Genomic DNA, 107,383 nt, shown 5'->3' with positions numbered 1-107,383 from the left:
CCAGGTGCTTGATCTACAGGAGTTTGCGTACTTGCACCTTGCTCCATCGAAACCTCTGAGCCCTGTATCTTTTCTGGCTGTTTTCTTACGGAGATATCTTTGTTTGATAACTGCTCAGACACTGAAGAATCATCTCTACTTGATATTTCCGGTTCAATAACACGTCCTGAACCACCCATCATATTATAATTCAAATGAGAAATAGCCCACCAAGTTCCCCCAATAATAACAAAAACGCAAATAGCAGCAAACCACAACGCGCTTAAATTCCACTTGGCGTCTGGACCAGAATTCAAGTGCAAAAAGAAAACAATTTGTACTATAATCTGAATAATCGCCATCCCAATAAGATACGCAACCTTTGTACTAACTGCCCAACTTTCCATCATTCCATACATCACAGGAATAAAAGAACCCAAAGTGAAAAATACAGCTAGAATAAAACCAACCAAATAGGAACCAGTACTGGGACCATGTGTTTCATTTTGCACGCTCATCACAACGCTCCTAATAGATAAACCATGGTGAAAACACCAATCCATACAATATCAAGTAAATGCCAAAAAATGGAAAGACATGCTAAACGTGTTTTATTGTTCTGATCCAAGCCATTACGACGAAGATGAAAAAACATCACAACCATCCAAAGAAGGCCAACACTTACGTGAAGTCCATGGGTGCCAACCAAAGCAAAAAATGCTGACCAATAAGCAGAGAGAATTTCCCGTCCAAAAAGCTGTAAACCTGTTGCAGGATCAATACCCGCATAAGCATTTGGATCAAAATAAAAAACCTCACTCAAAAGTTCATGAAATTCGTAAAGTTCCATACCAATGAAGCAACACCCCAATACAAAGGTAATAGCCATCCATAAACGCACACCACTGATGTTATTTTTATGTGCTTGTACCATTGCAAAGCCATAAGTGACGGACGAAAACAACAAGAAAGCAGTCTCAACCAAAACAAACTTTAAATCTATAAACTCACTGCCCGCTTTACTACCACCATAAGAAGCAGAAAATACAGCAAAACTTGAAAACAGTGTCGAAAACAGGATTAAGTCTGAAAGAATATAGACCCAAAAACCAAACGTCATTACCGAGCTACTATCGTGGTGAAGTTCATCTATAGTACTCGCGTTATTCATTGTTACAGCACTCATACTGTCACTCCTTGTTCTTTAAGAACAGCCGTAAAGGCATCTTCAGTTTTTTGCACTTCTTCAGCTGGAATATAGTAACCATGATGATCACCTGTTAATGAATGACACACAAGCGTTGCAATAAAACCAACCAGTCCAACCGCAACAAGCCACCAAATATGCCAAACAAGCGCAAAACCAACAACTAATGAGAAGAAGCCAGCAATAATTCCAGCCGATGTATTCGATGGCATATGAATTTTTGTAAATCCACTTGTCGGCCGTTGATAACCACTTTTCTTCATATTCCAATAAGCATCATCAGACTGTATCTTTGGAAGGAGGGCAAAATTATAAGAAGGAGGCGGTGAAGAGGTAAACCATTCAAGTGTACGTGCATCACCCCAAGAATCATTTAATGTTACCGGTAAGTGCCCTTTATGCTTAATACCGTACCAAATCGCCAAAACAACCTGTAGCACAAAACAAAGGATACCAAGTAAGATAATACAAGCACCCAATGCAGCAATAATAAACATCGGCTGCCAACTAGGTTCCATGTAATGCTGCAAACGACGCGTCGCCCCCATTAAACCAAGCGCATAAACGGGGAAAAAGGCAAGGTAAAAACCAATAAACCAACACCAAAAAGATGTAATACCTAGTATGCGATTTGGTTTATAACCAAAAACTTTTGGAAACCAAAATGCAATCCCTGCTAAGTACGCAAAAACCACACCTCCAATAATTGTATGATGGAAATGTGCTATCAAAAAGAGCGAATTATGAAACTGCCAATCAGCAGGAACAATAGATAATAAAACACCTGTTAATCCACCACCAACAAATGTAAAGATCATACCCATGCACCAAAGCATAGGAGGCTCAAAGCGAATCCGACCTCTATACATCGTAAGCAGCCAATTAAAAACTTTTACACCGGTTGGAACTGCAATAATCATCGTAGCAATACTAAAGAAGGTATTTACAGCTTCACCCCCACCCATTGTGAAGAAATGATGTCCCCAAACAAGAAGCGAAAGAATCAAAATAACCAACATGGCCCATATCATTGAAGTATAACCAAAGAGGCGTTTTGAAGAAAAAGTTGATACAACTTCAGAAACAATTCCAAAAGCAGGAACAACCAAAACATAAACCTCAGGATGACCAAAAACCCAAACATAGTTAATCCATACCATCGGATTTCCGCCACCAACATTGGTAAAGAAATTCATGTTCAAATAACGATCACATGCCAAGAGTGCAAATGCTACAGCCAAAACAGGATAAATGACTACAATAAGAACATTGCTGACAAAAGCACTCCAACAAAAAATAGGCATTCTCATCATTGTCATTCCAGGAGCACGCATTTTAATCATCGTTGCAATAAAATTCACTGATCCCATTGTTGTTGCAATACCAGAAAGCTGAAGTGACCATAAATAATAATCTACCCCTGTATCTGGACTCGTTTGCAATTCTGTAAAAGGTGGATACATCAACCAACCACCACGACCAAAATTCCCAACACCTAGGGATATGTTAATCAATATCGCCCCTGCAGCCGTAATCCAAAAACCTAGATTATTTGCAAAGGGAAAAGCAACATCACGCGCACCAATTTGAAGTGGTATAAGATAATTAAAAAGACCAAATAAAATAGGCGTGGCCATGAAAAAAATCATGATCGTACCATGCGCCGAAAAAATTTGATCAAAATGCTCAGGGGGCAAATAACCTGCTGTTTCACTCCCAAGAGCTAAAGCTTGATGCGTTCGCATCATAAGTGCGTCCGCAAAACCGCGAACAAGCATAATAATTCCAAGAACGATGTACATAATACCTATGCGTTTATGGTCAACCGTTGTAATCCAATTTCGCCATAGAATCCCCCACCACCCAAGTACTGTTAGAGCAATAACAGCAATTAAACCAACCAAAACAATCGCAATACATGTATACAAAACGATCGGTTCATGTGCAAGCGCATGAAAAGCACCTGCCGTAGGATCTGTAAGTCTTCCAAACATTTCTCAACCCATTTCAAATGAAATTCAAGTTTAAAAGAAACCTTTGTTAAAAGGGCTCTTTACTTTATTGACTCTGTTAAATAACATCAGGATCAAATACTGAACATAGTGCACCCCATAGCGTCTGAGCAGCAGCACGTTTCATTAAATCTTCATTACATACCGTCTTTTCATCGATACATCGATTAACAACACGATAGTAAAGCCGCTTCTCAACAGGTGCAAAATAACGAACTTCAGCATCTTTTTCCTTCGCAGCAATATCACCCATACGAGGCGCAATAGAAAGTTGACGATAAGATGAACGATCAAGTACTCGACCATTAGCCCGAGCTTTTACAATCCAATCCTCAAAATCCTGCAAAGACACAGAATGCCACTTAAACCGCATACCCGAAAAACCATCACCACTATAATTTGCTGAGGCTCCTTTGAATACTCCTTGCTCTTCAGCGACCAAATGCAACTTAGCATTCATCTGCGGCATAGCGTAAAGAACTGTACCCAATTTGGGAACCCAAAAAGCATTGACAGAATTCTCTGACGTCAATTGCAATAAAACTTGACGTCCTTCAGGCGCATAAATCTCATTAATCGATGCAACACCATATTCAGGATAAATAAAAAGCCATTTCCAATCAAGAGCAACAGCATCAATCTGTAATGGCTTTCCTTCACCTACAACTTCCACTGGAAGAGGATTTGTAGGTTCAAGCTTATAGGTATAATAAGCTGTTAATGAACCTAAAACCATTACAATTACAACTGGAATACCCCACATCAATGCTTCAATTTTATTTGAATGTGCCCAATCAGGAGAATAGTCCGCTTTCATATTCGATGCACGATATTTTATAGCTAAAAATACCACACTTACCATAACTGGGATAACAATACAAAGCATCACCACCACACAAACAACGATCAAAATGAGCTGTTGACGTGCAACATAACCTGATGGCTGCATAACATCAATTTTACAACCAGACAAAAGCAGTGCTCCCCCTAAAATCACAAGCATTTCTAATTGTCTAACAAAGCTTTTCATCTCTATTTACCCCCGTCATACGCACTAAAAACTGTCATAAATATATACCTCACATTGTACAGATTTGAAAATAATTATCAAGAGAATTAAATGCCTATATTACTCTTATTAAACGCTTACTCTTTACCTATCACAATTTAATTGTTTTGCTTAATTGTTTTGCAATATACTCAAGTGCAAACCGATATCCATCACCTCCACACCCAGTTATGATAGCGTCTACACCTGCAGATGTATAAGAATGGTGACGAAAAGCTTCACGCTGATAAATATGAGATAAATGAACTTCTACTTTCGGCCCTGAAAACATTTTTAGGGCATCAAGAAGTGCAACAGATGTATGACTGTAAGCCGCTGGGTTAATGATCAATCCAGAACTTGCCTCTATTGCTTCTTGTATCCATGCCACTAATTGCCCTTCATAGTTACTTTGATAAAAATTTATTATAATATCATTTTTTTTTGCCCATTCTCTGCATCTTTTTTCAATATCTTCTAGAGTTTCAGTTCCATAAATTTCTGGCTCACGTTGACCTAGAAAATTTAAATTAGGACCATTTAAAATCGTTATTATCTCTGACATAGCAAGCCTTTTCTTTCAGACCTATCACTTATTAAAAAAATATTTAGCATGTTTTTACGGCAATAAAGCTCCATCCTTAATCTCAAAGAATTCTGCGCGTCCTTTTAAGTCATCAAATAAAAGACGATCTGTTCCTGTCATAAATGTTTGTACAGCTAAATCATCAAGAATATCAAATAGAGCAGCACGTCGATGCGAATCAAGATGGGCAGCCATTTCATCAAGAAGAAGAATGGGAGATCTTTCCGACATCATACCTGTTAGACGTGCATGACACAAAACTAAACCTGTTAGCAGCGCTTTTTGTTCACCTGTTGAACAAGATGTTGCTGCTCTATTTTTATCAGCATAAAAAACCTGCAAATCTGCACGATGTGGTCCTTCTAACGTCCGACCAGCAGCACGATCCATTGCGCGATTATGCCGCAATCGATCACAAAATTGTTCTTCAACTTCAGTTGCTGATATTTCACTAAGAGCTGTTTCTAAAAAACCATCAATTTGCAAAAAAGCTCGTGGAAAAGGTATCTGTGAAGGCATTTGTGTAAACATGTCATTTAAAAGACGAATAACATCAACACGCGCCGCAGAAATAGCTGTCGCCAATTCTGCCATTTGCTTTTCTAAAGCATCAAACCAAGCACAATCTTCATTTCCATCTAAAAACAAACGATTACGTGCGCGCATAGCTCTATCATAATCGGCTATGCGGCGCCTATGCAAGGGATCAATCGCCAAAACCATACGGTCCAAAAAACTACGGCGCTCAAGTGAAGGACCTGTAAAAAGACCATCCATAGACGGTGTTAGGACACTAATATGACAATAATCTGTTAGGCAATCACTCGACTCATTCACACCATTAATATGGACCTTTCGACTGTTATCGCTAACCTCAAAAGCTGTACCAATCTTTACTTCACCATAAAGAGCGCATTCAAGACGCGCAAATACAACAAATCCTCCACCACCACCATCTACAAAACTAACGTCAGAATAAACAGCACGCCGCAAACCACGACCAGGAGAAAGAAAAGATAACGCCTCTAAAAGATTCGTCTTACCAGCACCATTATGCCCAGTAAAAACCACATGCTGACCAGAAAAATGAATATTGAAAAAAGAATAATTGCGATAACGTAAAAGCTTCAGCTGCCTCACTGCCACTTTGTGCACATGACTGGCTATGCATTGCAAAACAACTGCCCCTAAACGCGAATAGGCATCAGTACATAGAGCACATCCGCATCATCATTATCACGAATCAGAGCTGGTGCTCCAGCCTCAGCCAACATAAAAACCATCTCATCACTTGAAAGCTGCCCAGCAATATCCAAAAGATAACGTGAATTAAATCCTATCTCAAGCGGTTCAGATGCATAAGTTACTGATAATTGATCTTCTGCACTGCCCGAATCTGGGCTATTAACAACAAGCCTTAACTGTCCATGCTCAATCGTTAATTTAACTGCACGCCCCCGATCACTTGAAATCGTTGAAACACGATCAACTGCAGAAGAAAAGTCCTGCCTATTAACAATTAATTCTTTATCATTTCCAAGAGGGATAACACGTTGATAATCTGGAAATGTTCCATCAATTAATTTTGATGTAAAAATCACAGAGCCTATAGAAAAACGAATTTTTGTCTCCGAAAGCTCTATACATACATCGCTATCATTTTCTTCTGAAAGAAGTTTTTGCAATTCTCCTACAGCTTTACGGGGAACAATAACACTAGGCATTCCTTCAACTCCCGAAGGAGCTTCCATCTCAACTTGTGCCAAACGATGACCATCAGTTGCAACCAAACGCAATTTCAAAACACCATCATTAATAATATGGAAATAAATACCATTAAGATAATAACGGGTTTCTTCAGTAGAAATAGCAAATTGTGTACAATCAAGTAAATGTTTTAAGCCTGATGCCGATAGAGAAAAACGATAACCAAATTGCCCAGGAAGCGACTCTGGAAAGTCTGCCCTCGGAAGACATTGAAGCTGAAAATGTGCACAACCCGAAACAATGGACATTGTACCTGCTTGATTCTCATCGAGGGATAATACAACTTCATTGCTATCAGGAAGTTTTCGAATGATATCATAGAGCAAATGTGCCGGAACAGTTGTTGCTCCAGCTTGTTTAACATTAACTGCAAAAGATTCCATAACCTCTAAATCAAGGTCTGTTGCTTTTAACTGTACACGGCCATTTTCTGCATCAATCAACACATTCGATAAAATAGGAACAGTATTACGGCGCTCTACCACACGGTGAACCCGACCAAGAGACTTGAGAAATTGACTGCGATCAACTGTAATACGCATAAAAGCCCCGTATGATTTACTAAAAACTATAAGAATTCCTTAGAATTAAAGAATAGATCCCTTTAGAGAATCGCCTGCTAGAGTTTATTAAACCTCTCTTAAAATGGCAAGTCACTCCTGCATAAGAAAAAATAAATCTTTTCATTAAATTCTTTAAAGTCTCTCCAAAGAAAGAAACGATAAACACTATACAGCCTGTTCTCCAATCAACCGCTTAAGCAACTCAAGTTCCTTAGCCAAGGTCTGATCACCACAAACCAAATCTTCAATTTTACGCACAGCGTGTAAAACTGTTGTATGATCTCGCCCACCAAAACGGCGCCCAATTTCTGGTAATGAGCGAGGAGTTAATACTTTTGCTAAATACATTGCAACTTGCCGTGGCTTCACAACCGTACGTGTTCGACGATTAGATAACAAGTCCTGTTTAGAAACATTATAATGGCGTGCTACCGTACGCTGAATTTCTTCAATCCGAATACGCTTAGGTTCACCAGGACGTGTCAAATGACCTAATAATTCATCAATCCGCTCTAAAGATAAATCAGACTCAAAAGATTGACGAAACAAGAGCTGATTAAACGCACCTTCAATATCACGCCCCGACCCTAAAACCGTTTTCGCAATATATTCCAAGATATCATCAGAAATTGATACCATGCCATCATCTTGTTGTGCCACCTTCAACCGCTGGCGCAACATTTGCAAACGCATTTCATAATCTGGTGCTTCAATTTCAAGAGCTACCCCTCCCTGAAGACGAGAGCGAACGCGAAGATCAAGCGATTCTAATTCTGCTGGTGGACGATCTGCAGCGACAACAACCTGTTTTGCACTATCAAGTAACATATTAAGCAAATGGCAAAACTCATGTTGTATCGACTTACCCTGCAAAAACTGCATATCATCAATAATCAAAAGGTCGATATCACGAAGCTGTTCTTTAAAAGAAAGAGCATCATTATCACGAATAGCTGTTGCAAAACGCCACATAAAATATTCAGCAGTTAAATAAATAACGCGCGCAGACGTTAAACGCTTCAATGCAGAAGCAGCAATCGCTTGAAGCAAATGTGTTTTTCCTAAGCCAACAGATGCGTGAATAAAAAGAGGATTAAAACGTAAGGCACTTTTATGCCCCTCTGCAATGGAACGCGCAGCTGCTAAAGCAACACGATTAGAAGCCCCCTCAACAAAACTTTCAAAAGTATAGCGAGAATCAAGTGGAGATCCAAAAACTCCCGTTTGAGAATTCTTAACTGAATGCTCTGCGCAACTTTCAACAAAAGATGAAGTCGCCTGCTCCTCTAGCACAACAGGAGGAACACTTCTTTTACAAACGACATCTCTTGAAACGCGTTCCATACCACGAACAATAACTTCAACACGAAGAATTGCTGAATTCTCTTGTTTCCATAAATGAGTCAAAAGAGAACCATAGTGATTATTAATCCATGAACGTAAAAAAGCAGTAGGAACAGAAAGCTTTACAAGAGTATGACTATATTCAGCAAGCTTCACACGTCCAAACCAACTGGTATAAGCCTCAACACCAACCTGCACCTTTAATTGCGCCATAACACGTATAAAAGCCGCCGCACTTTCCTCCTCTGAAACAATAGAATGCCCTATAGAAGCATTTCTACAAACGTTCTCATCACTTTCCGTCATCCTATTCTTTATTATGTTCTCTGCCGACAGGATATTTACCGAAACCCTTTTAAAGGAACTAGCTTTAGAGTTCAATTTATCCACCATCTTCCATCCTGATAAAAATAAAATTTTGTCCTGCCAAACAACTAAAATAAATCTAGCGAAGGCAAAACGCCCTACCCCAAATAAGATTACTCACCCTCCCCTAGGATAGCCTCATCACAACCCCACTAACAAAGATGACCAATAAGATTTATTTGCACTCATGATATGACCCACCCTTCTAAAATGGTAAACATATCCATTAAGAAAACTAAAAAACCGTCAGAAAACCTCTCCAACACAAAAGTTTCGAAAAGCCTAAATCAAAACATCTTGTATTCAACAAAATACAGAATAATGCGCTGATGTGACCCCTTCATGCTTCTTAGTCTTCATAAGAACCATACAAAACAGCAGAGGTAAAATGCAAGAGGTCAAAATAAAATCAAAAAACCCAAAAAAAATGCTTATATTAATGAGGACTGAAAAAAATATTGATTCAATTCATTTTTTTTCTCTAAATTTACCAATAATTAAAGAATCTCTTCAGATTTAAAAAAAAAAATAAAATGCTTGACAAAAAAGACTCTGTACAAATCCACAAAGCTTGTGGATAACCATACCTCCCCCTATAAACTTTCTCTCCTTTTTCAAGTGGAGAATCATTATCGATTCTTATTTTCAATAGAAACTTTTTGAAATAATAAACAAAAAGCCAGCATCCTCATGGATACTGGCTTTGTTCTCAATTAAAGGAGAAAAGCTTAAACGCTGAGAGCCTTCAAACGTTTAGCTAAACGTGATACTTTCCTCGCAGCAGCATTTTTATGAAAAATCCCTTTAGAAACTGCACGCATAATTTCAGGCTCAAAATTCTTAAATGCAATCTCTGCAGATGCCTTATCGCCACCCGCTAAAGCGTCATCAAACTTACGTATAAAAGTACGAACGCGTGAACGGCGGGCCTTATTAACCTGTGTGCGCGCCGCAACCTTGCGCACCGCTTTTCGAGCAGAAGGTGTATTCGCCATAAATATAATCTCTCTTTCAACACCTTGGTAAAATGAGTCTCAATAACAACTCTACCAATATAAATAAATCCAACCCAAGCAAAACTATAAAGCTGCCTATAACCGTGTGGATTATAGCGCAATCCTAAAGCTAACGTCAATTAGATTTTCAAAGATAGCCATAAAAAAACGAAGCTAAACTCTTTGATCCGCAACTTTATAGCTTAATAATAGATATTCCTTAACAAACAAAAGAATTTAAACGGCTAACTTACGCAAGACATATTGCAAAATTCCACCATGATGCAAATAATCTAGCTCATCTTCAGTATCAACACGGCATAATAATGGAACGGTTTTTACCGTACCATCAGAAAAAGTAATTTTCGCTACAGTCTTTTGACGAGGTTTCAAGTTATGAATCCCTTCAATTGTCACCTTTTCATCTCCCTTTAAGCCTAAAGATTTCCAACTTAGCCCCTCCTCAAAGACAAAAGGGACAATGCCCATACCAACAAGATTAGAGCGATGAATCCTTTCAAAAGACTGCACAATCACTGCTTTGACACCAAGAAGATTGGTTCCCTTGGCAGCCCAATCGCGGGATGATCCATTACCATATTCAATACCTGCAAAAACAACGAGTGGAATACCTTCTTGTTTATACGCCATTGCTGCATCGTAAATAGTTTGTTCTACCGCTGACGGATAATGAACCGTATAACCTCCTTCTCGACCATTTTCCCCTAACATGAAATTACGAATGCGAATATTGGCAAAGGTCCCACGCACCATAACTTCATGATTCCCACGACGCGTTCCATACTGATTAAAATCAGCCACTTTAACACCATGATCCATTAAATATTTTCCGGCAGGAGAAGCTGCTTTAATAGAACCAGCAGGAGAAATATGATCCGTCGTGATTTTATCACCAAATAAACCTAAAATCCGTGCATCTTTAATATCTGGTAAGATATCAGGTGTTTTCTGCATATCATCGAAATAAGGTGGATTGCGTACATAAGTGGATTGCTCATCCCAAGAATAGGTAGAACCCGTAGGAATCTGAACTTTTTGCCAATTTTTATCTCCCTTAAAAACATCTGCGTACTTTTCGGCAAAAACCTTCCGCGTGACATTTTTTTCGATAAACTCCTGTATTTCTTGAGAAGTTGGCCAAATATCTCTCAAATAAATGGGGTGGCCATTTGAATCTTCACCTAGAGGCTCCTTGGTTAAATCTTTACACACCGTCCCGATGAGCGCATGTGCAACAACTAACGGTGGTGAAGCTAAATAATTCGCTTGCACATCAGGGGAAACACGCCCTTCAAAATTACGATTTCCTGAAAGAACCGCAGATGCAATTATACCATTGTCATTAATCGTTTTGGAAATAGCTGGATGCAAAGGACCAGAATTCCCAATACATGTTGTGCACCCAAATCCTACTAAGTTAAATCCTAATGCATCTAAATCTTTTTGCAGACCCGAATTTTGAAGGTAAGCTTCAACGACTTGTGAACCAGGTGCAAGAGAAGTTTTTACCCATGGTTTACTCCTAAGACCCTTTGCCACAGCATTTCGTGCCAAAAGACCCGCAGCAATAAGAACACTTGGATTCGATGTATTCGTACACGACGTAATCGCAGCGATCACCACATCACCGTGACCAAGCGTATATTCTTCACCTTCAACCTGATAACGCTTATCTTGTCCAGAAGTCTTCTTATAGTCTTCGACCAATGCCTTCTCAAAACCCTGCCCAACATTTTCCAATGCAATACGTCCTTCAGGACGTTTAGGACCAGCCATAGAAGAGACAACGGTTCCCATATCTAATTCAATTGTATCACTAAAAATGGGATGAGCCACCATTTCATCATGCCACATCCCTTGTGCTTTGGTGTAAGCCTCCACTAAGGCAATCCGACTTTCATCACGCCCTGTCATATTGAGATAACGCACTGTCTCCTTATCAATTGGGAAAAAACCACACGTTGCTCCATATTCAGGTGCCATATTTCCAATCGTTGCCCGATCAGCAAGCGTCATATGCTCCAAACCAGGACCAAAAAACTCAACAAATTTACCGACAACACCCTTCCGACGTAGCATTTGGGTCACCGTTAATACGAGATCGGTGGCTGTTACACCTTCCTTAAGTTTACCTGTTAGACGAAAACCAATCACTTCAGGTAACAACATAGAAACAGGTTGGCCTAACATTGCTGCTTCTGCTTCAATACCACCAACACCCCAACCTAAAACCCCTAAACCATTTACCATAGTCGTATGCGAATCAGTTCCCACACAGGTGTCAGGATAAATCGTCTCACAGCCCTCTTCATTCTTCATCCATACACATTGTGCTAAATATTCTAAGTTAACCTGATGACAAATCCCTGTTCCTGGAGGAACAACGCGAAAATTTTGAAAGGCTTGTTGCCCCCATTTAAGGAAACGGTAGCGTTCACCATTGCGTTCATATTCATGCTCAACGTTTTCCTTAAAAGCCATGGAATTGCCAAAAGCATCAACAATAACTGAGTGATCAATGATGAGATCAACGGGAATGAGAGGATTGATTTTTTCAGCGTTACCACCAAGTTTAACCATAGCATCACGCATTGCAGAAAGATCAACAACTGCTGGAACACCTGTAAAATCCTGCATAAGAACACGTGCAGGACGGTAAGCAATTTCTGCCCCAGCGCTCCCTTTGTCGTTTAACCACTTAGCAACATTGAAGATATCCTCTTTTTTAACTGTGCGACCATCTTCGAATCGCAATAAATTTTCGAGAATAACTTTCATCGAAAACGGTAAACGAGAAACACCTTCAAGTCCGTTCTTCTCCGCTTCAATCAAGCTATAATAAGTATATTCTTTGCCACCAACATTTAATACTCTACGACAATTAAAGCTATCAATTTGAGTCATGACTGTCCACCCTCATACTATAACCACCCAATTTCCAGGAATGAACAACACAAACTACGAGTCAAGGTCGCAGCTTGAGCGCAGACGCAATTACCTCCGCCATCCATTTCCCCTCCACCCTCTAGGCATAATGCGGAAATCAGCGCCAGAAACCATTTTACACCAGATATTGATGCAAGGTATCCCTTATAGAACTATTTCTAGAACTATTCTAGGTACAATTGCATAAAAAATGTGTTTTTTATTCTATAATGCAATAAAGAATATGAAAATAAAAACAAAATAGGCAATCACATGGTGTTATCAGGCAAAGATTTAGCCGCTTACAGAAACGAGGAAATTCTGTTTCAAGGTCTTTCTTTTTGTTTATTTTCACAGCAACTTATGACAATCACCGGTCCTAATGGTATCGGAAAGTCTACATTACTCCGAATCATTGTCGGTCTTCTTGAGGCTGCTGAAGGTTATATAATACTTAAAGACCATGATCAAATATACCCTGTTGCAACTGCTTGTCATTATCTTGGTCCTCAAAATGCTATGAAACCTCTCTTATCTGTTATTGATAATTTGCAATTTTGGGCAGATTTTTACGGTCAACATTTACGTTTTGCGCATGAAGCTCTTGCCGATATTGGTCTTTCTAACCTTGAACATTTACCCTTTAACGCTCTGTCAACTGGACAACAAAGACGCGTAGCTATTGCTCGCCTTTTGCTCTCCTATCGTCCTCTTTGGATTTTAGATGAACCAATATCTGGGCTTGATAACCATGCTCAAAAACTCCTTGCTCGTATTTTCCAGCGTCATCTCAATCAAGGTGGTATGATTATCGCTGCAACTCATAATTCCATAGGCATTCCAGAAAACCATAAAATCGCTCTGGAAAAATTTTTACCTCTCTAGGAGAGAATAAAATGAAAGCACTGTTCTGGCGTGATCTTAAACTATTATTAGCGCTACAAGCCACTTCACTAACAGGATTATTGTTTTTTATCGCTGTTGTTGTCATAACCCCCTTTGCCATTGGACCAGATCCCAAAACTCTTGCACAAATAGGACCAGGTATATTGTGGTTTGGGGCCCTTCTTGCAGGACTCCTCAATCTGAACAAACTTTTCCAAATCGATCGCGATGATGGTAATCTCGACCAATTTATCCTTTCAGGAAAAAGACAAAGTTTTACACTAATTGTCTTTACAAAATGTCTTGCCCATTGGGTAGGAACAATGCTTCCTCTTATTTTTGCCACACCTATTTTAGCCCTCATGCTCCATTTAGATGTAGTAATAACTTTTACAACAATACTTACCCTTTTATGCGGAACACCAGCTATTATTTTTATTGGTGCTATAGGCGCTGCACTCGCAACCTCATTGTTGCACAGTACTTTGCTTATTTTTATCATTATCTTGCCGTGGATCATTCCAATTATGATTTTTGGTGTTTCCGCTGCTACAGCCCCAATAAACCCAAATACCTCTTTTCTCACTTCTCTAGCTCTTCTCAGCGCTTTTTCACTTCTTTTGAGTCTCTTTAGCTCTTTTGTTGCTGCGATAACGCTTAAACTTTTATCAGAATAATAAAAGATGATTGCCGCATAGCAAAACTCTGCCTATTATGAATTTTATGAATAAACTATCTCGTACATATAAAATCAGGTTACTCCCTGCAAGTTTCACCCTTTTCATGAAAATAAGCAGAGTCGTCTTACCTTGGTTGGCCGGCATAACATTGTGTTTCCTTATCTTAGGGCTTATTCTAGTGATGCATTCCCCTGATGACTATCAACAAGGCATTACTGTTAAGATTATGTACCTTCATGTACCCTTTGCGTGGTTGTCTACATTCTGCTATGTAACGATGAGTGCAGCGGCTTTAGGAAACCTGATTTGGAAATATCATCTTGCTGATGTAGCACTTAAATGTGGAGCGCCTATTGGGGCAATTTTTACCGCCTTGGCTCTCATGACAGGAGCGCTTTGGGGGCGACCTACATGGGGAACATGGTGGGTTTGGGATGCACGATTAACATCAGTTTTAATTCTGCTTTTTATCTATCTCTCCATTATCCTGCTTGGGCGTGCTTTTGACAACCAAGTAAAAGCCGCTCGTGCTACTGCAATTCTTACACTTGTTGGATTTGTTAATATCCCTGTTATTAAATTTTCCGTTAATTGGTGGAATACATTGCATCAACCAGCATCATTGTTACGTGCTGGAGGATCAACAATCGACAATGCTATGTTATGGCCCCTTATAACAATGCTCTTTTGTTTCATCTTTATGTTTATTGCTCTTTATTTGATGGCTATGCGAAATGAAATCAATCGTCATTATATCCGAATACTTCAGATTAAAAAATCCCGTCGTGCACAACAACAGGACGCTTCATCATGCTCGACCTAAATGGCATCCACGGCGGACTTTTAGGAAATCTATCTCAGAAAATTGATTTTTTCCTGAGCACCCTTAAACACGAGCAAATTGTTGTTTTAAGCTATGTGCTTTCTGCAATATCCCTCTTATGTCTTATTGGATATATTCTTTGCAAAGCCCTATACCAAAAAAAAATTCTCCAACAGCTAAACAAAAAAGAGCTGTCCCAAAAAGAAAAGTATAATGAAAAACATCCCTCTAAAACTTAAAAAAAATATATCTTTACCTGTTCTGCTTGTTTTTTTTGGACCATTTGTGCTTTTTCTTCTTCTCATGATGTTTTTTTTCAACTTTATGGATAAAAAACACCTTCAAGATTCTTCTCTTCTCCCAAACGCATTGGCTGAAAAACCTGCTCCCAATATTCATCTTCCTCTTCTTGATAAAGAAAGTTATCTCAATTCAAAACAGTTTAAAGGACGTGTTACATTGGTCAATTTTTGGGGCTCTTGGTGTTTGCCCTGTCGCGAAGAGCATCCTATTCTTATGCAAATTGCACAAGATAAACGTTTTGATCTGATTGGTATTAATTACAAAGACAATAAAACAAACGCCCTGCGCTTTTTAAACAGTTTTGGTAATCCTTTTAAATTTATTGGCTTTGATGTTTCAGGATATACAGCTATTGACTGGGGGGTGTATGGACCACCAGAAACCTTTCTCTTGAATAAAGAGAGTATTATTATTGCCAAACATGCTGGTCCCTTAACATGGCAAATTTATCAAAAAAAAATTCTACCAAAAATTGAACAAGCGATTATGACAGAAGACAAATAAAATATCGACATATTGATTTTAAATAATTTTTACCATTTTTATCTATTAAATGAAAACACCGAATACTATGAGATTTTTTCAAATTTCTTTATGTTGAATTAAAAAAATGTTTAAGAAAAGGCTAAAAATACTTTTTATGAATCATCTAAATATGAAAATAATTGGCAATATTTTAAGTTGAAAAATATAATAATGCAGACTTGTAAGTAAAAACATCCAGTTTTACCACGCTATGTATGCCGTTTTATAGAGCACCACCATTTTTACGCTTAATATAAATAGCAAGCTATTATCACCACACATTTTGCCAGCTCTTGGGTATTACGACATAGCCTTGGCACTTGAGACGATTCAGAAGGATTTTTACACCTTTTTTCGTGTTTTACCCCCACGCCAGCTCTGCTTGTAACGTGCAAGCAAGTGATTTTAATTGATGCAATATAAAAGAGATTTGCCATGAGAGAACTTTACAATATTCTGGACTCTCATTCAACATGCAAAACGATAAATTACTATTATAAATCAATATATTGAAGGTACTGTATGATATTAATACTGATTGCAAAAGAAAGATCATTGGCATACATCGAAAAAAGCTAAAGAAAGAAATATTCTAGAAGTTCATATGAGCTTATGCGTAAACTTTTATGACGCAAATAAAATAGGCTTTTGTTGCAATCATCATTTTTTAATGAAAAATGTTTGATTATGTTTTTTCTTCCAAAAATTCTTGCGCTGTAAAACGATACATTTTTGAGCAAAATTCACATGTAACTGAAATATATTTATTTTGAACCATTTTATTGCGTTCATCAATAGAAAAGCCTTCTAGGATTCCTTTAATTTTTTCGTGTGAACAAGAACATTGATCAACAAGAGAAAAAGGGTTAAAAACTCTAACACCTTGTTCATGAAAAAGACGGAACAAGAGCTGTTTACTACCGACCTGGGGATCCGTTAATTCTGAACTTTCAATCGTTTTCATGAGTATTTTAGCTTCCTGCCATTGGTTATCCAATTGGATATGAGTTTTCGTTTCTTCTCGCTTGTGATGAGACGATGATTGGGGCAAAAGTTGGGTCAAAATACCTCCAGCTCGCCAGCTTTTCTGCGGTTTTCCTTGTTGGTCACGATTAATTAATATAGCAACAGCCAAACGGATATCGGTAGGAATTTGTTCTGATTGATCAAAATAAATACGAGAAGCTTCTTGTAAATTTGATCCATCTAATGCAACTATCCCTTGATAAGGTTGCATATGGGGACCTTGATCAATTGTGAAAGCTAAAGTGCCTTTTCCTAAAAGTATTTCTGAAGAGATTTGATTATTGTCTATGGCTTGTTTAAGCTGTTCCTTATCAAAACGAGCGTATCCACGTAAACTGGAAGGAGGCGAAAAATCGCACACCAACATATTAACTGGTCCATCGGAATGAGTTTGTAAAATAAATTTTCCCGTAAGTTTTAGAGAAGTTCCAAGCAGAACCGTTAAAAGTAAAGCTTCTGCTAGAAGATAAGAAACCGGTTCAGGGTATTGATGTCTTGTGAGAATAGAATTTAAAGTTTCCCCAAGTTGTACGGCACGTCCACGGATATCAAGTTCTTCAACTTGAAAGGGAATAACACTATCATCTTCATGCAAGAAGTTGTTGTTGAGAGAGGCTTCATCTTTAGCTTGTTCACTCATAGCTTTGCCTTTTTTATATAATTTGTTGTAGGGAGGCTATTGTGGAGAGAAAAACGCATCTTGTAAACACCAAGAAAGAATTGCTTTTTGAGCATGAAGACGATTTTCAGCCTCATCGAAAACAACGGAGTGCGGTCCATCAATCACAGAATCAACCACTTCTTCACCACGATGAGCAGGAAGACAATGCATAAAAAGAGCATCAGGTTTTGCTAATTTCATGAGAGATTCATTGACTTGATAAGGCTGAAAAATAGAACGACTGCGAGCACGAAATTCTTGTCCCATGGAGACCCATGTGTCGGTCATAATACAATCAGCATCTTGAGCTGCTTTTTGGGGATCATGGGTTAGCATAAGATGTGCTCCTCGCTCACGTGCCCAATGTATAAATTTTTCCTGTGGTTCACTGCCCTTTGGAGTAGCAATACGCAAATGAAAACCAAAAAGAGCTGCGGCTTCAATTAAGGAATGGAGCACATTATTACCATCCCCCATCCACGCAAATATTTTACCAGAAATAGGCCCCCGATGCTCCTCATAGGTTAAGATATCTGCTAGAATTTGGCAAGGATGTGTATCATCTGTAAGGGCATTAATGACAGGAATTTGTGCATATTGTGCCAATTCAAGCATACGTTGGTGTTTCGTTGTTCGCAATATCACAATATCCACAAAACGGGATAAAACGCGCGCCGTATCAGCTATGGTTTCACTATGACCAAGTTGCATCTCTGAACCCGTGAGCATGATCGTATCTCCGCCAAGCTGGCGCATACTGATATCGAATGAAATACGGGTTCGTGTGGATGGTTTTTCAAAAATCATCGCGAGTGTTTTACCTATAAAAGGTTTTGAACCTTTTCCTGCCTTAAAAGATGCTTTAAGAATTTTTGCATAATCAATCAGTGCACGTGCCATTGCTGGCGTTAAAATGGATAAATCCGTGAAATGACGAAGAGCATTTGTCATATGTGTGATATTTGTCTTTCTTTATTTATTTGCGAAAGATAGGAAATTGCTTTTTCAATACGATGCAAACTTTCATCTATTTCTTCTTCCCTAATGATAAGAGGAGGCAATAAGCGCACAACATTGTTGTTGGCTGCAACGCTTAAGAGATATTCATTTTCCAAAGCATTAACGACAAGATTTGAAGGCACAACACATTGAATACCCAACATAAGCCCCATCCCCTGAACTGCGCAGATAATATCAGGATAGATATTGAGAATGTGCAAAAGCCCATTTTTTAGTTTATCACCCATGCGCTGAACATGGATGAGAAAACTTGGCTCTAACAAAACATCAAGAACACTATTTCCTACAGCCATTCCAAGCAAATTTCCTCCAAAGGTTGATCCATGCGTTCCAAGTATCATACTTTTTGCAACTTTATCCGTTGCAAGGCAAGCGCCCAATGGAAATCCACCTCCTAGTCCTTTTGCGAGGGTAAGAATATCAGGCGTGACATCACTCCATTCATAAGCAAAAAGCTTTCCTGTTCGTCCCATGCCCGTTTGCACTTCATCCAAAATCAACAACAGACCATTATCATCGCATATTTTACGCAAAAATCTTAAATATTCATGAGAAACCGTTCGTATTCCTCCTTCTCCTTGAATAGGTTCAATAAGAATAGCGGCGGTATTTTTATTAATAGCGTTACGCAAAGCGATTTCATCACAAAAAGGTACTTGAATAAATCCACCAGCTTTAGGTCCAAAGCCTTCAAGATACTTTTCATGCCCAGTCGCAGCAAGTGCAGCAAGTGTACGTCCATGAAATGCCCCTTCAAAAGTAATTATTTCAATGCGTGCTGAATGACCAGTAGCATAGTAATAATGACGTGCCGTTTTGAATGCGCACTCCAATGCTTCAGTGCCTGAATTGCAGAAAAAAACCTTATCCGCAAAACTATTTGCACAAAGCCGCGTGGCAAAAGATGCTTGTTCAGGAGATTGAAAAATATTAGAAACATGCCAAAGTTTTTCAGCTTGTATCTTGAGCGTATCAACCAATTTTGGATGTGAATATCCTAATGCATTAACAGCAATGCCAGATGTGAAATCAAGATAATGGTCTCCTTTATCGGAAATAAGCCATACACCATGCCCCTGTTCAAAATGCAAATTTCGTCTTGCGAAGCATTCATAAAGTGGTTGTATAGAGACGGCATCCATCATAATTCCCTTTATATTTTAGTCTTTTCAATATATATATAAAGCAACACTACAAATAAAACAGCATGGTATATTTCGTTACGGTGCTTTCAACATTTCATTACGATTAGTGATTACACCTATAGAATAGATCATTACACCAATTGAAAAAAAGTCAATGAAGGTTCTACAAATAAGCATTTTGGGAAAAAGCCTTAAACAAAAGTGAAAGTTTAACCTATGATTGATTTGCAAGTTGGGGAAAACATTCTAAATAAACTCTTCAAGAGGTAAAGACTCTTGTCATAGAGTGAGTGCATATTGTAATTTACAATATAATAAGCAAGATGATGTGTTTTGATTTGTAAATCCACAGGTTGGATGATTTTTTTATGCTCACGTAGAGTGTAAAGTTCTTTCATTCAGCGTAATGAAAACATTATTTAAACATTTGAAGATGCAACGGGGGAGAGCATCTTAGTGACGTAATCGGAATGGAGTGCTGGTATGGGTTGGACATGTGAACGCGTTGAGCTTCTTAAAAAGCTTTGGAGTGAAGGGTTAAGTGCAAGTCAAATTGCTGCTCAATTAGGTGGGGTCAGCAGAAATGCAGTCATCGGCAAAGTACATCGATTAAAGTTACCAGGACGTGGTAAGACAGCACAAGGAAGCACGCGTGCGCAAAAAACTCCCGTGGGAAGTAGCAGCCCATCATCTCCACGTGTGCGTCGCAACACATCCACGGTATCGCCAATAAACACATCATCTGTAAGTATTGAAGAAACCGCTTTAAAGACAGAATTTGTAGTGGAAGATGTAAAAGAAGTTGATATGTCCACAAAATCCAATGTAGTTGTGCCTATATCACGTCAACTTAATCTTCTACAATTGAGTGAAAATACATGTAGATGGCCGGTTGGCGATCCATTATCAGCAGATTTTCATTTTTGTGGTGCAGATTCTGATGAAAATAGCCCCTATTGTGCCTTTCATGCTAAGCTAGCATTTCAACCAATATCTGAAAGACGTCGGATAAGAGTGTAATATCCTCAATTGAATCTCGTATTCTACGCCTTCTGCGCTTCGCTATTAAATTTTAATTATCGAATTATTATGAGAAAGAAATTTAATGGAGCTTTTAATAAATGAAAAAATTTCTTCATGAAACTATTCAACGAAACTGTATCTTTTGGTGCTATTGCGCAGCTGTGTGTTGTAAAGTTATATTCCTGTTTATTTTCACAATTTTCTTTAATTTAGTTGTACTGCTTTTAACACTATCCATAGTGACATCTTTTGAATAAGCTAGTTTCTCAATTTCTCATGTTTTTATTCTTCGTGTATTTATATAGAGTAATGCTGTGGTTTATAAAAATAATTTATCGCTTTGCAACCTGAATGAGATCCATTTATATCTCTCTCATTTTAAGTCCTCTTATATTGAAACAATCAAAATCTTTTGTTTGGGCGTCACGAGCGAGATGAGAACTGTAGAGAGTTAAAAACACTTAAAGAAAAGCATGCCTCTTATAAATGCTTTCAAGTGCCAAGGACTTAAAGGGTTGTTGCAACATTGGGAGATGGCAAAGTGTATGATGATGCCAGATTGCCCTTTTATTAAGTATAAAGATAGGGGGTGCTTCATGGATTTATCATTATACTCTTCACGGATGCCGTCGCAAAATAGGCTTGGGAGCGTTGAGAGATGTTTCTTTAAAACAAGCCTGTGAATATATGCAATTCAATATCATTCTGTTTTGCGTGAGGGATGTGCCCCGTTAAAGAATGCGATAAACAAAAGCGTGAAGCAATACGTAGAATGTAAAATAATATCTTTATAATTTTTTATAAAAAATTATAAAGAAGGGAATATTGTATTCAAGGCTCTTACGAAATATACAAAAACAATAAATTATAAGTATAAATAATTATAAAATCTAAGAGCGACCACAATAACATCACTTTCCTTCTCCCGACACAAAACGGCGCAACCAAACATAAAGCGCACCTTCTCCGCCATGCTGACGCGCTGCTTGCTCAAACGCGTGGACATAGTATCGAAAAGCTGGTGTTGATAACCAATACGGAACAAATCTATACAAAGCTCCATCGCTCCCAACGGATCGTCCTTTTCCTGTAATCACAAGGACATAACGCAATCCTCTCTGCTGAGAGGACTGTAGAAATTTTTTTAAGAAAAAATAAGCTTCTTCCTGCATATAACCATGGAGATCAAGACGCGCCTCAAGAGGACAACGACCTTGGGAAATTTTACGATATGCAACATGATCAAAGAAATGAATCTTTTGTGCTTGTGTAACTGACCTCTTTTCTCTTTTAATAATTGTCGAGGGTTGTTGATTTTCCTGAGACAATGAGGAGATTTGAGTTACAGGCTGTTTTTTATCATTAATATTTGCAATAGTTTCTGAAGCAGAAGAGAGCATCTTACCGTGAAGCGGTGTTATCGTACGACAAACCATCTCCCATAAAAGACGATCTTGTGAAGCCAATAAATCTCTTTTTTGTCTCCATTTACTTGAGGACATTTTAATTTCTCATAAATCATTGAATGCTTATGGAAGAAAAACAAAAAGTATTTTAATTTTCATTTTCTGTAGCAAAAAGCTTCCAGTTGGGATCTGACGATAAACTATTGCGAACAAAAGTCCAAATATCCCTGATTTCTACAATAGCATCAGGATCACCGTCTATACGCTCGCCCTGTTCATTATAAGTAACAGAAATCATCTCACTGACAATACGTATCGTTAAAAGTTCATCTTTTTCTTGTATTGCCGCCGCAACAAATTCGGCCTTATTAATTCCAACAAAAGTGAATTCTATTCTTTCTTTATTTTTTTCTCGTTGCTCAATAGCCATACAAAAGCTCTCAAAAACATCCTGACAAAGCAAGCTTTTAAGTTGATTGCGATCACCTTTGGCAAAAGCTGTTACAATCATTTCATACGCAATTTGTGCACCTTTTATAAAAAGTTGAGGAGAAAAATGAGGATCAATTCTATGCAATTCCCGCAAATTTTTATTCAAAACACTCCCCTCCGGTGAAATTTTATCAATTTCACTAAAGTCGTCTTTTTGTGAATTTTTCTGATGAGGGAACGAAACAATATTATCAGCCGTTTCTGCTTCAACTTGTTTTTTAGAACGTCGTGAATAAGGATCAAAGGGTGGCTTTTCAAACCCAATTCGTTTCCCTAATACATTACGGAGTTGCACAAAAATAACAACCATAACAACAAGAGCTATGACAAGTATAACGTCAAATTCCATAGGCGCTGTCAATCTCCAAAGCTTAAGTCTCTAATAAACATTGCAGTCAATACCATTTATCAATAAATATGTAAAATAAGGAATCTTATCATTCAAATATTTTTATAGATTTTGTATTTAAACGGAGTTCTCTTAAGAATTTCTCCCCCCTACTCATCTAGAAGGAAACTTTCATGTGATAAAACTTTATTCTATAAATCCTCGTTTTTTTGTTGTTATCTTTCTTTGCATTCTTTTAATCGAGATTGCTGGTTTTATCTTTGTTGGTCAAGAAATTGGTATTTTGGCAACCTTGAGCTTGGTTATTCTCACAACCATAGTTGGGGTTGTTTTATTGCGAATTCAAGGGATTAGCCTCTTAAAAAATATACAAAATGAACTTATCCAAGGACGCACATTAGAAAATAATATTATTAATGATGCTTTCATCATGTTTAGTGCAATTTTACTTATTCTTCCCGGCTTTGTAACTGACCTCTTGGGAATATTACTTCTTATTAAACCAATTCGCTCTGTTGCTTGGCATTTCTTTGCATCATTAAAAAACAAAATGAATCCCAATACTAAAAGAAAAAATGACTCTGAAAAAATAATTGATCTAAAAGCAGAAGATTACACAATTCATGATACGACAGAATCTCCATGGCGCAAAAATGATGATAACCATTGAAATGCCTAAAAAATCTGTAACAAACTAAAAAAATATTCAAGATAAAGAGCGCATTTCTTGCAACCTTTTGCAAGGCGTGATAACCAATCTGGTCTTTAGATCTAAAATAAATATACATATTATAATGGAAGAGGTTTGTCGTATGGCCGAAGATGAAATGAATAACAGTGGTGGAGAGCCGGTTTTTGCTGTATTAACTCAATATTTAAAAGATTTATCATTCGAAAACCCTGGTGCTCCTCGTTCATTACGTGCACGTGAAAAATCACCACAAATTGATATCAATATTAACGTCAATGCTAACCCAATTGGTGATGACAATTATGATGTCGTTTTGTCTCTCTCCGTCAAAGCCAATGATGAAACTGAAACCTTATTTCATGTAGAACTTATTTACGGTGGTGTTTTTCACCTTAAAAACATTCCACAAGAACATGTTATGCCACTGGTCTTTATTGAATGTCCCCGTCTTTTATTTCCATTTGCTCGCCAAATTATATCTGATGCTACTCAAAGTGGTGGTTTTCCACCTTTGTGGATTGATCCTATCGATTTTGCAGCACTCTTCCAAAAGCGTCTTTCTGAAGAGCAAAAAGACAATCAAATACAGCCCTCTTAAAAAATTTATTTTTTTTGCTATCAAAAAGCCCCCTTGATATATTATTGGTATATTAGGGGCTTTTTTCCTTTAGACGACTTTTGCGGCATGATAAGCCGCAAGCATTGCAATATTGACAACATCTGTATCGCTTCCACTAAACGGTACAATTTGGACAGATTTTTCCAATCCAATTAAAATAGGACCAATGATAGTTGCTTCACCGAGTTCTTGTAACATTTTGCTTGCAATGGAAGATGCGTGATATCCAGGCATAACCAAAATGTTAGCAGGCTCCGTTAATCCCATAAATGGATATTGCTGCATCAATTTGGAATTGAGTGCCACATCAGCACTCATTTCTCCATCAAACTCAAAATCAACTTTGCGTTCATGCAAAATATTAATCGCATCCTGAATTTGCTGCGTCGTCTTCCCTTTCATATAACTAAATGTAGAAAATGCTAAAAATGCTACCCGTGGTTGATATCCAAATCCTCGCACAAATGAAGCTGCTTGTTCAGCTATATCTGCAAGTTCTTCAGCATTAGGATTTTCATAAACGGCTGTATCCGTAATAAACACAATTCGTCCACGGCAAATAGCCATTGAAATACCAATCAATCGTTCTTTTGGTTTTTCATCAATTGCACGACGTATATCGATCAACGCTGTTTCATAATTGCGTGTCACCCCTGTAACCATTGCATCAGCATCTCCTAGTGCCACCATACACGCAGCAAAATAATTGCGATCATTATTGATACGACGATGACAATCACGCAACAGCCAACCTTGACGCTGCATTTTTTTATAAAGATAATTCGCATAAGCATCTGTACGGCAAGAAAGCTTAGCATTCATAATAGAAATACCTTCACGCTCCAGATCAATTCCAGCGATAACAGCCGCTTCTCTTACTTGCTCTTCACGACCAACCAAAATTGCTTGTCCCAATTTTTGATGAACATAGGAAACGGCTGCCCGCATAACTTGCTCTTCTTCACCTTCTGCAAATACAATTTGTTTTGGCGCTTGACGAACATGGTTATAAACCCTACGCATCATCGAGGAAGTAGGATCACGTCTCGCATTCAAATCGCGCTCATAGGCCTCTAAATCATCTATGTTCTTTTGCGCAACACCGCTTTCCATTGCTGCTTTTGCTACCGCTATTGAAACAACCGTAAATAAACGCGGATCAAAAGGAACAGGGATGATATAGTTAGGACCAAACTTTAATCGCTTTCCATAATAAGCTTCTGCAACGCTGTCAGGCACTTCTTCATGCGCTAAATTAGCAAGAGCCTTTGCCGCAGCAATCTTCATGGCTTCATTAATAACTCTTGCACGCACATCAAGCGCACCACGAAATATATAAGGAAAACAAAGAACATTATTAATCTGATTTGGATAATCGGAACGCCCTGTTGCGACAATGGCATCATGACGCACTTGCATAACCTCTTCCGGCGTAATTTCTGGATCGGGATTAGCCATAGCAAAAATGATCGGCTGGGGTGCCATGGATCTTACCATTTCAGGAGTAAGAGCACCTTTAGCAGAAACCCCAAAAAATATATCTGCACCTTCCATTGCTTCCATAAGCGTACGTTTATCTGTTTGAATAGCATGCGCAGATTTCCACTGATTCATTCCCTCTTTGCGGCCTTCATAGACCACACCCTTTGTGTCACATAATATGATATTTTCGGAACGAAAGCCCATCGCTTTAATCAGTTCAATACAAGCAATCCCTGCAGAACCAGCACCATTACAGACTAACCGCGTATTTTGCATATCGCGCCCTGTTAAAGTCAAAGCATTGAGAACACCCGCAGCAACAATAATCGCTGTACCGTGTTGATCATCGTGAAAAACAGGTACATTCATCACCTCGCGTAGGCGGCTTTCAATCATAAAGCACTCTGGCGCCTTAATGTCTTCAAGATTAATTCCACCAAAAGAAGGTTCTAAATGACGCACTAAATTGATAAAACTTTCTGTATCGTTTATATCAATTTCTAAATCAATGGAATCAATATCCGCAAAACGCTTAAACAGCACTGCTTTGCCTTCCATGACCGGCTTAGAGGCAAGTGCACCTAAATTGCCTAACCCTAAAATAGCTGTACCATTTGAAATAACAGCAACAAGATTGCCTTTTGCTGTATAATCATAAGCTAGCGCTGGATTTTGAGCAATTGCCTTAACTGGAACGGCAACACCTGGTGAATAAGCAAGTGCTAAATCATGCTGTGTTGCCATAGACTTTGTTGCAACAATCTCAAGCTTTCCTGGTCGACCACGACTATGAAAATCTAGAGCTTCTCTTTCGCTCGCACTGTAAACAGTTTGAGACATTTTCTGATCTTGCTCGCTCTTTTTCATCTCACTTTATTTTCTCCAAAAACAGTGTAAATTTTGCTTGATAATGCGTATAGTCATTAAATTTGATTCATATATTAGAAATCGCTATTCTTGCCTTAGCAAATCTGATGATGCGTTGCAATTTAGAGATAAATAGATATTGAAGTAAACAAAAAAGAGTAAAAACTTCACTTAAAGGAAACAGGCCTCGTACAAATGGATAAAAAAAACAATCATAAAAATAATTTAATTCCACAGCCTGCCTCCCCATCTGCTTCCTCTCAAGAACGTCTTACACCTATGATGGAGCAGTACATAGAAATCAAAGCCGTCCATCATGATTCCCTTCTCTTTTACCGAATGGGGGATTTTTATGAATTATTTTTTAATGATGCGATTGAAGCTGCTCAGGCCTTAGGAATTACACTCACAGCACGTGGAAAACATTTAGGACAAGATATTCCTATGTGTGGTGTTCCCGTTCATACTGCTGATGATTATTTACAAAAACTGATTGCTTGTGGTTACCGAGTTGCTGTTTGTGAACAAATAGAAGATCCTGCTGAAGCAAAAAAACGTGGCTCAAAATCTGTTGTTCGGCGTGATGTTGTTCGCCTTGTAACACCAGGAACAATAACAGAAGAAAAACTCCTTGATCCAACACGCGCAAATTATTTGATGACACTTTCCCGTATAAAAACTAGCGATGGAGAGGAATTTGCTCTTTCTTGGATTGATATCTCAACAGGCATATTTCGTGTAACAGAAAGCCGCCAAGAAAAACTTTTAGCAGATATTATGCGTGTTGATCCACAAGAAATCATTGTTGCTGATTCATTTTTTCATGATAAATTTCACAAGTCACTTTTTAGTGTTCTTGATCGTATCGTTTCACCTCAACCTGCTTGTCTCTTTGATGCACTCACCGCTGAACGCGATATTTGCAATTATTTTAAACTCTCAACTCTTAAAGGCGTTGCCGATTATTCACGCTGTGAACTCTCTGCAATTGTAGCTGCTATTCGTTATATCGAAAAAACACAAATCACACATCGCCCTCCCCTCATGCAGCCTGAGCGCCAAAATGAAAGTGCGACTCTTTTTATTGATGCCGCAACCAGATTAAGCCTTGAACTTATTCGTACGACATCAGGTCAACGGGATGGAAGTTTATTAAAAGCTATTGATCGCACTGTAACAGGAGGAGGATCACGCCTTCTTATTGACCGCCTTATTGCTCCCCTCACCACTCCTTCAGCTATTGATACGCGTTTGGATTCTATCGATTTTTTTCTACGTAATCCTTCTCTTGCAGAAGCGATAAAGCTTATTTTAAAGGGGGGACCAGATATGCCCCGCGCCGTTTCACGTTTGGCTCTTGGACGAGGAGGTCCCCGTGATATGGCAACAATCCAGCGTGGCTTTGAAATCATTCGTGAATTGCATCAACTTCTTGATAATGAGCTTCTGCCTCAAGAAATAAGTGATGTACAACAGGTGTTCTCAAAATTACCCACAGCGTTATACTTTCATTTAGAACAGGCATTAGCTGATGATCTCCCACTCCTTAAACGTGATGGTGGTTTTATTCGTTCTAATTATCATAAAGAGCTCGATGAAATGCGTGCTTTACGTGATGAATCTCGCCGTGTCATTGCTGAGCTTCAAGCGCAATATGCCCAAGAAACAGATATTAAGACGCTTAAAATAAAGCATAATAATATTCTAGGTTATTTCATTGAAGTAACCAGCACACAAGCATCTTCCCTTACAAATAATCCACAAGCTAAAGCACGTTTTATTCATCGGCAAACAATGGCAAACGCTATGCGTTTTACGACAACAGAGCTCGCTGACCTTGAAAGCCGTATTGCCCATGCTGCCAATCACGCATTGACACTTGAACTAGAGATTTTTGATATTCTCGTTCATGAAATTACCGAACAAGTTGATTTTATTCGTAAAGCCTCTGAAGCACTTGCTATTTTAGATGTCTCTGTCGCTTTAGCATATCTTGCTGAAGAACAAGGATATTGCCGCCCTAAAATTGATCTTTCACTTACCTTTCGCATTACAGCAGGACGCCATCCTGTCGTCGAGCAAGCACTCCGCAAACAAGCAGCAGAACCTTTTATTGCCAATAATTGTGATCTCTCTGTGCAAGAAAATCAGCAATATGCAGCAATCTGGCTGTTGACAGGGCCTAATATGGGAGGAAAATCAACTTTTTTGCGGCAAAATGCTCTTATTGCTATTATGGCGCAAATGGGGTCCTTCGTTCCAGCAACTTCAGCACATATTGGTGTCGTAGATCGCCTATTTAGTCGCGTTGGAGCTTCCGATGATCTTGCACGAGGGCGCTCAACCTTTATGATGGAAATGGTTGAAACAGCAACGATTCTCAATCATGCTAGCCACCATTCCCTTGTTATTCTTGATGAAATAGGACGTGGAACATCAACCTTTGATGGACTTTCTATTGCTTGGGCTGCTGTTGAATATCTCCATGAAGTTAACCATTGTCGTGCTATTCTCGCTACCCATTTTCATGAAATGACCGCACTTACCGAAAAACTTGACAGACTGCATAATGTAACCATGAAAGTCAAAAACTGGGATGGTGATGTAGTTTTTCTTCATGAGGTCACACCAGGAGCGGCTGACCGTTCCTATGGTGTACAAGTCGCAAAGCTTGCTGGACTTCCCCCAGCCGTTATTACACGAGCAACAGATGTACTCCATCAATTAGAACAAGGCGAAATGGCTGGAAAAGGACATAAACTCATTGATGATTTACCACTCTTTTCTCTTAAAGCAACATCTCCCGTCAATGAAGCAAAAAACAAACATTGTATACTTCACGAAGCTTTAAAAAATATTCATCCCGATGAACTCTCTCCTAAACAAGCTTTAGAAGCAATTTACCACCTCAAACAGCTTGAAAAGAGTAACCCTTTATAGAAAACAGATGTTATTTTTTATTAAAAAACCTTCTTAATAGGAGATAACGTAACCATTTTTGATATACCACAGCATAAACAGTTATTTATCGTATTCCCATCGCTTTTCTACATAATATATTTTGATAAGTATAATTGCCTATAGGCAAAACCCTATGCATTATATTTCATATTCCCTTAGATTAATATTGGCTCTTATACAAAAAATTGGTCAAGATCGACTATTTTTACAAGATAGTCGTTTTTTGTAAAGATTGTCATGAAATCTCCTCCACGTTGCAAATACGCCATATTTAATGAATTATGCTTTTTCACGATCAATATTATTGTTATCATAGCAATATTTTTAGTTTAAAACTGTCAGTGTTGGAATACCATCCCATTTTGCATAATAAATTCATGGATAATGGGTCTCGTATTTTCTTCACATTTTAAGTTATTCTTCACATTTTAAGTTATAAAGAGCTCTTTTACTGTTTTCATATGAAACATATAATCAGATATATCACAGCTGTACTTTATTTTCATAAACATCCTTCAACTCCTTCCCACACCTTAATGGATAAGGATTTTCATTCGAATCAAGTCTGCAAATAGTCCAACTTCTAACGGATTTTCCTTGACTTCCTAATCATGCGCTTCTCTTAAACTCAAAGCTTTACAAACAAGTCTAAGAATATTCACCACACACTAAAAACACACTTAATATTTAAGGAAGATGCCGTATATCACAGTCCTAAATGACAGTGTTTTACGGTACAACAAGATAATGCCACCAGTACAATAAATATCTTTCATAAATATGAGTAATAAGAAATCATAATCTCATATAAGATTGGAATATGATATGAAAAGTAATTATACTGTATCTGTTTTACATAGCTGCTAAAATAAGCAATCTACCGCAGTTTTTAGTTGTATTGATAGCTTTTTAATCATACTCATCATGACTCGAAATATTCTGATAAGTTCATAAACTCATAAAATAATTAGCTTAGAATATCGTGCAAAAGATGCAAAAAATCAGAGCACTATCTCTATTCAACTCATCAAATATTACGTACTGCACCCTTTGCAGCAGATGTGGTCATCGCTGCATAGGCTTTGAGAGCCTTTGAAACTTTACGCTGACGCTTCTCAATCGGTTGCCAAGCGCCTTTTCCTTTTGCTTCCATCTTAGAACGGCGCTGCTTCATCTCAACGTCATCCACCAACATATGAATTCTACGATTTGGAATATCAATTTCTATGATATCCCCCTCTTCCACCAACGCAATTTCTCCTCCTTCAGCAGCTTCTGGTGAAATATGTCCTATTGAGAGCCCTGAACTTCCACCTGAAAAACGTCCATCTGTAACAAGTGCACAAACCTTGCCTAATCCTTTAGATTTGAGATAACTCGTTGGATAAAGCATTTCTTGCATTCCAGGTCCACCACGTGGGCCTTCATAACGGATTAAAACAATTTCACCTGTTTTAATCTTATCAGTTAATATAGCTGAAACAGCTGAATCTTGGCTTTCAAAAATTCTTGCCGGACCTTTAAAAGTTAAAATTGATTGATCAACGCCTGCTGTTTTTACAATGCAGCCATCTTTTGCAAGATTTCCATAAAGAACTGCCAATCCTCCATCTTGTGAATATGCGTGTTCCCTATCGCGAATCACACCTTTTTCACGATCAAGGTCAAGGGTCTCATAGCGACAAGATTGACTAAAAGCTGTCTGTGTTGGAATACCACCTGGAGCGGCACGATAAAATGCATGAACTGTTGGCTCATTAGTTTGCTTTACATCCCAGCGGTAAAGAGCTTCTTTCATTGTTTTTGCGTGAACCGTATAAGTTGATGTATCAATGAGTCCTGCCGCATCCAGTTCACCTAAAAGCCCCATAATACCACCAGCGCGATGAACATCTTCCATATGTACATTTGCAACAGCAGGAGCAACCTTACATAAAACAGGAACACAACGTGAAAGATGATCAATATCCGTCATGGTAAAATCCACCTCACCTTCTTGCGCTGCAGCTAAAAGATGCAGTACTGTATTGGTTGATCCCCCCATGGCAATATCAACGGTCATTGCATTTTCAAAAGCCTTGCGTGAAGCAATAGAGCGCGGCAAAACTGTTTCATCATCTTCTTCATAATAACGTTTAACCAATGCAACAATCTGTTTTCCAGCTTCTTCAAAAAGCATTCGTCGATCTGCATGTGTTGCTAACATTGATCCATTTCCGGGAAGAGAAAGCCCCAATGCTTCCGTTAAGCAATTCATAGAATTGGCCGTAAACATTCCTGAACAAGAACCACATGTAGGACAAGCAGCACGCTCCATTTCAGCAACTTCTTCTTCTGAATTTTGTTCTGAAGCTGCTGCAACCATGGCATCGACCAAATCAACCGTTAGATCTTGATCCTTCCATTTAATCTTACCTGCTTCCATAGGACCGCCTGAAACAAAGATTGTCGGAATATTCAACCGTAAAGCAGCCATTAACATACCAGGCGTAATTTTGTCACAATTAGAAATACAAACAAGTGCATCTGCACAATGTGCATTAACCATATACTCTACAGAATCAGCAATGATTTCACGTGAGGGCAACGAATAGAGCATTCCATCGTGCCCCATCGCAATTCCATCATCTACAGCAATGGTATTAAATTCTTTCGCAACACCACCGGCAACTGCTATCTGTTGTGCGACTAATTGCCCAAGATCTTTTAAATGGACATGCCCTGGTACAAATTGTGTAAAAGAATTCGCAATCGCAATAATGGGTTTACCAAAATCAGTATCTTTCATCCCTGTTGCACGCCAAAGTCCGCGGGCTCCTGCCATATTACGCCCGTGGGTCGATATCCTTGAACGGTAAGAAGGCATTATTTTTTTCCCCTCAAATAATTCCATTTTGCTTGTTGTGCTGTAACTTCATTATAAAAACAAGAGCTTTAATATTCAAAAGAGAAAAATACCTTGTACTGCGGCATTTGAAGCACAAAATTAAAAGCTCTGCATAAACTTTTTCATAAAGCCTTTGTTTTTTATTACCTGTTAATCAACATCTAATCCCTGTGCGAGTCCACGTTTGAGACAAATATCAAAACGCTTCAGTATGACACGAACTGTTCCAGATTTTTGTATGCCAGATTTGGTTAGTATATTGCATCTATCTGTTTGCGTAATTTCTGGAATTGGAAAGAATATAAAGAAATCGTGATAAAAATCTATCATCTCCTTATAATTCAGCTTTACACCTTTCAAACGCATTCATAAAAATATCTTTTAAATAATAATGACGCATTATCTCATGCTTTTGTTTTTACACTCTTCAATAGAGCTACTCCCCTCAGGAAGAACAAAACACACCAAACAAAATACACTTGTATAGCCTTTATACTCATTGCACTCGAGCCCATTTCACGATAGCGCCTATGAATGGTATAACAGCCCCCGTGAATAATATAAATCTATAAGGGACATCTTCACACTTATGAAGAAGAAAACTGACACCATCATACATTTTTTTATCCCCATATCGTGAACGTCCTTGGTAATTGAGACAATTAAAAAGAGATATTTTTATTCCTTTCTTCAAGTGTTTTTATCCACATGGCTCTCCCTGCTTATGACATCAAGCAAGTGACTTTAATTGTTTCAATATAAGAAGATCTCAAATGAGAGAACCTTATGATATTTGGGACTCTCATTCCAGTTGTAAAAAATTAATTATGAATATAAATCAATACTTAATCTAATTATAACTCACATTACACCCTTTACGAAAAAACAGATAGAATTTATAAAGAGTACAGCTTTTTCTCGTAAGGTAATCTAGTGCAGAGTTACAATTTGTAGTTCATGCTCATTGGCTCCAGCAAGGGCGATAGAACGCTCATCGGATAAAATGATAGGATAACCTGTTTCACCAAAGAGAGCCCATATCGTAATGCCTGGGGTCATTGGTGGAAGATCTGGAAAGTTTTTAGCCAGATCATCTGTACAAACTTTTTTTAAATAGGCAATCTGTCCCGCATCAGAGTAGGATGTGTTCTGAAACGACAAGTTTTGTTTGTGTTCTCCCATTTCACTGTTCCTTTACGCCTTAACTTTTATGACTCACCACTACTGACTTTAATTGGAATCTGTTTTATTTCTTTTTTTAATTTTGGTTGATACAGATTAATTGATAAAAGACCATTTTTCAACTCTGCATTTGTAACATGCATCCCTTCCGCGAGAACAAAGGTTCGCTGGAATTGTCGCGCAGCTATACCGCGATATAAATATTGATGATTTTGGTTGTCTGTTTGTTTACCATGAATAACCAATTGATTATCATCGAGTAAAATATTAAGATGGTTAATCTTAAATCCAGCAACAGCCAAAGTTATCCGGATATGATTTGCATCATCACTTTTATGCAAACGTTCAATATTATAGGCTGGGTAAGCCTCATCAGCTTTACCGATACGTTGCAATATTTTTTCTACGGTTTCAAACCCTAAAAGAAAAGGATTGGAGAAAGGCGTCACATGTGTCATTCATGAGTATCCTCTTTAAAACGGCTTTACTTGACCAAACTCTATAAAAGTGTTCGCTGCACTCCTCTCATATGGCGAGCATGAATGATAACTTCAAGAGAGAAGATTTAAGAGAGTTCAATGCCTCAAAGTAACATAAAATTATCAAAGGTGCGAAATTTATCTAGTATATTGTATAATAAAGATGAAATTGCGGAAATATTTCGCCGTTTTTCTGTGCAACGCCCAACACCTAAGAGTGATCTTAACTATATAAATACTTTTACACTTTTAGTTGCCGTTGTGCTTTCGGCTCAAGCGACAGATGTAAGCGTTAATAAAGCGACAAAAGAATTATTTTTCCTTGCTGATCAACCGGAAAAAATGGTTGCATTAAGGGAAGAAGAAATAGCAAATCATATCCGTTCAATTGGCCTTTGGCGTGCAAAAGCACGTAATGTTTATGCGCTTTGCAACTGTTTAATTAATCAATATGGTGGTCAAGTACCCGATACGCGTGAAGCACTCATGGCCCTTCCTGGAGTTGGGCGCAAAACGGCTAATGTGGTCTTGAATGTTGCTTTTGGTCAGCCTACATTGGCAGTAGATACACATATTTTTCGCTTAAGCAACCGTCTTGGTTTGGCGCCTGGAAAAACACCAGAAATTGTTGAGAAAAAATTATTAAAGATTATACCGGTTCATTATATTCGCCATGCGCATCATTGGCTGATTTTACATGGTCGCTATATTTGTCAAGCCCGTAAACCACAATGTACGCAATGCATTATTGCCGATTTATGTAAAGCAGCCATCAAAACAAATGCAATTCCAGCACCTTTGGTTGAGCTTCAAGACAATGGAGCGCCGATTTTTTTGTAATACGGTCTTGCTATTTTGTGTATACTAGCTTATGAAAACGTCTTTAAGAGCCGCCCGGCAGGGCATGCCGTGGCTGTTTAAATGCTTGTTCAAGCGTTGGTCCGCTTGAGTGAATAAAATGTTTGATTGAATAAATTAATGTACGGAGTAGCAAAATGCCCAAGATGAAGACCAAATCATCCGCTAAAAAGCGATTTAAAATCACTGCGTCAGGCAAAATTAAAGTAGCAGCTGCCGGTAAGCGCCACGGCATGATTAAGCGTTCGAATAAATTTATTCGCGATGCACGTGGAACAATGGTTTTGTGTGAACAAGATGCTAAAAAAGTCATTCAGCATTATTTGCCGAATGGTATTTAAACCTTACGCTTTTGATTTTGAGGAGATTATAATATGGCTCGTGTGAAAAGAGGTGTGACAGCACACGCTAAGCACAAAAAAGTTCTTAAACAGGCTGAAGGTTTTTACGGTCGTCGTAAAAATAACATTCGTGCAGCTAAAGCAGCGGTTGATCGTTCAAAGCAATACGCTTATCGTGATCGCAAAAATAGGAAACGTACTTTCCGTGCTTTGTGGATTCAGAGAATTAATGCGGCTGTTCGCGCAGAAGGTTTAACTTATGGACGTTTTATTGATGGCTTATCAAAAGCCGGTATTGAGGTTGATCGTAAGGTTCTTTCAGATATAGCAATCCATGAGGCAGAAGCATTTTCTGCTTTAGTAGCTTCGGCAAAAAAAGCTTTAGAATATTTAAAAGATACGACACCTAATGCTTTCGAAGGCGCTGTCAAATAAGCCAGTCGTGTTCTCTTAAAGCATTCATTTATTCGAGGTCCCGTGCTGGCTATTGCGAGTGCGGGTTTTTCTTTATTAAAAAATAGGCAAAAATATGAATGATATTGAGCATCTGGAACAAGAAATTTGTTTAGCCTTAGAGGCAGCAGGTGATGAACAAGCACTTGAAGAAGTGCGTATTGCAGCATTGGGTAAAAAAGGTAGTATCTCTGAAAAATTAAAAGAATTAGGAAAAATGGATGCTGGCGAGCGCCATAAAGTTGGACCAGTTCTTAATGGATTAAAAAATCGCATTTTAGAATTATGGGCACAAAAGCGTGATCTTCTGAAAAGACAGGCAATGGATGCCCGTCTTTCTCGTGAAAAAGTTGATGTTACCTTGCCTGTTCGCTCTTCACCTATAGAACGGGGACGCATTCATCCTATTTCACAAGTGATTGAGGAAATTATTGCCATTTATACAAAGTTGGGTTTTTCTCTTGCAGAGGGACCTGATATTGAAACAGATTATTATAATTTTACAGCATTGAATTTTCCTGAAGGGCATCCAGCGCGTGAAATGCATGATACCTTCTTTTTTGATGTTGATAAAATGGGAGAACGAAAATTATTGCGAACCCATACATCACCCGTACAAATTCGTACACTAGAAAAACAAAAAGCACCGATACGGATCATTATTCCTGGAAAAACTTACCGCATGGATTCGGATGCAACACATTCTCCCATGTTCCATCAGGTAGAAGGTCTTGTCATCGATAAAACCTCCACCATAGCCCATATGATGTGGCTACATGAAACCTTTTGTAAAGCATTTTTTGAAGTTCCCTCTGTAAAAATGCGTTTTCGTCCCTCTTTTTTCCCTTTTACCGAACCATCTATGGAGGTAGATATTCAATGTGATCGTTCTGGTTCAGAAGTAAAGTTCGGAGAAGGACAGGATTGGTTGGAAATTTTAGGATGCGGAATGGTGCATCCCCAGGTGTTGAAAAATGTTGGTTTAAATCCAGATGAATATCAAGGTTTTGCATGGGGCATGGGCATTGATCGTATTGCCATGTTGAAATACGGTATGCCTGATTTGCGGGCTTTTTTTGATGCTGACCTGCGTTGGTTAGACCATTATGGCTTTCGTTGCTTTGATATGCCTGCTTTTTTTCCTAATAGAAATGTGTGATCTTAGTCATCGCTTTCATGTGAGGTTTTAAAATGAAGTTTACATTGTCCTGGTTAAAAGATCACTTAGAAACAAATGCATCTTTGAATGAAATTTGTGAAAAATTAACCGCTATAGGTCTTGAAGTTGATTACGTTGATGATCGGTCTTCTTTAAAAGGTTTTGTGATTGCAAAAGTTTTAACAGCAATAAAGCATCCTGATGCAGATAAACTTCAAATTTTATCAGTCGATACAGGGACTTCCACACCTGTTCAAGTTGTCTGTGGAGCACCAAATGCACGCGCAGGTCTTGTTGGTGTTCTGGCACTACCAGGCACTTATATTCCAGGACTTGATGTAACATTATCTGTAGGAAAAATCCGAGGTGTTGAAAGTTTTGGGATGATGTGTTCACAAGCGGAGCTTGAATTATCAAATGAGCATGATGGGATTATTGAACTTCCAGAAGATAGTCCTATTGGAGGTTCATTTGCAGCTTATGCTGGTTTAGATGATCCGGTTATTGATATTGGTTTGACCCCTAATCGTTCCGATTGCACAGGTGTTCGTGGTATTGCACGTGATCTTGCTGCCGCTGGAATGGGAAAATTAAAAGAATTATCCCTGTCAAAATTTGATCCTTCCTTTGAAACACCTCTCGATGTTTCATTAGATTTTTCGCAAGATTCATCATTATGTTTAGGTTTTGCTTGGCGTGAAGTGCGCAATGTTCAAAATGGTGCATCACCACAGTGGATGCAACAGCGTTTGAATGCAATTGGTCTGAGACCGATTAATGCGCTTGTTGATATGACCAATTACATCAGTTTTGACCTTGGTCGTCCACTCCATGTTTTTGATGCAGATAAAATTAAAGGTAATTTGTGTGTACGTTGCGCGCGTGAAGGAGAGCAACTTCAAGCACTGAACGGAAAAATCTATCATCTGGGCCCTAAAAATTGTGTCATTGCAGATGACGAGGGGGTTGTTTCGATTGCCGGTATCATGGGCGGTGAAAGAACGAGTTGTGATGAAACAACACATCGCATTATTATTGAATCGGCGCTTTGGGATGCGCGAAGCATTGCACAAACAGGAAGAGCATTAGGTCTTATCAGTGATGCACGTTATCGATTTGAACGAGGTGTTGACCCGGCTTTTATAGAAACAGGACTTGAGATTGCAACAGAATTGGTCTTACGTCTTTGTGGTGGTGAAGTATCTAAAAAGAAGATCGTTGGCTATCAGCAACAAGAAATCAAACAGATCGCTTTTCCTTTTTCTGAAATTAAACGTTTAACAAATTTGGAAATAGAACCTGAAAAAGTCATCTCTATTTTAACAAAACTTGGATTTTTTGTTGAAGGAAAAGGAGAAGTCGTTACGGTAAAAGTACCATCATGGCGCCCTGATATTATGGGTAAAGCCGATTTGGTGGAAGAGGTTATGAGAATTTATGGGTTAGATAAAATTAAACCTATTCCTTTGGAAAACTTTGCAGAAGGAAAAGATCAAATTTTAACATGCGCACAAATTCGTTCACGTGCTACACGTTTGGCTCTAGTGCAACGTGGTATGAAAGAAGCGGTGACATGGTCTTTTATTTCTGAAAATCAAGCTCTTGCTTTTGGAGGAGGTCAAGAAGAGCTTAAATTAGTTAATCCTATTGCTGCTGATATGTCAATGATGCGTCCTTCCCTTTTACCTGGCTTGATTATGGCGGCACAAAGAAATGCTGATCGTGGTTTTTCCGATCTTGCTTTGTTTGAAGTTTCAAGTATTTATGAGGGCGACACCCCTGATAAACAACACCGTGTTGTTAGTGGAATTCGTCGCGGAACAGAGCAATTTAAAGGGGCTGGGCGTTTTTGGAATGGAAATGCAACCGTCGTTGATGTTTTTGATGCCAAAGCAGATGCTTTAGCTATTTTAGAAGCATGCGATATGGATGTTGGGAAAGTGCAGATTGAAGTTGGAGCACCGGATTGGTATCATCCTGGTCGTTCAGGTGTCATAAAACTTGGATCAAAGATTATTCTTGGTTTTTTTGGTGTTTTTCATCCTGCTACATTAGAAAAGTTAGATGTCAGTGACCCTTTATGCGGCTTTGAAATTTTTCTAGATCGAATTCCAGAATCAAAGAAAAAAACGACCAAAAGCCGTCCTCCTTTGAAACTCTTACCTTTTCAAATGGTGCGGCGTGATTTTGCCTTTATAGCGGATAAAACTGTTGCCTCTTCTCTTATTATTCGGGCGGCAAGTGGAGCCGATAAAAAACTTATTCATTCAGTGCGGGTTTTTGATATTTTTGAAGATTTAAGCTTTGGTGAAGATAAAAAATCTGTTGCAATTGAAGTAACTATTCAGCCCATAGAACGGACTCTAACAGATGAAGATTTAGAAAAGCTTGCCTCAAAGATCGTGGATAATGTTACCAAAATGACAGGTGCATATTTGCGCTACTGAGTATTCTCATTTTTTATGAGATATTTTACATGAAGTGGGAGCATCTTTGCGTGCTCCCTTTTTGTTTGGCATTCAAGAGCTATAGAACTTCTTGAAAGGGAACCTCCTTTCCAAAACAAGCTGCTTAAATCATCAATTTTTTCAATATGAAAAAACTGTTTTTAAACATCTTGAAAAGTTATTTTTTCTCTTAATCCTTCATTGCAAATGTAAAAGATAACTGCTATTGCTAAATGATAATGCAAATTATTTGCAATAAAAAGAAGGCATATAAAGGAAAGAGAGAATCAATGAACGTAAGAACGTTTTTCACCATAGTTTTTGGAAGTGTTATTTTTTTTACACCCAATTTTGCTTTGTGTGCTGGTAAATTTAAAGCTGTTACGACATTCACTATCATTGCTGATATGGCACGCAATGTAGCAGGTGATGCCGCTGATGTTGAATCCATTACAAAACCAGGTGCGGAAATTCATGAATACCAACCCACCCCACGCGATCTTATGCGTGCTCAGGGAGCTAACCTTGTATTGTGGAATGGTTTAGAGTTAGAGCTTTGGTTTGAAAAGTTTTTTCAAAATATCAAGGATGTTCCAAGTGTTGTTGTTTCAAAAGGTATTATACCCATTAAAATTGGTGAGGGCCCCTTTAGCGGTAAACCCAATCCTCATGCGTGGATGTCACCGACCTCTGCTTTGATTTACGTTGATAATATTCGCGATGCTTTTGTAAAATATGATCCTGAACATGCTGAAATTTATAAACAGAATGCTGAAATTTATAAACAGAAAATTCGTGCAACGATTGATCCAATTAGGGCTGAATTAGAAGCTGTACCGCAAGATAAACGTTGGCTTGTGACCAGTGAGGGGGCTTTTAGCTATTTGGCGCGTGATTTTGATCTAAAAGAACTTTATTTATGGCCCATCAATGCTGACCAACAAGGAACACCACAGCAGGTCAAGCATGTTATTGATATGGTTCGCAAATACAATATTCATGCAGTTTTTTCTGAAAGCACTATTTCCCCTGCGCCTGCTAAGCAGGTTGCCAGAGAAACAGGAGCTAAATACGGTGGTGTTCTTTATGTTGATTCTTTAAGTGAGAAAAATGGTGAGGTACCCACTTATATTGATTTATTACGTGTCACGAGTGGGCGTATTAGCAATGCTTTAGTAGAGGGAGTAAAAAACCAATGACGGAATGTGGAATTTTTGCCCAAGGAGTAACGGTAACATATCGTAATGGACATACAGCTTTACGTGAAGTGAATTTTGAAAGTCCAAAGGGTTCTATTACGGCATTGGTTGGTGTTAATGGATCCGGTAAGTCAACGTTATTTAAAGCGATTATGGGGTTTGTACGCCCCTCAAAGGGAAAAATTCGTATGTTTGATTTGCCCGTTGATATAGCTTTGAAAAAAAATCTTATTGCTTATGTTCCTCAAAGTGAAGATGTTGATTGGAATTTTCCTGTCTTGGTTGAAGATGTTGTATTGATGGGGCGGTACGGTCATATGAATTTCTTTCGCTATGCCCGTACACAAGATTATGAAGCCGTTCGTATTGCCTTAGAACGCGTTGATATGTTGGCTTTTGCTAAGCGCCAAATTGGAGAACTTTCTGGTGGACAGAAAAAGCGTGTTTTCCTAGCGCGCGCGCTTGCACAGAAAGCAAAAGCTATTTTATTAGATGAGCCGTTTACAGGGGTTGACGTTACAACAGAAGATAAAATCATTGCTTTGTTACAAGATCTCCGTAAAGAAGGAGCAGTGATCTTGGTTTCAACTCACAATTTGGGTTCTGTTCGCGAATTTTGTGATCATACAGTTTTAATAAAAGGTACTGTTTTAGCTTCTGGGTTAACAGAAAAAATCTTTACAAAGGAAAATCTGGAGAAAACTTTTGGAGGGTCTTTGCATCACCATATTTTTGATCTTCAAACCACAAAAAAAAATGATGTTTTCATGGGAAGAAAGCAGTCTACCGTTTGTGAAGATATTGAAAGAGTGGAGCACGTTGCATGATTTCTTGGTTGCTTGAGCCACTGAGCTATCAATATATGGTGAATGCAATGTGGGTTTCTGGGTTAGTTGGGTGTGTTTGTGCCTTTCTTTCAGCTTTTTTGATGTTAAAAGGTTGGTCATTGATTGGTGATGCACTTTCCCATTCGATTGTTCCTGGTGTAGCAGGAGCTTACCTTTTAGGGTTACCTTTTTCACTCGGCGCTTTTTTTTCTGGTGGTCTTGCAGCAGCAGCAATGCTCTTTTTTAACCACCGGACAAAGCTTAAAGAAGATACCATTATTGGGCTCATTTTTTCTTCCTTTTTTGCCTTTGGGTTGTTTCTCAAATCATTAAAACCAATGGCTGTTAATATTGATACGATTGTTTTGGGAAATATTTTAGCAGTGAGTTCAACAGATATTCTACAATTGGCTTTTATCGGCTTTGTTTCGTTGCTTATATTGCTTTTGAAATGGAAAGATCTTCTTGTGTCATTATTTGATGAAACGCATGCGCATGCCATTGGATTAAACGTAAAATTTTTAAAGATTCTCTTTTTCACATTGCTTGCCGCTTGTACTGTTGCTGCGATGCAAACCGTTGGAGCATTCTTAGTCATTTGTCTTGTTGTGACACCTGGGGCAACGGCCTATCTTTTAAGTGATCGTTTCGTGAACATCTTGGTTATTGCAGTTGTAATTGGAACCTTCACAAGTGTCTTGGGTGTTTATGTGAGTTATTTTTTGAATGCACAAACGGGGGGGGTTGTAGTGCTTTTTCAAGCATCTTTATTTGTTTTGGCTTTTATTTTTGCTCCTAAACATGGGTTTATTGCTGCGCGCTTACGCATAAATGCGGCAAAAAAGGGTGTAATATTATCATGATTGATCAATTACTGCTTCCGTTTCAGTTTTCTTTTATGCTTAAGGGTATGCTTATTGTCATGATTCTTTCTATTCCCATGGCGATGCTTTCCTGTTTTCTTATTTTGAAAGGATGGGCGCTGTTAGGCGATGCCATTTCTCATGCAGTTTTTCCAGGTGTTGTTGTTGGTTATATGACAACACCATGGGTAATCGCATTTTTAACTTCTTTGCCATTTGCTTGGTTTCAGCATATGCGTCCAGAGAATATTACAATGACTTTGATTACTTGCGGTGCTTTTGTTGCAGGAATGGTGTGTGCACTATTAACGGGTTTTTTAGGGAGCAATAGCCGTATCAAACAGGACACGGTGATGGGTGTGGTCTTTTCTTCAATGTTTGGTTTGGGGCTTGTTTTAGCCACGTCTATTTATAGTAGCTTAGATTTGAATCATATTCTATTTGGTAATCTCTTGGGTGTTAACTGGCTTGATATAACGCAGACGGCAATCATTTCTGCTGTTGTCACTTTTATTTTAGCAGCAAAATGGCGCGACTTTATGCTGTATATTTTTGACACAGTTCAAGGACGTGCAATGGGGTTACCAATATCTCTACTCCACTATACCCTGCTAACGATGATTTCTCTTACAATTGTTGCGGCTTTGAAAGCTGTAGGTATCGTACTCGTTATTTCTTTACTGATAGCACCAGGAGCAATTGCCTATCTTGTCACAAAGCGGTTTTCTTTTATGTTAATGATCGCGATACTTGTTGCAGCTTTTTCTGGTTTTTTAGGGATTTATCTCAGCTTATTTATCGGCTCTGATTCTGCTTCCACAATTGTGTTGATCTTGACGTTGATTTTTATGGCTATTTTCATGATGATTTTCTTTCGTCGAAACACAGTTCAAGAGACTTGAAAGTGTTAAAATTCATGCATATCAGCCATGCATTTTTATATATTGTTTCTCATTTTTATTTTAATTAGAGTCTGGGGTGCTAGATTATTTTTCCTCCTAATATCTAGCAGGTGAATGCAGTAGATTTTCTCCCCCCCAACACTGCATTTTAATTAAGAGGCTGCATTGATTTCTTCTGCAGCCTTTTTATTTTTTTGTTTTTCTAAAATCTCTCCTCTTTTCTTGAAATCATTTAAAATGATTATAATATTGTGTAAGCTATTCGGTATTTTCAAGGAACTTATAACAGCAAAGACACTTACGCATGAAGGGGTAGAGCGTAATTGTGCACTCAGACATGTAAACAGAAAAAAACAGATACAATGTTTTTGTATAGGGTTTTGCGTAGAGGAAAATAGTACGAGAAAATGAAAAAAGATTTGAAGATATCGCACCCTTTACGTATCTGCTATTATATAGCAGGGTGGGCGATGGTTATATTAGGTATTATCGGTGTCGTATTACCTATTATGCCAACTGTGCCTTTTTTATTGGTTGCCTCATGGTGTTTTACGCGTTCTTCTCCACGTTTTCATCAATGGTTGAATAATCATCGTATTTTTGGTCCCCCTATTAAGCGATGGGAAGAAAAAAAAGCAATCTCTCCATTCGTTAAAGTTTTTGCAATGATGAGTATGACAGGAGGATTTTTATCCTTTTTTGTAATGCTACACCCTCCTTTGTGGATTTCTTTACTTGTTGCGGTTATATTATTGCTGATTGCCATTTATATTGTAACACGTCCATCTTCCTAATGATAAAAAAGGCTTTATGGGATACTCTTTTTAGCTTCAACTTATTTGTAAAAACTATGAGAACTTTTAAGTTTTGAATATAAGCTCTCCATTTCCAAAATGCATATGAAATAGCAAGCTTTTTGAACGCAATTAATTAATAATATGTTTGTGAAATAATTTTTATGAACACTCAAAATGTTCTCACTTGGTAAACAATGATAAATCACATTCATGGAAGAGAGTCATTATTTTTGTAAAGCATGTTTGTATGAATCTCTACATATACATCATTAAAAAGTCATTGATATGATAGTCATTTCTTTCTAAAAGACATTTCGTTTGTTTTCATATCTCTTAATGAGGATATAATACAAAGCTTACTAAACACCATCATTTTTATACTTATACAGTTAAGAAGCCGGTCTATTATATCAATCTTTAATGTTACATCTGTTATTAACTTAAGAATAATTCATAAGAAACAACAGAGTTTTTCAAATGGTTTTATATATACACGCATTCTTATTATAATATGCGAATAAATAATTTCTCTGTCTTTGTATAAAGCTTATTCGAAATAAAAATATTATTGCATTCTCTGTTTTTTAATAAAGTCATGCCCCTCACGTAAAACAAAAGGTCTCCCAAATCATGTTATTTACACATTTATTTTAATGAAACATCTCTCAACGCTTTACTCATTTCATAATAGCAGACCATACATGGATAAAGTAAAATCTCATTGTAACGTGTATAAAATCTATTTGAGCACCATCATCCTTGCCTTTCAAAATGCACACCAATAGTCACCATGCTATTTGTCATCCTCCAATGTTGCCTTAGTAATTCCTAATGCTACAATTATAGCTTGTCATCTGGTTTTGTATATTTTGACACTAGATTTTGTACCAATTTATTTTTTTCAAAGAGTTTAAAGATGTTCTCAAAGGGTTTTGAAAGCCTTTTCTCATTTTTACTTATGGAAACGCACTTTTTTCTGATTTTCGGTAATTTTTGCAATTTTAGGTGTCAAAATCTATTTTGATAAAACGCGCATTGAATGGTCAAAATTGTACATAAAAACAACAAATTACCACGTATTCCTACTTAATCCAACCTCTTCCCACTTAGTATAAAACCTACTGTCAAACTACAACAATAACCCTTAGAACTTGAAAACCTTCATACATGCAAGGAGATGAGTGTGCTTGATTTAACAGGGTTAAAATGAGAAAATCTCCTTGGTTAAACTTCCTTGGCTCGTTAAGTATTTTTTTAATGCGTCGTAAATATTTTTAAGTCTTATCTATCGCGCCTTATGTAAGTGAAGCGTATGCGTGGTAGGCCAAGTAGAATCTGCTCAAAAACAGCCGAACTGTTTACAGACCAGCAAAGGTTAAGAATCCTCGTCCTTAGAGTAGGACAAAAATCAATCTTATAAACAATATGATGGATCAATATACTTGTTTTAAAGAACCGGAAACTATGTCTTTATAGGTCTAGCAATTCGCTTTTTATTACCAAAAAAATTGAGATAACGTTGTACTTCTTTTGAATCACCGATCGTTTTTTCAGGATTATCTGAAAGTTTTACGGCTGGTCGACCATTGGCATAGGTCACCTTACAAACAAGGGAAAGAGCATCAAGAGTTTCGATTTCCTGAGGTGCACAGCCTGTAAAATCATTGGTAAGATCCGTGCCCCATCCAAAACTCATGCGCACTTTACCATGGAAATGATGATAGGTTTTTTCAATTGTATTGACATCAAGAGCATCAGAAAAAATTAAAAGTTTTTTGCGTGGATCTTTTCCTTTTTCTTTCCACCATTGAATAATACGTTCACCACCTTCAATAGGGGGCGCACTATCGGGTCTGAAACCCGTCCAATCAGCGACCCAATCTGGTGCATTGCGTAAAAATTCTTCTGTACCAAAGGTATCAGGTAAAACAATGAGAAGATTTCCACCATAATAACGATTCCAATCTTGCAAGACTTGATACGGAGCTCTGCGTAATTCATCATCGTTGTTGCTGAGAGCCGCAATAACCATAGGCAATTCGTGTGCATTGGTTCCAAGAGCTTCTAAATCCGTATCCATGGCAAGAAGAACATTAGAAGTTCCAGTAAAAGAATGACCAATGCCTTCTTTTAATGCTTCCACACACCAGCGCTGCCATAAAAAAGAATGGCGGCGCCTTGTCCCAAAGTCAGATATTTTAATATCAGGCAATTTTTTGAGACGTTCAACTTTACTCCACATTTTTGCTTTAGCACGCGCATAAAGTACATCAAGCGCAAAACGATCTAGTTTTTTGAGAGCAGCACGTGAACGTAATTCACTAATAATAGCAAGGGCAGGAATTTCCCACATGGAACTATGGGCCCAGGGTCCATGAAAATGAAGGATATATTGGCCATCTTTGCGGGTGAGTTCATATTCTGGGAGTTGAAAATTCTCAAGCCACTGAAGAAAATCCGGTTCAAAAATTTGTTTGCGTCCATAAAATGTATTACCAGCAAGCCAGATCATTTCTTTTTTTGTAAAGCGCAAACTAAGAGCATGATCAAGTTGAGCACGTAATTCACTCTCATCAATATCATCGGCAAGACGTATTGTTTTAGAGCGATTTATGAGGGAAAAAGTAACATTAACATTAGGGTATAACCCCCAAATCATCTGCACCATAAGAAGCTTATAAAAATCCGTATCAAGAAGTGAGCGAATAATGGGATCAAGCTTCCAAGTGTGATTGTAAACACGTCTAGCAATATCCGGATGATTCATAACCTTTTTCTTTCATTTTCATAAAATCTAAAATATTATGCACCAACACGGCTAATATAGACGGTGCAATATAACAACTCTACAGTTTTGGGCAAGAATAAAAAGCCTACTCTCTTTTTCCATCTTTCATCTTTAAGATTTGACAATACGCATAATTTCATGCTGACCTGTTTTTTGTAACTTTATCCCTGTATGAACTTCGGTATATTCTTTGCTATTAACATAGAGCATATTTTTAGGTCCCCATTTTACTTTAATGCTATAAACGGCATCATAAAACTTCATTGTTGCTTCATATTTTGGCCAAATAGAGGGTAAATGTGGCTGCAAAAATAATAGGTCTCCCTGACGCTGTATTCCAAGAATAGCTTGTGTTGCGGCGCGATAAAACCAACCGGCTGAACCTGTATACCAAGTCCAACCGCCTTGACCACATCGTGGTTCAACAGCATAAATATCTGCAGCCATCACATAAGGTTCAACACGATAAATTTCAGGATCTTGTCCATGGGTAATTGGGTTTATCATAGAAAATAAAGCATAAGCTTTATCGTTTTGTTCCATTTCAGCCAACGCAAAAATACTCCAAATGGCACCATGCGTGTATTGACCACCATTTTCTCGAATTCCTGGAGGATAACCTTTTATATAACCAGGCTCGAGCGTACTTTTATCAAAAGGCGGCCAAAAAAGGCGAATGAGTCCGCCTTTTTTATCATAGAGATGCTTTAGCATTGATGTCATTGCTTGTTTTTGACGTTCAGGCGATGCCATTTGAGAAATGACAGCCCAAGATTGAGCAATGGTATCAATTTGACATTCATCATTGATTTTAGAGCCAAGAGGTGTTCCATCATCAAAATAACCACGTCGATACCAAGCACCATCCCAACCGTTTTTCTCTAGGGATTTTGTTAAATGTTCAAGGTACGTACTCCATATTTGCATATGGCTATTATCACCACGTTTTTTGGCTAAAGAAATAAATGTTTGTAATGTGTACCCAAGAAACCATCCTAACCAAATGCTTTCGCCTTTTCCTTCCACACCGACCAAATTCATGCCATCATTCCAATCCCCACCTAAAATAAGAGGGAGACCATGTGGTCCGCAGCGTTTAATGGCAAGGTCTAAAGCTAAAACACAATGTTCATAAACTGTTGCAACCTTTGGGGATTGGGTGGGTTGAAAATAAGCATCCTGTTGCCCACTTTTGAGAACATCACCTTCAATAAAAGGAATGAGCGTATCAAGAAAAGCGTCGTCACCAGTGGTAGTGACATAAAGAGCTGTTGCATATGCAAGCCAAACGATATCATCAGAAATGTATGTACGAACACCAGCATTTGTATCAGGCAACCACCAATGTTGCACATCCCCTTCAAGAAATTGGTGCGCTGCTGCATTTAACAATTGGTCATGGGCCAACTGTGGTTCCAGCAATAACAAAGACAAGCTATCTTGTAACTGGTCACGAAAGCCAAATGCACCACTCGCTTGGTAAAAGCCTGCGCGTGCCATGATGCGGCATGCATAAATTTGATAGGGAAGCCAATGGTTGACCATAAGATTAAAAGAAGAGTCAGGTGTTTTGATTTGGAAAGGAGAAACAAAATCACTCCATTGTTGTTTTTGTTTTGTGAGCAGAATTTCAAAATCGCTTGCACGTGCTTGATCAAGTAGTTTTTCAGCTTCTTGCCTATTTTCAGCACTGCCAAGATAGAAGATGATTTCTTTTGTTTGCCCTGGCAAAAGATCAATATCATAGGCGAATGCTGAACAAGGATCACATCCTGCTTCAATGGTATTTGAAAGAGCAGCGGCTTTACGGATCGCATTTGGACGTGTTACGGTTCCCGTTGCACCGATAAATTCAGCGCGATTGGTCGTCGTGCTGGTTGGCATTTCGGAGGCTGATAAAAATGTAACTTGTTGATATTTCTCGATGTGATAGGGATTTTGAATAAAATGTGCACCCCATCTAGCCTCATAAGAGGAAACAATAAAGGGGGCATATTTTGTACGGACATTTCCCAAAACCCATTCAACATAATTATAAAGGCGTAAACTGCGTGGTTTTTTCCCTTCATTCGTAAGGATAAGACGTGAAAAGCGAATAGGTTTTTCAGGATCAAGTGTATGGGTCAGTTCTAATGCGATTTCTGAATGTGTTGATTTAAAAGTTGAGAATCCAAACCCATGACACGCCTCATAGACAATATTTTCGTCACATTCAACAGTAGAAACGGGTGAGAAACGTTTTAAAGACTGGCGATCAACCAAATAAAGTGCTTCTCCTGGTCGGTTAGACGTTGGATCATTCGCCCAAGGAGTTAGTTGATAATCGCGGCTATTGTTAGCCCAAGTAAAAATTGCACCTTCAGCAGAGACATGAAAACCAAACCTGTGATTAGCAATGACATTAATCCACGGATGCGGTGTATTGGTACGTCCATGAAGACGTATTACATAATGATTATGCTGATTAAAACCACCGTAACCATTCCAATATCTTAGATCTTCTCCATTTGGGAGAAAAGAGGATGGTTTTTGTTGGCTAATAAGACCAATGGAAGAAAAAAGATTTTGTTCAATTTGTGTTGTAAATTGCTGTCCTTCGTTATATCTTGGCAAGTCTAATTGATCATAAGATTCTTGATAATTTTTATGAATTGTGAGATTAAAATCATTCTCATCAAGCCGTTTAAGTTGTTCAGATAAAGAGCCATTTTGGGCATCAAGAACGATACGCGCTGATGCAAGAAGCGTTTTAAAACTCTGTTCACTCATTTGATCGCGTCGAAGCATGAAAATATGTTGGCGTTCATCTGTTTTTTGCGTGTGGTGATAATAAGATTCACAGACCCACTCAAGAGCGCGTTGTGTACTTTGTATATAGGAAAATGTTTGTTCATTAAGAATGACCAAATCAACAATGAGTCCACGCATACGCCAATATTCGTGTGCTTTAAGGAGCTCGCGCAGTACAGCTATATTTCCCTCGTTATTTAACCTAAGAAGACAGAGTGGATTGTCTCCTGAGATAGACATGGGCCAAAGATCAGACTGTTTTCCTAGCGTTTTTGCTAATATTTCAGAAGGAAGACGCCATGTGCGGTCTGGATAGATAAGCGGTGTTGCATATTTTTGATAGATAATAGCTTCTTTAAGCTGGGTTCCGCTCTGATACAGTGCGACTTGTGAGTGCGTCCATGCCATTGAAAGTTCTTTTTGAAACATATCAGGTTGTCGATAATGTTTAATATGATTATTTAGCGCTTCTTTTGTATGAGCAGCAAAAGTCCAAAAAATAAGTTCTGCTTTTTCATGGGCTGAAATTTTTATACGGCATCGCAATGACATAACAGGGTCAAGAACACAACCTTGACTGTTACTAAAACGAGTATTTTGGTCAAATGCAGCGGGACGATGAATAGATCGCCCCCGACCAATAAACAGAGAGCGATCTGTTTCAGCTTCTGTCTCTTGGAGAATATCTGTTGTACTAGAAACAAAATGGGTAACATAGGTTTCAGGATCACTAGGCGAGCGTTTGCGCCTTTTGGCAAAAATTGTTTTACCTTCTTCAGTAATTTCTGTCTCTATAAACATACGGGAAAAAACAGGATGAACTTGGTCTGTATCCATCGTGGCAAGCGCTAATTCACCATAAGAAGTCACTTCAATGAGTCGGTCTTTATTTGTCGTATTCATCAGTTGAATACGTCTCCCTTCGCCACATCCTTCAGATGTAATAAGACATTCAAGTGTTGATTTAATACCATCAACCATTTTTGTATATTCAGCCTTTTCATCTGTAAAAATGCTGACAGCTTCTTCTTCAATAACACGTGTTGGCTCACCAGTAACAGACCACCACCGTCCACTATGCGTATCACGTAAGAAGAATAAAGTACCTTGTTGATCTTCTGTTGCATCAGGAATAAAGCGCGTAATCGCATAATCGTGCCAACGGCTGTAACCAGAACCGTTCGCTGTTAACATGGTAGAATAAAAGCCATTAGACAAAAGTAAAGTTGCTCGTGGCTTGAGTAACGGGTTTGTAATAATGCGCAAAGGGGCTGCGTCAAATGCTTGAGACTTATTGCGCATACGATTAACAGCTTTGGTATGAATAATAGGAATGAGATGAGGCGCTCTTTCCTGTAAGAGCAATTGTGTTGCTTCAATAACGGGATCACGGTGAAAACGATCACGCATTCGCCCTTGAAAAATAACATTGTTAAGAGCAAGGATAGACATGCCATGATGGTGCGCATAATAATTGCGTACAATGGCGTATTTTTCCCCTGTTTTCACGCGTGTTGGAGTAAAATCAACAGAGTCATAATAACCATATGTTCCTAAAGCTCCAAGATCACGGAGTCGTTTTAAATTAGCGACAGCGCAAGCAGGAGCATATTGTGCCGCTAGAAGGCTGGCATAGGGAGCAATGACAGCATTGCGTGAAAGACCACGTTGGAGTCCGAGGTTTGGAACACCAAAATGAGCGTATTGGTAATTCATTAAATGATCGCGAGCATTAAATGCGGCTTCTGAAATACCCCATGGCAATTCCCGTTTATGGGCATATTGTATTTGACAACGAATAATCAATCGATTTGTTTGATCTAAGAGAGACCCTAAAGGTTCATGCATTACGAGAGATGGCATAAGATATTCAAACATTGATCCAGACCATGATAAGAGTGCACCTTTCCCACCTATGGGGATGAGAAGTCGACCAAGACGAAACCAATGTTTAAGTTTTATATCTCCTTTTGCGATGGCAAAAAAGCTTGCAAGACGTGCTTCTGAAGCAAGTAGGTCATAACAATTTTCATCGAGTTTGTTTTCTTGAACACGATATCCAATGGATAAAAGGTGCCGTTTAGGCTGTTCTAAAAAGTCAAATTTCATATCAAAGGCTATTTGCCGTGCCGCTATAGCCAACCTGTTTAGTTTTTTACATAATTTTTCAGTATCACAATGAGCAGTCGCATCATGATGATGAGCGTTACAGGTGTCGATAAGGCATTTAGCCCAAGAAAGCGCACGAGCAGATTCTATCGTTTGAATTTTGTGGTCAAGTTCACCGACTAAGTGCACAATATCATGGGCTGCAAGTGAAAGATCTATGATGTGAGAAGGAATCGTATTTTCTTGTTCTATAAAAGTGAAGATAGAATCATGAAAACGAGTGATGTTTTCTTCGATTTTTTGGCGTAAAGAGCGTAAACTGGGTTGATGATCTGGAATTTCTCTGACAGTTTCTTCAAGAATAGCAAGAACATCCGATAAGCCTTCTCGATCACTTTGGAAAAAAAGAAGCGGTTTTTCAGCCCATTCACTTAAAGCAGAAGAGAGTGTTACCAAATGACCGGCAAGATTTCCTGAATCAACGGTTGATACATAAGTAGGTAAAAGAGGCCTGAGTGTATCCGTTTCATACCAATTATAGAGATGACCACGAAACTTTTCCATTTTTGTAAGAGAGCGTAATGTACATTCAATACGGTTGATGGTCTCTTCAAAACCAATCCAGCCAAAATCACGTGCTGCAATAATAGAAAGGAGATAAACCCCAATATTCGTAGGCGATGTACGTTGAGCAACAAGAGGTTCAGGATCTTCTTGAAAATTATCGGGAGGCAGATGGTTGTTTTGTGCATTGACAAAGGTTGTATAATAAAGCCATGTCCGCCGTGCAATAGAGCGGAGTTTTTTTTCATCTTTTGAAGAAAGATCAAGGCTATCTTGAAAGGTTGAAGGTTGACTCACAATCCAAGCAATGAAGGGTGAAAAAAACCATGCTATCCCAAAAGGCAAAGCAACCAAGCTTGCAAAACTATCAGAAAAAAGAGGGAGTGCTATAGTAAGAATACCAATAAGCGATGCTGGTGCCATTGTAAAAACATAGAAACGCAAACTATTGGGTATTGATTTTGTTGCGGCAGAAGTTTTCCATTCAAGAAGATGCTGTTTTGAAATCGTCATACGATAGAGTGTACGAATAATCGCATCGGTCATAAAATACGCCGAATGAGCAAGAAACGTCGTTTTAAGAAATATATCAGCGCTTGTAAGAGCAATTTTGTTCCAAATTAATTGAAAATGTCCACGCAAAGAATGATCTATATTGGATGAGACAAGCGTTTTTAATACACATAGAATGGGTGAAATGAAGGAGCTAAACAACAAGAATAGTTGCCAGACGATTGCACTCTTTAAAGACAAAAAAGCCCATCCTGCAAATGCTGCGATTAACCACATAAGTGGAGTGAGAGAACGACGTAAATTATCCTGCATTTTCCAACGCGTCACGGAACTTATTTGACGGTGGGGAAAAAGATAAGGCAAAAGCTGCCAATCACCGCGGACCCAACGATGATAACGCATAACATCAATATTATAAGCAGTTGGATAGTCTTCAATGACTTCTATGCTACTTACCAGAGCAGTACGAGCATAACCTCCCTCTAAGAGATCATGGCTAAGAATAGTATTTTCTTTAATTTTGCCATCAAGCGCTTGTTCAAATGCATCAATATTATAAAGACCTTTACCGATAAAGGTGCCTTCTCCTAAAAGATCTTGATAAGTATCAGAAACAGCAAAAACATAAGGATCAATGCCACGGTTTATAGAAAAAACCCGTTGGAGAATTGATGTTTTTTTTCCTGTTGTAAGAGAAGGAATAATGCGTGGTTGTAAAATACTATAGCCCTTTACAACCTTTCCACTTTGTGGATCAAAAACGGGATAATTGAGTGGATGGTTAAGCTTTCCAACAAGTTTCGCGACGCTCTCTGGAGTAAGACGTGTATCACAATCCAGCGTCATAACAAAACGGCAATCCATAGGAAGATGTGGATTGGGAGGATAAAAGCTTGTATTTTTATCGCCTCTTAAGAGCCGATTAAGTTCATGAAGTTTTCCTCGCTTTCGTTCCCATCCCATCCAACATTTTTCGCTTGTATTATAAAGGCGTCGGCGATGTAAAAGGAAAAAAAGCGGAAGTTCATCACGATGATAACGACTATTGAGTTTATCAATACTCTTTTGCGCATAGTGCAATAAATCAAGATCATCTTGCGTTTCTCTCAATGGAGCATCCACCCAATCTGTAATGAGTGCAAAATGAATGGCACCTTTAGGATTGGAAAGATAGTGCACTTCAAGATTGCGCACTTGTTCATCAATATCATCGCGTGATGTCATCAAAGTAGGTACAATAACCATTGTCCGTGCATGTTTTGGAATACCTTCTTTATATTCATAACCAATGAGTTGTTTTGATGGGACAAACCACGAAACAACAGTGTTAAATAAAGCAAAAGCAGCATCCATAGCAGGAAAAAGCGCCAATACAGTAAAGCAAAAAGATATCCATTGTGTCATGCCAGATATTTGTAAAAGGGCGTAAATTACCAGCAAAAGAGCAAGCGTCAGAAAAGAGATAGGAACGGCGATGACTCTCAATTTTGAGCAACAGGAAGCGCGTGTCCATTTTATGAGAAAGGGCGGAATATACCCACAAGCCTTTTCAAATATGCCACGACCATCATCAACAAGGTACCACCCCACACAAGAATGATGAGGCATATCTTTAGAAGTGGAATTTGCCATTTCTACAACTTTATGTGCAACTTCCAGTTCACTAAGAGGCGAAAAGCGAGAAACTTTTTCAATGACTTGTCGATAAATATTGCGTGAGTGAGCATCAATTTCAGAAAAATCACTATTTTTACGCAAAATAGAATCAACACAACTCACTGTTTCAAACCATGCTGTCCAATCAACATCATCTATAGCTTTAAGAGCACGGATAATATTTCCCATGGTCACACCATCTGCTGCTTGTCGGGTATGTTCATCAGCTGTTGCAATCTCTAAGCTACTACCTTGGCTTTTCAATTGCTTTTCAAGCCAAGTTAATGCTACGGTTGAATCGACAGATGCACTGCGCAGGCGATAGAATAAATGTGCTGAAAAAGTTGGATCAACAGTAAATGGTTTATACTGCGTAAAAAGAGAGTGTGGATTTGTTTTATTTTCTACAAGAGAAATTTTATCAGCTACTTGACTAGCAAGATGGCGCATATGTCGCGCTTTTTCGATACGTACTGAAAGACGACGGACATTTTCAATGAGCAGCATTTGCATAACTGAAGGAAGAGCCCACAATTCACCAATTGTGAGCGCACAAACTTCTTGAAATCCGTTGGTCATAGCAGTGAGTGTTTCTTGTGAAAAGCTGCTATCGGTATGCGCAATATAAAGCCAAGTTAAAGCAAAAATTCGTGGTATGCCGGCTTTGTGTGTAGAAAGAGGAAGTTGCTTTATGAAGGACTTGGGTAGATTACGACGTAGCTTTTGTATGGTTTTATCAATGGTGTAATGATTATCAATGAGCCATTGAGCAGATGGTGCGATGGTTTCATCATTTCGGGCAGCAAAATCACTGGTATGAAAGGCATGAAGAATAAGTTTAGCATTTTCATTCAATCTCTTGCGAAAATCTCCTACTCCTTCATATTCAGGGAGTAAAATTTCTTTACCAGAAGCTATATCATGCCCTAAGTTATAAAGATCTTCCTGTACCTTATAGATTGCACGAAGAGGAAAATCCGTATTAATAAAATGATCTTTTTTCTCTTTTTGAGAAAAAAGTATTTTATGAAGGGTATTATGCACGCCATGTCCCATTGTTATTTAATTACATCGTTTTTTATTTAAATTGTAAGCATTTTATCTGAATAGTGAACCGTTGTTAGACAAAAAACAAACTTTTTGTTTTTATTTGCAAGCATTTATAATTTTTGTTTCAATAATTAAAAAATAAGCAGACAATTTTTTTATAAAATAAAAAGGTCACTCCTAATGAGTGACCTTAATAATAACACCAACTTTAATGATTGATGATTAATCTTGTTCTTGTTTTTTCAAAGCTGCACCCAGAATATCACCAAGAGAAGCACCTGAATCTGTAGAACCATATTGTGCAACAGCTTCTTTTTCCTCTGCAATTTCTAAAGCTTTAATCGATACTGAAATTTTACGTGTTTTTTTATCAAATGCTGTGATGCGAGCATCAACCTTTTGCCCAATTGCGAAACGCTCAGGACGTTGCTCATCACGATCACGCGCAAGATCAGCACGCCGAATGGTTGTCTCAAGGTTGTGGTCAATCAATTTCACACCAATGTCATTGTCGTTAACAGCAATCACTTCGCATGTTACAACTGCACCTTTTCGCAATTCGCCAGAAGCAGCTGCTTCTCCAACTTTATCGCTGGAAAGCTGCTTAATTCCAAGAGAAATGCGCTCTTTTTCAATGTCAACATCAAGGACCACAGCCTTAACGATATCGCCTTTATTATAAGTATCAATAACTTGTTCACCAGGACGGTTCCAATCAAGATCAGACAAATGAACCATACCGTCAACATCGCCTTCAAGCCCAATAAACAGACCAAATTCTGTTTTATTTTTAACCTCTCCTTCAATTTGCGAATTGACAGGAAATTTATTGGCAAAAGCTTCCCATGGATTTTCAAATGTTTGTTTTAAGCCAAGAGAAATACGCCGTTTAGAAGGATCAATCTCAAGAACAACCACTTCTACTTCTTGTGATGTAGACAGAATTTTTCCAGGATGAACATTTTTCTTTGTCCAGCTCATTTCAGAAACATGGATCAGCCCTTCGATTCCTGGTTCAATTTCAACAAAACCACCGTAATCAGTAATGTTGGTAACAGCACCCGTAATTTTTTTACCAATCGGATACCGGACACTGATGCTTTCCCAAGGATCACTTTCAAGCTGTTTCATTCCAAGAGAAATACGGTGCGTATCTTGATTAATGCGAATAATCTGCACTTTAATCGTTTGGCCAATTGTGAGCACTTCAGATGGGTGATTAACACGCCGCCATGCCATATCTGTAACGTGCAAGAGACCATCAATCCCACCAAGATCAACAAAGGCACCATAATCTGTAATATTTTTCACCACACCTTCAACGATTTGATTTTCTTCAAGATTTTGTACGATTTCTGAACGTTGCTCAGCGCGACTTTCTTCTAAAACAGTGCGGCGTGAGACCACAATATTGCCACGACGACGATCCATCTTCAAAATTTCAAAGGACTGTGAATTATGCATGAGGGGTGAAACATCACGAATGGGACGAATATCAACTTGGCTGCGAGGCAAGAAAGCAACGGCACCATCAAGATCAACTGTAAAACCACCTTTTACTTGGCTAAAGATCACTCCATCAACGCGTGCACCAGCATTGAATTTTTCCTCCAAACGGACCCAACTTTCTTCGCGCCGTGCTTTTTCACGCGATAAAACAGCTTCACCCATCGCATTTTCAATGCGTTCAATGTAAACCTCAACTTCATCGCCAACTTGCAAAGAACCATCTTTTGCTTTAGCTCCAAATTCTTTGAGAGGAATACGTCCTTCGACTTTAAGACCAGCATCAATAATGGCCATGTCTTTTTCGATTGCAATAACACGACCTTTAACAACAGATCCTTCATTAAGATCATTAGTTTGAAAAGATTCTGTTAAAAGGGCTTCAAAATCCGCTGTTGTGGGATTGTATTGTGACATAAGAACTCCTAATATATACCTTGTATTATAAGGTATGAGCGCTAGGTTAGTGTTAACATAAGTAACTCCCTAGCCTTTTCCTTGAATAAAGGAAAAAAGTTAGCGCTAGGCTGGAAGTTACCTTAACGAATTTATCCAATTATATGCATTTTTATGATTGGATCAACAAAACTGCATGCAATTTCAAATGTTGCTTCTATACTCAATTCTGACGTATCAAGCAAGTGGGCGTTTTTTGCTGGTTTTAGTGGACTTTGTTTGCGCGTTATATCGCGACTGTCGCGCTGTTCAAGTTGAGCTAGGATTTCATGATAATTTGCTTGAACACCTTTTTTTAAAATCTCTTGGTAGCGGCGTTTGGCGCGTGTTTGAACATTGGCTAGAATATAAAACTTGATATCGGCATCAGGACAAACAATCGTTCCGATATCACGCCCATCAAGCACACAGCCGGGCAAAACTTTAGCAAAGTTGCGTTGTTTTTCGACAAGAATTTTGCGTACAGCAGGGTTAATTGCTATTTTTGAAGCCGCTTCACCAAGTTCATGAGAAGAAAGAAGAGAAGGATTTAAGGTATTAAAATCAAGTTCTTTAGCATAAATAATAGCATTTTTTTCATCATTAAGAGCTAAATTTTGTTGTAAAAGCGTATGAGCAACACTACGATAAGTAAGACCAGTATCGAGATGACGAAGGCGATAATGTGCAGCAATTTTGCGTGCTAAGGTTCCTTTGCCTGAGGCTGCAGGTCCATCAATGGCGATAACAAAAGGCTTCAAGCGATTTTTCCCCCAAGTTGTTTTATAAAAGGAATAAATTCTGGAAAGCTCGTAGCGATCATTCGTTTATCATCAATGGTAACAGGTTTTTCTGACACAAGCCCAAAAATGAGAAAACACATAGCAATTCGATGATCAAGATGTGTGGCAACATACCCACCCCCCAAACCTTTGGCAGAACCTTTTCCATAAACAATAAGAAAATCTTGACCTTCTTCACAGTCTACGCAATTAATTTTTAATCCTTGAGCAACAGCAGACAATCGATCTGATTCTTTTACACGCAATTCTTCAATTCCTAGCATAACTGTTTTGCCTTCTGCAAAGGCAGCTGCTACTGCCAAAGCAGGATATTCATCTATCATCGATGGAGCACGTTCTTTGGGCACCGTAACGCCTCTAAGGACCGATGATTTTATCCGTAGATCAGCAACATCCTCTCCACCTGTTTGACGTCGGTTCAAAAATTCAATTTGAGCACCCATTTCCCACAATGTTTCGATAAGTCCTATTCGAGAGTTATTTATCAAAACATTTTCAATGGTGATATCAGAGTCTTCTATAAGAAGGGCTGCGATAATTGGAAAAGCAGCAGAAGAAGGATCACCCGGAATATGAATCGTTTGTCCAGTAAGATGGGGTTGACCATTAAGATGAATCAAACGCGCACCTTCGTTATCTTTTTCTATTTCAAGTTGCGCACCGAATGCTTTTAACATTTTTTCCGTATGATCTCGTGTCAGAACTGGTTCAATAACAGTTGTAGTGCCGGCGGTATTGAGTCCAGCAAGCAGGATTGCTGATTTAATTTGGGAGGAAGCTATTGGAACACGGTAACGAATCGGATTAGCCATTTTCGGACCATAAAGCGTTAAAGGAAGGTGATCGTCGCGCGTTGCCTCAATTTCAACCCCCATGAGACGCAGTGGATCAAGGATACGTCCCATTGGACGTTTAGAGAGAGAAGCATCACCAATAAAGGTTGTTTTCATATGATACGGACCAACCATTCCCATAACCAAACGAGCACCTGTTCCAGCGTTTCCAAAGTCTAAAGGTTTTTGTGCAGCTAAAAGGCAACCATTCCCTGTTCCTCGTATGATCCAGAAGTCTTCTTTTTTAATAATACAGGCACCCATAGCTTGCATAGCAGCAGCTGTATTGAGTACATCAGCGCTTTCAAGTAATCCATGAATATATGTCTCACCACTTGCTAATCCTCCCAATATAAGAGAGCGATGAGAGATTGATTTATCTCCTGGTATTTGAATTTTTCCAGAGAGACTACTCGATTTATAGGTGGTTATAGGGATTGCTTTTTGCATGGAAATTCTATTTAATTCTATCTAACTTTTATGAAATTGTGCATCCTTTAGCACATGCTTTAAAAGACGTCATGAAAAAATCACTGTGGAACAGTGTATTTATCTTTGACAAAGGTATTATTTTTCGATTAAGCACCATAAAATTTATCTTTTAATGGAATAATAGTTAATCAAAGAGGCACGGTTTATGGCAAAACAAGAACTTGGAACTAAACGTGTTGATCCAGAAACAGGAAAAAAATTTTACGATCTAAATCGCGATCCTATTGTGTCGCCCTATACAGGGATTTCTTATCCGCGTTCTTACTTTGAAGTTGCAGCAGCGGAAGCAAATAATGAAGAAGAAGTTGATACTGAAGAGCTTGATACAGCACTTGAAAAATCTGCTTTTATGCTTCTTGAAGATGATGATGTGGATTCTAAAGATGACGATCTTCCTGATTTAGAAGATAGTGATGTAGATCTTGGTGATGATGATGATACATTTTTGTCTCATGATGGTGACGATGAAGATGATGACGTTACTGATATTCTCGGAGGCGGTGTTTCTAATGATGACGATGCTTAAAAGAAGTAAAAGAGGACATCTTTTCTATTGAATGTAAATTCTTCTTGATCTTCAATTTTGATCGTTCTAGAAAAGCTGGAATTGTATACTGTCTTTTTGGGACAATTTGTTTTTATAGGGGCTATAGCTCAGCTGGGAGAGCGCTTGCATGGCATGCAAGAGGTCAGCGGTTCGATCCCGCTTAGCTCCACCAAAAAGACCAACTGTTCTATCAAGGGAATCAATCATAATAAAAGATGTGTGCATCAATTTAAAAGGTTTATGTGCTATTTAATTATCATTCCAATAGCGCCTGTTCCTTGCATTTTAATGACATTATAATACATTTTTAATCATTTGTTGGATTATAAAATTTACTGTCGCAACCATGAAAGTAGATAATTTTTTTATGCTTTGCACAGAAATAGAAAATGATCTGTTTAATCTGCGCCTTGTCTTAAAGGACAAAATCTGAATTTCCTTTACCACAATATTTCCACAAATATCATAATATGTTGGTTACTGGTATCTTTTTAAAAGATATGAAGTACTTAAACAAAGAGTAGAGAATAAAATATTAAAATATACTTCTCAATTATTGCGAATCAGAACTTTTTTCGAGTATTTTTAGCCTGATCAGATGTTCTGCCAATTAAAAAATACCTACCTTGAGTAGCGTATACCTGCTCAATACTAAGGTATATTAACGCTTAAATAATATATTGAATCAATTATTTTTTTCCTTGCACGTCACAAACAAGGTCGAGGTGTGAGAGCAAAGTGGTGCCATCATTATATGTGCTAATTCCCAATGTTACCGATAATTCTTACATTTGAAAATGTATGTTCATAAAAAAATATTTTTAGTCTTTTCTTTCACAGTTTTTATCCACATACCCATTGTGCTTGTTATCTGCAAGCCAATGGTTTTATTGATTCAACCTCAAGAGATCTGAAACGATAAAACCCTACGCCATTCGAGATTCTTACTTTAATATAAATAACGATATATTATCTTTATAAATCAATATGCTTAAACCATTTAAGAAAAAGAATAAAAATGCTTCTCATAAATATTCTCAAATGCAAAAGCTATCACAACATTGGAGACTGACTTGTTACTTCATAGGCGTTACAAATCTTTCTCTGAATATTCCCTACCCTGAATATTCATTGTGTGTAAAGTTGCATATACCTTATCATCCTATAAACGGGAGTGTTTTTACAATACAATAAGATAACTTTTTTCAATTAAGATGGACTGGATGGACGAATATGTTTTATTTCATACAATACTAAATACACCTAGTTCTTTTGAAGACTGTAGCGCCCTCTTTATACAAAATAACGTTTTTTCGTTTAATGCATTTCTCGTTTTTTTATATTGAATATTTTACCCTTTTTATGATGCCCGAATTGCATTTGTTTTAATTGCTATTTTATACGCTTAACAAAGAAAATATTCATATAATAATCAGCCAGTAATACGCATAATGAAAATAAAAAATGATATTATATTTTAAAATTTTTCTTCAATAAGCGCTGGCACTTAGCCCAATGCGAAATGCCAGCGTTAAATAGAAGATAGTTTCTATTATAAATTTTTTTAACAAAGGAGGTAAAAATGTCGAGAGTATCTTCAAATATATTGTGTATTGCAAAAACTTTCTGTTGCTTGAGTTTATTCTAAAAAATAACAATTTATTTCATTGAACGATTGGAAAAACGGCACTATTTTATCATATCATGCGGAATTTTGCTTTCGAATAATTCTATCCCATCAATTCCCTGATTGAGATTTTCAAAAATCTTCCCTAATGCCATCCACATCTTTTTAATTGCTGTTCATAGAGCCTCGATATCCTTGCCATGCGCTGTGCTGTCTGTGAAAGCGCAGCACTGACATGCCCACCACTACGTGCATAAGCACCATGCCCCATATGATAATTTAAATAAAGGCTATATGCATCATCAAACCTCACCCCATTGCGTTGAACACTTTGGCGATGATACCAAGCAACAAAATCAGCAGCATCTGCGAAATTCGTACGCCATGCAAAAGACTTTCCTGTAGAGCGAAGATACATTGCCCATGTACTATCAAGCGCTTGAGCATAACCATAAGCTGTCGACCGACGCTTCCATGGAATAAAACCAAGTAGTTTTTTGCGTGGAGGACGTGCATTGTGACGAAAGCTCGATTCCATCTTAATGGTTGCAAGAATAATAGGCATAGGAATCCCATAGCGCATTTCTGCTCTTTGAGACGCCTTTCTCCAATTATCAAAAAAACCATTTTTTTGTGCTAAAATAACGCAAGCATTGTTTGTGTGAATGGGAGTGGTTGTTGCGCATCCCTCTAGCAAAAACACCAGTGCCCCTAAAAACAAAAGGTGTCGCATATTCCTATTCCTCTCGTTTAAGAAATAAAACAAGATAGAGATACTAAAAAATGATTACCAATCAATAAAGAACATGATCTAACTTGTAATATTTAAGAAGCTTGCTTTGCTTTATTCCTCATCAGCAAAACGCAATGTTTGCGACTGAGCCAATGTTGTCATTTTTGTTGGTTCAGAGTAATTTTCTTTTAATTCGACAGTTTCAATGCGATTTGCCCGTTTCATGATTTTGGAAGACGATATCAAAATTCCCTCTATATCTTCACCTGCTTTATGAAAGTGCTTCTGTAGTGCGCGAACACGCGTATCCATTCGTCCAAAATCTTCCATCAATTTTGCTACTTCTGATTGAATTAAATGCGCTTGTTCACGCATCCGCGCATCTTTCATAATGGTTTGTACCACTTGGACAGAGAGCATCAACAAAGATGGTGAAACAATAATCACATGGGCTCTATTGGATTTTTGTACCAATGCCTCAAAATCCTCATAAATTGTTGCGAAAATCGATTCAGATGGCACAAAAAGGAAAGCAGTGTCATGGGTTTCTCCAGGAATCAAATATTTTTGTGCAATATCACGAATATGAACTTCCATATCGGTACGAAATTGGCGTTCTGCCTCTTGACGCTCTTGCGCTGATTCTGCCTTACGCATAGCATTCCAAGCTTCCAGAGGAAATTTAGCATCAACAACAAGAGAAGGAGCTTTATTGGGCATATGAATGAGACAATCTGGGCGCTTTCCATTGGAAAGAACAGCCTGAAAAGCATAAGCGTTTGTTGGTAAGGCATCGGCAATAATTGCTTCCATCCGCCCTTGACCGAAAGTACCACGCGTCTGCTTATTACTTAAAATGGACTGCAACTGAACAACTTGTCCCGTAAGCGATTGAATATTATTTTGTGCTGCATCAATCACTGCTAAACGCTCTTGCAAACGATTCAAATTTTCATAAGTGGATTTGGTTTGTACCTGAAGTGTTTGGCCTAAGCTTGTTGTCATCCCATTGAGTTGCTCACTGAGTGATTTATTCAATTCAGCCTGCCGTTGACCAAAAATTTCCGCCATCGTTTGCATTCGTCCTTGCATTTCAGCTTGTGTTTTCAACAAGGTAGCCATCTGCATTTGTGCCTCACGTGCGCGTTCAGCAATTTCATTTTCCAAAAATGCTTTTTTTCGATGAGAATGTATCAACATAAAAAATGCCAAACAGACAAGTATAAATAAAAGCAAAAGCATTAGTTTAGAAAAAAAATCACCAGCGAATATGGAAAAAAACGAATCAAACATAAATTGTAATATAACGCTCTTATTGTAAAAAAACGCAAGAATCCGTTATTCAATATTGACCAATAACAAACCATTGATTAATCTCTACTTATGCCAATGAGATCTTTAGTTACTTTACCTGATCCAATTTTACGGGAAGTGTCCAAACCTGTTGAGCAGGTCGATTCAGCTCTCCAAAAACTTGCGGATGACATGTTGGAAACCATGTATAATTCTAAGGGCGTTGGTCTTGCTGCTATTCAAATTGGTATACCGCTACGTATGTTGGTTATAGATATCTCTGGAAATTCTGAAGATGAGCAAAAAAAACCACTTGTTATTATCAACCCTGAAATTTTATGGCTTTCAGATGAGCGTAATATTTACAAAGAAGGCTGTCTTTCTATTCCTGATTATTTTGCAGAGGTTGAACGTCCTAAACGCCTTCGTGTTCGCTATCAGAACCGTGAAGGAAAACAAACAGAAATTGAAGCAGACGATCTCTTAGCAACTTGCTTACAGCATGAAATTGATCATTTAGATGGGCGCCTTTTTATTGATTACATTTCAAAGATCAAACGCGATATGGTGATACGAAAATTTAAAAAACGTGCAAAAGAAAAAAACATGCAGGAAGCAGTTTTGTAATGGCTTTACGATTAAGTTTTATGGGAACACCAGATTTTTCTGTTCCTATTTTACATGCTTTATTGGATGCAGGTCATGATGTTGTTGCTGTTTATAGTCAACCCCCTCGTCCAGCAGGACGTCGAGGGCTGAAATTAATCCCCTCCGCTGTTCACACCGTAGCAAAAGAGAAATCTATTCCCATCTTTACGCCTCAAACACTCAAAACAATCGAACAACAGGAGCAATTTGCAGCACTTTCTGTTGATGCTGCTATTGTGGTGGCTTATGGACTCCTTTTACCTAAAGCTATTCTCGAAACGCCACGTTTTGGTTGTTTTAATGCCCACGCTTCACTCTTACCACGTTGGCGTGGTGCTGCGCCTATTCAACGAGCAATTATGGCTGGTGATAAAGAAACAGGTATCATGATCATGAAAATGGATGAAGGACTTGATACGGGGCCTATCGCTCTTTCTCGCTCCATCCCCATTACTGATAACACCACCACTGCTGAGCTTTCAAACAGACTTTCACATATTGGCGCAGAACTTATGGTAGAGACTTTATCAACTCTTGAAAAAGGACAACTTAAACTGACCCCACAATCAGAAGAAGGCATCACCTATGCCGCCAAAATTAGAAAAGAAGAGACCCGCATTGATTGGACAAAACCTGCAGAGTTTATTCATAGGCATATTCGCGCGCTCTCTCCCTCTCCTAGTTGCTGGTGCAATATGAATATCGGTGGACGAGAAGAACGTGTAAAAATTCTTGATAGTCGTTTAACAACAGGTCCTTCTCTTGAAATTGGACGGATAGAACCAGATTCTTTGATTATCCATTGTGGGCAAGGACGGATAGAAATAACCTCTCTCCAAAGATCTGGCGGTAAAATTCTTGAGTGCGCCACCTTTTTGCGAGGTGCTCATATTTCTGCTGTTTTTTAAGATGCCACGTTTTAAACTCACTCTTGAATATGATGGTTCAAATTATGCTGGTTGGCAGCGTCAAGCAAAACTTCACACGATACAAGGAGCTCTTGAACAAGCAATTTTTTGCTTTAGTGGACAACAATTGACCATAACAACAGCAGGAAGAACCGATGCGGGCGTACATGCTACGGGACAAGTTGCGCATGTTGATTTTGAAAAAAACTGGCTCTCCCATACTGTGCGTGACGCGCTCAATGCTCTTTTACGTAAACAGGGAGAGGCGATTTCAATCTTAAATGTAGAAAATGTCCCTGATGACTTTGATGCACGATTTTCCGCTGTAAAACGCCATTATCTTTTTAAAATACTTAATCGTCGCTCTCCACCAGCTTTAAATGCCAAACGCGTGTGGTGGATACCAAAACCTCTTCATGCTGAAGCCATGCATGAAGCTGCGCAAAAGCTTGTAGGACAACATGATTTTACAACTTTCCGTTCAGCACATTGCCAAGCCAAAAGCCCTATTCGCACCCTTGAACGCCTCGATATTCAAAGAGAAGGTGAAGAAATTTTCCTTTATGCACAAGCTCGTTCTTTTCTTCATCATCAAATCCGTTCATTCGCAGGAAGCCTCATGGAAGTGGGTATTGGACGTTGGACAGCTCAAGATATCGAAACAGCTCTTCATGCTAAAGATCGTAAACGTTGTGGTGTTGTTGCCCCCCCCTCAGGACTTTATTTAACCAAAGTAGAGTATTAATGATCCTTCAAGAGTGAGCATCTCAAAAGTCGTTAAGGCAGTTTATAAAAAGAACGAATTTCTTCAAAAGCTTCTGCTGCTGTATTAACAAATTTCACAAAATTAATATCAGTAGGAGAAATTGTACCTTGTGCAGACAGATACTCAAAATTGACAGTATTGCTCCAAAATTCTTTGCCAAACAATAAAATTGGTACCTGTTTCATACGCCCCGTCTGTACTAAAGTTAACGTCTCAAACAGTTCATCCAGAGTTCCAAATCCGCCAGGGAAAATGGCTAGGGCTTTCGCTCGTACTAAAAAATGCATTTTGCGCATCCCCAAATAATGAAAATTGAAACATAAATGCGGCGACACATACGAATTAGGCTCTTGCTCATGTGGTAAAATAATATTCAAGCCAATCGTTGGGGCACCAACATCACAAGCACCACGATTTCCCGCCTCCATGATTCCTGGTCCGCCCCCCGTAACAACCACAAATTCACGATATTGTGTCGTAGCAGAATAGAGTGAGCACAAACGCGCAAACTCTCTTGCTTCATCGTAATAATGTGACATAGCATGCAAATTTTTCTTTTGTATTTCATTTTTTGCAGCCCACGCTGCTTGCCCAGGTTCAGGAATACGCGCACCACCAAACAAAACAACTGTTGATTGAATATCATATTCTTTAAGGGTTATTTCCGGCTTTAAAAATTCAAGACTAATACGTTGTGAGCGCAGCTCTGGACGCATCATAAAATCTTGATCGATATAGGCTAAACGATAAGTAGACGAACGCATTTGTGCTGAATTAGAGATTTTATGGATCTGTTGTAGAGCATCCTTCGTATGGAGAAGTGGTGTCCAGTTTTCTTGCTCCCTTTTTCTTTTTTCTTTACAGCTTTTTTTCATGCACCTGTCCTACTTCCTCATCGTTTTATTGACTGAACACATTTCTTCGCGTAGTTCATAGAGAATAAATCTTGAAGCTTTCAACTTGTTTAACGGAACTCTCGTCATGACTCATATCACACAACTTGAAATTATTATCGAAAAAGCTTTTGACGACCGCGATTCTATCGATACTACCACAAAAGGCGAAATACGTGAGAGTGTTGAACATGCATTGAACCTTCTTGATAAAGGTGAAATCCGTGTTGCAGAACGACAAAAAAATGGACAATGGCATGTTCATCAATGGTTGAAAAAAGCGGTTTTACTCTCTTTTCGGCTTAATCCTATGCAAATTATTACTGGTGGAATCAATGGGACACATTGGTGGGATAAAGTTCCTTCAAAATTCTCTGGTTGGCAAGAGGCAGATTTTAAAAGTGCTGATTTCCGTTCCGTTCCTGGAGCCATTGTACGTCATTCTGCTTACATTGCACCCAATGTTATATTGATGCCATCCTTTGTCAATCTTGGTGCTTTTATCGATGAGGGCACAATGGTTGATACATGGACCACCGTTGGTTCTTGTGCACAAATTGGTAAACATGTCCATCTTTCTGGCGGTGTTGGTATTGGAGGTGTTTTAGAACCACTGCAAGCAAATCCAACAATCATTGAAGATCATTGCTTTATCGGTGCTCGCTCTGAAATTGTTGAAGGCTGTATTATCCGTGAAGGTGCTGTTTTGGGAATGGGAGTCTTTATTGGAAAATCAACAAAGATTATTGATCGTACAACAGGTGAAATTTTTATTGGTGAAGTACCAGCCTATTCAGTGGTTGTACCAGGTTCTCTCCCCGGAAAACCTTTACCAAATGGTGAAGCAGGCCCAAACCTTTATTGTGCTGTTATTGTAAAACGCGTTGATCAAAAAACACGAGAAAAAACATCTATTAATGATCTTTTACGTTCTTAGACACAAGATTAATTCATAAGAATATTTCATCGTTTTTTAACTTGAATAATAACCTCGAATACAAGGATTCTCTCATTTCAAATCCTTTCATAGTGAATCAATCACTATCATTTCCTTGCACGTTATAAACGCAGTTGGTGTGTGGGTAAGAAACACTTCAAGAAAAGAGTGAAATACCTTTAATGAATTCTCTCAAGTGATAAGGACTGTCATAATATTTTGAGCTGAAAAAAAGTATGATGGGTGCGCTTTGCACCTTTCTGACGCGTAAAAGCGGTAATGCCAAATGGATTTTATATCATTCACAGTGTATTTTACGTTATATTTTTCATAGCCCCCGTTGTGAAATGGAGTTTGATGTATTGAGTGATGATTTACGAAAACGAGCACGCCAATATGCAACATAAATGTATTTTGTTTAAAGCATTCTGTTTTACGTGAGGAAGTGATACCATTATGCAATACACAAGAACATGAAGCACGACGCAATTCTATTTAAAAGTGTTCTTTAAACACCTGAACCAATCGACAAAAGCAAAAGCGCAATCAATGAGAGAAAATACCCCTTTTTTCATTATTTGTTCATTTTGAGCGCTTGAATAAATGCCGATTGTGGAATTTCTACTTTTCCAAATTGACGCATCCGCTTTTTGCCTTCTTTTTGCTTTTCCAAAAGTTTGCGCTTACGCGTAACATCACCCCCGTAACATTTCGCTGTTACATCTTTACGCAAAGCACGAATCGTTTCGCGCGCTATAACTTTACCACCAATAGCCGCTTGAACTGGAATCTGAAACATATGCTGAGGAATAAGATCTTTCAGTTTTTCGCACATTGAACGCCCACGCTTTTCTGCAATCGTGCGGTGAACAAGCATCGATAATGCATCAATAGGCTCTCCATTCACCAAAATAGACATTTTAACTAAATCACCTTCTGCATAATCTGTCATTTGATAATCAAAAGAAGCATAACCCTTTGAAATCGATTTTAGCCGATCATAAAAATCAAAAACAACTTCATTCAGTGGTAAATCATACGTTACCATAGCACGGGTTCCAACATAGGATAAACCAACCTGTACCCCACGCCGCTCTTGGCATAGCTCTAAAATTGACCCAAGATAATTATCAGGAGTCATGATTGTTGCCCGAATCCATGGTTCTTCTATGGAAGAAATTTTAACCACATCAGGCATATCCGCTGGATTATGTAACTCTTTAACAGAACCATCATTCATATTCATGCGATAAACAACTGAAGGTGCTGTCGCAATTAAATCCAAATTAAACTCACGCTCTAATCGCTCTTGAATAATTTCAAGATGCAGAAGTCCCAAAAAGCCACAGCGAAAACCAAACCCCAAAGCCGCAGATGTTTCCATTTCAAAAGAAAAACTCGCATCATTTAAGCGTAATTTGCCCATGGCTGCACGCAAATCATCAAAATCAGCAGCATCAATTGGAAAAAGCCCACAAAAAACAACCGGTTGCGCCGGCTTAAAACCAGGCAAAGCATTTTCACAAGGACGACGCTCTTCAGTAATCGTATCCCCAACCCGTGTATCTGCTACCTCTTTGATAGAAGCAGTGATAAAACCAATCTCGCCTGGTCCTAATTCATCAACCTGTACCATTTTAGGTGTAAAAACCCCAACGCGCTCAACTGGATATTTTGCACCTGTACCCATCATACGAATGGTTTGGCCTTTTTTTAAAATACCGTCTATCACCCGTACCAAAACAATGACACCAAGATATGCGTCATACCAGCTATCAACCAACATTGCTTTCAAGGGATTTGCAACATCGCCTGTATGTGGAGGTGGTAATTGTGCAACAATTGCCTCCAAAACATCAGGAACACCCAAACCTGTTTTTGCTGATATTTCTACTGCTTGAGATGTATCAATGCCTATCACATCTTCAATTTGTTCTTTAACTCGCTCAGGTTCTGCTGCTGGAAGATCAACTTTATTGAGAACAACAACCAACTCATGGGAATTATCAATGGCTTGATAAACATTTGCTAACGTCTGCGCCTCTACGCCTTGGCTTGCATCCACCACCAACAGAGAACCCTCACAAGCTGCCAATGAACGCGAAACCTCATAAGCAAAATCCACATGACCTGGTGTATCCATAAGATTTAAAATATAGGTTTCACCATTCTTTGCCTTATAGTGTAAACGTACCGTCTGTGCTTTAATAGTAATTCCACGTTCACGCTCAATATCCATGGAATCGAGTACTTGTTCTTTCATCTCACGTGTATCAAGCCCACCTGTTATTTGAATCAAACGATCAGCTAAAGTGGATTTGCCGTGATCAATATGCGCCACTATGGAAAAATTACGAATATAATTACGATCTATTGTCATATAAGGCGATTTAGCAAAGAATAATACAAAACGCAAAGACCAATTATGCTCCAGCTCCTTACAAAAGAATATAAACCTAAAAAGCCTCTCAAAACACAACTTTTTATAGCCTAAAAAATGAGGCTTTTATTTGCTAAATTAAATCCAAGGCTGCTAAAATGATCTTTTCGCATCTTATTTGATAACTCATATGCTGTAGTAAGCTGGCACCATCACACACTTTGCCAATCTTCAATATTGCGACGATCCTTTACATTTGAAAAATTTTATAAGAGATATGCTTTTCTTTTACAGTTTTTACCCACATGGCCCCACCCACTCACTTGTGACGTGTAAGAAAGTGATTTGGATTGATTTAACATGAAAATGATTTGACGTGAGAAAATTTTACGGTATTCAGGGTCATAATTGAATGTGAATAATGCTATATTATAATTATAAATCAATGTATTATCATATTTATATGATGGGCGTGTATATCACTTAGGCTTGCAATAAAATTCGCAAGAAATGCTTTTTATTTGTACGCAATAATCTGCTTTTTTAGCAATCTTATATAAAATAACATGAATATCGAGAGAGTTTCTTCTCAATTTTTAAAACTTTAGAAATACGCTCTATTGAGTGATGTTTTTATATAACTCCTTCCTTCCTCCATTAAATATAAAACACACCAATCCTCTTCGATTCATTGGATAACGCATTGATTTATAATGATCGTTTATTGTTTTGCAATTTAAATTAAAGCTCTGAATATCGCGAGCTTCTCTCATTTTAAATCTTCTCATAATGAATCAATAAATTTTTTGCTCCCCCATTATAAAACAGAGCTAGTGTATGGATAAAAACGTTTAAGAAATGAGTAAAAATACCTCTCTCTTTCAAATGCCAAAAGCTATCGTAATATTGAGAACAGATAAAGAAAATGCTCGTGCCTTTTATTTTAAGTAAAATGATGATGCTCTGTGGTTTTTCTATACTTCATGCAAACCGTCAATGAATATGATGTATATTGAGAAAATTATCTTTTAAAAAACGCTTTAATGTACAACGTTATGGGGATACTTTGGGCGTTCTATTTTGCGTGAGAAGCGTAACTCTATTAAGGGACAAAAGAAATAACGTGCGACAGTGCGTAATTTTCATTATTCAAAAACATTACCGTAGATGTTTTTGAAAGTTGTTAAAGCCGAATTTAAAGATGAGCGTTAATTTTTACCTTTATATCACCTCATGTTTTGGCTCAATGAAGGTTGTCTGCCCGGTTCAGAAATCTGACAAACAGAGAGAAGCATACTATTTCTCCAATTTGGTATGCAAAAACTGGAATAATTTATAGAACTTCTTAATCATCTGAATATTAAAAAAGCTCCAAAAATGAAAACTCTATAAGCAAAAAGCTCATGCAATAAAATCATAATAAAAAAATGTATAGCTAATCAATTTTTTTAATTGCTTTATTTTTTTTACGCCATTGTGAAGGTTGTAATTCAGCCACAATGATCCCAATCAGAATAAGCAAACCGCCCAATAAAGCTAAGGGAGATAAATGTTCTCCAGCCAAACGCCCAACAATACCAGCCCATACTGGTTCACCTGCGTAAATGAGTGTCGCACGCGTAGGGGAAATAGACTTTTGTGCCCAATTCATAGCTAATTGAATGATGGCACTCATTAATGCCAATCCTATACCAATATTAAACCAAACCCACGAAAATTCAGGAATGCTTTCTCCCATCAAAGGCATACAAGCAAATGAAAAAAAACCACTAAAAAATAACTGAATAATGGTTACACGCCGACTATCAACCTTGTTCGCAAAAATTCCGATGAGTATGACTTCTCCAGCAATCGCTAAAGCGCCTAACAAAGTTAAAATTTCGCCTTTTGAAAAATCAAAATTTCCCGGCTTTTGTCCTGAAATAAATACAAGCCCAATAAAAGCGAAAATAATGCCAATCCAACAAGCTAAACGGGGAGGTTTTTTAAAAACAATCCATTGCAAGATTGGAACCATCGGTACATAAAGCGCTGTGATAAAAGCTGACTGACTACTAATAATTGTTTGAAGTCCAGCTGCTTGAAAAGCATAACCAAAAAACATGGCTAAACCTATTGCCATCCCAGCGAAAACTTCATAAACAGTTATACCTTTTATAGAACGCCAAAAAATTACCCCACATATAAGAGATGCAACAATAAAACGAAATCCAACAAAAAACAGAGGACCACTATAGCGTACCGCAATGTGAATGACTAAAAATGTAATGCCCCACAATATTGTCGCAGTAAATATTGCCAATTCTGGCTTACTTAATAAAGGATATTTAAACTGTTTTAGATTCACCATGAAAAACTTTCTCTTCCAATTTTCCCCACAATTTATGAAACAATAAGCGTTCCAACTCCCTGTTCGGTAAACAGCTCTAGTAAAACAGAATGAGGAGTTTTACCATTTAAAATGACAACACCTTCCACACCATTTTGAAGGGCTTTTATGCAAGTCTCTACTTTTGGAATCATGCCTCCTGAAATTGTCCCATTTTTAATAAATTTCTCAGCTTCAGAAACTGTCAATTCTTTTAAAAGTTTACCTTGTTTATCCAAAACACCAGGAACATCAGTGAGAAATAAAAGGCGTTTAGCCTCTAATGCACCAGCAATAGCTCCAGCAAAAATATCAGCATTGATATTATAAGTTTTACCATCGCGTCCTGGAGCTACAGGAGCAAGAACTGGTATCATTTCAGAAGATGCTAAAAGATCTAGCAATGTGCGGTCAACTTCAACAGGCTCACCAACAAACCCCAAATCTAAAACACGTTCAATATGCGAATCAGGATCAATGACAGTTTTATAAGCCTTTTCGGCAAAAACCATATTGCCATCCTTGCCGCATAATCCTATTGCCCATTCACCCTCAGCATTGATGAGAGCAACAATTTCTTTATTTATGGAACCCGCTAAAACCATTTCAACCACTTCAACGATCCGCTCATCGGTTACCCGTAGTCCGTTTTCAAATCGTGATTCAATCCCCATTTTCATTAAAATTTCAGCAATTTGAGGCCCACCACCATGAACAACAACAGGATTGATCCCCGATTGCTTTAATAGAGCAATATCACGCGCAAATGCTCGCCCCAAAGCAGGATCACCCATAGCATGGCCGCCATATTTTACCACGACCGTTTCATTTTCATATTTTTGCATATAAGGTAAAGCAGACGATAAAAATGCTGCTTGTTTTTCCAAAACATCTACATCACCGTTTTTAGCATCATCCATCAATAGAGCCTCCTCATCACTTTTTACCATCTCTTAATGAAATTTAGGAAAAGTGAAAACAATAAAACCAAACTTTACTCTATCCACCCCCTCCCCTGAAAATCGTCAATTTTCCTCTAAATTACGAAAAAGGAATAGCAAAATGAAATACAAAAAACTTCCTTTAAAAATTGACAGCGAAAAATTAAACAAAATAGACGTAAAAAAATGTCATTATTTTATGACCTTATATATAAAATTGAAAAGCAAAATTTTGAAGCTAAGCCGTACATTCAACTCATTAGTTTATCCCTATGGATACTTAACAATGAATAGGAATATATACAACCATTGATTTTGTAAGATAAAAATAAAGTTTCTTATAATAATAAAATTAACATATTCCCAAGATAAGAAATCACTCAACTGCTTTATAGCTTATCCCAATAAACTATAACTTTGGTTTTAAAAATTTGACTTTTTCTCAATCATTAAACATGAGGAAATGTCAATTGAACGCTCCTCATGGAGAATCATAATAAGTTGATTTATAATCATAATTTATCTTTTTATATCGTAAAATCAAAAAAAGGCTTTGCAAAATTATCATATATTGTGACTTTATTTCGATAACTCTTCAGAAGCATCTTCGTAAAAGCATTTAATTGTTTAGATTACTCTCTTCGTAAGGTTTTATAAAACTTCTCATTTTTCATGATCGGTCATTAAGTTTTTCTTTCTGCATAGCGATACATGCTTGAATTATTCAATGTTTTGTAGAATTTTTAACTCTTTTAATTATGTTATTTTATGAAAAAAGATTCATTTCGTAAATTTCTCTTTCCATATCACCAATCAATTTCAACAATATATCGTGCTGTTTTCTAAGCATATTGTGCTATTTTTTATTGTATTTATTTTTTCTTTTTAAAGGTAACTTCCTCTATCTTCCCACCAACTTTTTATTATGCCAATAAATTCAATTAAGTGAATTCCATCGAATCTGTTTCCCCACAAGAGAGATACATCGAATAACTCAAAAAGTGTTTTGTTATGTCTTCTTTAGCATTCAACACACATTATCTCATTCCACAATTTCTTTGGAACAAAATAAACTTGATTATAGCGTTTTTTATTATCTGGAAGAACTATTTATGACATCAGAAATACAAAACTAAATCCGCATCTAAAAAGACATGATTACTGCTAAAAGCTAAGATGAGGCATGTAAAAGCTATTCCGAACAAAATAACCCTTATTTTAAAGGAAGCAGTGATTAAAACTATGAAAAATGCCAAAAATAAAATCGGTTATAAGAAGTTGATACTTTATTTGAAAAAGATGGATTGCCTAACAGCTTATTTAGCGTTTCTTGGCAAGCCGCTACCTATTTTATAATTTTATTATAGAGCCTTTAAAAAGAAATTTTGAGTGAAAAAATAAACACCAAAAATACTGAATGCATAAAGGCAGTTATCATGACACTGGCAATATTTATTATCAATCACTCAATTGCGTTCTTATATGGATAAGCCCTTTTTAAAATGTCATAGACACTCAAAAATAAGACTTATCCATAAAACTCATGAAATATAAAAACTATCAGCAGCAGGAGTTTATCCTAAATTAGCTGTCTCTCTCTTTTCTTTTCAAGAAAAAATGCTTTTCAAAGATAATGAGACAATAGAAAGCTTAATGAAAATAACTTTCCCACAGTTCTCTCTAATTATTCTGAGAACATTCACATAATTTTAACCAGAAATATTTTCAAAAAATTCTTTCATACGTGAAAAAAAACCATGTGATTGCGGTGAATTTTCATGATTTGAGAGTTTCTCAAATTTTTGCAACAATTCACGTTGTTCTTGCGTTAATTTCTGCGGCGTCTCAATCGTGATATGGATGTAAAGATCACCCCTTGCTTGCTGACGGCGCAACATGGGCATACCTTTGCCTCTAAGGCGGAATTGACGTCCATTTTGTGTCCCTTCTGGAATCTTAACGCGTGCTTTAACACCATCAAGGTCGGAAACTTCAAACTCTCCTCCTAAAGCAGCTGTTACCATTGAAATAGGAACGCGACAGTGAAGATCTGCTCCTTCTCGCTGAAAAAACTCATGCGGTTTAATGGAAAGGAAAATATAAAGATCACCATTGGGGCCACCACGAATACCAGCATCACCCTCACCAGAAAGGCGAATACGCGTTCCATCTTCAATACCAGCTGGAACATTTACGCTTAATGAACGTTTTTTCTCTATACGCCGTGTCCCCTGACATTTGGGGCATGGATCCGTAATAGTTTCACCACGTCCATGACATGTAGGACATGTCCGCTCAATAGAAAAGAAACCCTGTGCAGCACGCACACGACCAGATCCATGACATGTTCCACAAACTTGCGGCTTAGAGCCTTTTCTTGCTCCTGATCCTTCACAAACATCACACGTAACGGAACTGGGAATATTAATTTCTGCAGTTTTTCCTGAAAATGCCTCTTCTAAAGTCACTTCCATATTATAACTCAAATCTGCGCCACGTTCGCGACTATCACCACGCTTACGGTGTGTCCCTCCCATAATCTCACCAAAAAAGTCTTCGAAAATATCCGCAAATCCACCACCAGCAGCAAAACCACCAAAGGGATTTGCTCCCCCTTGACCACCGCTATTTTCAAAGGCCGCATGGCCAAATCGATCATAAGCAGCACGCTTCTGGGGATCTTTAAGAACTTCATAGGCTTCGCCAATTTCTTTGAATTTTCGCTCTGCCTCTTTATCCCCCGCGTTGCGATCAGGATGATATTGCATTGCCAACTTACGAAAAGCAGATTTCAACTTTTTATCATCACATTCGCGAGTCACGCCAAGAATTTCATAATAGTCAACCTTCATCATGTATTCCTGATAATTTTTCTGTCATCCATCTTTATGGATAATATTGCTTTTAATTTATATTTTTAGCAACAAAGTTGCAACTTATCTCAAATAATAAAGCCCAGCCTTATATTTCAAAGGCCGGGTTTATCAATTAATCAACACATATGCTGACACTATTTCTTCTTATCATTAACTTCTTCAAAATCAGCATCAACAACATCATCATTCTTTGCCTCTGTTTCAGTGTCAGCGCTCGCTGCTTGTGAGGCTTCGTACATAGCCTGTCCAAGCTTCATACTGACTTCTGCTAATTTTTGCATCTTTGTTGTTACTTCTTCCGTATCACTGCCTTCAAGCGCAGATTTCAAATCAGATATTGCTGTTTCAATCTGTCCCTTTTCTTCAGCTGATACTTTATCGCCATATTCATTGAGCGACTTTTCAGTTGAATGAATAAGAGCCTCCGCTTGATTTCTAGCTTCAACACCTTCACGGCGTTTTTTATCCTCAGCCGCGTGCTCTTCTGCATCCTTTACCATTTTTTCAATATCAGCATCACTTAAACCACCTGATGCCTGAATACGAATTTGATGCTCTTTACCTGTTCCCTTATCTTTGGCCGAAACATTAACAATACCATTCGCATCGATATCAAAAGTAACTTCAATTTGAGGTATACCACGTGGGGCTGGAGGAATACCAACAAGATCAAATTGAGCCAATAACTTATTATCACTTGCCATTTCCCGTTCACCTTGAAAAACACGAATCGTCACAGCACTCTGGTTATCATCAGCTGTCGAAAAAACTTGCGATTTTTTCGTCGGGATAGTGGTATTGCGCTCAATAAGGCGTGTGAAAACCCCACCCAAGGTTTCAATACCCAAAGATAAAGGTGTTACATCTAGCAACAATACATCTTTGACATCGCCTTGCAATACACCTCCTTGGATGGCAGCACCCATTGCGACCACTTCATCAGGATTAACGCCTTTGTGTGGATCCTTACCAAAGAAGCTCTGCACAACTTGCTGAATCTTGGGCATACGCGTCATTCCACCCACTAAAACAACTTCGTCAATCTCACCGGCCTTTAATCCAGCATCTTTCAACGCAGCTTTACAAGGTTCAATGGTACGCTGCACTAAATCGTCAACGAGAGATTCAAATTTTGCCCGAGTCAATTTCATTGTTAAGTGCTTAGGACCTGATTGATCTGCTGTGATAAACGGTAAATTGATTTCTGTTTGCTGTGACGAAGAAAGCTCAATTTTTGCTTTTTCTGCCGCTTCTTTTAAGCGCTGTAAAGCGAGTTTATCATTTTTCAGATCAATTCCTTGTTCTTTTTTGAATTCATCGGCAAAATAACCGACCAAGCGCATGTCAAAGTCTTCACCCCCTAAAAACGTATCCCCATTGGTTGACTTAACTTCAAAAACGCCATCTCCAATTTCAAGGACTGAAATATCAAATGTACCACCACCAAGATCGTAAACTGCTATTGTTTTTCCGTCCTTTTTGTCCAAACCATAAGCTAAAGCAGCAGCAGTTGGCTCATTAATAATCCGTAAAACTTCAAGTCCAGCAATTTTACCTGCGTCTTTCGTGGCTTGACGTTGCGCATCATTAAAATAAGCAGGAACCGTAATAACGGCTTGTTCAACTTTTTCACCAAGATAAGATTCTGCTGTTTCCTTCATCTTTTGCAAAATCATAGCTGAAATTTGTGACGGAGAATATTTCTTTCCCGCCTCTTCAACCCATGCATCACCATTGTCACCTTTAACAATTTTATAAGGAACAAGCGCTTTATCTTTTTCAACCATAGGGTCATCAAAACGGCGCCCTATCAAACGTTTAACTGCAAAAACTGTCCCTTCAGGATTTGTCACCGCCTGCCGTTTAGCAGGTTGCCCAACAAGCCGCTCCCCCCCATCAGTAAAGGCAACAACGGAAGGTGTTGTTCGCGCTCCTTCTGAGTTTTCAATAACTTTTGCGTTTTTGCCATCCATAACAGCCACACAAGAGTTCGTTGTCCCCAAATCAATACCAATTACTTTTGCCATATTATAATCTCCATTCAGCAAGCTACCTCAACCTTCATAAAGCATCTTTTTAAGATAGCTCCTCATAACACCTAAAGCCCGTATATTGCTTCAAGCAATATAAATAATGATAAACTGCAAGTCGCAACAAGCCTTGCTGCCTCGTATATAAGAACAGGCTTTTATTGCTACAAGAGAATAATGAGAGAAACATCTCTAAAATAAAAAATTTATTTTAAAATAGGCACTCTAATGACCCATAAATACCATATTTATGAGAGACTTGAGAGGATAATATATTTTTCTTGCAATTCTCAAAAAATATATCTTTCTATAAAAATTAAAAAATAAAAGAATGATTGCACTCTCGCTCTTGATCTTCTCATCATTGATAAAATCATACTCACGTAAAAGCTTTTTAAAAGGCGAATAATTTATATCACAAATATTATAAATTTTCCTTGGACTAAAATAGTCATCATATCTAATGCTCATATCAGTAAAGGTATTATCTATCTATCTCCTTTCAAAAATTCTCCTTCTAACGGTCTCATTGTTTGCGGCTATTTGAAATCTGTGCTTTAAATTCACCTAAAGCGTTTTTTCTTAACTGTATAATTTTGAACTTTGAAAATATATAAAAATACCTCTGTATAAACGCTTTAAAATGCCAAGAGCTGTCATAATATTAAAAATTGGTAAAGTGGTTGATGATTGTTCTGTATTATATCTTCATTAAGTAAAACAGTAGTGCATCATAGATTTTATACCATTTGCAAATACTATTTATGAGATGAACACGGAAGCGTTAAGAGGTGTGTTGTCATTGTAAATCTTACTGTCTTCTTTTAAATTTCAAGAATTCTATGATTTTTATATTAAAATCAATTTCATTTTAGCATTTCTTTCTTTTATTTTAAATAAAAGCTCTGCTAAAATAAAAATATTCAAAGTGTGAATCTTATGAAGGAGGGTAAATCAATGATGACATCTATTATTAAGAAAATAACAAATCTCATCTTTAAGAATATAATACATACACAATATCCATACAAAAAGGTTATCATAAATATCGTGTGTGCTCTTCTCTTTGCTGGTATAACCCTGCCAGCAGGTGCTCAGCAATATAAACTTGGCGACATAGAAATTCTCAATCCTTGGACACGTGAAACACCTAGAGGTATAAGAGTTGGTAGCGGTTATCTCTACATTATCAATCACAGTAATACCCCAGACCGTTTGGTTTCTATTTCCACAAACGGAGTAAAAACAACGGAGATACACTCTATGGCTGTCGTTAATGATATTATGAAAATGGAAAAAATGCACAATGGCATTGAAATTCCGGGAAATGGCGAAATCACGCTTAAGCCTGGCGGTGATCATATTATGTTCATGGGGCTTTCACAACCATTTAAGTTAGGTGATAAAATTAGCGCAAAATTAACATTTGAGAAAGCAGGAACCATTGATGTTGATTTCTCTGTAAACGCTATGAAAGTACCATCACCTTCTAAATCCTCTCCTGTTCACTAAGCTCCTTTTATTATAAATACACACTTTATAAAATGAAGAAGCGTGAAATTTTTTACGCTTCTTTATTTTTTGTTTTATGCCATCAGTAAAAAATTATCCCCTTTGATGAATTAACTATGGTCAATTTCAGGAATACGTAAAACTTGTCCAGGATAAATTTTATCGGGAGATTTTAGCATTGGCTTATTGGCTTCAAAAATAAATGTGTTTTTATTACCTTGCCCTTTTCCATAAACCTCTTCAGCAATTTTCCAAAGATTATCACCAGATTTAACCTCATAAAAGCGAGAAGTTTTTCTAGGCGTTGTATCTATAACCTTTAATTGATCAACATCTACAGAAGAGACACCTTGTGAATTGCCAACAACCAGCAGTGCTTTTTCAAGTGTTTCCCTATCTGGAACTTCACCGCTTAAAATAGCTTTACCGTCTTCAACTTGAATATTGACTTTTTCTGTACCGAGTTGAAAATGATCAAATGCTCTCTTAAAATCCTTTTCTTTTGGTTCATGGTCCCCAATACCTAACTTTTCCCCTACAGTTTTAATAAAATTAAAAAATCCCATTACGACCTCCTTTCGTGTAGCAGAAACAAATTTTTGTGCATATATTGCCACATTCTTTTCTTTGCTCTTAAAACACATAGGCAGATTTTCTAAACTTCAACAATCAAAACTACATCTGTTCAATTATGAGACAAATACAATAATAAACTTTGTAATAAACCTTGATAAAAAAAGCCTTTATGAAAATTTTCTCTCAAATGAAGGGATCTTAATAGACGTAGAAACATTATAAATTATGAAAGCAAAACAAGATTTTACAGTAATGACAAAAGGTTTTTTACTTTGCTACAATTTGTATCATATTTGTTTTGCAAAAAAAATATGAACTCCCATATAAATAAGTGTGGGTAATTTGCTACCACAGCAATAGAAAGGTCTAAGAAACCATGAAAGATACACCAACAATCACACAAACGATTGTACTTGTTGATGATGATCGCAATATTTTGACATCTTTATCTTTTGCGCTTGAGACAGAAGGATATCGGGTTGAAAGCTATACAGATGGAGCATCTGCACTCAAGGGTCTCACACTTCACCCTCCACACTTAGCTATTTTTGATATTAAAATGCCCCGAATGGATGGGATGGAACTTTTGCGTCGTTTGCGTCAAAAATCTGATCTTCCAGTTATTTTTCTTACCTCTAAAGATGATGAAATTGATGAATTATTTGGTCTCAAAATGGGAGCTGATGATTTTATTACTAAACCTTTCTCCCAACGTCTTCTTATTGAACGCGTGAAAGCTATTTTACGCCGTTCTAATGCACGTAACCAACCGCTTTCTACAGGAACTTCTTCCACCTCTTCTCTCAAACGTGGAGATCTTGTGATGGATCAAGAACGCCACACCTGTACATGGAAAGATAAACCTGTTATTTTAACCGTTACGGAATTTTTGATTCTGCAAACCTTAGCACAAAGACCAGGAGTTGTAAAAAGTCGTGATGCTTTAATGGATGCTGCTTATAGTGATCAAGTCTACGTAGATGATCGCACCATTGATAGTCACATTAAACGTCTGCGTAAAAAGTTTAAACAAGTGGATGATGATTTTGCAATGATTGAAACACTTTATGGTGTAGGTTATCGTTTCCACGAGGTATAAAACTACTTTGTCGCAAAAATTTGAATGGCAATCAAATCGATGACAGACAATTCTCAACTGGAAACTTTACAAAAAACAACCGTTAATGGTACATCCTCAACGCCATTTCTTATGTTCGCTCGTTTGCATCTTCGAACACAACGTCTCTTTAGACAATTGCTTTTTTCCAGCCTCACACGTCGCATTGTTATATTAAACATTGCTGCTCTTGCCGTTTTAGTTACAGGCATTTTATACCTTAACCAATTTCGCGATGGTTTAATTGAAGCAAAAATCAAAAGTTTATGTACCCAAGGAAAAATTATTGCTGGGGCTATTGCTGCTTCTGCAACAGTAGATACAAATTCTATCCTCATTGACCCTCAAAAACTCTTAGAGTTACAGACTGGTGAAAGCGTTACACCCGCTCCTCAATCAACCGATTCTTGGGATTTTCCTATTAACCCTGAGCAAGTTGCCCCTCTTTTACGGCGTCTTATTACACCTAAAACGACAAGAGCACGTATCTATGATCGTGATGCTACTCTCCTTCTTGATTCGCGCGTTCTTTATTCTAGTGGAGAAGTTTTTAGTTATGATTTACCCCCACTTAAAACAGAACAAAACATGTGGGATCGCCTTACTTCATGGTATTCAAACGCATTTTATGGCAAAGGTATTGCTCTTGACAGAGAACAAACAAAAACCAGTGGTATTGCTTATCCAGAAGTGTACCGCGCATTAAACGGATCTCTTGCTACGGCTAAAAGACGCAACAGACAAGGGCAATTAATTGTTTCTGTTGCCGTTCCTGTTCAACGCTATCGCGCAGTGGTTGGAGCTCTTCTTCTTTCAACCACTGGTTCCGATATTGATAACATTGTAAAAGGCGAAAGACTGGTTATCTTTAAAGTTTTTGCCGTTGTAGGTAGCGTACTTTTGGTTCTTTCTCTCTTTTTGGCCCATACGATTGCCCATCCATTAAGTAAATTATCTGCCTCGGCTAATCGAGTGCGTAATGGCAATAATCAGCGTGTAGAAATTCCTGATTTTTCAATGCGTGAAGATGAAATTGGTCACCTTTCAACTTCTATTCGTGATATGACCAATGCCCTTTATATGCGTATTGAAGCCATTGAACGTTTTGCTGCTGATGTAAGCCACGAATTAAAAAATCCTCTCACCTCCCTACGCAGTGCTGTTGAAACGCTCCCTCTGGCTAAAAATGAAGAAGCACAAGAAAAATTGCTGGAAATTATTCAACATGATGTGCGCCGCCTTGATCGGTTGATTACAGATATTTCTGATGCATCGCGACTCGATGCAGAGCTTGCACGAGAAACCGCAGAGATTGTTGATATGACACCACTTTTGGAAAGTCTTGTTCATGCTGTTCAGGAAGTGTATCGTAATACGCAAACTATTGATATAAGCCTTAATATTGTCCCACGTCCTCATGGAAAAGCTTATCTTGTATTGGGACATGAACTTCGTTTAGGACAAGTGATTTCAAATCTTCTTGAAAATGCGCGTTCTTTTATTCCTCGGAATCGTGGCAAAATTTGCATTACTATGAAAAGCCATGCTTCAACCCTTATTTTAACCATTGAAGATAATGGCCCAGGTATTCGTTCAGAAAATATTGAACGAATTTTTGAACGTTTTTACACAGATCGACCAAATGAAGATGCTTTTGGACAAAACTCTGGACTTGGCCTTTCTATTAGTCGGCAAATCATCGAGGCTCATAATGGGACAATTACAGCCGAAAATATTATTGATCCTACACTTGGGAAGTGTAAAACTGGTGCACGTTTTACTATCATGCTTCCGCTTGCTAAATAAATCTTTTATCCAAAGTAAAAGACATGAAAACAAAATGTGAAATACTCCACGCAAATTGCCTTCAACTAGGCGGCAAGGGGCTGTTAATTATAGGTCCATCCGGATCAGGAAAATCAACCATCACCCTTTCTTTGCTTGACCGCGCTGAGTGGTCAAAACGTGAAGCGAAGCTTATCAGTGATGATTATACAATGTTGCGTGCGGAAAATGGAAAGCTTCACGGATACACTCCTGATAATTTAGAGGGCGGCATCGAGATTCGTGGCGTTGGTCTTTATATGATAGAATTTGAAAAGCACACAACTATCGATTGTGTTATTTTTCTCGGTCCGGAATATGAACGTTTTTCCACAAATAAAACTTTTCAATTTGAAAATTTGCACATTCCTCTTTTAAAACTTCCCTCTCTTCGTGAAGCCGATTGTACAGCCATTTGTCAAGCTATTGAAGCATTTTTGTTTAGAAAAGTATGGCAAAAATCTGTCTAATTTTTTTCTAAAGATAAAAAAATCACAATTTTTGCCTTTTTTTTGCAAATTTTTCTTGGCAGCAAGATAAAGCCTTGTACAATGTCTTTCCTACCAACTATGGTTGGGTCTTATTAGTTAACAGGAGTTTGCGTAAATGATTGGACTCGTGCTTGTAACGCACGGTGAGCTGGCTGTCGAATTTTTACATGCCGTGGAACATGTTGTTGGAGTACAAGAAAAGTTCGCAACAATATGCGTTTATCCCGATGACGATATAGATCAGCGCCGAGGTGATATTATAGCCGCAGTAACCGATACAGATACGGATCATGGCGTCATCATATTAACAGATGTGTTCGGTGGAACACCATCAAATATAGCTATTCCTGCTATTGAAAAAGGACGCGTTGAAATGATTGCGGGTGTTAATTTGCCCATGCTTATTAAACTGATTTCTATTCGCAAATGTCCTGATATTTCATTATCAGACGCGTTAAGAATAGCACAAGAAGCAGGGCGTAAATATATTAATGTACCAAGTATGATTTTATAGCGGATAATAAAATACCAATGTTTTCCAAAGATACCCTCCCATGTATAAGTCGTCATTTCAATATCTGTAATAAACGTGGGTTACATGCACGTGCTTCTGCAAAATTTGTACAAACTGTTGACAATTTTAATGTTACTGTTGAAGTTGAAAAGGACGGGAAAATTGTTGGCGGATCATCAATTATGGGACTTATGATGCTAGCGGCTTCATCCGGTTGCAACCTCACCATTCGTGTTTCAGGACCAGAAGCAACAGATGCTCTTAATGCTCTTGAAAAGCTCATCAATAACAACTTTGGAGAGGAAAACTAGTGCTTTTTCATCATAAACAAAGATGATAATTCTTAGAAAATAGGAACTTTCCATCATTATTTTGAATTTTAATTTCTCTTCCCGCTTTTATACAAATATTCATATCCATTATAGATTGGCATAATTATCATAAATGTAAAAGCTTATAGTAATTTTGTTATGCTCGATTTTTTTCTTCCTTTCCTAACATTATTTGACCAATTTGAATAGTTTTGCGTATTATGGCTATTCCCCGACTTAATCATATAATTAAATTTTTACAGAAAAGAGAACTCTTTACCTTGTATTAAAGTATGCTTTATTTTAGGCTAAAGATAAATGTCAAAATAATTTCGCACATCAAAAATCTATCAACTTTTCTTATTTTCTGCTAACTTTGTAGCCTTTATAATACACAAGTAATCTTCCATTGCACATCATTGTGATACAGATCCTGAAAACGCAATTCTTATCAATATCATAACCATTTTCTTAAAACAAATAAGCTGTGTATATTCATAATTATGGTAAGCATTTTTTAAACATTATTTTTCTATACTATTGCCTTATGTTCTTTGGTAGACAACTCACTCTCGTTATCTATCATTGTGCTTGGAGTGGCATCTTTTCATTGTAAAGAGGTAATATTGTGGGTCGTCTATTTAGTGCCCTTCAAATTCCTCAACAAACAACACAACAACTTGTGTCGTTGCAAAGTGGCTTACCAAATACGCAGTGGATTAATTCGCAAAATTTTCATGTCACCTTATCTTTTTTTGGCAAAGTTGAAAGTTCTACCGTAGATATACTTATGCACGCCTTTGACACAATAAAGCTCTCTCCTTTTATGCTACAAATAGATGGTTTTGATATTTTTGGTTCAGAAAATACTGCCCCCTCTCTTGTTATTCGCATTAAACCTTGTAAAGCTCTCAATCTTCTACACGAAAAGATGCAATCTATCCGTAGCCATTTAGGTCTAACACCTGATGAAAGAGAATTTACTCCACATATTACTATTGCGCGACTGCTTGATACTAAACCTGAAGACCTTGTTCCTTATCTGTTCTTTCGAAGGAATTTTTCATTTCCTCCTTTTGAGGTTGATCATTTTGTTTTATTTTCATCGCCATTTCCCTCAAGCGATGCCGTGTATGTTGTAAAAGGAAATTGGCCACTTCAAAAATAAAAGGGTGTTTGTCACACCCTTTAAAAACTCTTTGAGAAAAGACCCTATATATATGAAACTGCAGGGAATACTGCATTTTACGATAGAGGTTTGTTATTGATGTGTTTTAAGCCGAATCATCTTCAACAGAAGTTTCTTTTGCTCCTCCTTTGGCTACACCCACTATAGCTGGACGTAACACCCTTTCCCCGATAATATAACCTGCCTGAACCACTTGTTGAACAGTATTATCTGGAACATCAGCATTGGGAATTTCAAACATCGCTTGATGAAAGTGAGGATCAAATTTTTGCCCCTCTGGATGAATTTTTTGCACCCCATGACGTTCTAATGCTGCCATCATGGCACGTTCAGTCATTTCAACGCCTTCTGCCAATGATTTCAAACCAGCATCACTCTCCCGTGCACCTTCTGGAATAGCTTCCAAAGCACGATTGAGATTGTCAGAAACCGATAACATATCCCGTGCAAAATTAGCAATGGAATAAGCTCTTGCATCCGCCACATCTCGCATAGTACGGCGTCGAAGATTTTCCATATCTGCAACAAGACGTAAAAGCTGATCTTTCAGTTCTTTATTTTCATCCTGCAAAGACGCTAAAAGATCACTAACCTCATTGCTTTCTGTTTCAACGACTTCGTGTTCCTCTGTTTTATGTGTTTTTAAAAATTCATCGGCTGCCTGTTTAAGTGTATTACGATCAGCTGGATTTTTTAAATCACAATTTTCAAATGAAGCGTCAGTAAATTTGTTTTTTTCATCAGACATAAAAATTTTATTCCTTCATAAGATTCGTTATTCTCGATATCGAAATTCTACAGACAAAAATCAAGGGGTATCGATGTATATAATACAATGAGCTTTTATAGTACAAATACTTACTTGCATCGTTTTAACGCAATAACTGTGACACAAGTTGAGCTGTATAATCAACCATGGGCACGATCCTTGCATAATTAAGCCGTGTAGGACCAATAACACCTAAAGCACCAATGACTCTTTGTTGTGAATCACGATAAGGTGCTACAACTAAAGAAGAACCAGAAAGTGAAAATAACTTATTTTCTGAACCAATAAAAATTCTAACCCCAGAACCTTCATCCGTTAAATCGAGAAGTTGTGCCATACTTTCACGCGTTTCAAGATCATCAAACAAATGGCGTAATCGTTCTAAATCTTCTTCTGCTTTCACATCTTCAAGTAAATTGCTACGCCCGCGAACAATGAGGTGTATTTTATGATCAGCACCTTCTCCTCCCCAAAGAGCTAATCCCGTTTCAACAAGATGATGCGATAAATCATCAAGTGCAGCCCGTGTTTCTGCGCATAAGCGGGCAATTTCTCCTTTAGCTTCACTCAATGTACGCCCTTGGATATGGGCATTGAGAAAATTCGTTGCTTCCGTCAATTGTGCATGAGTAACCCCTTCCGGTAAATGAACAATACGATTTTCAACTTCACCTTGTTGAGTCACCAAAACGGCAAGAGCATGCTCCCTATCAAGGCGCACAAATTCAATATGTTTCAATGTTCCTTCTTGTTTTGTTGCTAAAACAAGCCCTGCCCCACGTGAAAGATCTGAAAGAACTCGGCTTGCTTGAACAAGAAAATGTTCAACCGATTGTGCATGACCAGCCTCTTTGACTTGCATTTCAATATTTTCTCGCTCTTCGTTTGGCAAATCACCCGCTTCCATAAATGCATCAACAAAAAAGCGTAAACCTGATTGTGTTGGCATTCGACCCGCAGAAACATGTGGTGCATAAATCAAACCGAGATGTTCAAGATCACTCATCACATTGCGAATCGTCGCAGGCGATAATGTCTGTTGTAAAAGCCGCGAAAGATTACGTGATCCTACAGGTTCACCATCATTAAGATAAGCTTCAACAATATGGCGAAAAATATCACGCGAACGTTCATCAAGATATTTTAGTTCATTATCAATAGTTTTGTGCTTCATCACAACTGTTTCACTACTTTTAAAATCCTCATCTCTTATATAAGTTTTGCCAAGGTTTGGTCAAATAGTCTAAAGTAGTATAAAAACATATTATCCTATTGAGCTGTAAAATGCTACCTTTCAGAGTGATGCTTGATAAATTACGCAGGAAATATTTTTGTTAGAGTGTGTGAGAAATATTTAAGATTAAGAATTGATCTGTAAAGTGGTCTGCTGTAGGGACTTGTCAAGAGAATCTAGATTGATTAAAAATCGCTGTAAATAGAAAATTTCACCCTTTAGAGCAAGCAGAAAATTGGAAGTTTACCATAAAATGCTATCATAAAAAAGACATGTCTTCCCTATCTTTGCAAGGTTATCTTCGTGCAAGATAAAAAATTTTATTGGAATAAAATATCATAAAACGTGTAAAATAATCATATTATGTGAAATCAAGCAGAATGTGTGTATATGAGCATTTAAACCGTTTTTTAGCACAAAAATAATTCCCCTTTCATTTTTGGAGAAATCTATATGAGAAGCATAGCAGATAAAAAACTTGTCATTGCTACACATAACACTGGAAAATTGCATGAAATCACTACTTTAATTACGCCTTTCGGTTTAATAATACAATCGGCAAAAGAACTAGGCTTGCCAGAACCAAAAGAAACGGGAAAAACATTTGAAGAAAATGCTTATATTAAAGCTTTTTCAGCAGCAAAAAAAACAGGACTTCCTGCCCTCTCTGATGATTCAGGCTTAGAGGTAGATGCATTGGAGGGTGCGCCAGGCGTTTATACCGCTGATTGGGCAATTCAAGCCGATGGTACACGTAATTTTCCAAAAGCTATGAAAAAAATAGAAAATGAACTCCAAAAAGTCGGAGCACGAGAAAAAAGTCAACGGAAATGCCGTTTTATATCCGTCATTTGCATTGCATGGCCTGATGCTCATGCAGATTACTTCCGTGGATGCGTTGAAGGAACGTTCATTTGGCCTCCACGGGGAGATAAAGGCTTTGGTTTTGATCCTATTTTTTTACCAGATGGATGTGAAAATACCTTTGGAGAAATGTCAACAGAACAAAAACACAACTGGAAACGCAATGATCTTCCCCCTCTTTCACATCGCGCACGTGCTTTCAAACTTTTAGCAGAAAACCTTTTAGCATTCTCATGAATGAACCTTTCGGCATTTACATTCATTGGCCCTTTTGTGCAGCTAAATGTCCTTATTGTGACTTTAATTCGCATGTTCGCATCCATGGTGTTGATCAACCACGTTTTGTCACCGCCTTTAAGCGCGAAATAGAAACGCAATACCACAAAATAGGACCACGCCATATTACAAGTATTTTTATTGGTGGAGGAACCCCCTCTCTTATGGAGCCACAAACTGTCGATGCCCTATTGCAAGCACTTGCAAAAAAATGGGTAGTCGATGATAAAGTTGAAATTACATTAGAAGCTAATCCATCCAGTGTGGAAGCAGAGCGCTTTCGTGGATACCGTGCGGCAGGTGTTAATCGCTTATCTCTAGGAATACAAGCGCTCAATGATAAAGCATTGCGCAAACTTGGCCGACTCCATAATGTGGAACAAGCTCTTTGTGCCATTGCTTTAGCACGACAAATTTTTCCACGTTTATCCTTTGATCTCATTTATGCCCGCCCCGAACAAACCCTCGAAGAATGGAAATCTGAAATTTCCCAAGCAATTGATTTGGCAGCAGACCATCTTTCCCTTTATCAATTGACGATCGAAGAAGGAACCGCCTTTAAACGCCTTCATGATGCAGGAAAACTTATCCTTCCCCCATCAGAGCTAGCAGCAGATCTGTATCATCTTACTCAAGAAATAACGGCACTACATGGACTTCCTGCCTATGAAATCTCAAACCATGCAATGCCCGGTGCCGAATCAGCACACAATCTTCTTTATTGGCGTTATCACCAATATGCAGGCTTTGGTCCAGGAGCACATGGACGTTTCATTGAGCATACACCGAATCATTCCTCTTTCTGTTCAAAAACATTGTCATCACACCTTGAAAACCGCGAACGTTATGTCACAATAAATGAAAAGCATCCCGAACAGTGGCTTAATTTGGTAGAAACAACAGGACATGGCTGTATTGAAACGGAACATTTAACCACTGAACAACAGGCAAATGAAATGCTCCTTATGGGATTACGCCTTTGCGAAGGCTTAGAACTTATACGCTATGAAACCTTAAGTCCCAAACGCATCCCTATGGAAAAACTGATCGAGTTACAACACCAAGAATTGATAGAAATGGTCGATAACCAACGCTTAAAAGCAACAGCCAAAGGACGTATTGTTCTTGATCACATCATCAGCCAACTCGCAAATTAAAATTTTTATAACAACATACTTATTTTAATCATAATTATCATTTTTCATAGCAAGGTGAGACTAGAATATTGTGAGATTCTTTCATTTCAAAACTATTTATAGCAAGTTAGTTATCGCCATTTGCTTACACCTTAAAAATAGAGAAGCATGTGGATAAAAACTATAAAAAAGGAGTAAAAAGGCCTCTTATGAACACTCTTAAGTGCTAAAAGCTATTGTAATATTTTGAGCTAGAAAGTGTATGGTGCTCTAACTTTATTTTTCATAAACATAAAGATGGGGAGGCATTATAGATTTTATATTACAACATTCATAAGCACCGTAGTAGCACAAATGTGACAAACATTAAGAAAATTTCTTTAAAACAAGTACGTGAATGCATAATACGATAATGTATTTTTTCTTTATGAAATCGTGGCACCATTAAAAGAACCAGAGAAATAAACATGAAACCATGCATCAATTTCTGATTATTTAAAAAGATATTACTCTAGATAATTTTGAAAACCGTAAAGCTGAATAAAAGAGAAAGTAAAAAAGAACGCTGATTTTCACCTTTATACCTTTATATTTCCCCTCAATCAGGTTGTGGTTGTATGTCTGTTTCAGAGATTACAAAAAATAGATATACACAATGCTTTTATCCTATTCTGTCATATAAAAGCTGTTATCGCAAAAAATACTGAACCAATATTTATTTGAGATACGCGGCTGTATGATCGTATTAATTTATAGGTAACAGCAACATCATGAGCTTTACTAAACAAATAATGTGCTCAAATGGCAAATATACTAAATATGAATCGGTATTGCTTTGTTAGCGAGCGAAACGATGTTAATCTCATATGATCTTACTTGTATGCGTATATGCTTATAAGTGTCTGTACCCGTCCTTTAAGGTTATTTAATTAAAAAATTGAGAATAATACTAGGACAATCTTTGGTTAAAGAAATCAACGTGCTGCTACAAAAAAATTCTGTGTATCTTTATCATAACCAAGATTAAAGCTGATTAAATACGCTCACCTTCTATCTCGTAATGATTTGCAACGGAAGTTCTTGGGGACAAAAAAAGCAAGGTAAAATATATGAAATAAAACAAACTTAAAGCGCTTTTCCTATAGTCTTTATTCTAAGAAAGTCTATAGGAACAAGAAGTACCTTTTATGCGAGTGCAGAAAACATATCAAAACATGAGCTGTGAATGAGCGCATTTATGTTGTACGAACTTTTTACAATAGTAGCATGTTTTTGTGTGTCTTTATGGCATCAACCTGTCATCACACAATGATGATATAATATTCATTGTTTTCCATATATGATTGCGTGTGACTTCCTTTCTACACTTTAAAGAACGAATATTTTCAATCCAATATGGTCTAAACAGTTCTGCTTCTTCAAGCAGATCTCTTTTGGCTTTTCAATTATGTAATTCACTTAACTAAAGACTCTACAGGCAAGAATCCCAACTTAAGAATATTCATTACTTACTCTAAGACTACTTAATATATTAAGTTTTACGAGTCTCGTATCACCACACCATAAATGGCAATATCTTATGGCACAACAAGATAAAGGTATTTTTGAACCAGCAACCTTTTCTTTATGCAAAAAATTCAATAATAAAACGCTCATAAATAGTAGTAAGTGTTTCTATTGCATCAAGGGCTACACACTCATCTACCATATGCATCGTTTGCCCCGGTAAACCAAATTCGACCACTGGGCAATAATCCTTAATAAATCGTGCATCTGAAGTACCACCAGAAGTGGAACATTCTGGTATATTCCCTGTTACACTTTTAATAGCATTGGATAAAGTTTGAATGAGTTTATCATTTTTGGTCAAAAAAACATCTCCTAAACTTGGAATCCATTCAAGCTGATAAGAGGGATATTGGTCACCATTGTTTTTTGATTGTACCAAAGCAAGACGCTTTTCAATTTCCTTCATCAGTGTTTCTTTTGTCCAAAGATCATTGTAGCGTATATTAAAATGAATCGTTGTCTGCGCTGGAATAACATTGACCACTAAATTACCGGTATCGATGGTTGTTAGCTCTAAATTACTGGGTTGAAAATTTTCTGTCCCTTTATCTAAAACGGTTTGTGTCAATGCTTGAATAAGCTTACTTGCCAAAGGCAAAGGATTGGCAGCCCTTTCTGGAAAAGCAACATGACCTTGGCGACCCTTCACGGTAATGACACCAGAAATCGATCCGCGGCGACCAATTTTGATAATATCACCAACAGTCTTTACGCTTGTTGGTTCTCCCACAAGAGCCGCAGTCCATTTTTCGCCTTTTTTTTCTGCCCATTTGAGAAGTTTTACCGTACCATTAACAGCAGGCCCCTCTTCGTCACCAGTAATTAAAAGGCTTACCCTTCCTTTAATGGATCGTTTCTCAAGAACTCGCGCTAGAGCCGCAATAAAACAAGCGATACCACCCTTCATATCAACAGCACCCCGCCCATATAATTTCCCCTGATCTATAACAGCTTCAAAAGGTGGATAAGTCCAATCTTCCAATGCACCTGGCGGTACGACGTCCGTATGACCCGCAAACATAAGATGGGGTCCTTCACTTCCCATTTTTGCATAAAGATTTTCAACATTATCTGTATTTTTATCCGTAAAAACAGGGCGATCGACGTGAAATCCCATTTTTTTTAAAAATTGTTCCAAAGTTGATAAAGCCCCTGCTTCATGAGGTGTAACAGAAGGACAACGAATAAGTGCCTGTAATAGCTGAAGTGGATCTGTAAGAACAGACATAAAAAACCTTCCCATTTTTTTATAAGTCATCGGAACTTAGGGTTATTACGCTGAATTACAAAAAAGATAAAGCAAAACATTGAAGACACTCAGCAAACCAAGCAGGGGAGAACAATCGTGCTGAGAGCTTCAATGGCTTCCTCATTATGCATGAGCAAGCAAACACTCAACAAAACACTCAACAAAAAGTTCCGTTAAATATTGCCTTCATTTGAAAGTTTTTTACGCCTCTAAATTATATGAATCAAAATTAATTGCATGCAGTCTAGGAGCATTTTCTTTCAACCAAGCACGATATGTTTTACTATCAGGACATAGCTCTTCACAAAGAGCCCAAAATCTTGGCCCATGATTCATTTCAACAAGATGAGCAACTTCATGGGCAACAACATACTCAACAACTTCTTTTGGTGCCATAATAAGGCGCCAAGAAAAAGAAAGACGCTTATCGATTGAACAAGAGCCCCAACGACTTCTCGTATCTTTATAACAAATGGATTTGACTTTACGCTCTACCTGATGAGCATAATGTGCCACCAAAGGCGTTATAATAAGCGCCGCTTGTTTTTTCAAAACGTCAGCAATGCGTCTTGGGAGATATTCTAATTGACCATAAACAATAATTTCAGGCCCTTGCTCCGCATCTGCTGTAATGATTTCTGTTACCCCACGTCCCTCTCTATGCTTTATGGTATGAGAAACACCCAATAAGGGAATTGTCGCCCCTTCTTTGAGATAAGCATTTTTATGAGAGATTTGTACATGAGCAAGACGTGCCTCAATCCAAGATCGATGCTTTTCAATAAAATTTTCAACCGCATAGAGATTTATTGCTGGTGGTGTTGTTACACAAATCTCCTGACTTCTGGCATCAATACGTAAGGTAAGACGGCGCGCATACTTATTTTCCCGCACCCGTACAGGTACAAAACGCTCAGAAAAAATAAAATGCTGTTTAGAAATGCTCATATATTTTTATCTTCATCAATAAATGTACCCCTTACTTTGCATTAATCTGATTAATAAAAGATCTCAATACTGTTTCAAGGCAATCTAAATCTTGTGGACGAGAAAAGCGATGATCTGCATCACGAACAAGTGTCAATGTTACATCATGGAGAGGTAAATGATCAAGTAAAGTCAATGTATGCTGATAGGGAATATCTTCATCTTCCATCCCTTGTAGAATATGGACTGGACACCCAACATCAATGCATCCTTTCATAACACAATTTTCGCGCCCATCTTCAATCAATGTTTTTGTAAAGGGCATTGGCTCTGTATCATCAACTGCAGGTCGTTCAATATAGCCTTTTTCTTCCAAAACCTTCCATTCTTCTGGGCCTAATTTTGGTTCCACCAATGTTTGTGTAAAATCAGGTGCTGGAGCAATCAATATCATGCCAGCAAGCTTCTTATTTTTCTGTGCTAGCATCATTGCAAGCCTTAGCGCAATCCACCCCCCCATAGAGGAACCAATCAAAATTTGTGGACCCTCACAATAGGTTTCAAAAGTCGCTAAACTTTCCTTAACCCAACGCGAAATTGTTCCTTGAAAAAAATCACCTTCAGATTCTCCATGTCCAGAATAATCAAAACGTAAACAAGACAAATCATTCTTCTGAGCAAACTGATCAACTAACGCTGCCTTACTTCCTAACATATCGGATTGATAGCCAGGAAGCCAAACCAAACCTGGAGATTGGCGCCCCTTGCGATAGCGTACTGCAAGTGCGGTGTTCTCAAATGAAAAAAACTGACAAGGAATATTTTGATCCATGATTTTTTATCCTCTATAAAACAAATTCTTTAAATTAAGAGAAAAACTTTTATAATCTAAATCATTCCAAAAAGTAATAAATCAAATAATGAAAATAACACGAATTATAGTTGTTTTTAGGTACATAATTGTATATTAAATTAACTGTAGTTGAATCAAAATTTAAGGAGCATAAACCATTCGTAAACCGTTTAAAATGACACCTACCCAAAAAGACGGACCACGTTCAAATCAGGATATTCGGGTACCTCATGTTCAGCTTATCAATGATGAGGGACAACATCAGGGAGTTGTTGCGATACAAGAAGCTCTTGCTATGGCTGCAGATGCGGGACTTGATTTGGTTGAAATTGTACCAAATGCGGAGCCGCCTGTATGTAAAATCATCGATTTGGGAAAATTAAAATATCAAACCCAAAAAAAAGCTGCTGAAACACGTAAGAAGCAAAAAGTCATCGAAATCAAAGAGATTAAGATGCGCCCAAATGTTGATGTCCATGATTATGGAGTCAAACTCAAGGCTGTTCATCGCTTTATTGATCATGGTGATAAAGTAAAGATTACTTTGCGTTTTCGTGGTCGTGAGATGGCTCACCAAGATCTTGGATTAAAGCTTCTTCAGCGTGTGAAAGAAGATACAAGTGAAATTGCCAAAATCGAATTGGAGCCAAAGCTTGAAGGCCGGCAAATGATGATGGTGATAGCACCTAAATAGTTTTGCATTGGAATAATATTCGCATGCAACGCATCAAAATGATGTGTATAGTATTATTTAGAAGCACCACATAGAATTTTTGTGGTGCTTTTAAGGTTTTATAAATGTGTATAAATCCTTTTAAGAGTTTAATAATGCTTTATCAATTTATAAGAAGAATTCGTCATTTTGCATATTAATGAGAAAGCTCAAACATCGTAAGGTCTTCTTATTTCAAGCTCTTTTATCATGCAATGCGGCAAAATTGTTTGCTTACACATCACAAATGGAGATGATACATAAAAATTATTAAAAAAGCAGAAATGTTTTTTGTGAGCCATTTCAAGTGCCAAAGGCTATCACAATATGGAAATTGGTAAATACAACAGTGAAACTCACCGGTATCTTTTATTGAAAACTAAAAATAATGATGAACAACGAATTTTCGTTATACCTTTTACAGAAACTTTGAACTACATTCTTCACTCTCACCGTCGTGAAATTGATGTGATGAACCTTGAAAGAAAAAGCTATTTTTGTAAAAAAGATTAAGGGGCTTTTTAATTAAGAGTGTTTCAATCTTGCATAAAATAATGAGAGAATATAGAAGCTCTTCATGGCTAAAAAACAAATTTCCTCTTTTGACAAACATCTTATTATCCGCCTTTTGCGAGAAAATTTTCGTAAACATATGCGTTGGTACAGTGCGGCTATCTTCTCAATGATCATCATTTCTTGTACCACAGCAACCAGTGCATGGATTATGCGGGATGTTGTTAATCAGATTATTGATGCACAAAATTTTCCTATGATTGTTTTGATTTCTAGCTTCATTGCTTTTATCTTTATTCTCAAAGGAGTTGCAACTTTTTTCCAAACTTACTTTCTAAACAAAGCAGGCAATAGTATCATTGCTGAACAACAGCGTAAAATTTTTGCACGACTTATGGAACAAGGTGTCTCTTTTTATCATAATAACACTTCATCTGATCTTCTTGTTCGTGTAACTCATAACGCGACAGCCGTACGTAATATAATTGATACTATTATCACAACTTTTGTACGTGATTTGCTTTCCGTTAGTGGTCTGTTGCTTGTCATGTTCATTCAAAACTTTGTGTTAATCTCCATTACTTTAATCGTAGGACCACTAGCTTTTTTAGGCGTTCGAATGGCTTTAAAACGCGTTCGCAGCTTGATGGAAAAAGAGCTCCTTTCACTTGGTGAAATTATCAAAATCGTACAGGAAACGGCTGTTGGTATTCGAATCATCAAGGCCTTTTCACTAGAAGAAGTCATGAAAAAACGGATGGACAAAGCCATTTGTGATGTTGAAAAACAAACAAACAGTATTGCAACACTCGAAGCTATTACCAATCCAATTATGGAAACACTCACGGGTGTTGCCATTGCAGGTATTATTTGTTTTTCCGGTTATCTTGCAACCCAACGCGCAGGTGTTCAAGGTGAATTTATGTCCTTTATTGTTGCTTTACTTTTAGCTTATGAACCCGCAAAAAGACTAGCAAATGTACGTGTTAAAATTGAATCTGGCTTGGTCAATATCCGTACGATGTTTGAAATACTCGATTGTCCCCTTACAGTTGTAGAACATAAAGAAGCTAAAGATCTGAATAAAACGCAAGGAACTATTCGTTTCGAACATGTTTCTTTTGCATACACTAATAACAAAATGATATTGAAAGACATCAACCTAGAAATAGAAGCCGGAAAAATGACAGCATTGGTGGGACCATCCGGTTCGGGAAAATCAACCCTTATCAACCTTATTATGCGCCTCTATGACCCCACAAAAGGACGCATATTGATTAATGATCAAGACATTCGCTACACAACATTTCGCTCTCTGAGAAACCTGATGGCCTATGTAGGACAGGATACTTTTCTCTTTCAAGGAACTGTTAAATATAATATCGGGCTTGGAAAAGAAGGAGCTAGTGATGACGAAATTATCGAAGCAGCAAAAGCAGCAAATGCTCATGACTTTATTATGAGTTTGCCAAATGGTTATGATACACAGATAGGTGATAATGGCTGTAATCTTTCAGGGGGGCAAAAACAACGACTCGCTATCGCTAGAGCAATGATTCACGATAGTGAAATTCTGATTCTTGATGAAGCAACAAGTGCGCTCGATTCACACACCGAAGCACAAATTAATGAAGCTATTCATCACCTTACTAAAGGACGCACAACGATCATTATTGCTCATCGCCTTTCAACGATTGCTCGTGCTCATAAAATTGTGGTCATACAAAATGGACAACTGATTGAACAAGGTACTCAAAAAGAATTGCTAGCAAAAGAACATGGGTTCTATAAAAAACTTCATAATATCCAGTTCAAAAAACATACCTCCTAATTTCTAGATCCTTAAATAAAATTTGAAATAAAAAATGGATAGAAGGTAATGCTCCATTTATAAAAAAGACTTGTTACCACGAAAAAGCATTACTTTAATCAAAGTTGGCAAAGAATTTATGGTTTATTGAAAATAAACTTCTTGGATTTAGATGAAAACTTTACTCGCTATTTTGTTGAATGCAATTGACTTTAACCATGAAATTTCAAAAACCCCTTCCCTTCCTCAAATAAGTGTTGAAACATTCATAAGTGTTGTGAATCCTGAAAGAGAAAGCATAAAAGTTTGAAAAAATTATCGCGGATGATGATGAATCTGGATTAATACAACCTTTATCCGTGTTTATCCCTGCACTGATAATTTTTTTCTCCACACAACTTTTAAAGGACAAAGACTCTACCCAATCTGATCTGTAAACAATCTAGATTTTTATTGAGCTCATTCCTCTTGATAACAACTTATGTGATTCACTTATACAAGGCTTACCCTAAATATTCACCACGTGCTTTCAGAATACTGTGTCAAAAAGGCTTACATACCTTATATCACCACACCTCAAATGTCGGTCTTTTATGGTACAACAGAATAAGCTAACAATTATAAATTGTGTTGCAAATTATAGATACACTCCGTTTAAAAGAAAAACATTGAAAAAATAAGAGAGGTTTTATTATAAAACTTTTTTACTGTTGTAGCTTGCTTTAAAGCAAGCTTTGCTGCTTTTTCTACATTTAGAAACTAAAATGATATTCCTCCAATACCTTAACGGCTTGAAGAGTTTATAAATGCACAACGTTAGTGCCTATATAAGGCTATAATTTCAATATGTAAAAAAACAGATGAAAAGCAAAATGACATTCCTCTTTCTTTTAACCGCTAAAATAGAAAAATACGACATATAATTCTGATAAATATTTTTACAAAAATATCTTTTAATATACATTTTAATACTTTGATTTATAATCGTAATTTGTTATTTTATATCTTAAACAAAAGATAAGATGTAATTTGCTTATTGCAAATTTTCTTTATATTTATGATGAATCAATCAAAAGCGCTTGTTGTACGTCATAAGAGATATTGGTATATGCATAAAAACTCTTAAGATAAGCAATAAAAATACCTCTACACTTTCAAGTGAAAAGATTGTCAGCAACATGAGAAGCTGGAAAATAGAATGATAATGCCGGCTTATAGCTTTAGTAAATACTTATACCTTTATTAATAACGGTAGTGTAGATTTTATACCATTCATAAGAGATACTTTATACCATTTCACAAGCAATCTTATGAAATAGACTCAAGCGCACACTGAGAAATGTTCCTTTAAAACAAGTACATAAACTTGCAACACAATAATGTTATATTTTGGAGTATTCTGTTTGGGGAGCTATTCGTTATAAGAAAAGTGATCTTATTCCAGACACAATAAACAAAATCTAAAATAATAGGTAATTTTTATTATTAAAAAATATTGCTTTAAATGCGTTTGACAATAAAATCGATATCTTATGAATTCTCTGCTTGCCTCACGTTTTTGACGGTCTTTAATGGAATCATGTCCTTCACGTAAAAACAGAATGCCATTGTGTTGCAAATTCACGTACTTGTTTTAAAGAGATCTCTCTCAAAGTCTTCCCTAAGCCCATTCGCAATAACATTCGTGAATTGTATAACGATAAATCCATTAACCCCCTCTATCTTTACGCTTATGGAGTAACAAGCCGGCACCACTCACACTATTCTGCCAGTCCCTAATGTTGCGACAGCTCTTAGCTCTCGAGATGATTCATAAGAGGCATTTTTAGTTATTTCTTAATAGTTTTATCCACACAGGATTCTCCGCTTGTAGCATACAAGCCGAATGATTTTGATTGATTCAATACGAAAGAGATTCGTACGATATTCAAAGTTCTAATTCAAGTTGAATAACAATAAATTATCTTTATAAATCAATATATTGCACACACTACATTCTTTAGGCAACAGCACGATATGGGCTTGAAAACAAGGTAAGGTATTTCTCTAAAATAAATATATAGCAGCAAAATAACATACTATCTTTCGTGAAGATTTTGTCCCTTTAGAGAATAGCATAACAAAAATCAAATATTTCAGATATATCTCTTCACGCCTCAACAAAAAGCTTCTTCTTTTATAGGATTTCTAGTCTATGCCTCCTTCCTCAGATTTAGAAATGAGAGACAAAAAACGAAGAAATTGTTTTTTTAAAATTCAATCTTTAATAATCTCTTTCATAAAAGAGACCTATACTAGAATTTTGTTCATTTCCTATGGCACCTTTAGCTTTGAGATGACGCGAAATATCTAAATTAATTGTCCCTTTCGTCGTTCCATCAGACCCTGCTTCAAAGCCCAAATAAATATTATTGTGTATGTAGCGTCCAATACGTAAGCCTGTATTCCCTTTCTCATTAACGATAACATCAAGATCATCAAGTCCAATTTTAGTTCGTAAAGTATTCAACAAAGATGTATTAGAACTACCTGCAAGATCAGCCGCTGCTGCTGCAAGTTGAGCAATCTGAAATGGTGATAATTCATTAAGAGAGCGTTTAAAAATCAAACGCGCCAAAATCTCATCCTGAGGCAAATTTGGTTGTGATGAAAAATTAATATCAAGATTATCAACCGTCCCACTTACAGTTACAGTGACGCGAATATCACCACTGTTATTGTTGGTTACAAAATAAACCGTAGGATTAAGATTACCACTAAAACTCGCTTGTCCTTGATCAAAATTAAGACGTTGCGACAAGATATCAAAACGTCCACGAATCATTCTAAATTCACCAACTGGATGCACATCATTCAATGGACCTGCTAGATTAATGCGTCCTCCCAGTTCAGCATCTAAGCCTTTTCCGCGTACAAAAAATTGATTGCGTGCTGTAATACGCATATTTGATAGCACGACAGATGAAGATTCTTGTGTAACTATACGGCTTTTGCTTTTGTTCGTGTTCTTAACATCAGCACGTTCAAGTGTTGTTTGAATCGATTTAGTTAAATTCTTATTTCTAACATCAAGAAACTTGGCATTTTTAAAATGATCAGGAACAAAAACTTCAGCTTTTTCAACGATGATATCACCACCAAGAACAAGACTATTTAAAAAATGACCTGTCATTGTCATCTCACCTGATAATGTTGCCAGAATCATAGAACCATCATTATAATTGGCATTATCAAGATGAAATATCAAATCTGTCTCTAGACCATTAGAGATACGACCTGAAGCAGAAATTCCTCCCCCCTCAAACGAAGAAGCTGAAGCTTTTTCTATAAGGATATGATCACCTTTCAATTTGCCTTCAATTGTTATATTATTCAATCCTACATTTGTTTGTGAATCAAAAAAGCTACCGTCGCCTATAGAAATATTTCCTATCAATTGTGGTTTTGATAATGACCCATTAAGAGCTGTATCAATTCTTGCTGTACCCGTTATATGTGCACCACGCTTAGCTAATAAGAGATTAACAAAATCAAGAGGCATTATCCCTTTAACGTTTAATTTTGCCTCTGAACCATTAAGAGATACAGGCCCATGGATGGAAAGATCTAATCCTTTATCTCCAGTAGCTATCATATTTTCAATATGAAATGTCGATTTTTTATAAGAACCACGAGCATTTATATTGATTGACATCGGTCCTTTATGCGTCATAGCGGTTAAATTTTGACTAGAAAGCTCAAAATGAGCAGATGGATCCTTCATTGTTCCACCAATATCAACTTTACCTATCACTGTCCCATCAAGCGCTTGTCCTGCAATAAAACCATTCGCCAAACGTGCAGATAAATTTTGCAAATTAATACGAAGATCAAGCGCATTTTTCTCTAGAGATACACGCCCCTGAGCTTGTGCTTGTACTCCTTCTCCTGTTAAATTTGCATTCAAAGTAAGATTTTGATCTACAGTGTTTCCCGTGGCAGAAAGAGAAAAAGGCATAATTTTTTTATCTTGAAAAGCAACGGTTGTCAGTCCCTCACCTTTTATATCGTAAGTTATATCAGGTTTTTTTAAATGACCACGAATCATAACCTGCCCTGTTACACTCCCTGCTGCACCAAGATCGGATTTCCACAAATTGACTAAAGTAGCAGGAAGGGCATTCATTGTAAGTTGTAAATTCAGGGTATCTTGAATATTTCCTGCTAAGATGATGTTGCCCCCATTTATTGCAATTCCTAATTCATTGATTGTCATTCCATCTTTATCAAAAGAGATTATAGATGGCTTCGGCAATGTCGCATGAAAAGTATGTTGTTTTAAGTCCACAGCTTCAATTTGCACTTCTCGTTTTATACTTTCTGGAAGTTCCTCAACCATTAAACGACCAGAAAGCCGTGCATTGAGAGTATCATGCAACGTCGCCTGGACAGTAAAAACCGTTTGTCCATTATTCCTATCAGCGTGAGCATTTAAACGATTGACCATTACCAAAGGTGTTTGAATATGTTCTGCATTGATAACTCCTTCAAACTGAGTCATGCCAAAAGGATCGAATATGTCAGCATCTATTGCCAATTTTTTTATTTTATTCTTGGAAAAATTCAAATGGTTAACATGCGCCTTCACATTGGTTTTTTGTCTGCCATTTTGTTCATCAAAAATAAAATCTCCTTTTACTTTTCCACTACCATCCTGCAAAAATAACGCTGAAAGTACGGAAATATCATCGGCATCAATATGCAGCGCTCCTTTCAAAAAACCGCCAAGTTGTTGAGAAAGATCACCCGTTATTTTTGCACTTCCCCCTCTAATATCGATATTTTCAAGTTTTCGAATTTTATGAGAATCTTCAAAAGAGGCCGATAAATGCAAAGGTTTCTTAGCAAAAATTCCTTCACCCTTTACCACCCCTGTTAAAGAAGTAACTGGTGCTGTATTATCTACAAATGCATCTATGTTAAATGTTGTGTTTTGAAGTTTCTTCCCTACAATTAATGCTTCAGAAATATGGGCACGCGTATTTAGTTTTATATGGCTATTGCGCCCTCTCGCCGTACTTTGAATTGTAAGTGCACCACTTATCTTTGAGTCTAATTTGGACAAATCAGATATTTGAGCAGATAGATCCATTTTAGCGCTTTCATCTGAAAAATAACCATTAGCCTCTATATTTGTATATTGATTTTTCAAATTAAAATGACGTAAAGTGAAGCCCTTTGTATTTCGAGCAGTGCCACCTGAAAGAGTAGTATTTCCTTTGAATAAACGATCAAAAGACTGCACGCCTATTTTCATATCGTCAGCCATTCCTGATAATTGGAGATCAAAAATGCCACTCAATAAACTGATCGTTCCTTTGGCTTTAATATCTGCATTACCAGAAAGTGATTGTTTACTGAACACTTCCAAAGGAGTTAATGTTTGAGCTTTTAAACCGAGATCGCCTTTAAAAACAAAATTCTCCATTGTCCCTTTTAACCAAGAAGAAAAACCCTGAGCCGTAACACTCAGATCATGAATCAAAATTGGTTTGTTCGAAACAATATCCGTATCTAAATGCACATGAACCGCTTGGCTTAAATTTTCTACTAACGCTCCCTTAATCTTTTTAACCCCTTGAAGCGTCCCTTTAACCTGAACACCAACATGACGAGAAGCTGCATTATCAAGATTTTCGCTTACTCCTCCCATATCAAAAATTGCATCGCGAATATAAATATTTTTATTGCTTAAATGATTTACAACCAACCGCCCATTCCAAGATTGTTGACCTTCGCGACCATAGTCAATGTTCAAAGCAAGAGTATTCGCAGGTTTTGGCACTTCTGATATAGGTAAATGAATAGACTCCTTTTCGTTATCAAGAGCCATTTTGCCATCAACAAAAAGCCGTCGCAAGAATCCATCGGCGGTTATTTCAGCATTGGCTATAACATTCATTGCTTTGTTCTGAATAACCATCTGATCAAGGTGTGTCACACCTTCTTTTGTTCTTCTTGCCTTTGCTTTTAATGTTATATCAGATTCGAAGAGACTACGATATTGAACAGGTATTAAAGGGCTCAGTGTTCCCTCTAATTTCGTAGAAAAACTCTGTCCTTCTGGAACACTTGCAAGAATAACATTACCATCTAAAATAGAATGATGATCGGACTCTAAAGAAAGTTTGATAACCAAATCATCAAAAGTACCATCACCTTTCACGACGAGACTTAATGCTGGACGTTGTTCAATGTTAAAAATATTCGCCAAAATACCATTTTGTGGTTCGTTAGCAGAAATATCAATTTGAGCTGTACGATTACTATCAGATATCTTGGTGAGAACAGAAAAAGAACCCGGTGCATCTAAACGATGCGCCGCTATATCGACATCAAAATTACCACCAGCCAAGGTGAAATTGCCTTTTAAGGACATATCAGCAGAAAAACCAAAAAGATTCTGTTCAAATGTCACATGTTGAGCTGTAAGCGTATTGATAGAAAGAGTAAGCGGTAATTTTGGTAAAGAGAATTTACCAGTCTCAAGGGAAGAAACAAAAGAAGAATTGCCTTGCGGTTTGCGTAAAAATGTAACCTGTTCTGCCGAAAGCTGGTTAATATCCATCCGTCCTCTCAGCAACGCTAGACGATTCCAATCCATTTTAGCATTGGTAATTTTAAGCCAAACCCCTTTTTTATCACTGACAGTAATAGTATCAATTGATGTTTGAGAAGACAGTGTCCCTTGCATATTGTGTAAACGAACTTGACGATTAGGCGCTGAAAGCTTTCGTTCAATTAAAGAAACAAACCATGAGCGATCATCTGTTTTCATTTCGCTAGAGGGAAGAATGTCTCCTCTTTGCGCAAAAACAAAACCACCCACCCCAAAAAACAAAAATACAAAGAAGAAAGCTGATAAATGTACACCTTTTTTCATTAAAATGCTTGCCCTATACCCACATAAAAACCAATGCGAGGGTCACCCTTCTCTCTCTTTAAAGGAAAGGCTAAATCAACGCGTAAAGGACCAAGACCCGTCATATAACGACCTCCTATACCGGCTCCCCATTTAATTTTTTGAGAAAAATCAAAATTCGCCTTTTCCCCGACTAAACCTCCATCAAGAAAACTGACAAACCCTATTTTATCATTTAAAGAAACACGCAATTCTGCTGACCCCTCAATAAGCGCCCGTCCACCAACAACCCCATCATTTTCTGTTTTGATACCAATATTACGGTAAGCATAACCACGAACAGAGCCCCCACCACCAGCAAAAAAAAGCGTATTTGCGGGTACTTGTGCTGCATCATTCCCAAGAATTGCACCAAGCTTTGCCCGCGCAGCAACAACAAAACGATCCCCTTCATCCAACGCCCAATAAGAACGACCTTCTGCTGTTACTTTTGCAACAAAGTTGCTAAAACGCATCTCATAAAAAGGCTCAATGAAAACTTCACCATATAAACCTTTTGTTGCATTAAACTTATTATTACGACTATCGTAAATCAAACCGCTAGGGAAACCGATTGTTGTAAAATTACGGCTCCCAAAATAGATATCACGTGAATAACCATTTGAAACTTCTACAGCAGCCTGTCCCGATAGATTACCATTAAAAATATGCGTAATACCTAATTTTCCTTTGATGGCTTTTGTCGTATAATTTTCTAAAACATCTTGTTGTATTTTTAATTCTGACCTGAAATCTGTATCTGGCGTGAGTACACCGGGCTTTACAAATGTAGCACCGAAAAGATAATCAAAATTTTTAAAATTATATGATTGCTTTTTATTGCTACCAACACCACTTATTTTTGTTTCAATTTTAAGAGTCTCTGCATGACCCAAAAGATTGTTATGCATCCAATAAGTCTCAAAACCAGCACCGTCTAAAGTTGAATAGCTACCGCCTACACCAAAACGACGCGGTTTACGTTCTTGTACAACAAGTGCAAGCGGTAAACTACCATCTAGATTAATAGTATCAGCCTCACGTATATTGATAGCACGAAAAACACCAAGGCGCGCAAGACGTTCATTTGCCTTAGCTAACGCATCAGAATCGTATATCTGCCCTGGTTTCAATCCGGTCATCCACGCGATATAAGCTGAATCTACACGTGGTTTCTTACTTATATTACGCACACTTAAAGGACCATAATAAGCCTTTTGTCCAGGAGCAACAACAATCCGTCCTTCAACACGCAACGCAGCATGGTCAGCCACGACCTCACTCTTCATAATTTTAGCTTTAGCATAACCTTGTTGCCGCCATCCTTCTATCGCCCATTTTTCTGCTTTCAAAATGGTTTCAGATTTAGCAATAGCCCCAACTTTATAGCCCAATTCTTCAATTGTGGGCATTTTATGCGCTTTACGTTTTTCAAACGGAGCTACTTTATCAATATTGGCAATACTAAAAACATATTGTGGACCAGCATTAATTGTAATAACGATATTCGATTGTGCTGGAAGTTGAGTTACCGGACTTAAATCAGCGACTTCTAAGCCATTAATTTTAATACTAATAACACCACCATAGCGTCCATCAGCATAAAGAGCAGAAAGAATTGCTCGATAATCTGAACGCGCCTTGGCGAGCAAACCAGAAGAACTGGCGGATGCTTTCTCTTTATCAGCAACAAGAGAAGAAACAGATTTAACTATTTTTATACCTTCTAATGGTGCACCTGGCGGTGCAACAACATCAACTTTATAAAATTTCTCTGTACTTTTGGCATAATGTGAAGAAGAATTTGTTTTCTTTTGACCAAAAAGAGGGATGCCGAAAAAATCAAATGCAGCAAGTGGCTGTGGAAAAGAAAAAGTAAAACACAAGCCTATAAATACACAGCGCACAGTCCCTGATTTTAACAAAATTCTTGTCTGGTATACCATAAAATCAGATACCTTATAATACACTTTGCATCTACTACGCTTTGAAATAATATAAAAATAAGAAAGGTAAATATAATTACTTTGCACATTTTACACGTTTTATCACATCAAATAACACTCTGCGATACATAACGTTATCCTCCCCTTATATTTTCATAAAATTTTACACTGTTGTATAACACGAACAGCCTCATTCTTTTTTTCTTAACATATTTATTTAGCTTATTATAAATGTTTTATTGCGTCCCATATCATCATGGTTAAATTTGTACAAATGACTTTCCATGGGAATGCTAAAAAACTGCCCACGTATATAGTTCTCTCTATAAAAAAAGCTATAGAGATGCTTCTTGATTTTTATAAATAGATATGATTGTCTCTACCAAGTCTAAAGGGGGAA

General features: G+C 37.6%; 78 protein-coding genes, 1 tRNA gene and 1 pseudogene. 38 read left to right on the top strand and 42 right to left on the bottom strand.

Annotated elements, in window-relative coordinates; all coding sequences use genetic code 11:
- The 10 genes from cyoD to acnA form a co-directional block, all read right to left on the bottom strand.
- On the bottom strand, window positions 1-497 hold a 497-nt coding region (cyoD, locus tag ACFIQE_RS01080), incomplete at its 3' end, for a cytochrome o ubiquinol oxidase subunit IV (RefSeq protein ID WP_375707198.1).
- Window positions 497-1,165 carry a cytochrome (ubi)quinol oxidase subunit III gene (locus ACFIQE_RS01075; protein ID WP_375706587.1) on the bottom strand — a complete coding sequence of 223 codons (669 nt, stop codon included), beginning with the start codon at window positions 1,163-1,165 and terminating at the stop codon, window positions 497-499. The genes ACFIQE_RS01075 and cyoD, both read right to left, overlap by 1 nt.
- Window positions 1,162-3,180, bottom strand: a complete 2,019-nt coding sequence (cyoB, locus tag ACFIQE_RS01070; RefSeq protein WP_375611433.1) for a cytochrome o ubiquinol oxidase subunit I — start codon at window positions 3,178-3,180, stop codon at window positions 1,162-1,164. Before cyoB ends, ACFIQE_RS01075 begins: the two co-directional genes overlap by 4 nt.
- 76 nt (window positions 3,181-3,256) lie before the next feature.
- A complete protein-coding gene (gene cyoA, locus ACFIQE_RS01065; protein ID WP_375620837.1) occupies window positions 3,257-4,228 on the bottom strand; it encodes a ubiquinol oxidase subunit II in 972 nt (323 codons plus the stop codon).
- Window positions 4,229-4,358: 130 nt separating this feature from the next.
- Window positions 4,359-4,811 (bottom strand): type II 3-dehydroquinate dehydratase, encoded by a 453-nt coding sequence (gene aroQ / locus ACFIQE_RS01060; RefSeq protein ID WP_375611431.1) that lies wholly within the window; start codon window positions 4,809-4,811, stop codon window positions 4,359-4,361.
- A gap of 54 nt (window positions 4,812-4,865) precedes the next feature.
- Window positions 4,866-5,999 (bottom strand): DNA replication/repair protein RecF, encoded by a 1,134-nt coding sequence (gene recF, locus ACFIQE_RS01055; protein WP_375611469.1) that lies wholly within the window; start codon window positions 5,997-5,999, stop codon window positions 4,866-4,868.
- A gap of 20 nt (window positions 6,000-6,019) precedes the next feature.
- Window positions 6,020-7,141, bottom strand: a complete 1,122-nt coding sequence (gene dnaN, locus ACFIQE_RS01050; protein ID WP_375707197.1) for a DNA polymerase III subunit beta — start codon at window positions 7,139-7,141, stop codon at window positions 6,020-6,022.
- Window positions 7,142-7,327: 186 nt separating this feature from the next.
- Entirely contained in the window at window positions 7,328-8,899 is a 1,572-nt protein-coding gene (gene dnaA, locus ACFIQE_RS01045; RefSeq protein ID WP_375611430.1) for a chromosomal replication initiator protein DnaA, read from the bottom strand.
- A 701-nt stretch (window positions 8,900-9,600) separates the two neighbouring features.
- Window positions 9,601-9,867, bottom strand: a complete 267-nt coding sequence (gene rpsT / locus ACFIQE_RS01040; protein ID WP_375620840.1) for a 30S ribosomal protein S20 — start codon at window positions 9,865-9,867, stop codon at window positions 9,601-9,603.
- A 237-nt stretch (window positions 9,868-10,104) separates the two neighbouring features.
- A complete protein-coding gene (gene acnA, locus ACFIQE_RS01035; protein ID WP_375639699.1) occupies window positions 10,105-12,792 on the bottom strand; it encodes an aconitate hydratase AcnA in 2,688 nt (895 codons plus the stop codon).
- A gap of 294 nt (window positions 12,793-13,086) precedes the next feature.
- Between acnA and ccmA the strand changes: the two genes are divergently transcribed.
- The 5 genes from ccmA to ACFIQE_RS01010 are packed head-to-tail and all read left to right on the top strand — an operon-like array spanning window position 13,087 to window position 16,008.
- A complete protein-coding gene (gene ccmA / locus ACFIQE_RS01030; protein ID WP_375629253.1) occupies window positions 13,087-13,698 on the top strand; it encodes a heme ABC exporter ATP-binding protein CcmA in 612 nt (203 codons plus the stop codon).
- 11 nt (window positions 13,699-13,709) lie between these two features.
- Window positions 13,710-14,375 carry a heme exporter protein CcmB gene (gene ccmB / locus ACFIQE_RS01025; RefSeq protein WP_375611427.1) on the top strand — a complete coding sequence of 222 codons (666 nt, stop codon included), beginning with the start codon at window positions 13,710-13,712 and terminating at the stop codon, window positions 14,373-14,375.
- A 46-nt stretch (window positions 14,376-14,421) separates the two neighbouring features.
- A complete protein-coding gene (locus ACFIQE_RS01020; protein ID WP_375611426.1) occupies window positions 14,422-15,201 on the top strand; it encodes a heme ABC transporter permease in 780 nt (259 codons plus the stop codon).
- On the top strand, window positions 15,189-15,440 hold the full coding sequence (locus ACFIQE_RS01015) for a hypothetical protein (protein WP_375612828.1): 252 nt from the start codon (window positions 15,189-15,191) through the stop codon (window positions 15,438-15,440). The genes ACFIQE_RS01020 and ACFIQE_RS01015 overlap by 13 nt, the downstream gene beginning before the upstream one ends.
- Window positions 15,415-16,008, top strand: a complete 594-nt coding sequence (locus ACFIQE_RS01010; protein ID WP_375620841.1) for a DsbE family thiol:disulfide interchange protein — start codon at window positions 15,415-15,417, stop codon at window positions 16,006-16,008. The genes ACFIQE_RS01015 and ACFIQE_RS01010 overlap by 26 nt, the downstream gene beginning before the upstream one ends.
- Before the next feature lie 706 nt (window positions 16,009-16,714).
- On the opposite strand, the gene ACFIQE_RS01005 is transcribed toward ACFIQE_RS01010, so the two are convergent.
- Genes ACFIQE_RS01005 through ACFIQE_RS00995 form a run of 3 tightly spaced genes read right to left on the bottom strand, consistent with a single transcriptional unit; the run spans window position 16,715 to window position 19,878 of the window.
- Window positions 16,715-17,695 (bottom strand): Hsp33 family molecular chaperone, encoded by a 981-nt coding sequence (locus ACFIQE_RS01005; RefSeq protein WP_375620842.1) that lies wholly within the window; start codon window positions 17,693-17,695, stop codon window positions 16,715-16,717.
- 36 nt (window positions 17,696-17,731) lie between these two features.
- Window positions 17,732-18,667, bottom strand: a complete 936-nt coding sequence (argF, locus tag ACFIQE_RS01000) for an ornithine carbamoyltransferase (protein ID WP_375629244.1) — start codon at window positions 18,665-18,667, stop codon at window positions 17,732-17,734.
- Window positions 18,664-19,878: an aspartate aminotransferase family protein gene (locus ACFIQE_RS00995; RefSeq protein ID WP_375707201.1), complete on the bottom strand. Its 1,215-nt coding sequence runs from the start codon at window positions 19,876-19,878 to the stop codon at window positions 18,664-18,666. The genes argF and ACFIQE_RS00995 overlap by 4 nt, the downstream gene beginning before the upstream one ends.
- A gap of 486 nt (window positions 19,879-20,364) precedes the next feature.
- Between ACFIQE_RS00995 and ACFIQE_RS00990 the strand changes: the two genes are divergently transcribed.
- Both ACFIQE_RS00990 and ACFIQE_RS00985 read left to right on the top strand, forming a co-directional pair.
- Window positions 20,365-20,901 (top strand): GcrA family cell cycle regulator, encoded by a 537-nt coding sequence (locus tag ACFIQE_RS00990; RefSeq protein ID WP_375617530.1) that lies wholly within the window; start codon window positions 20,365-20,367, stop codon window positions 20,899-20,901.
- Window positions 20,902-21,430: 529 nt separating this feature from the next.
- A pseudogene (locus ACFIQE_RS00985) lies at window positions 21,431-21,679 on the top strand (Arm DNA-binding domain-containing protein); the annotation flags it as partial.
- Between the two features lie 136 nt (window positions 21,680-21,815).
- On the opposite strand, the gene ACFIQE_RS00980 reads toward ACFIQE_RS00985, so the two are convergent.
- Complete coding sequence (locus tag ACFIQE_RS00980; RefSeq protein WP_375611420.1) at window positions 21,816-22,406, bottom strand: Smr/MutS family protein; 591 nt, start codon at window positions 22,404-22,406, stop codon at window positions 21,816-21,818.
- Between the two features lie 52 nt (window positions 22,407-22,458).
- Window positions 22,459-23,151, bottom strand: coding sequence for a Tim44/TimA family putative adaptor protein (locus ACFIQE_RS00975; protein ID WP_375620844.1), 693 nt, complete (start codon window positions 23,149-23,151; stop codon window positions 22,459-22,461).
- A 175-nt stretch (window positions 23,152-23,326) separates the two neighbouring features.
- Here ACFIQE_RS00975 and ACFIQE_RS00970 point away from each other — a divergent pair, with 175 nt between their 5' ends.
- Both ACFIQE_RS00970 and secB read left to right on the top strand, forming a co-directional pair.
- Complete coding sequence (locus ACFIQE_RS00970) at window positions 23,327-23,821, top strand: FxsA family protein (RefSeq protein ID WP_375612822.1); 495 nt, start codon at window positions 23,327-23,329, stop codon at window positions 23,819-23,821.
- Window positions 23,822-23,963: 142 nt separating this feature from the next.
- Complete coding sequence (secB, locus tag ACFIQE_RS00965) at window positions 23,964-24,440, top strand: protein-export chaperone SecB (RefSeq protein ID WP_375611417.1); 477 nt, start codon at window positions 23,964-23,966, stop codon at window positions 24,438-24,440.
- Between the two features lie 69 nt (window positions 24,441-24,509).
- On the opposite strand, the gene ACFIQE_RS00960 is transcribed toward secB, so the two are convergent.
- Window positions 24,510-26,810 (bottom strand): NADP-dependent malic enzyme, encoded by a 2,301-nt coding sequence (locus ACFIQE_RS00960; RefSeq protein WP_375629235.1) that lies wholly within the window; start codon window positions 26,808-26,810, stop codon window positions 24,510-24,512.
- A gap of 195 nt (window positions 26,811-27,005) precedes the next feature.
- Here ACFIQE_RS00960 and mutS point away from each other — a divergent pair, with 195 nt between their 5' ends.
- The gene (gene mutS / locus ACFIQE_RS00955) at window positions 27,006-29,750 is read left to right on the top strand and encodes a DNA mismatch repair protein MutS (protein WP_375707196.1); all 2,745 of its coding nucleotides are present in this window, start codon (window positions 27,006-27,008) and stop codon (window positions 29,748-29,750) included.
- Between the two features lie 1,048 nt (window positions 29,751-30,798).
- On the opposite strand, the gene ilvD is transcribed toward mutS, so the two are convergent.
- From ilvD to ACFIQE_RS00935, 4 genes are all read right to left on the bottom strand, one after another.
- Window positions 30,799-32,637 (bottom strand): dihydroxy-acid dehydratase, encoded by a 1,839-nt coding sequence (gene ilvD / locus ACFIQE_RS00950; protein ID WP_375611414.1) that lies wholly within the window; start codon window positions 32,635-32,637, stop codon window positions 30,799-30,801.
- 171 nt (window positions 32,638-32,808) lie between these two features.
- Window positions 32,809-32,988 carry a hypothetical protein gene (locus ACFIQE_RS00945; protein ID WP_375611413.1) on the bottom strand — a complete coding sequence of 60 codons (180 nt, stop codon included), beginning with the start codon at window positions 32,986-32,988 and terminating at the stop codon, window positions 32,809-32,811.
- Window positions 32,989-33,588: 600 nt separating this feature from the next.
- Window positions 33,589-33,840, bottom strand: a complete 252-nt coding sequence (locus tag ACFIQE_RS00940; protein ID WP_012754519.1) for a DUF1150 domain-containing protein — start codon at window positions 33,838-33,840, stop codon at window positions 33,589-33,591.
- Window positions 33,841-33,866: 26 nt separating this feature from the next.
- A complete protein-coding gene (locus ACFIQE_RS00935) occupies window positions 33,867-34,298 on the bottom strand; it encodes an Hsp20 family protein (protein ID WP_375612819.1) in 432 nt (143 codons plus the stop codon).
- A 120-nt stretch (window positions 34,299-34,418) separates the two neighbouring features.
- Here ACFIQE_RS00935 and nth point away from each other — a divergent pair, with 120 nt between their 5' ends.
- From nth to ACFIQE_RS00885, 10 genes are all read left to right on the top strand, one after another.
- Window positions 34,419-35,159: an endonuclease III gene (gene nth / locus ACFIQE_RS00930; protein WP_375707195.1), complete on the top strand. Its 741-nt coding sequence runs from the start codon at window positions 34,419-34,421 to the stop codon at window positions 35,157-35,159.
- Between the two features lie 155 nt (window positions 35,160-35,314).
- The gene (gene rpmI / locus ACFIQE_RS00925) at window positions 35,315-35,518 is read left to right on the top strand and encodes a 50S ribosomal protein L35 (RefSeq protein WP_183193590.1); all 204 of its coding nucleotides are present in this window, start codon (window positions 35,315-35,317) and stop codon (window positions 35,516-35,518) included.
- A 33-nt stretch (window positions 35,519-35,551) separates the two neighbouring features.
- Window positions 35,552-35,953 carry a 50S ribosomal protein L20 gene (gene rplT / locus ACFIQE_RS00920; RefSeq protein WP_375707194.1) on the top strand — a complete coding sequence of 134 codons (402 nt, stop codon included), beginning with the start codon at window positions 35,552-35,554 and terminating at the stop codon, window positions 35,951-35,953.
- 94 nt (window positions 35,954-36,047) lie between these two features.
- Complete coding sequence (gene pheS / locus ACFIQE_RS00915; protein ID WP_375620849.1) at window positions 36,048-37,130, top strand: phenylalanine--tRNA ligase subunit alpha; 1,083 nt, start codon at window positions 36,048-36,050, stop codon at window positions 37,128-37,130.
- 32 nt (window positions 37,131-37,162) lie between these two features.
- The gene (gene pheT / locus ACFIQE_RS00910) at window positions 37,163-39,577 is read left to right on the top strand and encodes a phenylalanine--tRNA ligase subunit beta (protein WP_375629222.1); all 2,415 of its coding nucleotides are present in this window, start codon (window positions 37,163-37,165) and stop codon (window positions 39,575-39,577) included.
- 290 nt (window positions 39,578-39,867) lie between these two features.
- Window positions 39,868-40,776: a metal ABC transporter substrate-binding protein gene (locus ACFIQE_RS00905; protein ID WP_375620851.1), complete on the top strand. Its 909-nt coding sequence runs from the start codon at window positions 39,868-39,870 to the stop codon at window positions 40,774-40,776.
- On the top strand, window positions 40,773-41,603 hold the full coding sequence (locus ACFIQE_RS00900) for a manganese/iron ABC transporter ATP-binding protein (protein ID WP_375639514.1): 831 nt from the start codon (window positions 40,773-40,775) through the stop codon (window positions 41,601-41,603). The genes ACFIQE_RS00905 and ACFIQE_RS00900 overlap by 4 nt, the downstream gene beginning before the upstream one ends.
- Window positions 41,600-42,466 carry a metal ABC transporter permease gene (locus tag ACFIQE_RS00895; protein ID WP_375611406.1) on the top strand — a complete coding sequence of 289 codons (867 nt, stop codon included), beginning with the start codon at window positions 41,600-41,602 and terminating at the stop codon, window positions 42,464-42,466. Before ACFIQE_RS00900 ends, ACFIQE_RS00895 begins: the two co-directional genes overlap by 4 nt.
- On the top strand, window positions 42,463-43,368 hold the full coding sequence (locus ACFIQE_RS00890) for a metal ABC transporter permease (RefSeq protein WP_273790250.1): 906 nt from the start codon (window positions 42,463-42,465) through the stop codon (window positions 43,366-43,368). Before ACFIQE_RS00895 ends, ACFIQE_RS00890 begins: the two co-directional genes overlap by 4 nt.
- 407 nt (window positions 43,369-43,775) lie before the next feature.
- On the top strand, window positions 43,776-44,162 hold the full coding sequence (locus ACFIQE_RS00885) for a YbaN family protein (RefSeq protein WP_375611405.1): 387 nt from the start codon (window positions 43,776-43,778) through the stop codon (window positions 44,160-44,162).
- A gap of 1,465 nt (window positions 44,163-45,627) precedes the next feature.
- On the opposite strand, the gene pncB is transcribed toward ACFIQE_RS00885, so the two are convergent.
- The 5 genes from pncB to aroA all read right to left on the bottom strand — a co-directional run bounded on the left by pncB (window position 45,628) and on the right by aroA (window position 59,662).
- A complete protein-coding gene (pncB, locus tag ACFIQE_RS00880; protein ID WP_375611404.1) occupies window positions 45,628-46,932 on the bottom strand; it encodes a nicotinate phosphoribosyltransferase in 1,305 nt (434 codons plus the stop codon).
- Between the two features lie 132 nt (window positions 46,933-47,064).
- Window positions 47,065-55,629, bottom strand: coding sequence for a GH36-type glycosyl hydrolase domain-containing protein (locus ACFIQE_RS00875; RefSeq protein ID WP_375707193.1), 8,565 nt, complete (start codon window positions 55,627-55,629; stop codon window positions 47,065-47,067).
- 228 nt (window positions 55,630-55,857) lie between these two features.
- On the bottom strand, window positions 55,858-57,558 hold the full coding sequence (gene rpsA / locus ACFIQE_RS00870; protein WP_026500132.1) for a 30S ribosomal protein S1: 1,701 nt from the start codon (window positions 57,556-57,558) through the stop codon (window positions 55,858-55,860).
- A gap of 131 nt (window positions 57,559-57,689) precedes the next feature.
- On the bottom strand, window positions 57,690-58,337 hold the full coding sequence (gene cmk, locus ACFIQE_RS00865; protein ID WP_375611402.1) for a (d)CMP kinase: 648 nt from the start codon (window positions 58,335-58,337) through the stop codon (window positions 57,690-57,692).
- A complete protein-coding gene (aroA, locus tag ACFIQE_RS00860) occupies window positions 58,334-59,662 on the bottom strand; it encodes a 3-phosphoshikimate 1-carboxyvinyltransferase (protein ID WP_375611401.1) in 1,329 nt (442 codons plus the stop codon). The genes cmk and aroA overlap by 4 nt, the downstream gene beginning before the upstream one ends.
- A 187-nt stretch (window positions 59,663-59,849) precedes the next feature.
- On the opposite strand from aroA, the gene ACFIQE_RS00855 reads away from it, so the two are divergent.
- Window positions 59,850-60,230 carry a TIGR02300 family protein gene (locus ACFIQE_RS00855; RefSeq protein WP_375611400.1) on the top strand — a complete coding sequence of 127 codons (381 nt, stop codon included), beginning with the start codon at window positions 59,850-59,852 and terminating at the stop codon, window positions 60,228-60,230.
- A 117-nt stretch (window positions 60,231-60,347) separates the two neighbouring features.
- Window positions 60,348-60,423 (top strand) — tRNA-Ala (locus tag ACFIQE_RS00850).
- Window positions 60,424-62,023: 1,600 nt separating this feature from the next.
- Here ACFIQE_RS00850 and ACFIQE_RS00845 read toward each other — a convergent pair.
- A complete protein-coding gene (locus tag ACFIQE_RS00845; protein WP_375629210.1) occupies window positions 62,024-62,611 on the bottom strand; it encodes a hypothetical protein in 588 nt (195 codons plus the stop codon).
- Window positions 62,612-62,722: 111 nt separating this feature from the next.
- On the bottom strand, window positions 62,723-63,904 hold the full coding sequence (locus tag ACFIQE_RS00840; protein WP_375629208.1) for a DNA recombination protein RmuC: 1,182 nt from the start codon (window positions 63,902-63,904) through the stop codon (window positions 62,723-62,725).
- A gap of 90 nt (window positions 63,905-63,994) precedes the next feature.
- Here ACFIQE_RS00840 and def point away from each other — a divergent pair, with 90 nt between their 5' ends.
- From def to truA, 3 genes are read left to right on the top strand one after another with little or no spacing between them, the layout of a single operon-like run.
- Entirely contained in the window at window positions 63,995-64,531 is a 537-nt protein-coding gene (gene def, locus ACFIQE_RS00835; protein WP_375702789.1) for a peptide deformylase, read from the top strand.
- Window positions 64,531-65,460 carry a methionyl-tRNA formyltransferase gene (gene fmt, locus ACFIQE_RS00830; RefSeq protein WP_375629203.1) on the top strand — a complete coding sequence of 310 codons (930 nt, stop codon included), beginning with the start codon at window positions 64,531-64,533 and terminating at the stop codon, window positions 65,458-65,460. The genes def and fmt overlap by 1 nt, the downstream gene beginning before the upstream one ends.
- Before the next feature lies 1 nt (window position 65,461).
- Window positions 65,462-66,205, top strand: a complete 744-nt coding sequence (gene truA, locus ACFIQE_RS00825; protein WP_375639735.1) for a tRNA pseudouridine(38-40) synthase TruA — start codon at window positions 65,462-65,464, stop codon at window positions 66,203-66,205.
- A 32-nt stretch (window positions 66,206-66,237) separates the two neighbouring features.
- Here truA and ACFIQE_RS00820 read toward each other — a convergent pair whose 3' ends face one another.
- Entirely contained in the window at window positions 66,238-67,101 is an 864-nt protein-coding gene (locus ACFIQE_RS00820) for an LOG family protein (RefSeq protein ID WP_375639740.1), read from the bottom strand.
- A 106-nt stretch (window positions 67,102-67,207) separates the two neighbouring features.
- Here ACFIQE_RS00820 and dapD point away from each other — a divergent pair, with 106 nt between their 5' ends.
- A complete protein-coding gene (dapD, locus tag ACFIQE_RS00815; RefSeq protein WP_375620857.1) occupies window positions 67,208-68,056 on the top strand; it encodes a 2,3,4,5-tetrahydropyridine-2,6-dicarboxylate N-succinyltransferase in 849 nt (282 codons plus the stop codon).
- A 574-nt stretch (window positions 68,057-68,630) separates the two neighbouring features.
- Here dapD and lepA read toward each other — a convergent pair.
- The 5 genes from lepA to dnaK all read right to left on the bottom strand — a co-directional run bounded on the left by lepA (window position 68,631) and on the right by dnaK (window position 78,648).
- Complete coding sequence (lepA, locus tag ACFIQE_RS00810; RefSeq protein WP_375611467.1) at window positions 68,631-70,436, bottom strand: translation elongation factor 4; 1,806 nt, start codon at window positions 70,434-70,436, stop codon at window positions 68,631-68,633.
- Window positions 70,437-71,871: 1,435 nt separating this feature from the next.
- Window positions 71,872-72,786, bottom strand: coding sequence for a DMT family transporter (locus ACFIQE_RS00805; protein WP_375611392.1), 915 nt, complete (start codon window positions 72,784-72,786; stop codon window positions 71,872-71,874).
- 32 nt (window positions 72,787-72,818) lie between these two features.
- On the bottom strand, window positions 72,819-73,724 hold the full coding sequence (gene argB / locus ACFIQE_RS00800) for an acetylglutamate kinase (RefSeq protein ID WP_375611391.1): 906 nt from the start codon (window positions 73,722-73,724) through the stop codon (window positions 72,819-72,821).
- A 1,730-nt stretch (window positions 73,725-75,454) separates the two neighbouring features.
- Window positions 75,455-76,597: a molecular chaperone DnaJ gene (gene dnaJ / locus ACFIQE_RS00795; RefSeq protein WP_375611466.1), complete on the bottom strand. Its 1,143-nt coding sequence runs from the start codon at window positions 76,595-76,597 to the stop codon at window positions 75,455-75,457.
- A gap of 158 nt (window positions 76,598-76,755) precedes the next feature.
- A complete protein-coding gene (gene dnaK / locus ACFIQE_RS00790) occupies window positions 76,756-78,648 on the bottom strand; it encodes a molecular chaperone DnaK (RefSeq protein ID WP_273790233.1) in 1,893 nt (630 codons plus the stop codon).
- Window positions 78,649-79,608: 960 nt separating this feature from the next.
- Between dnaK and ACFIQE_RS00785 the strand changes: the two genes are divergently transcribed.
- Window positions 79,609-80,163: a copper chaperone PCu(A)C gene (locus ACFIQE_RS00785; RefSeq protein ID WP_375611390.1), complete on the top strand. Its 555-nt coding sequence runs from the start codon at window positions 79,609-79,611 to the stop codon at window positions 80,161-80,163.
- Window positions 80,164-80,273: 110 nt separating this feature from the next.
- On the opposite strand, the gene lysM is transcribed toward ACFIQE_RS00785, so the two are convergent.
- The gene (lysM, locus tag ACFIQE_RS00780; protein ID WP_375707192.1) at window positions 80,274-80,729 is read right to left on the bottom strand and encodes a peptidoglycan-binding protein LysM; all 456 of its coding nucleotides are present in this window, start codon (window positions 80,727-80,729) and stop codon (window positions 80,274-80,276) included.
- A 386-nt stretch (window positions 80,730-81,115) separates the two neighbouring features.
- On the opposite strand from lysM, the gene ACFIQE_RS00775 reads away from it, so the two are divergent.
- The 6 genes from ACFIQE_RS00775 to thpR all read left to right on the top strand — a co-directional run bounded on the left by ACFIQE_RS00775 (window position 81,116) and on the right by thpR (window position 86,164).
- Complete coding sequence (locus ACFIQE_RS00775) at window positions 81,116-81,838, top strand: response regulator transcription factor (RefSeq protein WP_005774392.1); 723 nt, start codon at window positions 81,116-81,118, stop codon at window positions 81,836-81,838.
- A gap of 39 nt (window positions 81,839-81,877) precedes the next feature.
- Window positions 81,878-83,662, top strand: a complete 1,785-nt coding sequence (locus ACFIQE_RS00770) for a stimulus-sensing domain-containing protein (RefSeq protein WP_375629192.1) — start codon at window positions 81,878-81,880, stop codon at window positions 83,660-83,662.
- Between the two features lie 23 nt (window positions 83,663-83,685).
- On the top strand, window positions 83,686-84,150 hold the full coding sequence (locus ACFIQE_RS00765) for an HPr kinase/phosphatase C-terminal domain-containing protein (protein ID WP_375628486.1): 465 nt from the start codon (window positions 83,686-83,688) through the stop codon (window positions 84,148-84,150).
- A 136-nt stretch (window positions 84,151-84,286) separates the two neighbouring features.
- Complete coding sequence (locus ACFIQE_RS00760) at window positions 84,287-84,685, top strand: PTS sugar transporter subunit IIA (RefSeq protein ID WP_375611386.1); 399 nt, start codon at window positions 84,287-84,289, stop codon at window positions 84,683-84,685.
- Window positions 84,686-84,702: 17 nt separating this feature from the next.
- Window positions 84,703-84,996 carry an HPr family phosphocarrier protein gene (locus ACFIQE_RS00755; protein ID WP_012754483.1) on the top strand — a complete coding sequence of 98 codons (294 nt, stop codon included), beginning with the start codon at window positions 84,703-84,705 and terminating at the stop codon, window positions 84,994-84,996.
- Between the two features lie 628 nt (window positions 84,997-85,624).
- Window positions 85,625-86,164 carry an RNA 2',3'-cyclic phosphodiesterase gene (thpR, locus tag ACFIQE_RS00750; RefSeq protein WP_375707191.1) on the top strand — a complete coding sequence of 180 codons (540 nt, stop codon included), beginning with the start codon at window positions 85,625-85,627 and terminating at the stop codon, window positions 86,162-86,164.
- Between the two features lie 106 nt (window positions 86,165-86,270).
- On the opposite strand, the gene grpE is transcribed toward thpR, so the two are convergent.
- On the bottom strand, window positions 86,271-86,933 hold the full coding sequence (gene grpE / locus ACFIQE_RS00745) for a nucleotide exchange factor GrpE (protein ID WP_375620861.1): 663 nt from the start codon (window positions 86,931-86,933) through the stop codon (window positions 86,271-86,273).
- Window positions 86,934-87,057: 124 nt separating this feature from the next.
- Window positions 87,058-88,128, bottom strand: coding sequence for a heat-inducible transcriptional repressor HrcA (gene hrcA / locus ACFIQE_RS00740; RefSeq protein ID WP_375629189.1), 1,071 nt, complete (start codon window positions 88,126-88,128; stop codon window positions 87,058-87,060).
- A 513-nt stretch (window positions 88,129-88,641) separates the two neighbouring features.
- Here hrcA and rdgB point away from each other — a divergent pair.
- Together rdgB and hemW are read left to right on the top strand one after the other, a co-directional pair.
- Window positions 88,642-89,289 carry an RdgB/HAM1 family non-canonical purine NTP pyrophosphatase gene (gene rdgB / locus ACFIQE_RS00735; RefSeq protein ID WP_375629186.1) on the top strand — a complete coding sequence of 216 codons (648 nt, stop codon included), beginning with the start codon at window positions 88,642-88,644 and terminating at the stop codon, window positions 89,287-89,289.
- Window positions 89,286-90,485, top strand: a complete 1,200-nt coding sequence (hemW, locus tag ACFIQE_RS00730) for a radical SAM family heme chaperone HemW (RefSeq protein WP_375629182.1) — start codon at window positions 89,286-89,288, stop codon at window positions 90,483-90,485. The genes rdgB and hemW overlap by 4 nt, the downstream gene beginning before the upstream one ends.
- Before the next feature lie 1,603 nt (window positions 90,486-92,088).
- Here the strand turns inward: hemW and dapE are convergent.
- The 3 genes from dapE to ACFIQE_RS00715 all read right to left on the bottom strand — a co-directional run bounded on the left by dapE (window position 92,089) and on the right by ACFIQE_RS00715 (window position 95,041).
- Window positions 92,089-93,261 carry a succinyl-diaminopimelate desuccinylase gene (dapE, locus tag ACFIQE_RS00725; RefSeq protein WP_375707190.1) on the bottom strand — a complete coding sequence of 391 codons (1,173 nt, stop codon included), beginning with the start codon at window positions 93,259-93,261 and terminating at the stop codon, window positions 92,089-92,091.
- Window positions 93,262-93,483: 222 nt separating this feature from the next.
- Window positions 93,484-94,230: a M48 family metallopeptidase gene (locus tag ACFIQE_RS00720; RefSeq protein WP_375620865.1), complete on the bottom strand. Its 747-nt coding sequence runs from the start codon at window positions 94,228-94,230 to the stop codon at window positions 93,484-93,486.
- 31 nt (window positions 94,231-94,261) lie between these two features.
- A complete protein-coding gene (locus tag ACFIQE_RS00715) occupies window positions 94,262-95,041 on the bottom strand; it encodes an alpha/beta hydrolase (protein WP_375620866.1) in 780 nt (259 codons plus the stop codon).
- Window positions 95,042-95,237: 196 nt separating this feature from the next.
- On the opposite strand from ACFIQE_RS00715, the gene infC reads away from it, so the two are divergent.
- The 3 genes from infC (at window position 95,238) to ACFIQE_RS00700 (ending at window position 98,118) form a co-directional block, all read left to right on the top strand.
- Window positions 95,238-95,756: a translation initiation factor IF-3 gene (infC, locus tag ACFIQE_RS00710; RefSeq protein WP_026500140.1), complete on the top strand. Its 519-nt coding sequence runs from the start codon at window positions 95,238-95,240 to the stop codon at window positions 95,754-95,756.
- Window positions 95,757-96,101: 345 nt separating this feature from the next.
- Window positions 96,102-96,287, top strand: a complete 186-nt coding sequence (locus ACFIQE_RS00705; protein ID WP_375620867.1) for a hypothetical protein — start codon at window positions 96,102-96,104, stop codon at window positions 96,285-96,287.
- 64 nt (window positions 96,288-96,351) lie between these two features.
- Window positions 96,352-98,118 carry an ABC transporter ATP-binding protein gene (locus ACFIQE_RS00700; protein ID WP_375620868.1) on the top strand — a complete coding sequence of 589 codons (1,767 nt, stop codon included), beginning with the start codon at window positions 96,352-96,354 and terminating at the stop codon, window positions 98,116-98,118.
- 1,565 nt (window positions 98,119-99,683) lie between these two features.
- Here the strand turns inward: ACFIQE_RS00700 and ACFIQE_RS00695 are convergent.
- The 3 genes from ACFIQE_RS00695 to ACFIQE_RS00685 form a co-directional block, all read right to left on the bottom strand.
- On the bottom strand, window positions 99,684-99,806 hold the full coding sequence (locus ACFIQE_RS00695; RefSeq protein WP_375707189.1) for a hypothetical protein: 123 nt from the start codon (window positions 99,804-99,806) through the stop codon (window positions 99,684-99,686).
- Window positions 99,807-100,360: 554 nt separating this feature from the next.
- Window positions 100,361-105,019 carry a translocation/assembly module TamB domain-containing protein gene (locus tag ACFIQE_RS00690; RefSeq protein WP_375707188.1) on the bottom strand — a complete coding sequence of 1,553 codons (4,659 nt, stop codon included), beginning with the start codon at window positions 105,017-105,019 and terminating at the stop codon, window positions 100,361-100,363.
- Entirely contained in the window at window positions 105,019-106,983 is a 1,965-nt protein-coding gene (locus tag ACFIQE_RS00685) for an autotransporter assembly complex family protein (RefSeq protein ID WP_375629174.1), read from the bottom strand. The genes ACFIQE_RS00690 and ACFIQE_RS00685 overlap by 1 nt, the downstream gene beginning before the upstream one ends.
- Between the last annotated feature and the right edge of the window lie 400 nt (window positions 106,984-107,383).

Origin of the sequence: Bartonella sp. AA1HLJMS, from assembly GCF_042197445.1 — a bacterium.
In the GTDB taxonomy this organism is placed as follows: Bacteria; Pseudomonadota; Alphaproteobacteria; order Rhizobiales; family Rhizobiaceae; genus Bartonella.
Note: the sequence above shows the minus strand (reverse complement) of the source record. Positions and strands in the feature narration are given on the sequence as shown.

What these genes read in the sequence shown, in the direction of transcription:
- ACFIQE_RS00770 (WP_375629192.1), top strand. Translation starts at nt 81,878, where the DNA reads ATGACAGACAATTCTCAACTGGAAACTTTACAAAAAACAACCGTTAAT.
- ACFIQE_RS00775 (WP_005774392.1), top strand. Translation starts at nt 81,116, where the DNA reads ATGAAAGATACACCAACAATCACACAAACGATTGTACTTGTTGATGAT.
- ACFIQE_RS00945 (WP_375611413.1), bottom strand. Translation starts at nt 32,988, where the DNA reads ATGATAGATTTTTATCACGATTTCTTTATATTCTTTCCAATTCCAGAA.
- argF (WP_375629244.1), bottom strand. Translation starts at nt 18,667, where the DNA reads ATGACAAATGCTCTTCGTCATTTCACGGATTTATCCATTTTAACGCCA.
- ACFIQE_RS00855 (WP_375611400.1), top strand. Translation starts at nt 59,850, where the DNA reads ATGGCAAAACAAGAACTTGGAACTAAACGTGTTGATCCAGAAACAGGA.
- ACFIQE_RS00980 (WP_375611420.1), bottom strand. Translation starts at nt 22,406, where the DNA reads ATGTCCTCAAGTAAATGGAGACAAAAAAGAGATTTATTGGCTTCACAA.
- rpsA (WP_026500132.1), bottom strand. Translation starts at nt 57,558, where the DNA reads ATGTCACAATACAATCCCACAACAGCGGATTTTGAAGCCCTTTTAACA.
- argB (WP_375611391.1), bottom strand. Translation starts at nt 73,724, where the DNA reads ATGGATGATGCTAAAAACGGTGATGTAGATGTTTTGGAAAAACAAGCA.
- ACFIQE_RS00995 (WP_375707201.1), bottom strand. Translation starts at nt 19,878, where the DNA reads ATGGATGCCGTCTCTATACAACCACTTTATGAATGCTTCGCAAGACGA.
- nth (WP_375707195.1), top strand. Translation starts at nt 34,419, where the DNA reads ATGCCTCAAAGTAACATAAAATTATCAAAGGTGCGAAATTTATCTAGT.
- ACFIQE_RS00705 (WP_375620867.1), top strand. Translation starts at nt 96,102, where the DNA reads ATGGAAATTGGTAAATACAACAGTGAAACTCACCGGTATCTTTTATTG.
- ACFIQE_RS00720 (WP_375620865.1), bottom strand. Translation starts at nt 94,230, where the DNA reads ATGAGCATTTCTAAACAGCATTTTATTTTTTCTGAGCGTTTTGTACCT.
- ccmA (WP_375629253.1), top strand. Translation starts at nt 13,087, where the DNA reads ATGGTGTTATCAGGCAAAGATTTAGCCGCTTACAGAAACGAGGAAATT.
- ACFIQE_RS00755 (WP_012754483.1), top strand. Translation starts at nt 84,703, where the DNA reads ATGTTTTCCAAAGATACCCTCCCATGTATAAGTCGTCATTTCAATATC.
- rplT (WP_375707194.1), top strand. Translation starts at nt 35,552, where the DNA reads ATGGCTCGTGTGAAAAGAGGTGTGACAGCACACGCTAAGCACAAAAAA.
- ACFIQE_RS00765 (WP_375628486.1), top strand. Translation starts at nt 83,686, where the DNA reads ATGAAAACAAAATGTGAAATACTCCACGCAAATTGCCTTCAACTAGGC.
- ilvD (WP_375611414.1), bottom strand. Translation starts at nt 32,637, where the DNA reads ATGCCTTCTTACCGTTCAAGGATATCGACCCACGGGCGTAATATGGCA.
- ACFIQE_RS00715 (WP_375620866.1), bottom strand. Translation starts at nt 95,041, where the DNA reads ATGGATCAAAATATTCCTTGTCAGTTTTTTTCATTTGAGAACACCGCA.
- ACFIQE_RS00820 (WP_375639740.1), bottom strand. Translation starts at nt 67,101, where the DNA reads ATGAAAAAAAGCTGTAAAGAAAAAAGAAAAAGGGAGCAAGAAAACTGG.
- rpsT (WP_375620840.1), bottom strand. Translation starts at nt 9,867, where the DNA reads ATGGCGAATACACCTTCTGCTCGAAAAGCGGTGCGCAAGGTTGCGGCG.
- dapD (WP_375620857.1), top strand. Translation starts at nt 67,208, where the DNA reads ATGACTCATATCACACAACTTGAAATTATTATCGAAAAAGCTTTTGAC.
- truA (WP_375639735.1), top strand. Translation starts at nt 65,462, where the DNA reads ATGCCACGTTTTAAACTCACTCTTGAATATGATGGTTCAAATTATGCT.
- ACFIQE_RS01020 (WP_375611426.1), top strand. Translation starts at nt 14,422, where the DNA reads ATGAATAAACTATCTCGTACATATAAAATCAGGTTACTCCCTGCAAGT.
- dnaA (WP_375611430.1), bottom strand. Translation starts at nt 8,899, where the DNA reads ATGGTGGATAAATTGAACTCTAAAGCTAGTTCCTTTAAAAGGGTTTCG.
- ACFIQE_RS00940 (WP_012754519.1), bottom strand. Translation starts at nt 33,840, where the DNA reads ATGGGAGAACACAAACAAAACTTGTCGTTTCAGAACACATCCTACTCT.
- ACFIQE_RS00685 (WP_375629174.1), bottom strand. Translation starts at nt 106,983, where the DNA reads ATGGTATACCAGACAAGAATTTTGTTAAAATCAGGGACTGTGCGCTGT.
- dapE (WP_375707190.1), bottom strand. Translation starts at nt 93,261, where the DNA reads ATGTCTGTTCTTACAGATCCACTTCAGCTATTACAGGCACTTATTCGT.
- pheT (WP_375629222.1), top strand. Translation starts at nt 37,163, where the DNA reads ATGAAGTTTACATTGTCCTGGTTAAAAGATCACTTAGAAACAAATGCA.
- ACFIQE_RS00760 (WP_375611386.1), top strand. Translation starts at nt 84,287, where the DNA reads ATGATTGGACTCGTGCTTGTAACGCACGGTGAGCTGGCTGTCGAATTT.
- ACFIQE_RS00990 (WP_375617530.1), top strand. Translation starts at nt 20,365, where the DNA reads ATGGGTTGGACATGTGAACGCGTTGAGCTTCTTAAAAAGCTTTGGAGT.
- grpE (WP_375620861.1), bottom strand. Translation starts at nt 86,933, where the DNA reads ATGTCTGATGAAAAAAACAAATTTACTGACGCTTCATTTGAAAATTGT.
- pncB (WP_375611404.1), bottom strand. Translation starts at nt 46,932, where the DNA reads ATGAATCATCCGGATATTGCTAGACGTGTTTACAATCACACTTGGAAG.
- ACFIQE_RS00885 (WP_375611405.1), top strand. Translation starts at nt 43,776, where the DNA reads ATGAAAAAAGATTTGAAGATATCGCACCCTTTACGTATCTGCTATTAT.
- def (WP_375702789.1), top strand. Translation starts at nt 63,995, where the DNA reads ATGCCAATGAGATCTTTAGTTACTTTACCTGATCCAATTTTACGGGAA.
- ACFIQE_RS01075 (WP_375706587.1), bottom strand. Translation starts at nt 1,165, where the DNA reads ATGAGTGCTGTAACAATGAATAACGCGAGTACTATAGATGAACTTCAC.
- hemW (WP_375629182.1), top strand. Translation starts at nt 89,286, where the DNA reads ATGAATGAACCTTTCGGCATTTACATTCATTGGCCCTTTTGTGCAGCT.
- rpmI (WP_183193590.1), top strand. Translation starts at nt 35,315, where the DNA reads ATGCCCAAGATGAAGACCAAATCATCCGCTAAAAAGCGATTTAAAATC.
- ACFIQE_RS00805 (WP_375611392.1), bottom strand. Translation starts at nt 72,786, where the DNA reads ATGGTGAATCTAAAACAGTTTAAATATCCTTTATTAAGTAAGCCAGAA.
- infC (WP_026500140.1), top strand. Translation starts at nt 95,238, where the DNA reads ATGACACCTACCCAAAAAGACGGACCACGTTCAAATCAGGATATTCGG.
- aroQ (WP_375611431.1), bottom strand. Translation starts at nt 4,811, where the DNA reads ATGTCAGAGATAATAACGATTTTAAATGGTCCTAATTTAAATTTTCTA.
- ACFIQE_RS01015 (WP_375612828.1), top strand. Translation starts at nt 15,189, where the DNA reads ATGCTCGACCTAAATGGCATCCACGGCGGACTTTTAGGAAATCTATCT.
- ACFIQE_RS00785 (WP_375611390.1), top strand. Translation starts at nt 79,609, where the DNA reads ATGATGACATCTATTATTAAGAAAATAACAAATCTCATCTTTAAGAAT.
- ACFIQE_RS00935 (WP_375612819.1), bottom strand. Translation starts at nt 34,298, where the DNA reads ATGACACATGTGACGCCTTTCTCCAATCCTTTTCTTTTAGGGTTTGAA.
- ACFIQE_RS00845 (WP_375629210.1), bottom strand. Translation starts at nt 62,611, where the DNA reads ATGCGACACCTTTTGTTTTTAGGGGCACTGGTGTTTTTGCTAGAGGGA.
- dnaN (WP_375707197.1), bottom strand. Translation starts at nt 7,141, where the DNA reads ATGCGTATTACAGTTGATCGCAGTCAATTTCTCAAGTCTCTTGGTCGG.
- ACFIQE_RS00900 (WP_375639514.1), top strand. Translation starts at nt 40,773, where the DNA reads ATGACGGAATGTGGAATTTTTGCCCAAGGAGTAACGGTAACATATCGT.
- ACFIQE_RS00960 (WP_375629235.1), bottom strand. Translation starts at nt 26,810, where the DNA reads ATGAAAAAGAGCGAGCAAGATCAGAAAATGTCTCAAACTGTTTACAGT.
- ACFIQE_RS00975 (WP_375620844.1), bottom strand. Translation starts at nt 23,151, where the DNA reads ATGGAATTTGACGTTATACTTGTCATAGCTCTTGTTGTTATGGTTGTT.
- lysM (WP_375707192.1), bottom strand. Translation starts at nt 80,729, where the DNA reads ATGGGATTTTTTAATTTTATTAAAACTGTAGGGGAAAAGTTAGGTATT.
- ccmB (WP_375611427.1), top strand. Translation starts at nt 13,710, where the DNA reads ATGAAAGCACTGTTCTGGCGTGATCTTAAACTATTATTAGCGCTACAA.
- mutS (WP_375707196.1), top strand. Translation starts at nt 27,006, where the DNA reads ATGGATAAAAAAAACAATCATAAAAATAATTTAATTCCACAGCCTGCC.
- ACFIQE_RS00905 (WP_375620851.1), top strand. Translation starts at nt 39,868, where the DNA reads ATGAACGTAAGAACGTTTTTCACCATAGTTTTTGGAAGTGTTATTTTT.
- rdgB (WP_375629186.1), top strand. Translation starts at nt 88,642, where the DNA reads ATGAGAAGCATAGCAGATAAAAAACTTGTCATTGCTACACATAACACT.
- ACFIQE_RS00700 (WP_375620868.1), top strand. Translation starts at nt 96,352, where the DNA reads ATGGCTAAAAAACAAATTTCCTCTTTTGACAAACATCTTATTATCCGC.
- ACFIQE_RS00695 (WP_375707189.1), bottom strand. Translation starts at nt 99,806, where the DNA reads ATGGATTTATCGTTATACAATTCACGAATGTTATTGCGAATGGGCTTA.
- cyoA (WP_375620837.1), bottom strand. Translation starts at nt 4,228, where the DNA reads ATGAAAAGCTTTGTTAGACAATTAGAAATGCTTGTGATTTTAGGGGGA.
- dnaK (WP_273790233.1), bottom strand. Translation starts at nt 78,648, where the DNA reads ATGGCAAAAGTAATTGGTATTGATTTGGGGACAACGAACTCTTGTGTG.
- secB (WP_375611417.1), top strand. Translation starts at nt 23,964, where the DNA reads ATGGCCGAAGATGAAATGAATAACAGTGGTGGAGAGCCGGTTTTTGCT.
- ACFIQE_RS00690 (WP_375707188.1), bottom strand. Translation starts at nt 105,019, where the DNA reads ATGAAAAAAGGTGTACATTTATCAGCTTTCTTCTTTGTATTTTTGTTT.
- pheS (WP_375620849.1), top strand. Translation starts at nt 36,048, where the DNA reads ATGAATGATATTGAGCATCTGGAACAAGAAATTTGTTTAGCCTTAGAG.
- cyoB (WP_375611433.1), bottom strand. Translation starts at nt 3,180, where the DNA reads ATGTTTGGAAGACTTACAGATCCTACGGCAGGTGCTTTTCATGCGCTT.
- dnaJ (WP_375611466.1), bottom strand. Translation starts at nt 76,597, where the DNA reads ATGAAGGTTGACTATTATGAAATTCTTGGCGTGACTCGCGAATGTGAT.
- ACFIQE_RS01010 (WP_375620841.1), top strand. Translation starts at nt 15,415, where the DNA reads ATGAAAAACATCCCTCTAAAACTTAAAAAAAATATATCTTTACCTGTT.
- lepA (WP_375611467.1), bottom strand. Translation starts at nt 70,436, where the DNA reads ATGACAATAGATCGTAATTATATTCGTAATTTTTCCATAGTGGCGCAT.
- ACFIQE_RS00895 (WP_375611406.1), top strand. Translation starts at nt 41,600, where the DNA reads ATGATTTCTTGGTTGCTTGAGCCACTGAGCTATCAATATATGGTGAAT.
- ACFIQE_RS01005 (WP_375620842.1), bottom strand. Translation starts at nt 17,695, where the DNA reads ATGAGTGAACAAGCTAAAGATGAAGCCTCTCTCAACAACAACTTCTTG.
- fmt (WP_375629203.1), top strand. Translation starts at nt 64,531, where the DNA reads ATGGCTTTACGATTAAGTTTTATGGGAACACCAGATTTTTCTGTTCCT.
- hrcA (WP_375629189.1), bottom strand. Translation starts at nt 88,128, where the DNA reads ATGAAGCACAAAACTATTGATAATGAACTAAAATATCTTGATGAACGT.
- ACFIQE_RS00840 (WP_375629208.1), bottom strand. Translation starts at nt 63,904, where the DNA reads ATGTTTGATTCGTTTTTTTCCATATTCGCTGGTGATTTTTTTTCTAAA.
- ACFIQE_RS00890 (WP_273790250.1), top strand. Translation starts at nt 42,463, where the DNA reads ATGATTGATCAATTACTGCTTCCGTTTCAGTTTTCTTTTATGCTTAAG.
- acnA (WP_375639699.1), bottom strand. Translation starts at nt 12,792, where the DNA reads ATGACTCAAATTGATAGCTTTAATTGTCGTAGAGTATTAAATGTTGGT.
- aroA (WP_375611401.1), bottom strand. Translation starts at nt 59,662, where the DNA reads ATGCAAAAAGCAATCCCTATAACCACCTATAAATCGAGTAGTCTCTCT.